Below are 106,075 nucleotides of genomic sequence, written 5' to 3' on the forward strand. Positions count from 1 at the left end.
GCGTGATCATCTGCGATTTCGAGTATCTCTACGATACCGACGCGTTCAAGCGCTATCAGGTCGCCGAAAGCGATCCCACGCAAGGCTTCGTTCGGTGGCCGTTCCATCGCATCGTCGCAGGCGCATGGTGCATGCTGACGATCTCGCCGGACATGGATCGACCTGTCGTCACCAACATCGAGGTGATCTCGAACCGCTCCGAAGCAGACATCATAGGGACCTTCTTCACGATGTGTGCAACATTCCAGGATGCCCGGCTCGTCAGCTGGGGCGGGGAATCCAAGGACTTCCTCTGCCTCAAGCGTGCTGCGATCGAGCGAGGGATGATCCTGCCGCCGCAGCTGCGCGATCCGGCACCGTTTGCGCGCATGCGTCTAGATTTGGCGAGCGCCGTGCGTTCGCTGGGCCATTACGTCCATCTGCCGGAGTTCTGCGAGGCTATCGGCGTTGTGTCGAAGCCCATGCCTTCCAAGGACATCTCGCTCGCGGTTCGGCACGGCGCATGGGACCATGTCGAGACGCAGGTGGTGGCCGACGTATGCACGATCGCGCAGGTAGCGTGGCGCTACTTCATCGCGACCGGATCAGCAGTTGGCTCGCCGGATGCCGGTGACGACGCGGTTGTCACCGCGCTCGCGGAACGGTTTCCGGCCAACGTCTGGCTATCGAAACTGGCGGGACCGAAGCAAATAGCGGCATGACCTGATGGACCCCGGCGCAGGTGTCGGGGTCCACACCCCTCGGATGGTGCGGAGAATCAGGCGGGTGGCAGCTTGCGCCACTTACGGCGGACTATTGCTGCGTCCGTGCCTGCAGTCAGGCCAGTTCTCGCGTGCGAGACTCCCTTTTTTTGCAGCTCCTCTCGCCACCGCTCCTGTCGCCGGGACGATAGTCCAAGGGTGGGCTGCCTTTTTCAGGCAGGCTCAGTTCCCTTGCCGTCTTCCAAAGCGTCGTGATCGAACGCCACATTATCCATGGGGAAGATCGCGTCGTCGTCGAAATTCTCCGCCATATCCTCGACCTCGCCGCCAGATAGCGTGACTCTGCCTGCGGACGTAAGGTCTGCGGCCGATCCATCTTTGGCCGCATCATTGCCTCGGTGTGACCCATCAGAAGAGCCGATCGTGGCTGCAGCTCGATCATTCTCCAGCTGCTCTACCAGCCGTTCGACCATCCTGCCCATTGCCTTGTTCGCCCTACGAGCCTCGTTCAGGGCGGCTTCGGCTTGAACCGCGCGTAACTCGAGCCTCAATTGCTCAACTTGGGCCGCATCTGCCGCGGCCTGCGCCTCTTTCCAGCGACCCTCGTTTTCTGCCGCGACGTCTTCGAGGTCGGTGACTCTCGCGTGAAGTGCCTTGATCTCTGCCCGTGATGTGTCACGCTCGAAACCGGCCTGCGCACGATCCGCATCGATTTGTCGGGCGACGATACTGTTGAGGACGGTCCGAACCGCGGCAAGGTCTTCGTCGGTGACGAACTCTTCGGCCTTGGGCTTCTCCAGCTCGGCAAAATACTTGTCCCGGTGCTTGAGCAGGGTTTCCAGGCTTCCTCTGTCTCCCACCTTAGATCGAATGAGGCGACCTGTTATCTCGCTCCTGGTCCTGCCTTCTGCCAGAGAGGTAACGACGGCTTCGACGACCTCTTGGTAGGTCACGGGCGTCTTCGGTTCGTCGGACATGATTGTACGCTCCTGTACGCCGTACAGGGTGTACGTACGGCGGATTGATACAGGCGCGGTCTGAGGTGATCGCGCCGCCCGGCGAATTTTCGCAAGGCGACATGCTTAATAGGACGGTAACCCCATTCCCTGCCAAGTGGCTGCGAGATGAAAAGAGACAATATTTGGCGCTGAACGGCAAAAAATCGCAATCCTGTGTCCTTTTGACTGAAGTTGTTTCAAATCGGGACAAAATCGACGGCGCCGGTCACGGACAATGGGCGTCCTGGTGCTTGATCAGGGTTTAACAACTTCTTCATGGTTGGCCCTCATTCTTAAGAACGAGCGTGTCCATATGTGCGGTATCGCCCGTGCATGTTATAGCCTTCTTGTGGGCGCTCCGGTCGTGAGTGGACGAGCCACGGATACGACATCCTGACAACCTGAAACGACAGAGACGGCGCCCGTTGCACGTCGAATCGTCGTCTCGACCACAAGAGGCTCACCATGACGAACATCGCCCCCTCCACTAGGCCAATGCGCCGCTCGAAAAAAATTCGGACATCGTGTCCGAAAAACTCCAGCCCGGCGCAATATCAGGTGGAAGCCAAAATCTCGGCCGACGTCCCCTCCTCTCCGGAAGTGCGCGAGCTCGAAGCGCGCTTTCGCGCAGGTGGGTTCAACGAGATGGCGGCGAAATACGCACGCAGATGCAAAGGCAATGCGGACGACCTTCTGAGCGCGGCAATGGTCCACGCACTTCGGCGGCCGCACTGGGATCTCGGGGTCGAGAAGCGCATAGAGGACATACTTTCCAGCCATGCCTACAGCATCAACCGCACGCGAAAGCGGATGGAAATCAAGGGCGTCAAACTTGTGGCGGACAACGACGGCGCGATGATCGAAAGGCACCGCCCGAGCCTACTCGACCCGGCTGCCGAGATTGAACGCGAACGTCGGCGGGCTGGTGCAATAAGAGTGCTGGATGTGATCGCTGGGGACGATCCCCAAATGCGCGCCCTGATCGATGGCATCTGCCAGCGCCAACGAGGGCGGATGCTATGCGGCATGCTGAAGATTACCGAACGCGAGCTTGCAACCCTGCGTCGCCGCCTAAAGCGCACCGCGCAGTCGACGTGCGGGCAGCTGTGCGTCGATGGGATAATTGACCCTGACATGCTTCAGGATTTCGCAGCATAGCGTCCTTCCCATAAACTTATCCCATCGGGTGCCTATGCGGGGCGCAAGGGCCGCTCCGTCAGTGCTATTGATGATGTTCGCCATTGAAATTCTTCCCAAATCTCCTTGGGGGTTGTGCGGGAGCAGTGCTATGCACGCTTGAAGCGATTACGAACGCGCGGGGGCAAAATGACGCCGAAATTGGGTAAGCTCGTTACGTTGAAGGCAACAGAGGTTTGGGGCAATGAACCTCAGGTCTTCACGCCGTGGCTGTCGCAAAATCTCGATTTGCTGGCGGAAGCACTTCAAATCGACGAGTTGGAGTTGAAGGGCACCGAAGTTGCCGCAGGCGACTTCCGCCTCGACATCTTGGCAGAAGATGCGGAAGGCCACCCCGTCCTGATCGAGAATCAGTTTGGCGCTACCGACCATCGGCACCTTGGCCAGCTCATCAGCTATGTCGCCAGCCAGTCAGGGCAGGCCACGGTGGTATGGGTCGCAGAACGCTTCAAGGACGACCACCGCGCCGCCATCGACTGGCTCAACGCCAGCACTATCGACGATTTCGCCTTTTTCGCCGTTGAGATTGAAGCCCTCCAGATTGGGGACAGCGACCCCGCGCCATTCTTCAATGTGGTTGCGAAGCCAAACGCATGGGCGCGTAGCGTTGGCGCTGTGACCCGGCAATCAGCCAGCGGTGAAGAACCAGACCGCCATCGCGTGCGGCTGGCATTCTGGACGGCATTTGCCGACTTCCTCAAACAGCGAAAGTCAGCATTCAGCATCCGCCGTCCCGGCAAGGATCACTGGCATTCGTTTTCCGCCGGGCGCGCGGGCGTCGTTATCAGCAACACCATCTACACGAAGAAGAAGCGCATCGGCGTGGAACTCTATTTCCACAATGACCCGCTCAAGGTCGGCATCCGCCAGCTTGCGGCAGAAAAGGCGGCAATCGAAGCCGAATTTGGCGAGCCGCTGGAATGGCAGGAACTCCCGACCAAGAAGGCGAGCCGCATTGCCATCTTCCGTGATGGGTTCGACCCGGCAGACGTGGCGACCTTCCCGCAGCAGCACGAATGGATGCTCGCCCGCATGGACGCATTCCGGCGGGTGTTTGGCCCCCGGATCAAAACGCTGGATTTGAACGGTGCCGTTGAGGCTGATGATGAGGCTGAGGACGCCTAAGCGTCACAAGGCCCAATCAACCGCAATCGTGTTGGCCTGTTCAAGCACAAGATCCACCGCCGCCTTCTGCAAATCCGGCGGATAGCCATAGCGGGCTAGCAGCTTGCGAACCTCGATCCGCATTTTTGCGCGGACGCTTTCCTTCTGCGTCCAGTCGACCGTCACGGTGCTGCGGATGGTTTTGACCAGCAGTTGGGCAAGGGTGCGGAGCGTTTCGCGCTCCATGAGTTCCCTTGCTGACCCGTTCTCAGCCAAGGCATCGTAGAAAGCCAGCTCCTCAGGGGCCATGCCCAACTCTTCGCCGCGTTTTGCCGAGGCGGACACGTCGCGCGCCAGAGAGATCAACTCATCAATGACCTGCAAGCTATCGACCGCCCGGTTGTGATAGCGGGTCAACACATCGTCCAGCCGCTCGCTCAGCTTGCGGGCTTCGACAATGTTCATCCGTTCGCGTGCCTTGATGTTGCCCTGCAAGAGCCGTCGCAGCGTTTCAACGGCAAGGTTCGGCTGCTTCGTCTGCCGCACCTCCAACAGGAAATCGTCGGACAGGATGGCAAGATCGGGCTGCTCCAACCCCGCGTCCTTGAACACGTCCAAGATGCCATCGGACATGACCGCCTGCGACATGAGCTGGCGGATTTCTTGCTCAATGGCTTGCTTGCCGCGTCCACCCCTGCCGGACGTGTATTTGATGAGGTTCGCCCGCAAGGCGACGATCAGCGCCACTTCCTGTCGGATAGCGGATGCGCGCTCATCCCCCGCCGCGATGGCGAAGGCCGCTTCGGCTTGCGTCGCTAGGTCGATGAACTCGGATCGACGGTCGCCCGACAGGATTTCTTCAAGGCATTGCTTGAGAATTGTCAGCCGGGCAGCCGGATCAGAGCCAAAGAACGCCTTCCAATTGACGTTGCCGAGCAAGGCAAGCGCCGACTCAACCTTGCTGAGAAGCTGCCGGACCGCCTCATCCATATTGAGGCTGACTTGCTCTTGGTCGCGGGCGCTATACTGGGCTAGCGCCGCCCGAAGCTCAGCGCCGATGCCGAGGTAATCGACGATAAGCCCGCCCGGCTTGGCACCGAACACGCGATTGACCCGCGCAATAGCCTGCATCAGGCCATGCCCACGCATCGGCTTGTCGATGTAGAGCGTGTGCAGCGAAGGCGCGTCAAAGCCCGTGAGCCACATGTCCCGCACAATCACGAGGTCAAACCCTGATGATGGGTTCTTGAAGCGGTCTGCCACTTCCTCAAGCCGCGATTTGGTGCGGATATGCGGCTGCATCGCCTGTGGGTCAGAATTGTTGCCGGTGATGACGACCTTCATCATGCCGTCGTTGTCGTCCGAAGGGTCAGCCCCAACCCATTCCGGGCGCAATCGGGCAATCTCATCGTAGAGGGCGACTGCGACTTGGCGGCTGATGGCAACGATCATGCCCTTGCCGCCGCCCATCGCCACTTTGCGTTCTTCGAAGTGCGCGACGATGTCCGCCGCGACCGTCGCGATGCGTTCCGGTGAGCCGACGATTTCCTCAAACCGGCTGAACTTCGCCTTCAACTGTTCGGCGGCGCGCACGTCGCTGCCCTCGGTCAACTCCTCGGCAAGAGCGTCCAGCTCTTCCCGTTGCTCGGCATCCAGTCGCAGTCTCAGCTTGGCCAGCCGGGCAGAATAGTGGATCGGCACCGTTGCCTTGTCGATGACCGATTGGGTCATATCGTAGGTGTCGATCACATGGCCAAACACCGCCGCCGTGCTGCGATCCTTTTCGTCAATCGGCGTGCCGGTGAAGCCGATGAAGGTCGCGTTGGGCAGGGCTTGGCGGAGATATTCGGCAAAGCCGACTTCCTCCCGCACTTCGTCGCCGCGTGTCACGAACCGACGGTTGAGGCCATATTGCGAACGGTGCGCTTCATCGGCGATCACGATCACGTTGCTGCGGTCGGTCAGCAACGGATGCTCGCCCTCATCGCCGCGAAACCGCTGAATGGTGGTGAACACCAGCCCGCCAATATCGACCTTGAGCAGTTCCCGCACTGCCGCCACGGTTTCCGCGTTGCGCGGCTCGCCCCGAATGGCGCTGCCGTGGGCGGCGAAGGTCTTAAAGAGCTGATCGTCTAGATCATTGCGGTCCGTCACCACAACAATCGTTGGGTTCTTGAGCTTCTTCGCCAGTTGGAGCTGGCGGACATAGAACAGCATGGTCAGCGATTTGCCGGACCCTTGCGTGTGCCAGACCACGCCGCCCTTGCGATGCCCGCCTTCGCCCGCTGCCTTGACCGTCGATGCCAGCGCCCTCCGCACCGCGTGGAACTGGTGATAGCCCGCCAGTTTCTTCGATTTGACCACGCCATCGGCCATTTCAAAGGCGGTGTAGTCGAAGGCCAGGTCCAGCAGCCGCGCCGGGTCGAACGCGCCCTTGATGAGCACTTCCAGCTCCGCCCGGCCAAAATCGTCATGCTTTTCGCCATCGATGGTCCGCCACGGCTGGAAGCGGTCCAACCCTGCCGTCAGCGATCCGATGCGCGCTTCCATCCCGTCGCTGATGACCAGCGCGGCGTTGAAGCGGAACAGCTCAGCGCCATGCGCCGGGAAAACACTCTTATGTCTTCGGGCTCGTAGTCTGACATCGCCTTGTCGCCGGTAAGCCAGGCGAACGTTTCGAACATGTGCTTCGTGCGATTGCCATCAGGCTGCCACTCGTTGTCAGCGAAAACCTTTTCGACCAGTTCGTCGATCTGCTGACTGAAGCGAACATCGGTGATGCGCGCGAAGAAGCGGTTGCCGCTTTCGACCGTCGGAGCGCCATTGCCTGTGGTGGCGGCGTGGGGGCGCCGTGCTTCGAGAACGAGGGCATCGTTCAGCAGCGCTGAGATCGGGTCGCCGGCAGCTTCAATCAACGGGTGCTGGCTCAGCTCTGCCCGCTGGTGCGCTTCGACATACCCACGGAGCAGATGCGCTCGTGCATCTCTGATGGTGACCTCATTTGCCGGAGCGGCGATCGCGTCCAACGCCGCCGCTGCCTCGTCGGGCGTGACAGTCTTTGGCGAGACCATAAGTCTCAGGACCTTGTCGAGCAGCAATTTCTCAGACGCGGACCAGGTTTCAGGGACAACCTTATCGACGACCGCCTGATCAAGGTCTGCTGCGTCGACGGGCATACGCATTACGATGCGATAGGCCACCGCCATCATTTTGTGGAGCAAGGGGTGCGGCTCCTCGCTGCCAATCGGCGCCGTAATGTGCGCCGTCGCGCGCGCAAGCTCGTCCTTCAGCCCCTGGCGGAAGAGGGACTCCTGCTCATCAAGCGTAAGCGATCTTCGTCCGCCCAAAATTTCCATACTCATATCAACTTCGTCCCATTTCACGGCGAGCCGCCGGGCAAGGCACCGCGCCTTGCATGGGTCAGCTGTGCCCAGAGAAATGCTTATAGGACGGGCACATGCCGGATGCCCAATTCGGCGGCGAAAATGATATCGCGCGCCCTTGCGGACGAGATAGCTTTGCTGGCGCATCGATTTAGCGCCCCTTCCCGGCGAACGCGTTCGCCGAACGAGATGGGCCCAGCGCAGAGCGGTCAGAACCGGCCCTGTGAGATGCTATGTGAGAAGCTATGGGGGAATTGGTGCGCATGCCGCCTCCGGAGTGGCGGTTTTCTGCGGCTTTTCGGGAATTATGGAGCGGGTAGCGGGAATCGAACCCGCATAGCCAGCTTGGAAGGCTGGAGCTTTACCACTAAGCTATACCCGCTCACGGCACGGCAGCGCCCATGCCATTGATCGCGCGCCGGCGTCAATCACCTGCGGGCTCAAGCGGCAGGATTGATTGCCATGTTGTCGATCAGCCGCGTCTTGCCGATCCGGGCAGCGACGAGGATCCGCGCCGGGCGGTCCGCCAGAGCCTCTATCGGCGCAAGGGTTTCGGCATCGACCACGTCGATGTAGTCGATACGAAAGCCGGCAAGCTGCAGCTCGTCTTCTACCACCGCCTTGGCCAGCCACACGGATTGAAGCCCGCTGGTGATCGTTTCCGCAGCATCCGCCAGCGCCTGCGGCAGGATTGCCGCTGCGGCGCGCTGTTCGGGGGAGAGGTAGCGGTTGCGGCTGCTCATGGCGAGCCCGTCCGCCTCGCGCACGGTCGGCACGCCGATGATCGCGTCGACATGCGGCCGGGTCAGATCGAGATCGCGCGCCATCGTCCGGATCACGGCAAGCTGCTGGAAATCCTTCTCGCCGAAGAAGGCCATGTCGGGCTGCACCTGATTGAACAGCTTGCACACCACCGTCGCCACGCCGTCGAAGTGCCCGGGGCGGGCCGCGCCGCACAGGCCGTCGCTCACCCCGGCGACGCTGACATTGGTCGCGAACCCATCGGGATACATCGCCGCCGCATCGGGCGCCCACAGCAGCGCGACGCCCTCGGCCTCGAGCAACGCGGCATCCTCGGCAAGCTGGCGGGGATAGGCATCGAGATCCTCGCCCACGCCGAACTGCTTCGGATTGACGAAGATCGAGGCGACCACGTGATCGGCCTCGGCCCGGGCGCGGCGCACCAGCGTGAGGTGGCCCTCGTGCAGCGCGCCCATCGTCGGCACCAGCGCGATCCTTGCCCCCGAATTGCCACGCAGCTGTGCCAAAGCGGTTCTCAACATTTGCAGTGTCTTGACCGTTTGCACCGTCAGGCCTCCAAGGATACACGAAAACCCGCCCTAGCGGCCCGACCTGTTCCATTTCAAGCCACTCCGCCGAGAGACCCCAGATGCCCGCCGCCGCCCCTTCCGAACCCGCTGCGATCCGGGCCTTGCGCAAGGGGCAGGCGCACCGGATCGTCTTCGCCAACGAAAAGGGCGGGACGGGCAAGTCGACCACGGCGGTTCATGTGGCGGTGGCTTTGTCTTATCTCGGCGCGCGCGTCGCCTCGATCGACCTCGATCCGCGCCAGCGCACCATGCACCGCTATATCGAGAACCGGCTCGCCACGCTCGAAAAGCGCGGGCTCACCCTGCCGACGCCCTATTGCGAGGTGTTCCGGGGGGAGCATACCGGCGATCTGATCGGCATGATCCGGCGGCTCGAGGCAAGCTGCGACTTCCTCATCATCGACAACCCGGGGCGCGACGATCCCTTCGCGCGCATCGCGGTCGAACATGCCGATACGCTGGTCACGCCGATGAACGACAGCTTCGTCGATTTCGACCTCATCGGTCAGGTCGATGCCGAGACCTTCAAGGTCAAGAAGCTGTCCTTCTTCGCCGAACTGATCTGGGAGGCGCGGATGAAGCGCAGCCGGATGACGATCGAGCAGCAGCGGCCAGAAATGGACTGGCTCGTGGTGCGCAACCGCACGGGCCACGTCGAGGCGCGCAACCAGGCGCGCCTGCACAAGGCGCTGGGGGAGATGGCCAAGCGGGTCGGCTTCCGGGTGACGCAGGGCCTGTCGGAGCGCGTGATCTATCGCGAGCTGTTCCCCTCGGGCCTCACCCTGCTCGACAAGGGGCACCTCGGCGAGCTCGGCACCAGCCACCTCGTCGCGCGGCAGGAGCTGCGCGCGCTGGTCAAGGCGCTGCGCCTGCCCGAATTCAGCCGCGAGCAGGGCACGCTGGAGCTGGCATGAAATATCTTCTGATCCTTGCCGTCGCCTGCATCTTCTGTCGCTGGGCGATCGGCAAGTGGCCGTGGGAGCTGCTGCGAAGCGCGCCCACGCGCAGCCAGGCCGTGTTCCGCGCGCGCAAGCTGCTCGGGGTCGAGGCCGGGGCAGGGCGCGAGGAGATCATCGCCGCGCATCGCCGCCTGACCACGCTGGTCCACCCCGACAAGGGCGGCACCACGGCCGCGATGCAGGAAGCCAATGCCGCGCGCGACCTGCTGCTGGACGACCTGCCGCATCCCTCGGACGGTTCGCTGCCCTGAATTGGCTCCGTGCGCATCGCGGGATTGACACAATGGTGCGGCACGGGTTTGCCTGAAATCGAAGGTGGTGGGGAATGCACGGTCCGGCCGATCCGTTAAACGGATGGCGCCTGCAACTCTGCCAGCGACCTTTTGCCCCCAACACCGCTGTTCCCGGCGGCAAGGAGACCCTCTCGGCCATGAAGCACCAGTTCCACCCCACTGTCCTGCGCGAATACGACATCCGCGGGGTGATCGGCGAGACGTTAGGCGCGGATGACGCGCGGGCGATCGGCCGGGCCTTCGGCACGCTGCTGCGCGAGGCGGGGGGCAGGGCCGTGGCGGTGGGCTATGACGGGCGGGTCAGCTCGCCGATGCTCGAGCACTCGCTGGTCGAAGGGCTGACCACGAGCGGCTGCGATGTGGTGCGGATCGGGCTCGGCGCGACGCCGATGCTCTACTACGCGCAGGCCTCAGATGAACAGGTGGATGGCGGCATTCAGATAACTGGCAGCCACAATCCCCCCAATTACAATGGCTTCAAGATGGTATTTCTCGGGCGCCCGTTCTTCGGCGCCGATATCCAGAAGCTCGGGAAACTGGCAGCAGACGGGGCGTTCGCCAGCGGCACCGGCGGCGTGACCACGCGCGACATCCTTGGCGAGTATGTCGAGCGCCTGCTCGAGGGCCTCGCCGGTATCGAACCGGCCAAGCTCGAAACCCTGCGCGTCGGCTGGGATGCCGGCAACGGCGCCGCCGGCCCCGCGCTCGAAGCGCTGGCCGCCCGGCTGCCGGGGGAACACCACTTGCTCTTTACCGAAGTTGATGGACATTTTCCCAACCACCATCCTGATCCGACTGTGGAAGTTAACCTTGCCGATTTGCGCGCGCTCGTCGCGGCAAAGAACCTCGATTTCGGAGTGGCTTTCGACGGGGACGGGGACCGGATCGGCGCGATCGACGGCACCGGCCGGGTGATCTGGGGCGATCAGCTGCTGATGATCTATGCCGAGGATCTGCTCAAGAACCGCCCGAATTCGACCATTATCGCCGATGTGAAGGCCAGCCGCGCGCTGTTCGACCGGGTGGCGGAGCTCGGCGGGGAGCCGCTGATGTGGAAGACCGGCCACTCGCTGATCAAGTCCAAAATGAAGGAGACTGGCGCGCCGCTGGCGGGCGAGATGAGCGGCCATGTGTTCTTCGCGGACGAGTATTACGGCTTCGACGACGCGCTTTACGCCGGGGTACGGCTGCTGGCGGCGGCGGCGCGACTCGGCAAGAGCGTCACCGAACTGCGCTCCGCCATGCCGCCGATGCTCAATACCCCCGAGCTTCGCTTCCAGGTCGACGAGACCCGCAAGTTCGCCGCCATGGCCGAAATCGCCGAAAGGCTCGCCACCAGCCCCGGCCCCGAGGTCGAGAGCGTCAACGCGACCGACGGCGTGCGGGTCAACACCGCCGACGGCTGGTGGCTGCTGCGCGCCTCGAACACGCAGGACGTGCTGGTCGCGCGCGCGGAGAGCGAAACGCAAGAGGGCCTCGATCGCCTGCTCGCGCAGATCGACGCGCAGCTGGCCGCATCGGGCCTCGAACGTGGCGAGAGCGTCGGGCACTGATCCCGCCAATCTGCCCGCAATTCCAATTGCCTGACACGCGGCCCGCGCTATGACGGCAGGCATGCTCGTCGGGATCGATCTTGGCACCACCAACAGTGCCGTCGCACTGTGGCGCGATGGCGCGCCGCAGCTTGTGCCCAATGCCCTGGGGCGCGAGCTGACCCCTTCGGCGGTCAGCCTCGCCAAGGGCGGGGAGACCTGGGTGGGGCAGGCCGCGCTCGACCGGATGGCGACCAACCCGGCCGACACCGTCACCAGCTTCAAGCGGATGATGGGCACGGCCTCTACCGTCACGCTGGCAGGCACGACGCTGACGCCCGAGGACCTCTCGGCGATGGTGCTGCGCAGCCTTGCCGACGATGTCGAGGCCGCGACCGGCACGCGGCCGACCGAGGCGGTCATCACGGTTCCGGCCTATTTCAACGAACGCCAGCGCCGCGCCACGCGCCGCGCGGGGGAGATCGCGGGGCTCGAAGTGCGCCGCTTGATCAACGAGCCGACCGCCGCCGCGCTCGCCTTTGGCCTCGCCGACAAGGGCGACCGCGAGCCGTTCCTCGTCTTCGACCTCGGCGGGGGCACCTTCGACGTCTCGATCGTCGAGATGTTCGAAGGCATCGTCGAGGTGCGCGCTTCGGCGGGGGACAACCGGCTGGGCGGCGATGATTTCGACGAGGTGCTGGTCAGGTTGGTCGAGCCGCTGCTGCCTGCCGATGCGCTCGCGCGCCTGCCCGCAGACCGCCGCCGCGCGCTGCTCAGCCTTGCGGCCGAACGCACCCGCCGCGCGCTCACCACCTCGGAGGAAGCCGATTTCACCGTGGTCGCGGACGACACTCCGCTCACCGCGCGCGTCACCGCCGAGGGTTTCGAGGAGGCGGCAAGCGGCCTGCTCAAGCGCCTGCGCGAGCCGGTCATCCGGGCGCTGCGCGACAGCCATATCGATGTGAAGAGCCTGTCCGACATCGTGCTGGTCGGCGGGGCGACCCGGATGCCGGTGGTGAGGAAGGCGCTGACCCGGATGTTCGGGCGCTTCCCCAATTCGACCGTCCACCCCGATCACGCCGTGGCGCTGGGCGCGGCGATCCAGGCCGGGCTTTTGTCGGGCGGCGACGGCCTAGAGGAAATCCGCATCACCGACGTCGCGCCCTTCACGCTCGGCGTCAGCACCGCGACCCGCGACGCGCATGGGCGCTTCCACGACGACATCTTCGCGCCGATCATCGAGCGCAACACGCCCGTGCCGGTCAGCCGGATGGAGCGCTTCGTCACGCTTGGCGACAACCAGCGACAGGTGACCTTCGCGATCTATCAGGGCGAGGCGCGCGACGTGAAGAAGAACGTCAAGCTCGGCGAGCTGACCGTTCCCGTCCCCCCCAAGCCTGCGGGCGAGGTGGGGGTGGAGGTGCGCTTCACCTACGACACCAGCGGGCTGCTCGATGTCGATGTCAACGTGCCGCTGACGGGCCTCACGCGCAATCTGGTGATCGTCGACGAGGATGACCGGCGCAGCAAGAAGGACATCGCCGAAAGCCGCAAGCGGTTGGAAAAGCTGAAGGTCCACCCGCGCGACGAGGCCGAGAACGTCGCCCTGCTGGCGCGCGCCGAGCGGGCCTATGAAGGCTTCACCGGCCCTATGCGCGACATCATCGGGCAGGGGCTGACCGAGTTCCAGGGCGCGCTCGACAAGCAGGACCCGCGCATCATCGCCGATGCGCGCGAAGGGCTGACCCGGCTGCTCGACGAGATCGACACGCAATCCCCGCTGTGACCGCTTGCCGATGATCCGCCGCGCCTTTCCCTGGAGCCGTCTCGGGATCGACCCGACCAGCGACAAGGCCGCGATCCGCAAGGCCTATGCCGACGTGCTGCGCTCGATCAATCCGGACGAGGACATCGCCGGCTTCGCCGACCTGCGCCGCGCGCGCGATCAGGCCCTCAGGGAGGCGGTGTGGCTGGCCGAGCGGGAGGCGGCCGGGGACGACGATACCGGGGACGAGGATGAGGACGAGGGTGAACTCTACGGCCTCGGCGCGCTCGACGGCGATGATGATGGCGACCCCGATTGGGGCGGGTCCGACTGGGGCGAGGATGCCGATGGGGGCGGGTGGGACATCGCCCCCGCCTTCACCCCCGGCGAAATGCGCGCGCCCGAGCCCCAGCTCACCGAGGCCCAGCAGCGCGCGCAGGCGGCGTGGGAGCAGCTGCTCCAGATCCTCTATCCCGGCGGCCAGCCGAGCGACAACGCCGTCACCCACAGCGAGTTCGAGATCGGGCTCGCCGCGCTCGATGTTCTGCTTGCCCGCGCCGAGGAAGCCGATCTCGAGGAGCACGAGGCATTGGACGGCGCGCTCGCCGATCTCTTTGCGCGCACCTGGCCGCGTTCGGCGCCCTTCGTCGAGCCCGCCAACGTCGCCTTCGGCTGGCTCGATGAAGCCGGTGTGCTCGAGGAACGCGCTGCGCTGCGCTTCCTCAACCAGCGCATCAAGGGGATGCGGTTCCATGACAAGGTGCAGCAGCCCGAACACCCGCTCCACAAGGCGTGGGTCGAGCTGTCGCGGCCGGGCCGCGCCGGGGTGCTCGACCGGCTGCGCGTCAACCGGCTCGATGTCCACAAGCTGCTCGTCGGGATGCGCGAACGCTATCCCGAGCTGGAGAGCTACTTCGATCCCGAGCGCGTCGCCTCGTGGGAAGGCGCGGGCGCGGCGAGCGCCGAGGGCGTGTCGAACGCGGGCCGCGGCTTTGCCGGGGCGGTGCTGTTCGTGGTGCTGTTCTTCGCGCTGATCCGGGCGATCGGGGCGCTGAGCGGGGTGGGGGGCGACACTCCAGCCGACAATGTTCCGCCGCCCCCTTCCCAATTGCTTGAGCCCACCGCTGCCGAGACCGACGCGCAAGTCGCCCAAGTGTTCGGCCCCGGTACGGACATGGTCGGCGTTCGCGAAATCGATCCGGTGTTTGCGGACCAGCTTTCGCTCAATATCAGGTATAGCAAGGTGAACGGCGGTCTCCTTGCGTTTGTTCGCAATAGGGCAGTGCAGGCAGGCGATGCCGCCAAGTTCGAGGAGCTGGTTGCGCTGGGCGAACTTAAGCGCATCTGGCTGCGCGCCGCGCTCGACAACCCGGCGCAGTGCAAGAACGTGATGGCGGGCGATTTCCGCTCGCTCCCGCTGGCGCTCGGCAAGGCCGAGACCGCGCGCGAGCAGGAGCTGCTGCGGCGGCTGCTCGATGCCAAGCTGCTGGGCAATCGCATCACCAAGCCCGCCACCACCTTCAGCATTCCCGGCTGGGCGATCGACAAGATGCTGAAGAAGAGCGGGCTCGACATCGACGAGCTGACCCTCGCGCTCAAGAGCCCCGAACATCCCAAGCGCTGCCTCGTCAGCCTGACGCTGGCCGAGGTGGTCCTGGCCGAGCCCGGACGGGTCTCGATCGATTTGCTGCGCGCGCTTTAGCGGGGGGGCTTTCTCGGCGGCCCTCTGTGCGGCACAATGGCGGCCTTTCCCGGGGAGCATCACCATGATTCGCAAGAATATCCTTGGCCTTGCCGCGAGCCTCGCCGCGCTTGGCTTTGCCGCGCCGCCGCTTGCCGCACAGGAGCACCCCGAAGCAGAAAAGACCGCCGACGCCGACAATCGCAAGGAGGAGTTCCAGTTCCTCACCGAGGATGAAGAGGCGCAGCAGCAGCTCGAGCAGGAACTGGCCGAAGCCTTCGCGATCTTCGGCGAGCTGTTCAAGGCCGATCCGCTCACCCCCGAGCAGGAGGCCCTGCTCCCGCTCGCCACGCAGATGGCGGGGCACGTCATGCCCGAGGGTAGCTTCCGCACCGCGATGGACGGGATGACGGGGCCGATGATGGACGCGATGCTCGGCGATCCCGAGAGCAGCCCGCGCGTGCGCCTTGCCGAGATCAGCGGGGTCGAGGCGGAAGAACTCGAACGCCTCTCCGACGAGGACGCGCAGGAGGCGCTCGACATCTTCGATCCGCAATATGCCGCGCGCACCGAGCGCACGTCGAAGGCCTTCACCGGGCTGATGGGCAAGCTGATGACCGCGATCGAGCCATCCTATCGCGAGGGCCTCGCCCGCGCCTTCGCGCACCGTTTCGACGAGGCTGAGATGCGCGAGCTGCTGGCCTTCTTCGCCACCCCGCTCGGCGCCAAGTTCGCGGCGCAGAGCTTCCTCGTCCAATATGATCCGCAGATCATGGGCTTCATGGAGGCGCTGGGGCCGGCGACCGCGAAGCTCGTGCCCGAGATTACCGAGGAATTCGCCGCAATCGAGGCCGAGTTCGGAGGCAGCCGCGACTTCTCGCAGCTGAGCGCCGCCGAACGCCGCCGCGCCGCGCGGCTGATCGGCAAGTCCGAGCGCGAACTCGACGCACTGGTGCCCGACGTCACCGAGGAAAGCGAAGGCGAGGGCGAAGACCCCGTGATCTGAGCCTTCGCGGCCTTGCGCGGGGCACCGGCGCGGGCCACATGGCGAGGGTGACCCCCGCGCCCCCGACCCTCCCTCCCGCCATCGCCGCGTGGTTCGACGCGCGCGGCTGGCGGGTGCGGCGGCACCAGTGGGAGATGCTGGAGAAGGCCCGCGCGAGGGAGCACGCTCTGCTGGTGGCCGACACGGGCGCGGGCAAGACGCTGGCGGGGTTTCTGCCGACCTTGTGCGACTTTGCGGGCGATGCGCTGCCGCCTGACGGCCTCCACACCCTCTACGTCTCGCCATTGAAGGCGCTGGCGCAGGACGTGAAGCGCAACCTGCTCACCCCGATCGAGGAAATCGGCCTGCCCATCCGCGTGGAGACGCGCAGCGGCGACACGCCCGCCGACCGCAAGAAGCGCCAGCGCGAGCGCCCGCCGCACATCCTGCTGACCACGCCCGAGAGCCTCTCGCTGCTGCTCTCCTACCCCGAAAGCGCCGAACTGTTCGCGGGGCTCAGGCGCATCGTGATCGACGAGGTCCACGCCTTCGCCACCGACAAGCGGGGCGACCTGCTGGCGCTGAGCCTCGCGCGGCTCCACGCGCTCGCGCCGGGAGCGCAGCGGGTGGCGCTGTCAGCCACCTTGGCGAACCCCCGCGACTTTCAGGAATGGCTCGCGCCCCAATCCGGTGAGGACGGCGAAATCGCCGCCGCCGCGCTGGTGCTGGGCGAGGAGGGCGCGGAGCCCGAGGTCGAGATCCTGCTCCCGCAGGAGGAACGCGTCCCATGGGGCGGGCACGCCGGGCGCTGGGCCGTCCCGCAGCTCTACGCGGCGATCAAGGCCAATCGCACCACACTGGTCTTCACCAACACGCGCTTCCTGGCCGAGTTCATCTTCCAGTGCCTGTGGGAGGCGAACGAGGATCACCTGCCCATCGGCATCCACCACGGCTCGCTCAGCACCGAGGCGCGGCGCAAGGTCGAGGAGGCGATGGCGCGCGGCGACTTGCGCGCGCTGGTGTGCACCGCCAGCCTCGATCTCGGGATCGACTGGGGCGACATCGATCTTGTGGTGCAGATGGGAGCGCCCAAGGGCTCCTCGCGACTGCTGCAACGCATCGGGCGCGCAGGGCATAGGCTCGATGTGCCGAGCCGCGCGGTGCTGGTGCCGGGCAACCGCTTCGAATTTCTCGAAGCCATGGCCGCCAAGGAGGCGGTCGACGAGGGCCAGCGCGATGGCGAGGCCTTCCGCCCGGGCAGCCTCGACGTGCTCGCCCAGCACTTGATGGCCTGCGCGTGCGCGGGGCCATTCCACGAGGATGCGCTGCTGGCCGAGGTGCGGAGCGCGCTCGCCTATAGCTGGGTCGACGCCGAGACCTTCCAGAGGGTGCTGGGGTTCGTCTCCAACGGCGGCTATGCCCTGCGCGCCTATGACCGCTTCCAGCGGATCGTGCGCGGGCGTGACGGGGTGTGGCGGCTCGCCCACCCCAATCAGGCGCAGCGGCACCGGATGAATGCGGGCATCATCGTTGACAGCGAGATGCTGACGGTCAGGTTCAAGAACGGCCGCAGCCTCGGCAAGGTCGAGGAGCGTTTCGCCGCGCAGCTCTCGCCCGGCGACACCTTCTTCTTCGCCGGCATGAGCCTCGAGGTCGAGGGCGTAAAGGACATGGACGTCACCGTCCGCGCCGCGAAGAAGTCCGCTACGATCCCGAGCTATGGCGGCCTTCGCCTGCCCCTGACGACGCACCTCTCCACCCGCGTGCAGGCGCTGCTCTCCGACCGCGCGGGCTGGGGGCGCTTTCCCGACGATGTGCGCGAATGGCTTGAGATGCAGGACTACCGCTCGCGCCTGCCCGCGCCGGGCGAACTGCTGGTCGAGAGCTTTCCCCACGGCGGCAAGCACTACACCGCCTATTACACCTTCGAGGGCTGGAACGCGAACCAGTCGCTGGGGATGCTGATCACCCGGCGGATGGAGGATCGTGGGTTGCTCCCCGGCGGCTTCGTGGCGAATGACTATTGCCTTGCGGTGTGGGGGCTGAAGCCCGTCACCGACCCCGCGCCCTTGCTCTCGCCCGATATCCTCACCGGCGAATTCGTCGAATGGGTCACCGAAAGCCACCTCCTGCGTCGCGCCTTCCGCGAGGTCGCGGTGATCTCCGGCCTCGTCGAGCGCCAGCACCCGGGGCAGAAGAAGACCGGCAAGCAGGTCACCTTCTCGACCGACCTGATCTACGACGTGCTCAGAAAATACGAGCCCGATCACGTGCTGATCGAGGCCGCCTGGGCCGACGCGCGGTCGCGGATGACGGATGTGGGCCGCCTCGCCGACCTGCTGGAGCGCTCCGAGCGCGAGCTGGTCCATGTCGAGCTGGACCGCGTCTCCCCGCTCGCGGTGCCGGTGATGACCATGATCGGCCGCGAGGCGGTGCCGCAGGGGGCGGTGGACGACGAACTGCTGCTCGAAGCCGAGGGCCTGATTGCCGCCGCGATGCGGCCCGACGCGCCGCCGGAGGGGGACTGATCCGTCCCCTCCGGCAGGCGCTCAGGGGAAGTCCCGATACTTCTCGTTGCCCGAGAAGATGAAGCTGTCAGCTCCCTCCTCGCGGATCAGGGCGAGGGTGCGGGCGGATTTGTCGTAGCTCGCCTGCGCATCGGGTTCGAAGCGCAGCACGGGCTGGACGGGCAGGTCGCTCGCAGCGGCGAGCTGGGCGCGCAACTCGCTCGTGGTGACGACATGGCCGTTCCACGCGAGGCGGTCGGCGGCGTCGATGGTGAGGATGTTCGTCTCCAGCACGGGATGCTTGGGCTGGCCATCGGACGGCAGATCTACTGGCGTGATGTTCGCTGCCATCGGGATCGCGAGGATCAGCATGATCAGCAGCACGAGCAGCACATCGATGAAGGGGGTGACGTTCATCGACGACATCGGCTGAGGGCGGGGGACGGTGAGACTGGGGCGCTTCAGGGTATGCGGCATGGCTCTCTCCTCGTTTGGCAGAGCGGCCCCGGGCGGGATCGACGCCGCGCTGACAGCAGGAGAATATCGCAAAAAGAAGAGGTTGCCTAACGCGTACCGGTATGGGGCCTGCAACCGATCGGCCTGCGGGCACGAAAAAGGGCGCCGCGATTGCTCGCAGCGCCCCTTTCTTGCCGGTGTTCGCGTCACGCCCTGAGGCGTGGGCGGATCACTTGCCGAATTCGCGATACTTGTCGTTGCCGACGAAGCCGAACTTGGTGACGCCCGACGACTTGATCGTCTGCAGCACCTTGGCCGACAGGTCGTAGCTCGCCTGCGCCTCGGGCTCGAACTGGAGCTCGGGCTCGGGGTTCATCTGCGTCGACTGCTGCAGCGCCGCGACGAGCTGGCCCTGGTCGATCGGCGTGCCGTTCCACAGGATCTGGTCGGCGGGCGTGAGGACGAGCTTGTTCTTGGTCGGCTCGACCAGCGGCGGGGGGTTGTTGTTGGGCTGCGGCAGGTCGATGTCGACCGAGTGCGTGGCCACCGGGATGGTGATGATGAACATGATCAGCAGAACGAGCAGAACGTCGATCAGCGGAGTCATGTTCATGTCCATCATCGGCTCGCCGTCAAGCTTGCCTCCAGACATACCCATGGTGTGTTCTCCTTAGAAAATTGGCGGTTGCTGTCAGACGCCCGGTTCGACCGGATTCGAGATGAACCCGACGACCGGATAGCCGGCCAGCTGGACCTGGTAGATGGCACCAGCCACGCAGCGCCACGGGGCTTCGACGTCGCCGCGGATGTGGACCTGCGGGATCTTTTCCGGGTCTTCCATCAGGGCCTCGGCCCCGCCCGCGCGCTGGATGATCGCGTCGAGCCGCTTGAACGCCTGGTCCTTGAGCTCGGTCGAATCGACCAGCGTGATGTTGTTGAAGTAGATCCGGCACTGCCCGTTGCGCGATGCGCCCGCGTAGCCCGGCTCCCCGGCGCTGCGGCCGGCATCGTCGGTCGCGCTGACGGTGAGCAGCAGGTTCTCGACCTTGTCCTTCGATTCCAGCGATTCGAACACCGGAATCTTGAGCTTCTCGATCGTCTGGATCGCCACCGGAACCGCGATGAGGAAGATGATCAGGAGCACCAGCATCACGTCCACCAGCGGCGTGGTGTTGATGTCGGACATCGGGGTATCGGCCCCACCTCCCGTTGAAATCGCCATTGTGAATTCCTAGCCTGTCAATACTTTGGCTTCTACTGCCTGCCCCGCAGCGCCGCTTTGGGGCGGCGTGCGAGGCACCTGCGGGATCATGGCCGGAGCCTTCTCCCGCAGGTTCGCAGCTCTGACGATCAGGACTTGTTGAGCGTCGGGTTGGCGGGGGCAGCCGGCTTGGCAGCGGGCTTGGCCGCCGGAGCCGCGGCGGTCACCGCCGGCTTCACTGCGCCGTTCGAGTTCATGTAGGCGAGCAGGTCGTTCGAGAAGGTGCTCAGCAGCGCCGCGATCTTGCGGTTGCGGCCCTGGAGCCAGTTGAACGCGAACACCGCAGGCACAGCGACGAGCAGACCGATCGCGGTCATGATCAGCGCTTCACCGACCGGGCCGGCGACCTTGTCGATCGAGGCGTTGCCGGCGATGCCGATGTTGATCAGCGCGCGGTAGATCCCGATCACGGTGCCGAGCAGACCGACGAACGGCGCGGTCGCACCGACGGTCGCGAGGAAGGCGAGGCCGCCGTTGAGCACGGCGTTGATCGAATCTTCCGAACGCTGGAGCGAACCGTGCATGTAGTCATGCGATTCGAGGGCGTCGGTCATCTTGCCGTGGTCTTCCTGGGCCTTGACCGCGTCATCGGCGAGCTGGCGCCACGGGCCGTCCTTCTCGAGCTTGGTGGCGCCTTCCTTGAGGCTGGCGGCGCGCCAGAAGCTGCTCTGCACGGTCTTGTACTGCTTGAGCACCTTGTTCTGCTCGAACAGCTTGGTGAACAGGATGTAGAACGAGCCGACCGACATGATGACCATGATGGTGAGGATCGACCAGGCGACGGGGCCGCCTTCGACCATCGCTTCGTAGAAGCCGAACTTGCTTTCGGGGGCGGCGGCACCGCCGGCGGCGAGAAGGAAAAGGTTCATTGCGAAAGTCCTCTTGAAAATAATGGGTCGTGTGGGAGCGGCGCGTTTGCGCCGGCCCGATTGATCAGTTCAGCTTGTAGGTAATCCGGGTCGACCAGCTGGCGTTGATGGGCACGCCATCGTCGTTGAGCGCCGGATCGAAGCGGGCATAGCGCTCGACCGCCTTGGTGGCTGCGCCATCGAGGATGTCGGAGCCGCTCGACGAGGTCACCGAGCAACCGGTGGCACGGCCATCGGTGGTCACGGTGCAGCGCACGCCGACGGTGCCTTCGATTTCTTCCTGGGCTGCGCGACGCGGATAGTCTTCCTGGATTCGGGCCGACCACGAGCGCTGGTTCTTGGGCTGGACGCCGCGGGCCTTGGACGGGCCCTTGGGTGCCGGCGGCGGTCCCGGAGGCGCGCTGGGCTGAACCGACGGCCGCACCTGCGTGGGTGCCGGCGGCGGCGGGTCCTGAACGGTTCTGACGTCAGGCGGATTCTGCGCGATGGCGAAAGGCGGCGGCGGCGCCACAGGCGGCGGCGGCGAGGTGTCCTGCTGCTGCTCCGGCGGCGGCGGTTCATCCGGCGGCGGCGGCGGCGGCGGCGGCTCCTCGACGTTGACGGTGGTCACACGTTCGACCACCTCCTTGACGGCGTTGATGGCCAGGCCGGTCACGAGCAGGTACCCGATCGCGACGTGGATCAGGACGACGATGATGATCGACGTCGTCTTGTTCCCGGCCTGTTGTTGGCTAGCGTAGGACATCCAGCGCTTTCTCTCCAAATACTCGCCGATCGCACGGATCGGCACACTCCCCACCCCCCGGCCGTTAAGGTCGGCGAGCGGATCCCGGTCATTTCGGTCCTCCCACGCCGGAACAAAAATTGCGGGCCCGTGCATTGCGCGAAGCCCGATCTTTCTCCGGCTGGCACGTGCGGGACAACAAACGGTTCCCGCACGCAACCTCACACTGTCCGCGCGGCAATGTCCCCAGTCCCGCGCCTTCAGTCTCTCGGGCTTTAACGGGCAACCCCTAGCCGATCAAACGCTTTTGCGGTTCAGCACGGATTCACTGCGAGTCATGTGCAACAGACCCTGCTAATATGCGGAAGCACCTAGGTGTTGCGGGGGGCACGACACGCCCAAAGGTAAAGGGAAGATTAATGTCTTTTTTCAAGACTCTGGCCATGGCAGGTGCGGCGCTCTCGGGCCTTGCAGGGATGCCTTGTGTAGCGGCCGCTCAAACGGTTGGCGGCGGCAGCGTCGCACAGCCTGCGGGGGCGGTCTCCGGCCCGACATATGCCGATCTTGCGACGCTTTCGGACGCTGCGGAACTGGTGCTGCGGGTGCAGATTCGCAAGGCAACCGCCCTGAAAGCCGACCGCGCGCCGGGCCTCGCAGCGGGATTCGCGCGGCTCTATGTCGAGGCGAACACCCTCGCGCTGATCGCCGGGCGCAGCGGTGTGGGGGCGGCGGTGACCTATGTCGTCGACGTGCCGCTCGATGCCAAGGGCAAGGTGCCCAAGATGAAGAAGCGCGAAGTCGTGGTGTTTGCGCGCGGGGTGCCGGGCAAGCCGGGCGCGCTCCAGCTGATCGGGCCCGCCGCGCAGCTCGATTACACCCCGGCGCTCGAGGCGCGGCTGCGTCCGATCCTGACCGAGCTTTATGCGGCCGACGCCGCCCCGCGCATCACCGGGGTGAGCGATGCGCTGGCGGTGCTGGGCACCTTGACGGGCGAATCGGAGACGCAGATTTTCCTCGCAACCGAGAATCGCTCGCCGGTCTCGATCACCGTGCTGCGGCGCCCGGGCCAGCGGGTGCAGTGGGGCGTCTCGTGGGGCGAGATCATCGATTCGGCCGCGCGCCCGCCTGCGCCGGAGACCCTGCGCTGGTATCGCCTCGCCTGCGCGCTCCCGCCGCAGCTGCCGAGCAACGCCAACCTCGCGCGCGAGGCGGACGAGCGGCGGCTGGCGGCGGGCGACTATGCCTTCGTCAGGCAGGCGCTGGGGCCGTGCGAGCGGCGCATTACGCAGGGCTGATCGGGTCTTTGCCCGCTTGACCGCACCGCCTGCACGGTTAAGCGCGCTCCTCAGTTTCCGACGGAGGGCCGCTTGACCACTATTGCACCGCTGCGCATCGCCATCGCCGGGCTCGGCACCGTGGGCGCGGGCGTGATCCGCCTGCTCGACACCAACGCCGCGCTGATCGCCGCGCGCGCTGGTCGTCCGATCGAGGTCGTCGCGGTGGCTGCGCGCGACCGCGGCAAGGATCGCGGGGTCGACATCGCCCGTTTCGCCTGGGAAGACGACATGACCGCGCTCGCCCGGCGCGCGGATGTCGACGTGGTGGTCGAGCTGGTCGGCGGTTCGGACGGCCCCGCGCTCGCCCTCAGCCGCGCGGCGCTATCCGCAGGCAAGGGGCTCGTCACCGCCAACAAGGCGATGATCGCGCACCACGGGCTGGAACTGGCCGAACTGGCCGAGGGCAATAACGCCGCGCTCAAGTTCGAGGCGGCCGTCGCGGGCGGGATCCCGGTCATCAAGGGGCTGCGCGAGGGCACTTCCGCCAACGCCCTGACCAAGGTGTATGGCATCCTCAACGGCACCTGCAACTACATCCTCTCCGAGATGGAGGCGACCGGCGCCGACTTTGCCGACGTGCTGGCCGAGGCGCAGCGATTGGGCTTCGCCGAGGCCGATCCCGCCTTCGACATCGAGGGCGTGGACGCCGCGCATAAGCTCGCGATCCTTGCGAGCATCGGCTTCGGCACGCGGGTGGACTTCGCGGGCGTGCGCATCTCAGGCATCACCCGGGTGCGCGCCGCCGACATCGCGCAGGCCGATGCGCTGGGCTTCGTGATCCGCCTGATCGGCGAGGCTGACGTGGAGGAGACCCCGCAGGGCCCCCGCCTGCTCCAGCGCGTCCGGCCGTGCCTCGTCGCCAAGGGCCACCCGCTGAGCGCCGTGGATGGCCCGACCAACGCGGTCGTGGCCGAGGGCAACTTCTCCGGCCGCCTGCTGTTCCAGGGCGCGGGCGCCGGCGACGGGCCGACTGCCAGCGCGGTCGCCGCCGACCTTATCGACATCGCCCGCGACGAGGTGGGCGCGCCTTTCTCGATCCCCTCGGCCCAGCTTGCCGCCATGCCGCCTGCCGAGCCCGGTGACCGCACCGAGCGCACCTATCTGAGGTTCATGGTCAAGGACCGCCCGGGCGTGCTCGCCGAGATCACCGCGGCGATGCGTGACGGCGACGTCTCGATCGAGAGCCTGATCCAGCAGGGCCGCTCCAACGGCGGGGGCGAGGTGATGGTGGCGATGGTCACCCACGAGGGCCCCGAGCGCTGCGTCGCCAAGGCGTTGGCGCTGCTCGACGGCTCGGACAGCCTCGCGGGCGAGCCGCTGGTGCTGCCGATCCTGCCGCGCTGACGCTCAGCCATCGGGCTTCGGAGCCTCGGGCAGGCCCAGCTCGGCCTCCACCCTCCGGCGGTCCTCCTCCGAGAGCGGCGCGTCGTCACCCTGCACCGGGGCGAGGCCTTGCGCCACGCGCTCGGCGTCCGAGCCTTCCGGCGGGGGCGGGATCGCTTCGACGTCGACGATCAGCGCCGCATCCTTGGGGCAGGGCGGGATGAAGCACAGCCCGCTGATGGTCGCAGGCCCGCGGAAGATGCCCGGCCCGGCCACGTCGGGCGGGGGCAGGGTGCCCGCATTCATGGTCCGCTCGGCATAGTCCTTCATCCACGCCTCGCGGCTGCCGCTGTAGAGCTGCGAGGTGTCGGCGGGCAGCTCGCGGCACACCACGATCTCGCCCGAGACGACGCCGCGCTCGGTGTCCTCGGCGCATTGCTTGAGCTCGACCGCATCGGCGGCCTCGGACACCTGCGGGGGCACGAGGATGTCGATCTGCTGCGGCGGTTCGGCGGTGGTCGGTGCGTCGGGGCCGAGGTCGATCGGGATGCGCGGGCGCTCGGGCTCGGCGGGTTTGGCGGGCTTGTTCGAGGCGGGTATCGAGGGCAGCTGCAAGGTCGGCTGCGGCGGTACCTGCGGCCCGATCCGCACCTGCGGCTCGGTGGCGACCTGAGCGGCGAGCGCGGCGACGAGGAGGGAGACGAGCACGGCCCTGCCCTCCCTAGCCGCCCTTCCTCTTCCTCGGCCGCGGCGGCACCGCGGTCTTGATCCCCTCCGCCTCGCGCCGTGCGCGCTCCTGCTCCTCGGTCAGCTCCTCGTTCTGCCCGAGCGGGGGGAGGCCCTGCGCGATGCGATCCGCGTCGGAGCCTGCGGGCGCCTTGGGCAGCGCGTTGAAGTCGACCGTGATCGCCACCGGCGGGGGCTTGCCGAAGCCGATGCCCTTGCCGTTGTCCGGGATGCCGAACAGGTCGGGCGGCGGCGGGGCGCCCTTGAAGGCGGTCTCCTGCGCATAGCGCTTCTGCGTCGTCGCGCGGTCACCGGTGAGCGCATCGCCGCTCCGGTCGCGCACCCGGCACACCACGATCTCGCCGTTGATGGCCGCGGCTTCCTCGTCATCGCGGCATTCGCGCAGGTCCGCCTGGCTCGGCTCGTCGCGCGGGACCGAGACCGTGAGGTTGACCCGCGGCGGCACGCCCGCGGGCGCCGTGGTCACCGCGGCGGGCGCATCCCCGGCCGGAGCTGGAGTCGCAGAGCCGTCATCCTGCGCCGCCAAAGGCGCAGTCACCAGCGCGGCCAATGCGGGCAGGAGGAGGCGAAAACCGGGCAGGACTGGCCTTCCATTGCTCGACAAACCCGTCTCCATCCGCTTAAGCGCCGCAGGGCATCCCGTGGCCGGGCCGTATCCAGAGCGAAGAAGGGCTGAATTGCACATGAACTCCCCGACCGATACCCAGCTTGCCGCCGCCCCGCAACCTGCCAGCGAGAACGCGATCCAGCGCGTGCTGGTGCTCGAGATGGTGCGCGTGACCGAGCAGGCGGCGATTGCCGCTGCGCAGCTGGTCGGCCGCGGCGACGAGAAGGCGGCGGATGCGGCGGCGGTCGCGGCGATGCGCAAGGCCTTCGACAACCTCTACATCGACGGCACCGTGGTGATCGGCGAGGGCGAGCGGGACGAGGCCCCGATGCTGTTCATCGGCGAGAAGGTCGGCATGGGCAAGGGCCCCAAGATCGACATCGCACTGGACCCGCTCGAAGGCACCACCATCACCGCCAAGGCCGGGCCCAACGCGCTCGCGGTGCTGGCGGCGGCGGAGGAGGGCTGCCTGCTCAACGCGCCCGACACCTACATGGACAAGCTCGCGGTCGGCCCGGGCTATCCCGAGGGCATCATCGACCTCGCCAAGTCGGCGACCGAGAACGTCTGCGCGGTGGCCAATGCCAAGGGCGTCAAGCCGTCCGACATCAACGTCTGCGTGCTCGACCGTCCGCGTCATGCCGAGCTCATCGCCGAGCTGCGCGCGCTGGGCTGCGGGGTGGTGCTGATCGGTGACGGCGACGTGGCGGGGGTGATCGCGGTGACCGATCCCGACACGACGGTCGACATGTACATGGGCCAGGGCGGCGCGCCCGAGGGCGTGCTCGCGGCCGCGGCGCTGCGCTGCGTCGGCGGGCAGTTCAACGGCCGCCTCGTGTTCCGCAACGAGGACGAGAAGGCCCGGGCGCGCAAGTGGGGGATCGAGGACCTCACCCGCATCTACAAGCTCGAGGACCTCGCCAAGGGCGACTGCATCTTCGCCGCGACCGGCGTGACCGACGGCTCGCTGCTGGCGGGCGTCAAGCGCCGCCGCAAGCCGACCGGCGAGACCATCCTCACCACCGAGAGCGTGGTGATGCGGGCTTCGAGCGGGACGGTGCGGTGGATCCGGGGCGAGCACCGCATCGGGTGAGGCGTTGGAGCGGACTGTCGTGGCCACAGGCGCGGCGGTCCTCCGCACCCCTCAAGGACTCGCGGTGGATCCGGGGCGAGCACCGCATCGGGTGAGTCGCAGGCCGCTTCGGCACGCGCCAGCAGCTGTGTGTTGGAGACACATGAGACACTGTCCAAGGCCGAAAAAGTCTCCACCTTGCGCGCGCCTGCAATCGGCGGATTGCGGTGTGAAAAGAGGCGGCTGCGGCGGGTCATTTCCGGGCAAGCTGACAGGTCTAGCCCGAGTAGGAAAGCCGCCCCTTGTGCCCCCGGCGACGCGGGTTTTTGCCAATATCCTGCCGTGCCTCAGGCGGTCGCCTTGGCGATGGCGCTTTGTGCGGCGGGCGCGCCAAGGTCGAACAGCTTGCGCACCGCCTCGTTGGGGGTGAGGGTGCCGGGCGGATAGTGCTTCAGATGCAGCGCGCGCAGCGCGGCGATGTGTTGCTGGCCCAGCGATCCCGCGAAATCCTCGACGATCGCGCTCTTGCCCCAATGCGGGCGCACGCCGGGGAAATAGCTCGTCACCGCGCGTTGCAGCCTCTCGAGCCAGGCATAGTCGCGCACGTCGGCGAACAGGTCGATGGCCGCCACCGGCCCGGCGAAATTGCCCGCGAAGGGCAGGTCGCTTTTCTCGGGCAGCTCGCGCACCCCGATCAGGCTCTTGAGCACGAAGCCCAGCGGGCGCAGCCTTTCGGCCTCAAGCATGAGGAAACGCACCACCTCGTCGCTGCGATGAAGCGGCACGAAGAAGGCGAGGTTGTAGGCGGTGAAGGTGGTGGCGAAGAAGCCGGTGAGGAGGTCGGGCGCGCGTTGGGTCTTGAGCAGGGGCTCGGGATCATAGAGGTAATCGAGATCATCGGGCGCGGTGATGACGCGGCGGTGGGTGCGCGGGTTGATCCGGTTGGCGGCGCGCTGGAGCCGGTAGCGCAGGGACGGGAACAGGCGGTCGAAGGCCCACAGGCGGCGCAGCAGGAACTCGGTCAGCCCCGCGAGCGAGAGCAGCGGCGCGGTGGTCTTGCGCGGCCCCTTGCCCTTGCTCGCCGGGCGCAGGGTGTGGAGCATGATCAGCGGGTCCTTCGGGTCGCTGTAGGGCACAATCGCCGTCGACACCGCCATCGCGCCCTTCGCCAGCGCCGCCTTCTTCGAGAGGCGCGTGACCCAGGCGTCTGACTGGTAAGAGGCGACGGGCGCGGTGCGAAGCGTGACGCTGAGGATCGGGCCGATGGTGCCGAAGGACAGCGCGGCATAGGGGAAGTCCGGGTCGGTCGGCGTCAGCGTGACCTTCTGCCCGTAGCCGTCGAGGAAGGTCAGCGCGGTGACGGCCTGCGCGATCACGGGTTCGGGGCCATAGCCATGCGTCCCCCCGCTGAGCGCGCCGATCACGGTCTGCTCCATGTAGTTGCCGCTGTTGAGCATCCGCCGCCCGTGCTTCACCAGCGCCTGCTTGAGGGTCAGCACCTTGACCGAGGGGCCGCAGGTCGCGGTGCCGGTCGCGGGGTCGTAGGTGAGGTGATCGAAGCGCGCCTCGCCCATGTGGAAGGCGGTGATGCCGGGGATGACCTGGATGCCGTTGTAGCTGTGCGACTGGCCGATGCAGCTGTAGGGCCGGGTGCCCAGCGCATCGACCAGCGCCGCCTCGTCGGTCGGGCGGGTGACGTGGGCCTCGCCGAAGAACACCGCCATCCACGACTGCACGCGCGCCAGCCCGTCAGCCGGTGCCTTGGCCTTGCCGGTCAACCACTTCATCGGAACGCCCCCGTTCGCTGATGCCGCATCTTTGCCCGCGCGCACGGCCAAGGCAATGAAAAACCACGGGCGAGCGGTGGCTTGACACGCGCCATTTCGTCATTTAGCTAAATGGCTATGTCAGAGATCTTCGACGCCCTTGCCCATCCGATCCGCCGCGAGGTGCTCGAACTGCTCAAGCAGGGCGGGATGAGCGCGGGCGAGCTGGCGGATCGCTTTCCGGTCTCCAAGCCGACCATGTCGGGCCACTTCGCCAAGCTGAAGGCGGCCGGGCTGATCCGGGGCGAGAACCGGGGCGGGTCGATCATCTACACCTTGAACTTGTCGACGCTGGAAGAAGCGCTGCTCGGGTTCATGGGGCGCGTGGGAATCGGGAGCGGCGCGGCCGCGCGAATGGCACCCGGACAGGGAGAAACGACATGAAGATGCGCGGGCTCTTGATCGTCAATCTGCTGCTCGCTGCCGCGATGGCGGGGTTCGGCGCGTGGGTCGCCGCGCGGCTCGCGCCGGGCACCGAGCTTGCCGTCCACTGGAACGCTTCGGGCGAGGCAGACGGCTTCCAGCCCGCGCTGCCGGCGCTGCTGTGGCCCGCGGGGATGTCGCTCGTGGTCGGGCTGATCATGGCCGCGATCCCCCGGATGGAGCCCTTGCAGGACCGGCTCGATGCCTCGGCTCCGGTGCTGCGCGCCTCGTGGATCGGGGTGATGGGGCTGATGGTCTATGTGCAGGCGATGATCGCCGCGCCCGCCTTGGGCTGGGACATCGGCGTCGATCTGCTGCTGGCGGGGATGGGGGTCATGTTCCTGATGATCGGCAATGCTCTTCCCAAATCGCGCCCGAGCTTCTTCGTCGGCATCCGCACGCCGTGGACGCTGAGCGACACCGACAACTGGATCGCCACGCACCGGCTGGGCGGCAAGCTGATGATGGCGGCGGGAGCGGCGATGGTGGTCGCGGCTTTCCTGCCGCTCGCGCCGGCATGGCGGCTGCCCGCGATGGTCGCGCCGATCATCGCGGCGAGCGTGGTGCCGATCGTCTACAGCTGGTGGCTGTGGCGCAGCCGGACGGCGCAGTGAGCCCGAGGAGATACCCGATGATCCGCACCGCCCTGATGGCCGCCGCCGCCGCGCTGCTCGCCGCCCCGCACGTTTCCCCGCTCAGGGCCGAGGCGCCTGCCGGTGAGCCCATCGAAGCCCCCGGCCCGCTCGCGCCGCTCTCGGGCACGCTGCTGAGGGCGAGCGAGGGCGGAGAGGGGCCGGTCGCGCTCATCATTCCCGGCTCGGGCCCGACCGACCGGGACGGCAACAATCCGCTGGGCGTTACCGCCGCATCCTACCGCCTGCTCGCCGAGGCGCTGCTGGAGCGCGGGATCGCGACGGTGCGGATCGACAAGCGCGGGATGTTCGCGAGCAGCGCTGCGGCCAACCCTAACGCCGTCACCATCCCCGACTACGTCGCCGACACCGCCGCCTGGGTCGCCGCGACCCGCAAGGCGACCGGCGCGCAATGCGTCTGGCTGATCGGGCACTCCGAAGGCGGGCTGGTCGCACTCGCCGCCGCGCAGGAGCTCGAGGGCCTGTGCGGCGTGGTGCTGGTCGCCGCGCCGGGGCGACCGCTGGGCGATGTGATCAAGAGCCAGATCCGCGCCAACCCCGCCAACGTGACCCTGGTCGTGCCCGCCGACAACGCGGTCGATATTCTGGCTTCGGGTCATTACGTGAACGTCGACAACCTGCCCGTGCCGCTCCGGGGACTGTTCGCTCGGGAAGTGCAGGGCTTCCTGATCAGCGCCTTCTCCTACGACCCCGCCGCCCTCGCAGCGGCGACCAAGCTGCCGCTGCTGATCGTGCAGGGGGGCAGGGACATTCAGGTCCCCGTCGCCGATGCCGAGCGCATGGCGGCGGCCAACCCTGCCGCGAAGCTGGTGGTGCTGCCCGAGGTGAACCACGTTCTGAAGGATGTGGCCGAGGGCACTGCGGCCAACCTCGCCGCCTATCGCGACCCCGCCCTGCCGCTCGGCAAGGGCGTGGCCGCGGCCATCGCCGACTTCATCACGCAGTAGGCCGCACGGCCGCAGAAACATGCTTAAGCCTTTGCCGCGCTGACCCCCCGGCTCTCTGCGCAGGCGGCGCTTACCGGCGGTTTGGGAGCGGCCGGTGCATGGGGCTTGGCATGACCAGCATCACCAATCTCCTCTTCCCGCCGATTCCTCCCGCCGCCGGTTCGGGCTCGGCCACCGACGCGCGTCAGGAGATCGGCGACATGATCGAGGCGCTGCGCGCGCATCTCGACATGGATGTCGCCTTCGTCTCGCGCCAGATCGGCGGCACCCACCGCATCTTCACCCATGTCGCCGCGCGCGGGGTTGCGCCGCTCGCCTCGGGTGATTTGAACCCCAACGAGAACTCGCTGTGCTGGCTGGTGATCCAGGGCAAGCTGCCCGAGCGCGTCACCGACACCAGCCACTACGAGGCCGCCGCCTGCCTCCCCATCACCGACGCCGCCAACGTCCGCTCGCACTTCAGCGTGCCGATGCGCCGCCGCAACGGGCAGGTGCACGGCAGCCTGTGCTGCTTCAGCTACCGCCCGCGCCCCGACGTATCCGAGCGCGACATGCAGATGATCCGCTCGGTCGCGGCGATCGTCAGCGACCAGATCGAGAGCCGCATCGAGCTCGAGGAGCGCGGCGAGGATGCCGCGGCGCAGATCGCGCGGCTGATCGTCGACGATGCGCTGACCGTGATCCACCAGCCGATCTACGACCTCACCGACTGGCACCTGATCGGCCACGAATGCTTCATGCGCCACAAGGCCGACCCCGAGGTTTCGGCCAGGGAGCTGCTCGATCAGGCACGCGCCGCGGGCCGCACGCTCGAGCTCGAACTGCACATTGCGCGCAAGGCCCTCGCCACGCTCGATCCCGAACACCCCGAACGCTTCATCGCCATCAACGTCTCGCCCGAGACGCTGGCGAGCCCCGCGCTTGGCCACATCATCCCCGAAGGCCTCGCCTCGCGGCTGGTGATCGAGCTGAACCAGCAGGACACCGCGCGGGATCAGGCCGCGATCAAGGAGGCGATCCGGGTGCTCAAGGAGCGCGCCTGGGTGGCGGTGAGTTCCGAAGGCGTGGGCTTTGCCGGGCTTCAGGCGCTGGTCGATCTCGGCCCCGACATCGTCAAGATCGCGCCCGAATTCCTCGCCGGGGTCGCCGCCGACGCATCGCGCCGCGCGCTGGTCAAGGCGCTGGTGCAATTCGCCGCCGACACCGGCGTGACGCTGATCGCGCAAGGGGTGGAGACGCGCGAGGACCTGCAGGCGCTGCGCGAACTGGGCGTGCGGTTTGCGCAGGGCGACGTGCTGGGCAAGCCGGCGGCCCCCGGGCGCGGCGTGCGGGTGTGCTGAGAGCTTAGCGGGCTGCCGCCCGCCTGCTCTCGGGCAGATCGAGCGGCACCTCGGCCAAGAGATCGCCGAAAGTGAGCGGGTGCTCCACCAGCGAAGGGTGCGGCGAATAGCCGTCGTGCCAGTATTTGGGCGCGATCATGTCGCGCGCGATGCTCATCCCGAAGAACCGGCGCGGGCGGGGGGTGCGGTTGTCGGGCCCCGCGTGGAGCAGGTCGCTGCGGTAGAGGATCACCGTGCCCTTGCGCGGGGCGGCCTGAACCGGATGGAACAGCGCATCGAGCTCCGCCCGGCGCCGCCACAGTTGCCACAGCGTCTTCGGGCCGAGGTGGCGCAGGCTGAATTGCGAGTTCTTGCCCGTGAGGAAGCGCAGCAGGTTGGGCTGGTGCTGGTCCCACTTCGCCGAGAACACCCGGTCGCGGAATTCGCCCGGTGCCAGCCCCGCCTTGGGCGAGCGGCGCATCCGCCACAGCTTCGCGAGGTTGTGCCGGAAGATTCGCGCATTGGCGCGCCGCCGGAACAGCTCCATCAGCGCATAGGCCGCGCCGCCATGCGCATATTCCGCCCCGCCATATTGATGCGTCCCCGGCACGAACACCGTGCCCCCTTGTTCGGGCGCAACATCCTCGACCGCGGCGAACAGGCTGATCACGCCCATCGGATCGCGGTGGATATACTGGTGCGAGGAGCCGAAATAGCTGGTGAAGGTCGCGATCTCGAGCACCGGGCGCGTGGCGCCGCAATATTCCCCGATCACGCCCTGAAGCCGCTGCGCGAGCATCGCGGCAAAGCCCGTGACCTCTGGGCTCGATGGCAGCGAGCAGAAATCGCGGCGCACGTAGTGGTTGTCGGTCTCGCTGGCGAAGGCGCTGCGGGCGCGGTCGGGATCGGCGATGGTCTGGCGCATCAGCTTGAGCCCCGCATCGGCCTCGGCATCGGACAAGAGCCCGGTCAGCAGCACCAGCCCGTGCCGGTCCATCATCGCCAGCGCCCGCGCGACGCAAGCCGCCGTCAGCCGCCCCCTGCCATCGAGCGCGGCGGGGACCTCGTAGGCCGAGGTGTCGTGGGAGATGCGCAGACCGTCCATACTGCTGCTATGGCGCGGAAAATTCACTAACGCGTAAATGGGGGGAAGGCGGTGGTGGCAAAGAAAAACCCCGGCGGATCGCTCCGCCGGGGTTTTCTTGTGTCTGGCTTGGCCGACTCCGGCAAAGCCGGAGTCGTCAGACGGGGCGCGGGCGCCCCGCTGGCCGGCCTGCGGCGTGGACGGGTCAGCTTGCGCTGGCCCGCCCGCCTTAGGTCAGAACCCCATCCCGCCCATGTCGGGCATCGCGGGGGCGGCCGGCTTGTCGTCCGGACGCTCGACGATCGCCGCTTCGGTGGTGATCAGCAGGCCGGCGACCGAGGCCGCATCCTGCAGCGCGGTGCGAACGACCTTGGTCGGGTCGATCACGCCGGCCTTCACCAGGTTCTCGTAGGTGTCGGTCGCGGCGTTGAAGCCCTGGGTCTCATCATTCTCGCGCAGCAGGTTGCCCGCAACGACCGCGCCATCATGGCCGGCGTTCTGGGCGATCTGCTTGATCGGGGCGGTGATCGCCTTGCGGATGATGTCGATGCCGCGGGTCTGGTCTTCGTTCGCGCCCTTCAGGCCTTCGAGAGCCTTGGTGGCGTAGAGCAGCGCCGTGCCGCCACCCGGAACGATGCCTTCCTCAACCGCAGCGCGGGTCGCGTGAAGGGCGTCGTCGACGCGGTCCTTGCGCTCCTTCACTTCGACTTCGGTCGCACCGCCGACCTTGATCACGGCCACACCGCCCGCGAGCTTCGCCAGACGCTCCTGGAGCTTCTCGCGGTCGTAATCGGACGAGGTGTTGTCGATCTGGGTGCGGATCTCGGCGACACGCGCCTTGATGTCGTCAGCCGAACCGGCGCCGTCGACGATGGTGGTGTTGTCCTTGTCGATCGAGACCTTCTTGGCCTGGCCGAGCATGCCGACGGTGACGTTCTCGAGCTTGATGCCGAGGTCTTCGCTGATCATCTCGCCCTTGGTCAGGATCGCGATGTCCTGCAGCATCGCCTTGCGACGATCGCCGAAGCCCGGAGCCTTGACCGCCGCGACCTTCAGGCCGCCGCGCAGCTTGTTGACCACGAGGGTCGCCAGCGCTTCGCCTTCGATGTCCTCGGCGATGATCAGCAGCGGACGGCCCGACTGCACCACGGCCTCGAGGATCGGCAGCATCGACTGCAGGTTCGACAGCTTCTTCTCGTGGATCAGGATGTAGGGGTTATCCAGTTCCACGGTCATCTTGTCGGGGTTGGTGATGAAGTAGGGCGACAGGTAGCCGCGGTCGAACTGCATGCCTTCGACGACATCGAGCTCGAATTCGAGGCCCTTGGCTTCCTCGACGGTGATCACGCCTTCCTTGCCGACCTTCTCCATGGCTTCGGCGATCTTCTCGCCGACTTCACGGTCGCCGTTGGCGGAGATGATGCCGACCTGCGCGATTTCGCTGCTGTCCGACACGTCCTTCGAACGCGACTTGAGGTTTTCGACGACCGCGATCACGGCCTGATCGATGCCGCGCTTCAGGTCCATCGGGTTCATGCCGGCCGCGACCGACTTCATGCCCTCGGTCACGATCGCCTGGGCGAGCACGGTGGCGGTGGTGGTGCCGTCACCGGCAGCATCATTCGCCTTCGAGGCCACTTCGCGCAGCATCTGCGCGCCCATGTTCTCGTACTTGTCCTTGAGCTCGATTTCCTTGGCGACGCTCACACCGTCCTTGGTGATGCGCGGCGCGCCGAAGCTCTTGTCGATGACGACGTTGCGGCCCTTGGGGCCCAGCGTCACCTTGACGGCGTTGGCGAGGATATCGACGCCGCGCAGAATGCCTTCACGGGCTTCGCGGCCGAACTTCACGTCCTTGGCAGCCATTTCGTTTCTCCTGAGATTTGGTTGTGTTTAGAAAGGGATAAAGGGCGCAGGCCTTAGCCGACGATCCCCATGATGTCGCTTTCCTTCATGATCAGCAGGTCTTCGCCGTTGATCTTGACTTCGGTGCCCGACCACTTGCCGAACAGCACGCGGTCGCCCGCCTTCACGTCGAGCGCGATGCGGTTGCCGCTATCGTCGCGGTTGCCTTCGCCGACGGCGATGACTTCGCCTTCGCTCGGCTTTTCCTGGGCGCTGTCGGGGATGATGATGCCGCCGGCAGTCTTGGTGTCGGCTTCAATGCGACGGACCACCACGCGGTCGTGCAGCGGACGAAATGCCATGTGTATGACCTTTCCTGAAAAGATAGGGGTTGCTTGGCACTCTCCCTGTGAGAGTGCCAACGAGGCGGCATTTGGTCGCGGGGCCCGAATGAATCAACCCCTGCCCATGCAAAAAATTTGACCCGACCGCAGATTTCGGGGCCGGGGTGGTCAGCGCGGGCGTGCTCGGTTATCGCGTCGGGCCATGACTGCCCCCAAACTGCCCCCCAAGCTTGCCGGCCTCAACGACGAGATCAACGTCGCGCACGAGGCGTGGCTGTGGCTCAAGGTCAACCTCGCTTTCCTGACCGGCGCGATCGCGGTGACGCTGGCGGGGATCCTGCTCGCCCGGCTGCTCTCGCGCTGGGCCGACCGCGCGCTGATGAGAGCGACCCATATCGAGCCGACGGTCGCCAAGTTCCTCAGCAACATCATCAAGTATGCGCTGTGGGTGGTGGTGGCCGTGACGGTGCTGACCCAGTTCGGGGTGCAGACGACGAGCATCATCGCCGCGCTGGGCGGACTTGCGCTGGCGGTGGGCCTCGCGCTTCAGGGCACGCTGTCGAACGTGGCAGCGGGCGTCATGATCCTGATCCAGCGGCCCTTCCGCGTGGGCGAGTTCATCACCGCCGGGACGGTGTCGGGCACGGTGCAGGGGATCGGGTTGTTCACCACCGAGCTGCTCCAATTGGACGGGCAATATGTCATGGTCCCCAACAACGAGCTCTGGAACAAGGCCGTGGTCAACGCCTCGCGCATGCCCACGCGGCGGTTCGAGCTGGTGGTGCCGCTCGCCTACGAGGATGATCTGACGGCGGCCAAGGCGGCGATGCTGGAGCTGGCGCATGCCGATCCGCGCGTGCTGGCCGAGCCCGCGCCGGTCGCCTTCGTCGCCTCGCTTGGCGACAATGCGGTGCGGGTGGGGATGCGCGTGTGGTGCAACGCGGGCGATCTCCTCGCGCTGACATGGGCGCTGAACGAGGGCGTGAAGCTGAAGTTCGACGAACTCGGAATGCACATCGCGACCGGCGTCGCTGCGCCAGCGCGTTAGGCGGGGAGGGGGCTGGGCGCGTAGTCCGTCAGCCCCAGCCCGTCGCGCCGCGCCCAGCGCCACAGCAGCAGCGCGGCGGCGAAGAACAGGCCCGTGGCGAGCCCGATCCACACCCCCGTCCCCTCGAGCGGGGTGAAGAAGCCGAGCCAGATCGCCATGCCGAAGCCGGGCACCCAGTAGCTGAAGATCGCGATCCACATCGGCACGCGGGTGTCCTGCAAGCCCCGTAGCGCGCCCGCGCCCACCGCCTGCACGCCGTCTGCCAGCTGGAAGATCGCCGCGAGCGTCAGATATTGCACCGCAAAGCCGACCAGCGCGGCGTTGGCGGCGGCATCGGGATCGACATAGACCCGCAGCAGCAGCGTCGGCACCAGCATCATCGCGAGCGCGGTGGTGCACATGAACCCCGTCCCGATCACGATCGCCACCCACCCCGCGCGCCCCGCCTCCAAGCGGTCGCCCGCCCCGTGGTGGAAGCCGACGCGGATGGTCGCCGCCTGCGCCGTGCCGAAAGGGATCTGGAAGGCGAGCGCGGCGAGGTTCAGCGCGAGGGTGTGCGCGGCAAGCTCGGTCTCGCCGAAGCGGCCCATCAGCAGCGCCGCGCCGCTGAACAGCCCGGCCTCGGCCAGCACGGTCAGCGCAATCGGCGTGCCGATCACCATGATCTCTTTCAGCCGCGTCCATTCCGGCCGCCACCAGCGCCCGAAGATGCGGTAGCGCCGCAGCACCCGGTCGCGCCCGATGACGAACACATAGGCCGCCAGCATCGCGAGCGCGGTGACGACGCTCGACAGCGCCGAGCCGGTCAGGCCCAAGGCCGGCAGGCCGAGGTGCCCGAATACCAGCGCCCAGTTGCCGAGGATATTGGTCCCCAGCGCCAGCAGCGTGATCGCGGTCGCATAGCCAGGCTTGCCCAGCGCGGCGACGAAGATGCGGAACACGCCGGCAAGGATCATCGGGATCATGGCGAAGGCGATCACGAACAGGAAATCGCCCGCGATGGCGGCAATCGCGGGCTCCTGCCCGCTTGCCAGCAGCAGCGGCTCGCCCGCAAAGGCGATGCCCATGCCGACGAGGCCGAAAGCGACCGAGACCCACATCCCCATGCGCACCGTGCGGCGGATGTCGCGCACCGAGTGCAGCTTTCGCCCGCGCTCTGCCGAGATCAGCGGGGCGCAGGCGCCGATCAGCCCGGTCATCGCCCACAGGGTCAGGCCGAAGATCGCGATCCCGAGGCTCGATGCGGCGAGCGGCGTGTCGCCCAATCGCGCGATGAAGATCACGTCGACCGCGTGGATCAGCATCTGGAGCAGATTGGTCGCGGCAAGCGGCACCGCCAGCGCCAGCGTCGCGCGGATTTCCTGCCCCCAGCCGGGCGTCTCGAGAGTGTTCGCCTGTGTCATGTCGTCGGTTCGGTTGCCCGCGGTCAGGCGAGCCGGCCCGGATAGGCGCGGGGGCGATTCGGGGGAAGGGCAAATATAGGACAATTGTCGGCGCGCCCCGCCGGGTCTGGCGCATTTGCCGGAACAGGCGCGGAACATCGTGCCGGAATGACGCAAATCCGGCGATTGTGCTTGGCCGAATCGGCGCGGCGTAAGATACGGTGGGCTCTTGGGGGCTATGTGACACAGGGCAGCGATCCTTCCGATAAACCGGCTGACGGCAGCGCCGTGCGTCCGCGTGCTGCTGCGCGGCGGATGCTGACGCGCGTGCTGCCGGGCGGGGTGATCGTCGCCGCCGCGCTCGCCATGCCCGAATTCTCGGTCGGCGCGGGCGACATGGGGCGGGGTCCTCAGCCTGCCGATCCGCCCGAGCCTGCCGCCAAGCCCGATCCCGGCAAGGTGCAGCGCCTGACGAGCAGCGCCGCGCCGACCCACGCCAAGCTCGCCGGCGTGCGCTACGCCCCGATCATCGACCTCGGCACCGACACCGGCCACGTGGCGCGCGCGCGGGTGCAGGCAGCACGGCCCGCCGCTGCGCCTGTCGGCAAGACGGCTGATAGCGCGTCCAGCCATGCGGCTTTCGTGCAGGCCTTCGCCGAGCCGGTTGCCACGCCCGCGCCGCCTGCCGCGAGCGCGCCCGCGATCGACCCGCAGCCCGCTGCCGCCGCCGTTCCGCAGGCCGCGCCCGCGCTGGCCGCCGCGCCGTCGGCTGCTCCGATGGCCGTCGAGCTGCCCGAAGCGCCCTCGAAGCCCGCTGCGGCCGAGGCCGATGCGATGGCCTTCGCCAATCTGCTGCCCGAAGAGCGCACGGCCCTGCGCGCCCCCGCCGGAACCGGCGCGGTGCCTGCCGTGCAGCCTGCGAGCCGCCCGGCACCGGCCCCCGCTGCGGTGGCGGCCCCCGTGCCTGCGCCTGCTCGCGCCGCGACGCTTGCCCCGGCAGCCACGCAGCCTGCGCCGCGCGGCATGATCGATCAGGTAACGCCCGCGCGCATCGCTGCTGCCCGCGCGCTGCCTGCTCCCGCGACCGCCCCGGCTCCGGCGCGCGCGGCCCCTGCGCCCGCGCCCAAAGCTGCCAGCCTAACTGCCGCCGCACCCGCTGCCCGCGCGCCCGCCGCTGTGGCTCCGGCTCCCGCTGCGAAGCCCGCGCCCGCCGCAGCCGCCGCCGTCGCGCCCAAGTCGGCCCCTGCGCTCACCGCGCCGCCGGCCGTCGCCGCGACTGCCCCGCGCATCGCCGATCTTGAATTCAAGTCGCGCCTCCTCACCCGTGTCGACGGGCGCAGCATGGGGCAGGTCGATTTCCAGCAGACGCCCGCAGGCATCAAGGTGCGGCTCGGCTCGGTCGCCGAGGTGCTGGCTGACCGGCTCCCGGCGGGCGAGCTTGCGCGGATCCGCAATTCGTCATCGGCCGACGCCTGGTTCTCGCTCGCCGAGTTGCAGGCGCAGGGCATCCCGATCAGCTATGATCCGGTCTATGACGAGTTCAACATCGGCCGCGAGGACACCCGCCCCAAGGCCGCGCGCAAGGTCCACATCGACCAGATCAGCACGCCCGAGCGGAGCGCGGGCGCGGCGACGATGGACCAGATCCGCCGCCGTTAACCGGCCGCGCAGGTGCCCCGCGTGACCTCGTAGGGCGCGCGGCCCTCTTCCTCGGCGACCAGCTTCACGCACCAGTTTGCGCCCGCGCTCGTGCGCATGGTCGAGAGCACCGCCTGCGTGCCCGCGGCAAGCTGCGTCGAGCCGCGATGGCGCGAGGTCGAGGTGCCGGTCACCTCGAGCGAATAGCTCACCCCTTGCGCGCGGGGCGACAGGCCGGTGAGGCGCACTTCGATCATGCCGCCCTTGGCCTCGACATCGAGGCTGAGGGCGCGGGGGCTTTCGGCGTCGACGTCGGGCATGGCGGTGGTCTCCGGGTTCGCGGGCGTGGCGGCGGCCCCGACGAGCAGGGCGGCGATGGCGGCGATCATGGTCGTCCGCCTCCCAGCTGGTTGACGAGCGCATTGATCAGCGCCTGGGCTTCCTCGCCGAGCTGCGCCTGGCCGGTCTCGTCCTTTTCGGGCTTGCGCTCGGGCGGCAGCAGGCCGGTGCCGAGCGCGATCGCGGCGATCGCCTGGTTGCTCGGATCGCCCACCGATGCGCCGCCGCGGCCGAGCCGGTCGATCACCGCGGCGAGCGTGGGCAGCGAGGTGGCCTCGAGATCGCCGCGCAGCAGCCGGTCCTCGGCGCTGAGGCCCGCTTCGGGTGCGGCGGCGAAGTCTCCGGCGCGGGTCTCGATGCGGGTCTGGCACAAGGCGATGATCGCAGGGATGCGCGGCGGATCGTTGCAGATGTCGGTGCCCTCGATCGCCTGCAGCAGCACCCGCCGCTCGCCCGCCGAAAGCTGGGCGAGGGTGGCGTCGAGATCGGCGCGGCTCAGTTGCGCCATGCCGGGGCCGCTGTCGCCGAGCGCGGAAATCTGGCGCGCAGGCGCGATGCTGTCGGCGGGCGAGAGCCGCTCGGCGCTATCGGCGAACAGGCTCGCACGCGGGGCCGCGGGCGCGCCGCTCTCGTCGAGATAGGCGCGGCCGCCCGGGCCGGAGGCGGGAAGCTCGATCTGGCTCGCCTCGGTGCGGTCGATCGGGGGCGCGTCCTGCGCGGATGCCGCAGCGGCGAGCACCGCCAGCACCGGCACCAGTCGCGTCAACCGGATCCGCAGGCGCGCCATGCCTACCCGCCGGGGGTCGGCGGCGGCGGCAGGAACTGCGCGCCGGTGTTGCTCTGGGTGACCTGGAGATTGGCTCCCCCGGTCTGGGTGATCTGGAGGTCGGCGAGCCCGTCGCCGCTCTGCGTCCAGGCGAGGCGGTTGCCGCTGTCGAGCTGGGTCGCGGTCATGGTGTTGCCGTCGCCGATCTGGGTGAGGCTTGCCTGGTTGTCGCTGCCGTCCTGCACCAGCACCACGGTGTTGCCGTTGCCGCGCTGGAGGATCGCCGCGAGCGATTGCGTGCCGGGATCGTTCTCGCGCTGGAGCACCATCGCGGTGTTGTCGTCGCCTTCCTGCGCAAGGCCTAGATTGGTGGTTCCGATGCCGTCCTGTTCGGCCTCGGCGCGGTTGCTGTCGCCGTCCTGCGCGATCCGGGCGAGCTGCGGGGCGGGGCCCTTCTGGGCGAGGTCCACGCGGTTGTCGTTCCCGTCCTGCACCACGCGGGCAAGGCTGTCGGAATTCTGCTGGGTGACGGCGGCGTCGCTGCCGTCGCCGATCTGGGTGATGAACACGCCGCGTTCGGGCGCGGATTGGGCCCATGCGGGGCCCGGGCCTGCGGCAAGCAGGGCTGCGGCAAGCGCGGTGCCGATCGGCCGGAGCAGCGGGACGCCTTTCATCACGTGACTTGATACCTCAAAAAAGGATCCCGGGCGAGAGCATCGCTCCCGCCCGGGATGGCTGGGCTCAGAGACCGCCCTGAGTGACGGTGGCGGTGTTGCCGGTGCCGTTCTGGTTGACGGTCGAGACGTTGTTGTTGCTCGACTGGGTCACGTCAGCGATGTTGCCGCTGCCGGCCTGCGTGATGAACGACTGGTTGTCGTTGCCGCTCTGGAGCAGGTCGGCTTCGTTACCGGTGCCCGACTGGGTGATTTCCGACAGGTTGTCGTCACCCGACTGGATCGCGCTGGCATCATTGCCCGAACCCGCCGCATCGAGCTGTTCGATGAACGAGTCGTTGTCGCTGCCGATCTGCTCGATGAACGCCCGGTCGAGGTTACCGGCCTGATCGATCTGGGCGTAGTTGCCGTTGCCCGACTGGACCGCGGCAGCCACGTTGTTCGAACCGCCCTGGTTGACGAGGCTCTCGTTGTCGTCTCCGAACTGATCGACATCGACGGTGTTTTCACGCGGGAAGCTGAAATCCGTCAGCGTGCCGGTCTGCGTCACGTTGGAGATGTTGCGATCACCCGACTGGACGATCCCGGCACCAACGGTGAAGTTGTTGCCGAAGCCGCTCTGGGCGAGGTTCGAGGTGTTGTTGTCACCACCCTGATTGACGCTCGCGAAGGTCGTGTCGCCGGTCTGGCTGACATCCGAGGTGTTCTCGTTACCGCCCTGATCGATCACGGCGAAGTTCGACGCGCCCGACTGACCAAGGGTGGAGGTGTTGTCGTCGCCACCCTGCAGCACCACGGCCTGCGAGGTCGTGGCGGTCGGCAGTTCGGAGGTGAAGGTGCCCCCACCCACAAAGCCGAAACCGTCGCCCGACGACTGCGTCACGGTCGAGTTGTTGCCGGTGCCGTCCTGATCGACCAGCGCCTGCTGGAGGTTGCCGGTCTGGGTGATGGTCGAATCGTTGTCTTCACCCTGACGGACGATGGCGATCGAGCCGTCGCCGGTCTGCGACACGATGCTGGTGCTGTCGCTGCCCAGCTGGGACACGTCGGCCGAGTTGTTGTTGCCGGTCTGGTCGATGTCCGAGTTGCTGGTGTCACCGAGCTGGAGCAGATCGGCGCTGTTGCCGCTGCCGCTCTGATCGATGTCCGAAACCGCATCATCGCCCTGCTGCGAGACCGTTGTCAGGTTCAGCGCGCCGTTCTGGCTGACGGTCGAAAAGCCGTCGTCGCCGTCCTGCGTGACCGTCGCGCTGTTGCCCGACGAGCCCGCCGTCACCAGGGTGTTGGTCTGGCTGATGGTGCTGAAGTTGTCATCGCCGTTCTGGACGTTGGTGGCCGACATCAGGCGCGCCGACACGGTGTTGCTGCCGCCGAACTGGTCGATGGTGCTTTCGTTGCTGTTGCCGGTCTGCGTGATGCTGGCATTGGCCACGCGGGGATCGGGGCCACCCGGGGGGTTCGGCGCGTTGCCGACCGACTGGTTGATGGTCGCGTCGTTGTCGCTGCCCGACTGCGCGATGAAGGCTTCCGACAGCTGGCCCGACTGGGTCACGAAGGCGTCGTTGTCATCGCCCGACTGGTCGATCCCGACGAGGCCGGTATTGTCGCCCGAACTGTTGTCGAAGCCCGACTGCACGACGTCGGCTTCGTTGCGGTTGCCGCTCTGGTTGACGTTGAGGTCACCGCTCGTACCGGTCTGCGAGGCGGTGGTGCGGTTCTGGTTGCCCGACTGGTCGATCAGCGCCTGCTGGCCGTTGGTCTGGAACGGATTGCCGGCATTGCGGCCCTGGGTCAGGGTGCTCTGGTTGTTGTCGCCCGACTGGATCACGTCGGCCACCGAATTGACCGAGGTCTGGGTGACCAGCGAGGTGTTGAGCGCGCCCGTCTGGGTCACCGCCGCATCACCGCCGGCATCGTCGGTCTGGACGATGTCCGAATCGTTCCCGGTGTTGCTCTGGATCACGGTCGCGATCGCATCGTTGCCGCTCTGGTCGATGTCGCTGTTGTTGGCGTTGCCCGACTGGACGAGCGAGGCGGTGTTGCCCGAGCCCTGCTGGTCGATGTCGCTTTCGCCGTCGCGGCCGGTCTGCGCGACATCGGCGGTGTTGCCGTCGCCGGTGCCCTGATCGATGGTCGAGTTGTTGTTGTAGGTCAGATCGGTGCCGATCTGCGATTCGCCCTGCAGCACGATCGCGGTGTTGCCCGACGAGGTCTGGGTCACGGTCGAGGACTGCTCGTCATCGAGCTGCGTCACGTCGGCAATGTTGTTGTCGCCCGACTGGTCGACCACCGAAATGTTCGGCGCGAACTGGGTCTGGGTGTTCTGGCTGACGGTCGCGTCGTTGCCATCGCCCGACTGGGTGACGAGCGAGGTCGCGCTCGGCGGGACCGAGAAGCCGACGCCCTGCGGCGTGCCGTCGTCAACCTGCGTGACGGTTGCGGTGTTGCCGGTGCCCGACTGGTCGACGGTCGAAACGCTGCCGAAGATCCCGGTCTGGTTGACGGTCGCGGTGTTCTCGGCGGTCGACTGGGTCACGGTCGAAGCGTCGTTCGCGCCGTCCTGCGTCACGGTCGCGGTCTGGGTGGTGCCGGTCTGGATGACGGTGCTGCTGTTGTCCTGCGCGATCGCCGGGACGGTGAGGGCCAGGGCCAGAAGCGAGGCGCCGGCTAAGATGGTATTCTTCATACAGAATTCCTTTTGGCTGGGTTGGCTGGGCATTAATTATTCGTGCGACCTGGGGTTTTCCCCGGTTGAGGTGTTCCGGGCGGAAGCTTGGCCCCCGCCCGGAAAATTCGTCAGAAGCCTTGCGTCACGGTCACCGTTCCGCCGGTGCCGGTCTGCGAGATGTTCGAAACATTGTTGTTGCTCGATTGCGTGACGGTCGCGGTGTTGAGCGAGCCGCCCTGCAGGATGTCGGAATCGTTGCCGGTGCCGGTCTGCTTGACATCGGCGATGCCGTCCGTGCCCGACTGGAGCAGGTCGGCCGTATTGAGCGAGCCCTGCTGCAGGAGGTCGGATTCGTTGCCGTCGCCGGTCTGGGTCACGTTAGCGGTGTTCCCGGCGCTGGGAACCGTGCCGATCTGCCTGATGTCACTCATGTTCTCGGCACCGGACTGGATGACCGTCGCGTTGCCGCGGAAGTTGGTCTGGATGATACCGGACTGGTTGTCGGCGCCCGTCTGGGTCACCCGCGCCAGATTGTTGAGGTTGGTGAACGGGGCGCCGTGCTGCGTCACGCTCGAGGTCGAACCGTCCGATCCGACCAGCTGGTCGACGAACACGCGGTCCTCGCGGCCCGACTGGGTCACCGTCGATTGCGCGCCGATGCCGGCCTGCACGACGTCGGCCGTGCTCCGCCCGAAGCTTTGCGCCACGGTCGACCGGTTGTCGTCGCCCGACTGGGTCAGGCGCAGGGTGTTGGTCGAGCCGGTCTGGGTGGCGTTGCTGATGTTGTCGTCGCCGCTCTGCAGGATCGTGGCGTTCTGCAGCTTGTTGGTCTGGGTCAGGTCCGACAGGTTGCCGTCACCGGTCTGGGTGACGTTCGCGACCAGCCCGTAATCGAGGTTGGGCGTCCACGGCCCCATGTCGGCCTGCGAGATGTTCGAGGTGTTGCCCGTGCCGCGCTGGAAGACCGTCGCCGAGAAGGTGTTCGAGCCGTTGACGCCGAAGGTCTGGCTGATGGTCGAGGCGTTGTCGCCGTCCTGATCGACGATCGCATCCTGGTTCACCGCGACGGCCGCGTTGACCGTCTGCGAGATCGTCGACTGTGCGCCGTTGTTCTGGAGCACGCTGGCGTTGAGATCGCCGCTGCCCACGCCGCTGGCGGTCTGGGTCACCGACGAGATGTTGCCGTCGTTGTTCTGGTTCACGTTCGCGACCAGATTGAGGCTGCCCGCGGTGTTGCTCTGCGAGACTTCGGACAGGTTCGAATCGCCCTGCTGGCTGACGAAGGCTTCCGGATCCTGCGGCACGGCCCCGCCGGCGCCGCTCGCTGCGGTGTCGGTCTGGGTGATGGTCGACCGGTTGAGCGTGCCGTTCTGGACAACGCTGGCAAGCCCCCCGAGCGATGTCTGCGTGTTCGTCGCGGTGTTGGTCGTGCCGGTCTGGTCGACATCCGAGACAGCGGCCTTGCCGGTCTGGGAGACCGTCGCGCTGTTGCTCGTGCCGTTCTGGTCGACATCGGAGTTGTTGCTGCCCGACTGCGAGACGGTGGCGCCGTTGCCGGTCCCGGTCTGGTCGAGGGTCGAAACGCTTTGCGCCGATGCGGGAGCCGCCGCGGCGAGAGCGAGGAGCGATGCGCTTGCAAAAATGGACTTCTTCATTGTTCTTATCCTTGTCTTGGTTCTCTCTGGACCGACCGGGCCGGGACTGCGCCCTTTCCCTTCCCGAGCGGCGGGGGAGGGCGGTTGGTCCGCTCTCCCCCCGTGTGGTTACGGCTGGTTCTGGAAGACGTTGGCGATGTGGCCGGTGCCGGTCTGGGTGATGGTGGAGACGTTGCCGACATCACCCTGGGTCACGGCGGCGGTATTGCCGTTGCCGACCTGGATGATGGTGGACTCGTTCAGCAGGCCGTCCTGATCGAGCGAGGCGAGGTTGCCGTTGCCGGTCTGGGTGACGCTCGACCTGCCCTGGTCCCCGGACTGGGTGACGTTGGCGGTGTTGCCGTTGCTCGACGCGGCGTTGACGAAGCCGGGGTTGCCCGAGACACCCTGGCTGATCACCGAGCTGTTGCCGTCGCCTTCCTGACGCAGGCGCGCGGTCTGGTTGCGGCCAACCTGGGTGATCCCGGTCGCACCGGCCGGCGCACCGCTGACGTTGCCGTCGCCGATCTGGGTCACTTCGACGACCTGATTGATGCCGAACTGCTCGACCCGCGAGGTGTTGCTCACGCCATTCTGGGTAACCAGCGTGCTCTGGTTCTCCACCGCCGGGATGCTGAACACCGGATTGCCCAGACGGGTGGCATTCTGGTCGATTTCCGAGCGGTTGCCGGTGCCGGTCTGGTTGACCGTCGCGTCCGAGGCATTCGCCACGCCGTAGACGTCCGAGAAGTTGGCGGTGCCGTTCTGGTTGACGAATACGTCAGCGACGCCCGCCAGCTGCGAGACGGTCGAGACGTTATCGTCGCCGCTCTGCACCACGGTGGCGTTGGTCAGGCCGTCAAGCAGGCCGCCAGCCTGGCTGACCGTGCTGTTGTTGCGGTTGCCGGTCTGCTGGACATCGATGTTCGACCCGATCCCCGTGCCGGTGACGAGCGACACGTTGCTGGTGCCGTTCTGGAAGATGTCGACTTCCGAGCCGAACCCGTTCTGGGTGATGTTCGAGCTGTTGGTGGTGCCCAGCTGGGTCACCGCGAGATCCGATTCCGCACCGGTCTCGCTTGCGCTGGAGACGTTGCCCGTGCCGTTCTGGCTGATCACCGCCACGGCGTTGAGCCCGGACTGGGTGAGGCCGGCGGTGTTGGTGGTGCCGTTCTGGGTGATCGTGTTGCGCGAGCCAATCCCGCTCTGGTTGACCCCGGCGAGGTTGCCGGTGCCGTCCTGGGTGATGTTGGTCCGCGAATTGCGCCCGCTCTGGGTGACGCCCGCGGCGTTGCCGGTGCCGCCCTGGTCAATCAGGGTGCGCGAATCCCGGCCCGACTGGTTGACGCCCGCGAAGTTGCCGGTGCCGTCCTGGATGACCTCGGTGCGCGAATCCAGCCCGGTCTGGCCGAGGATCGAGGTGTTGCTGGTGCCCGTCTGGGTGATGAAGGCATCGGCGCCGATCCCGCCCTGCGAGACCGTCGCGCTGTTGCTCGCGCCCGACTGCGAGACATTGGTCAGCGAGGCGTTGCCGGTCTGGGTGATGTTCGAGATGTTGCCCTGACCGTTCTGGCCGACCGTGACCGAGGCATCGTCGCCGCTCTGGGTGACGAAGCTGTCGTTCCCGTCGATGCCGCCATCGGTGTTGGTCTGGGTGATCGTGATGTCGGCGTTGTCGCCGGTCTGGCCGACGTTCGAGAAGTTGGCGTTGCCGTTCTGGTTGACGACGGTGCTCGACAGGAGCGCGTTCTGCGAGACCTGCGAGACGTTATCGGTGCCGTCCTGCGTCACGTCGACGTCGCTGTCGTCGCCGTCCTGGGTGACGGTGCTGGTGTTGCCTTCACCGGTCTGGTCGACTGTCGCATCGCTGCCGCTGGCGGCGCTGGTCTGGGTGACGGTCGAGCTGTTGGCGCCCCCCGCAGTGCTGCTCTGTTCGACCGTGGCGGTGTTGCCCGAGCCGACCTGATTGACGGTCGAGGTGTTGGTGCCGGTGCCGCCCTGGGTGACGCCGACGTTGCCGCCCGAGCCGCCCTGATTGACGGTCGAGGTGTTGGGCACGCCCTGCGCCAGCGCGGCGCCCGCCAGCGACAGCGCGATCAGCGATACGCTGGCCTTGATGGCTTTCTTCATTACGCGGAACCTTCTGTTTTTGTGATGATGTGCGACACGTTCCAGCCCCCGCGGCGTTCGTGCGCCGCGGATGCGTGAATTCGGGTTCGGGTTTGGCGAGGCGCAGGCGGGGAGCGATCGGCGCCATGACCCGCTGCCGCACGCGGACGCGGGTCCGCTGCGAGGGGGTGGCAATGATCGGTCATGAGCCGCTCGGCATTCATGTGTTGCATCCGCCTGTACGATAGGCGATACCGAGCACCGGCCACGGCGCACACAGACGCCGGGCCATACAGGTTATCGCATACCTTGCCTCGCGCGCATCGGAGTTGCCGCTCCTTTGCGTGCTTTGTTTTTCAGCCCCTTCGGTGTTGCCGCACCTTGAGAGCCATCACCCCCCTTGGGACCGTCACGGCCGCAAGGAAAATCTCGTCAGCGTTACGATCCGTCCCGCCGCTTGTCCTCCAAAGGCTCGCCATCGACCACCCGCAGCGCAGTGAGCGAACCCGCCCGCTTGAGCGCCTGCTGGATGTCGCTGGCATCATATTTCCCGTCACGCTCGGCGCGGTAGGCGGCGAGCAGCGGCTGGGCCGCCACCATGTCCTCGAACCGCCACAGATCGAGCTCCACACCCTCGAGCACGAGGCCGTAGACCGCCTTCTCGATCGCCTGCTGGAGCGCGACCTGATCGGGCTCGTTCGAGGTGATCCCGGCCTCGGCCTCGAGCAGCTCGCGGAAGGCGACGAATTTGAACGCATTGGCGCCGATGGCCTGGCTGGCGATGGTCTTGGAGGTGGTCACGTTGGCGAGCACCTCGCCGGTGCGCACCGAGACCGCGCGCAGGTAGACCGTGACGGTGTCCTGCCGGTATTCGGTCCGCGCGCCGATGCCGAGGAAGGCCGCGCCTGCCCCGCCGGTGACGGTGTTGGTGTCGTAGCCGACGATCCCGCCCTCCAGCAGCACGCCCGCAAACAGCAGCGCGGGCAGCGCCTGGGGATCGACCTCCTGCTCGCCGAGATAGCGCTTGCGCATCTCGCCGATGATCTGGCGTTCCTTCAAGAGGTTATCGAGCCGCTCGCGCTCGACCACGGTGAACCACTGGCGGCTGCCTGCATCCTGTAGCGCGCGCACCAGCATCGAGCTCGCCCCCTGCGTCACCGCGCGCGACAGGGTCTGGCCGGTTTCGGTCGGCTTGAACTGCCCGGTCTGGTCGGTGAAGCCGTAGACCGCGATCGCCACCGGGCGCTGGGGCGCGGGCAGCTGGTTGAGTAGGGTCTGCGTCTGGGTCTTCTTCGGGAAATAGGCGAGGCTGGTGGTGGTCGCCAGCGAGTTGCGACCGTCCTGCGGCATGCTCATGCACCCGGCGAGCGGGGCAGCGGCGAGCGCCAGCAGGGCAAGACGGAGGATCCTGGTCATGGGTGTCAGCCACCCACGTCGATGAACAGCGGCACCACGATGCGGGTTTCCTCGCCCGTCGCGTCGTCGCGGATGATGATGGTCACTTCCTCGAGCGACCGGGTGAATTCGATGGTCTGGCCGCCGAAGCTGATCGTACCGGATTCCTGCGGGTTCTCGCCGAAGATCGCATCGACGATCTGCGAGGACAGCGCCGAGAGCAGCCGCGATTGCAGCTGGCGGGCGAAGATGTCGGCCTGCGAATTGCTGCTCGAGGCGCGCGGGTCGCGGAAGTCGTTATTGGCGTTGGCGACGCCCAGCACGTGCTGCGAATTGAACGGATTGCCGCCGAAAGTCGGGCTGACCGGCTCGTAGGTAATATCCTGGGCCGCAACGGGTGCGCCGTAGGCCAGCGCGCACGCCAGCAGGCCAAGCCTCCAGTTCAACATATTCCCCCCCAAGTCGGGCTGCGAGCACTTCAGCGACCGGTTTTTCAACCGCGTGGCAGAAGCCTGCGACTCGCAACTGCTGTCCCGACTCTACGGGTTATTGACATGGTGTAAAGTTAGTTAACCATCGATAGGATGTCGGATTTATACATCGTACGGCTTCGGGGCGGTTGCACCATCTGCAACTCATCGCCCCTCTCCCGAGGGCGCGGCGGCTTCGCTTTTGCGCCGCTGCACCGATTTTGCGATCAATCCGCGCGCTCAAAAAAAATTTCGAGTCAGTCGAACCACTTGCGGCGCCGGTGGGTGTCGTCGACCCGGCGCGCGGCGGGACTCGCCGCGATCGCCAGCATCAGGAATCCGAGGTGGAGCAGGTAGAAGCTGTCATCCAGTATCCCTGCCATGACCAGCACCAGCGTCGCGAGAGCAGCGAAGGTCGCCAGCAGGCACGCGAACAGGAACAGGTTGTAGCGCCGGTGCTTGGTGGCGACCGGTTGGGGAACCCCGCCGCGACCGCGGGCCGAGAGCCGGGCGGCCACCGCACGCCGCCAGCGCCGCAGCGTGACCTCGTAGAGGACATCATTGGCGATATTGAGCCCGATCAGCGGCCCGATCGTAAGGATCAGCACCAGCGGAACCACGACCGCGACCCAGCTGGCGGGCACCGCGAAGGTCAGCGTGAAGGGTATGCCGATGACGGCGACAATCGCCATGCCCGGGCCCGGCACCGGCACGAAGCCCGGGCCCAGCACGCGCTCGACAAAGGCGTTGCCCTCCGCCTCGAGCCTGCGGGCTTCGTCCGAGAGGATGTGATAGGGCGTGCCGTCCGGGCCGTAGAACAGCCACCCGGCCTCGCTGTCGCGCACCCAGCGCGAGATCCGCGCGCCCTGGGTCTCGCGGAAAATCTGCTTTTCGCGTTCGCCTCGCATCGCGCCAAGCTACCGGAAACAGGTTAAAAAAAGGGCGACGCCATCGCTGGCGCCGCCCCCTTTTCGCGTCGATCCGAAGATCGGTGGCAGAAGAGCTTACTTGAGCTCGACGGTGCCGCCGGCTTCTTCGATCTTCTTCTTGATTTCTTCGGCTTCGGCCTTGTTGACGCCTTCCTTGACGGCCTTCGGCGCGCCTTCGACGAGCGCCTTGGCTTCGGTCAGGCCCAGGCCGGTGATGGCGCGGACTTCCTTGATGACCTGGATCTTCTTCCCGCCGTCGCCGGTCAGGATGACGTCGAATTCGGTCTGCTCTTCGGCAGCCGGGGCATCGCCGCCGGCGGCGGGCGCGGCAACGGCAACCGCAGCAGCGGCGCTCACGCCCCACGCTTCTTCAAGCGCCTTGGCGAGTTCGGCGGCTTCGAGCACGGTCAGCTTCGAAAGTTCTTCAACAAGCTTGGCAATATCGGCCATGATGGTTCACTCCAAAATTGTGGCGGGGCGGATTTGCCCCAGGGATTTGTTTCGTCTGGCGAAAAACGTCTCTTACGCTGCGTCCTTGTCCGCATAGGCGGCGAACACGCGGGCGACCTTGGCGGCCGGAGCGGTAACGACCTGGGCGATCTTCGTCGCCGGGGCGTTGACCAGCCCGATGAGCTTGGCGCGCATCTCGTCGAGGCTGGGCATCGTGGCAAGCGCCTTGATGCCGGCTTCGTCGAGCACGACCGAACCCATCGACCCGCCGACGATTTCGAGCTTGTCGTTCGATTTGGCGAAATCGACAGCGGCCTTGGCAGCCGCGACCGGGTCATGCGACCAAGCCAGCCCGACCGGGCCGGTGAGCATGTCACCGAGCCCGACATAGTCGGTGTTCTCGAGGGCGAGCTTGGCGAGACGGTTCTTCGCAACCTTGTAGGACGCACCAGCATCGCGCATCTTCCCGCGCAGGTCGGTGGACTGGGCCACCGTCATGCCGAGGTTGCGGGTGACGACCACCACGGCAACCTCGTTGAAGACCGCATTGAGCTGGGCAACCGCGTCGGCTTTCTGCGAACGATCCATGCCATACTCCTTCACATTTGGCCGACCGGGATGGCTCCCGGACGACCGGCTACGTTTGTCCATGCCGCAGCCGAGGCTCCGACACGGGCGAGTCCGTCGATAGGGAAGGAGGGTGTGCCATCGGCACGAGCGCGGCGTCTGCGATGTCGCAGGCCCCGCGCGAAAATCTCGTTTCCCCGTCTAGGCTGGAAATTAAGACCGGCACATTCCGGTCACCAACTGTCTCGGACGGATGATCCTCGAAAGGATCGGGCGGGGCCAATAGCCACGGGGACGCACAAGTCAAGCGGATTGTCCGCAAGGCCCGGGCTGCGATGGGCGCGCGGATCAACCCCTATGGCGCGGCAAGTCGCTGGTTTGTCGCGCTCCCAGGGTATAGAACGCAGCGATGGACGCACCCGACCCCGCCGAGTCCCCCGCCGCTGCCAACCCGGCAGGCCGCGCGCTGCGCTTCATCGAGCAGGGGCTGCTGATGGTCGCCGCGCTGATGACGCTGGGTGCGGCGGGGGCGGAAGTCGCGGCGGTCTATCAGCGCGGCAGCATCGTGCTCGCCGATATCCTGCTGATGTTTCTCTACACCGAGGTGATCGCGATGATCGCGGTGTTCTACACCGGCAAGGCGAGTTCCTTCGTCTTCCCGATCTTCATCGCCATCACCGCCATCGCGCGGCTGATCGTGCTGCAGGGCAAGGACATGCAGGCGGAGAACGTGGTGTTCGAAGCGGGCGCGATCCTGCTGCTGGCCTTTGCCGCGCTGGTGATGGGCAAGGTGCGCTCCGACTGAATGCGAAGAGGCCGAGGCATCGCTGCCCCGGCCCCTCTCCAAAAAGATTCAGTCCGCCTGATAGCCGAGCAGGTCGCCCGGCTGGCACTCCAGCTCGCGGCAGATCGCGGCGAGGGTGGAGAAGCGGATCGCCTTGGCCTTGCCGGTCTTGAGGATCGACAGGTTGGCGAGCGTCAGCCCCACCCGGTCGGCCAGTTCGGTCAGCGTCATGCGGCGGGCGTAGAGCAGGTCATCGAGCTTGACCATGATGCGGGCTCCTTCGAGGTCGTCGTTGCTGGGGGGCATCACACGGTCCCTTCGAGGTCTTCGCGCATCGCCGCGCCGTGGCGGAAGACGCGGGCGAGGATGAAGAGGGTGAGGATCAGCAGCACCGGCGCCACGTCGAGATCGAAGTCGTCCTTGATCGAGACCTCGCTGAACTGGCTGGCCCAATGGGCGACGAAGGCAGCCACACCCGTGGCGACGAAGGACAGCGCGGTGATGGCGATCTGGATCCAGCCCATGGCATTGAGGCGGTCAGCATTCTCGGGGACGAAGGGGTCTCCGGAGGCGACCGTATCGATGATGCCGCGCAGCTTGCCGAAGAACAGGAACACCAGAACGCACAGAGCGCAAACCACCGCCAGCAAGCCGAGCACGGTGGCGACGGGCATGGCGGTGATGTCGGGGCCGAATTCGGCCCGCATCTCGGTGTTGATGGTGTCCTGCACGAAGGGCAGTGTCACCGCAACGAGTGCGACCACTCCGGCGGCGAGCGCCATGACGCCCTGGATCAGCAGGGTCAGCGATTTTCCTGCCAGCAGCAGCAGATCGTTTCCGGGGGACTTCATCGGACAGTTCCTTTCGCGAAGGGCCGGATCAGGCGACCGAAGGCAGTTCGAAGGCCGTCGGGGTCTCGGCCTGCGCAGGGGGAACGGTGACGATCGCGCCGATCGAGCCGAGGGTCAGGACGAAGGCGGCGCAGGCGGCAAGGGCGGTGTTGGCGAAGCGGGTCATATCGTTTTCCTTTAGAGGGCACATCGTGATTCGATAAATGCTCTCTAATCCGATTCGTGGCATATCGTCAATCAATAATATTGAAAAACGATATTGGTCTTCCCGATATTCAATCTGGCTGCACCGCTTCCACCCAGCTCGCGAGGTCGGCATCGCTGTACCAGGCGCCGGCGCGGTAGCGGTCGCCGGGGCGGCTCCGGTGCGGGGCGCAGGGTGCGAGATTGATCGCCCAGTGGAGATCGGCCCCGCTGCCGGGGCGGTTCTCGTAGGTGATGTCCGCAGCGAAGGTCAGGTGGAGCCATTGGGCAAGCCCGCTCACTGGCCCGCCGGTGCTGACCAGCGCGGCGGTGGCCGAGACGCTGATCGGCGGATCGCCCGCGCCGAAGTCGAAGTCGAGCAGCGCGCAAGGTTCGCTGCGCAGGGCGAGCGCAGGGTCGTCGGCGAAGACATGGCGGCGCGGGTTCAAGTGCGGGGTGAAGCCGGAGAGGTCGAACCCCTCGACCAGCCCGACGCTGTCCGCGGGCGCGGCGAATTCGGCGAGCGCGACCATCAGGCTCGCCTTTTCCGGCAGGAACAGCGCGCCGGGCACCGCCAGCTCGGCGCGGGCATGGGCGAGCGAGGCCAGAACCCCTTCGCCCACCACGCCGTGGTCGAACACCTCGGACACCACCAGATCGACCCCGCCATCCAAATCGCGCATCCGGTCGAGCTGGCCCGAATGGCGGTCGAACACGGTGATGCGCTCGGCAAGACCATTGGCGGCGATCACCTTGCGCGCGGCGGCGGCGAGCATCGCGTTTTCCTCGCAGGCGTAGACCCGCTCCGCCCCCGCGCGCGCCGCCATCATCGCCAAGAGGCCCGATCCGGTGCCGATATCGAGCACCCGGCGGCCCGGCGCCATGCGTTCGATTGCGGCGCGGTAGGCGGCGTTGCGGCGGCGGTCGTGGAGCATCCTGATGTGGAATTCGGGGACTCCGGCGCGCAGCACGCTCGCGGCGATCGCCTGCCACAAGGGATCGCCCGGATGCGCCGCCAGCGCCCGCTCCGCGAGCGCAATCGCCAGGGCGCCCGCCTGGCTCTCGGCCAGCTCCAGCCCTGTCGCCAGAAAATCCGCCGGGTTGGCGAGCGGCTGGCGATGGTCTGTCGGCTTGGCGGTCATGCGCGGTGGTTCAATCCATCCGCCGCCCGAGCGCAAGGCCTTTCTTGCCGCGGCCGGAGTGCGGGTTTCCGCTCCGGTTGACAGGGGGCGAGGCCACTCCTACATGCGCCCCTCGCACTCGCTTCGAGCAAGGCTGATTCATGCGCGGGAATCGGCCTCAGGATGGAAGCGGCGAAGGCCATTTACGCGACGGACACCGGGAGGCTGCTGCCGACACCGCTTCAGATGCGGAGTCTGGCGTGCGGCTTTTGTGCGTTGGAATGGCCGCTTTTTCGCGTGGAACGACAGCGATTTTTACTCCCGCGCGGCATCCTCGCGCGGCCCAACGGAAGAGGCCCACTCCCTCATGGCAACCAAGGCGAAGCCGCCCGTCACCCGCAGCCGCAAGGCGCAAGGGACCGCCAAGAAGCGCATCCGCAAGATCTTCGGTGACATTCACGAAGTGGTGCAGATGCCGAACCTGATCGAGGTTCAGCGCGAAAGCTACGAGCAGTTCCTGCGTTCGGACAAGGCCACGGGCTATGTCTCGGGCCTCGAAAAGACCCTGCGTTCGGTCTTCCCGATCCGCGACTTCGCCGGCACCGCCGAGCTCGATTTCGTGCACTACGAACTCGAAGAGCCCAAGTACGACACCACCGAGTGCCGTCAGCGCGGCATCACCTATGCCGCCCCGATGAAGGTGACCCTGCGCCTGATCGTGTTCGAGGTCGACAGCGAAACCGAAACCCGTTCCGTCCTCGATATCAAGGAGCAGGACGTCTACATGGGCGACATGCCGCTCATGACCGAGAACGGCACCTTCATCATCAACGGCACCGAGCGCGTGATCGTCTCGCAGATGCACCGCTCGCCGGGCGTCCTGTTCGACCATGACCGCGGCAAGACCCACTCCTCGGGCAAGCTGCTGTTCGCCGCGCGCGTGATCCCCTACCGCGGCTCGTGGCTCGATTTCGAGTTCGACGCCAAGGACATCGTCAACGTCCGCATCGACCGCAAGCGCAAGCTGCCGGTCACCGCGCTGCTGTATTCGCTCGGCCTCGATGCCGAGGATATCCTCGGCTACTTCTACAACACCGTTACCTGGGACCGCGCCAAGGACGGGTGGAAGATCCCCTTCGTCGCCGAACAGTGGCGCAACGCCAAGCCGACCTTCGCGCTGGTCGATGCCGCAACGGGCGAGGAAGTCTTCCCGGCCGGCCAGAAGATCAGCCCGCGTGCTGCCAACAAGGCGGCCAAGGACGGCCTTTCCGAACTGCTGCTTCCCACCGAGGAAGTCGTCAGCCGCTATGCCGCCGCCGACATGATCGACGAGTCGACGGGCCGCATCTATATCGAAGCGGGCGATGAAGTGACGCTCGAGCATGTCGACATCCTCGACAAGGCCGGGATCGACCGCCTGCCGCTGCTCGACATCGACGAGATCAACACCGGCCCGTGGATCCGCAACACGCTGAAGGCCGACAAGGCCGAGAACCGCGACGAGGGTCTGGAAGCGATCTACAAGGTCATGCGTCCGGGCGAACCGCCGACGAAGGAAACCGCCGAGGCGCTGTTCGAAGGCCTGTTCTTCGATGCTGAACGCTATGACCTTTCGGCCGTGGGCCGCGTGAAGCTTAACATGCGTCTGGGCCTCGAGTGCGAGGACACCGTCACCACGCTGCGCAAGGAAGACATCCTCGCGGTGGTGAAGGAGCTTGTCGGCCTCAAGGACGGCAAGGGCGAAGTCGACGACATCGACAACCTCGGCAACCGCCGCGTGCGTTCGGTGGGCGAGCTGCTGGAGAACCAGTACCGCGTCGGCCTGCTGCGCATGGAGCGCGCCGTGAAGGAGCGCATGAGCTCGGTCGACGTCAGCACCGTGATGCCGAACGACCTCATCAACGCCAAGCCTGCGGTCGCCGCGGTGCGCGAGTTCTTCGGCTCCTCGCAGCTCTCGCAGTTCATGGACCAGACCAACCCGCTCTCGGAAGTCACCCACAAGCGCCGCGTGTCGGCGCTCGGGCCGGGTGGTCTGACCCGCGAGCGCGCCGGCTTCGAAGTGCGCGACGTTCACCCGACGCACTATGGCCGCATCTGCCCGATCGAAACGCCCGAAGGCCCGAACATCGGTCTGATCAACTCGCTGGCGTCGTTCTCGCGCGTCAACAAGTACGGCTTCATCGAGACCCCCTACCGCAAGGTGGTGGACGGCAAGGTGACCGCGGACGTGATCTACCTTTCCGCGATGGAAGAGCAGAAGCACACGGTTGCGCAGGCTTCGGCCGAACTGACGGCGGACGGCAGCTTCGTCGAAGAGCTGGTCTCGGCGCGTCACAACGGCGACAACCTGATGGCGCCGCGCGAGCACATCACGCTGATGGACGTCAGCCCCAAGCAGCTGGTTTCGGTCGCGGCCTCGCTGATCCCGTTCCTCGAAAACGATGACGCCAACCGCGCGCTGATGGGCTCGAACATGCAGCGTCAGGCCGTGCCGCTCGTCAAGGCGGAAGCGCCGTGGGTCGGCACCGGCATGGAAGAGACCGTGGCGCGCGATTCGGGCGCTGCGATTGCGGCCAAGCGCGGCGGGATCGTCGATCAGGTCGATGCGACCCGTATCGTGATCCGTGCGATCGGCGATGTCGAACCCGGCCAGTCGGGCGTCGACATCTACACGCTCCAGAAGTTCCAGCGTTCGAACCAGAACACCTGCATCAACCAGCGTCCGCTGGTGAAGGTGGGCGACGTGATCGAACAGGGCGACATCATCGCCGACGGTCCCTCGACCGACCTCGGCGAGCTGGCGCTGGGCAAGAACAGCCTCGTCGCCTTCATGCCCTGGAACGGCTACAACTACGAAGACTCGATCCTGATCAGCGAGCGCATCGTGAAGGACGACGTCTTCACCTCGATCCACATCGAGGAGTTCGAGGTCATGGCCCGCGACACCAAGCTCGGGCCGGAAGACATCACCCGCGACATTCCCAACGTCGGCGAAGAAGCCCTGCGCAACCTCGACGAGGCGGGCATCGTCTATATCGGCGCCGAGGTGCACCCCGGTGACATCCTCGTCGGCAAGATCACGCCCAAGGGCGAATCGCCGATGACGCCGGAAGAAAAGCTGCTGCGCGCGATCTTCGGCGAAAAGGCGAGCGACGTGCGTGACACCTCGCTGCGTCTGCCCCCGGGCGTTGCCGGCACCATCGTCGAAGTCCGGGTGTTCAACCGCCACGGGATCGAGATCGACGACCGTACCCGTGCGATCCAGAACGAGGAAATCGAACGCCTCCGGAAGGACGCCGCGGACGAACGCAACATCCTCAACCGCGCGACCTACAACCGCCTGCGCGACATGCTGCTCGGCCAGACCGCTTCGGCCGCTCCCAAGGGGCTGAAGAAGGGCGTGGAGATCACCGAGAGCCTGCTCGACGAAGTCGACCGCCACGAATGGTTCAAGTTCGCGGTGGCCGATGACAACCGTCAGGCGCAGATCGAGGCGGTGAAGAGCCAGTACGACGAAGCCGTCGCGCTGATCGATGCCAAGTTCCATGACCGCAAGGAAAAGCTGGAGCGCGGTGACGAGCTGGCTCCGGGCGTGCTCAAGATGGTCAAGGTCTTCGTCGCGGTGAAGCGCAAGCTCCAGCCGGGCGACAAGATGGCCGGCCGTCACGGGAACAAGGGTGTCATCAGCCGCATCCTGCCGATCGAGGACATGCCGTTCCTCGCCGACGGGACGCATGTCGACCTCGTGCTCAACCCGCTGGGCGTGCCTTCGCGCATGAACGTCGGGCAGATCTTCGAGACGCACCTGGGCTTTGCCGCCCGCGCGCTCGGGCACGAGATCAAGGGCCTGCTGGAGGATTGGCGTGCGGCGAACCCCAACGCGGCTTCGGACTACGCCAACGTGGCGCCGCCCGCTGCCGTGCTGGATCGCCTCAAGGACATCTACGGCGAGCAATATGTCGAGGACCTCGAAAGCCGTTCGACTGCGGATATCGTGGAACTGGCGGGCAACCTCTCGGCCGGTGTGCCGATGGGGACCCCGGTGTTCGACGGTGCGCGCGAAGCCGACGTTTCGGACATGCTGGTCAAGGCGGGGATCGATTCCTCGGGCCAGAGCGTCCTTTATGACGGCCGCACCGGCGAGGCGTTCGACCGCAAGGTGACCGTGGGCATCATCTACATGCTGAAGCTCCACCACCTGGTCGACGACAAGATCCACGCGCGTTCGATCGGCCCCTACTCTCTCGTCACCCAGCAGCCGCTGGGCGGCAAGGCTCAGTTCGGCGGCCAGCGCTTCGGGGAAATGGAGGTCTGGGCGCTCCAGGCCTACGGCGCGGCCTACACCTTGCAGGAAATGCTGACGGTGAAGTCCGACGACGTGGTCGGCCGCACCAAGGTCTACGAAGCGATCGTCAAGGGCGACGACACCTTCGAGGCCGGCATTCCGGAGAGCTTCAACGTGCTCGTGAAGGAAATGCGCAGCCTCGGCCTCAATGTCGAACTGAAGTCGATCCTCGACGAGGACGACGACGGCGAGATGCTGGAGGCAGCGGAATAAGGGGCGCGGGGGCGACCAAGGCAATTGGGCGCCCCCCGTCACCGCCGCAAACGAAATTCATCCCCCTAAGGGAACACAGTCATGAACGACCTGACCAAATTCACCAACCAGCTGGCGAAGCCCGAAACCTTCGACCAGATCCAGATCGGCATCGCCTCGCCGGAGCGCATCCGCTCGTGGTCCTATGGCGAGATCAAGAAGCCCGAAACGATCAACTACCGCACCTTCAAGCCGGAGCGTGACGGGCTGTTCTGCGCGCGCATCTTCGGCCCCGTGAAGGACTACGAGTGCCTGTGCGGCAAGTACAAGCGCATGAAGTACAAGGGCGTCGTCTGCGAAAAGTGCGGCGTCGAAGTCACGGTGACCAAGGTCCGCCGCGAGCGCATGGGCCACATCGAACTGGCCGCGCCCGTCGCGCACATCTGGTTCCTGAAGTCGCTGCCGAGCCGCATCGGCCTGCTGCTCGACATGCAGCTCAAGCAGCTCGAGCGCGTGCTCTACTTCGAAAGCTACATCGTCACCGAGCCGGGCCTGACCCCGCTGGAGAAGTACCAGCTGCTGACCGAGGATGAACTCCTCGAAGCGCAGGACGAGTATGGCGAAGACGCCTTCACCGCCGACATCGGCGCCGAAGCCGTGCGCACCATGCTGATGCAGCTCGACCTCGAAGCCGAGCGCGAAGCGCTGATGGACGAGCTCGCCACCACCAAGTCGGCATTGAAGCCCAAGAAGATCATCAAGCGCCTCAAGGTCGTCGAGAGCTTCATCGAATCCGGCAACCGCCCGGAATGGATGATCCTCGAAGTGATCCCGGTCATCCCGCCCGAACTGCGCCCGCTGGTGCCGCTCGACGGTGGCCGCTTCGCGACCTCGGACCTCAACGACCTCTACCGCCGCGTCATCAACCGCAACAACCGTCTGAAGCGCCTGATCGAACTGCGCGCGCCCGACATCATCGTGCGCAACGAAAAGCGCATGTTGCAGGAAGCGGTCGACGCGCTGTTCGACAACGGCCGCCGCGGCCGCGTCATCACCGGCGCGAACAAGCGTCCGCTGAAGTCGCTGTCCGACATGCTCAAGGGCAAGCAGGGCCGCTTCCGTCAGAACCTGCTCGGCAAGCGCGTCGACTACTCGGGCCGTTCGGTGATCGTGACCGGGCCGGAACTCAAGCTGCACCAGTGCGGGTTGCCGAAGAAGATGGCGCTCGAGCTGTTCAAGCCGTTCATCTACGCGCGTCTGGATGCCAAGGGTCTCTCGATGACCCTCAAGCAGGCCAAGAAGTGGGTCGAGAAGGAGCGCAAGGAAGTCTGGGACATCCTCGACGAGGTGATCCGCGAACACCCGGTGCTGCTGAACCGCGCGCCGACGCTGCACCGTCTGGGCATCCAGGCTTTCGAGCCCGTGCTGATCGAGGGCAAGGCGATCCAGCTGCACCCGCTGGTCTGCTCGGCCTTCAACGCCGACTTCGACGGTGACCAGATGGCGGTCCACGTGCCGCTCAGCCTCGAAGCACAGCTCGAAGCGCGCGTGCTGATGATGTCGACCAACAACATCCTCTCGCCCGCCAACGGCAAGCCGATCATCGTGCCTTCGCAGGACATGGTTCTGGGGATCTACTACCTCTCGATGGAGCGGCAGGAGAAGCACCCCGAATTCATCGAGGAAGCCGACGGCACCAAGATCGAGAAGCTGCCGCGCTTCAGCGACATGGCTGAAGTGCATCAGGCGCTGGAGACTAAGGCGGTCACGCTCCACACCCGCATCATCGCCCGCGTTCCGCAGGCCGACGAGCAGGGCGTGGTGGCGATGAAGCGCTTCGTCACCACTCCGGGCCGCATGCTGATCGGCGAGTGCCTGCCGAAGAACCACAAGGTGCCCTTCGACATCATCAACCGCCTGCTCACCAAGCGTGAAATCGGCGACGTGATCGATCAGGTGTATCGTCACACCGGCCAGAAGGACACGGTGCTGTTCGCCGACGCCATCATGGCGCTGGGCTTCCGCCACGCGTTCAAGGCGGGCATCTCCTTCGGCAAGGATGACATGATCATCCCCGACGCCAAGGAGAAGCTGGTCGAGGAGACCAAGGAACTGGTGGCTGGCTATGAACAGCAGTACCAGGACGGTCTCATCACCCAGCAGGAAAAGTACAACAAGGTGATCGACGCCTGGTCGAAGTGCGGTGACATGGTCGCCGACGCGATGATGGCCGAGATCAAGGCGCAGCCGATCGACAGCGAGACGGGCAAGGAAGCCCAGATCAACTCGATCTACATGATGAGCCACTCCGGCGCGCGCGGTAGCCCGGCGCAGATGAAGCAGCTCGCCGGGATGCGCGGTCTGATGGCCAAGCCTTCGGGCGAGATCATCGAGACCCCGATCATCTCGAACTTCAAGGAAGGTCTGACCGTTCTTGAATACTTCAACTCGACCCACGGCGCCCGTAAGGGTCTCGCGGACACCGCGCTGAAGACCGCGAACTCGGGTTACCTGACCCGCCGTCTGGTCGACGTGTCGCAGGATTGCGTCATCGTCGAGGAAGATTGCGGCACCCAGAACGCGCTGGAAATGCGCGCCATCGTGCAGGGCGGTTCGGTGATCGCCTCGCTCGGCGAGCGCATCCTCGGCCGCACCGTGGCGGAGGACATCCTCAACGCCGCGACCGGCGAAGTCATCGTTCCGGCGGGCACCCTGCTCGACGAAGCGATGGTCAAGGCGATCGAGGCGGCCGAAGTCCAGTCGGCCAAGATCCGCTCGCCGCTGATCTGCGAGGCTGAACAGGGCGTCTGCGCAACCTGCTACGGCCGTGACCTTGCCCGCGGGACTCCGGTCAACATCGGCGAAGCGGTCGGCGTCATCGCGGCGCAGTCGATCGGTGAGCCCGGCACCCAGCTTACGATGCGGACCTTCCACATCGGCGGCGCGGCGCAGCTCAACGAAACGTCGCACCTCGAAGCCATCTCGGACGGCAAGGTCGAGTATCGCGAGATGCAGACCATCACCGACAAGATGGGCCGCATCCTCAGCCTGTCGCGCAGCGGCGAAATCGCCGTGATCGACGCCGAGGGGCGCGAGCGCGAGATGCACAAGGTGCCTTACGGGACGGTGATCAAGTTCCGCGACGGGGATCAGGTCAAGATCGGCGATCGTCTCGCCGAATGGGACCCGTTCACCCTGCCGATCATCACCGAACAGTCGGGCGTGGTGAAGTATCAGGATCTGGCCGAGGGCGTCACGCTCGAGGAGCAGATGGATGATGCCACCGGCATCGCCCAGCGCGTGGTGACCGAGAACCGGGCGACCGGCCGCAAGAAGAAGGAAGACCTTCGTCCGCGGCTCACCCTGCTCGCCGAAGGCAGCGGCGAGACCGAAGCGGCGCGTTACATGCTCGCTCCGGGCACGACGCTGTCGGTCGAGGATGGCCAGACGGTCGAAGCGGGCGACATTCTCGCCCGTGCGAGCCGCGAAGCCGCCAAGACCCGCGACATCACCGGCGGTCTGCCGCGCGTGGCCGAGCTGTTCGAGGCGCGCATGCCCAAGGACGTCTCGGTTATCGCCAAGATCTCGGGTCGGATCGAATTCGTCCGCGAATACAAAGCGAAGCGCAAGATCGCGATCATCCCCGAGGAGGGTGAACCCGTCGAGTACCTGATCCCCAAGACCAAGGTGATCGACGTGCAGGAAGGCGACTACGTGAAGAAGGGTGACACCTTGATTTCCGGCTCGCCCAACCCGCACGACATCCTCGAGGTGATGGGCGTCGAAGCGCTGGCCGAGTATCTCGTCGACGAGATCCAGGAAGTCTATCGCTTGCAGGGCGTGAAGATCAACGACAAGCACATCGAGGTGATCGTTCGCCAGATGCTGCAAAAAGTCGAGATCACCGACGGCGGGGACACCACCCTGCTGCCGGGCGAGCAGGTCGATCTGGCCGAGATGCTCGAGATCAACGGCAAGCTGGCCAAGGGCAAGCAGCCCGCGTCCGGCACGCCGGTGCTGCTCGGCATCACCAAGGCGAGCCTTCAGACCCGCTCGTTCATCTCGGCGGCCTCGTTCCAGGAAACCACCCGCGTGCTGACGCAGGCGGCGGTCGAAGGGAAGAAGGACACGCTGATCGGGCTGAAGGAGAACGTGATCGTCGGCCGTCTCATCCCCGCCGGTACCGGCGCGGGCATGAACCGCCTGCGCGTCACCGCCAACAGCCGTGATGCGGCGCTCAAGGCGGCGTGGAAGCGCCAGCAGGACGCGCTCGCTGCCTCGGGTCAGCGCGAGGTCGAACCGGCCGCCGATGCGATCGGTTCGGAAGAGAAGATGAAGGCCGCGATGGCCGCGATGGCGGCCTCCGCCCCCGCAGCCGAAGTCGAGGACGACGGCGAGGAGTAAGCTCCCGCCCGAGCCCTTGCGGCATCACGAGGGGCCCCGCCCGAGCTTATGCTCTGGCGGGGCTTTTTCGTTCTGCGGCGGGAATCCGGCCTCGCCCGTTCCGGAGCGGGCGCAAGCGGGGCGAAGGGGCGCGCGCGCAATCGTTCCTTAAATACCCTGCCTGTAAGGGGCGCTCATGGGTGCTGCGCATTTCGTCCTGCTGATCAACACGGCCATCGCGGTGCTGTTCGCCTGCGCCTATGCCGCGATTGCGCTTGGCATCGACGGGCAGCGCAAGGCCCTGTGGTTTGTGCTGCCCTATGGGGTCGGCACGCTGAAGCCGCTGTCGGATGCGCTCATCCCGTTTGTTGCGTTTCCCGAATTTCTCGAATGGACCGGATATGCGGGCTTTCTGGCAGCCTTGCTGCTGATGTCGCCCGCGCTTCGGCTGTTTTACGGACAGCCTGCGGGATGGCGCATGGTTGCGCTGGTGATGGCGGGCGGGCTGGCGCTGCGGGCGCTGATCTTTACATGGGACCGGACGAGCTTTGCGCACGGCGTTGCCTACCAGATGCCGTTCATTGTCGCCGCCATGCTCGGCGCCTTCGTCGTCTGGCACCTGCCCTCGCGTGGACGATTCCATGAAGTCTTGTGCGTCATGTTCACGCTGCTTGGCGCGCAGTTCGCGGTAAAGCCGTGGATCGCGGCAAGTGTGGGCGCGGGGCAGACGCTCGCTGACTATACCGCGTCGCGCTACGCGCCCATCTCGCAGGCCCTGACGGGGGTCACCCTGCTGACAATCGGGCTGGTGCTGCTGTTGATGGTGGTCCGCCATGCTTTGGCCGAAGCGCTGGAACTGGCGGAGCGCGATCCCCTGTCGGGCCTGCTCAACCGTCGCGGCCTGCGCGCGCGCAGCGGTGCCTTGGTGGCGCGGGGCAATGTCGTGGCGGTGTCGGTCGATCTCGACCACTTCAAGCAGATCAATGATCGCTTCGGTCATGCCATGGGTGACCGGGTGATCGTGCATTTTGCCGGTCTGCTGCGCGCCGCCACCGCCGCGGTGCCCGGCGCCCTTCTGGCAAGGCTCGGGGGGGAGGAGTTCATCGTTCTCCTGTCAGGCTCGACCGCGACCGGGCTTGCGCTGGCCGATGCGATCCGGGCGGCGAGCGCGGAAGTGCAGGAAGGGTTGCCTCCGGTCACTGCCAGCATCGGCGTCGCCGAGATGGGCGTCGGCGGGTCGCTCGACGATCTGCTGCGCCGCGCGGACGACGCGACCTATGTGGCCAAGCGCGAGGGCCGCAATCGCGTTGCGCTCGCGCCCGTCGCGGCGCTGGCTGCGTGAGGTCGGGGTAGGACGAAAATATCGCTATTGCAAATCACTCGCAACTAAATAGAAGGGAGCGCACAGACGCTGCCCTATCTGACCGTAAGCGAGGTATCATGCCCCCCAAAAACGCCCCCTCCGCCGCCACCCGTAAGGCCATATCGGCGCTGCTTGCCCCGCCCCGTGTGGAACGATTGGGGCCGATCGCGGGCCGCTTCATCCACGCCCTCCGGCTGATCGCTGTGCATGATCGGGTAGGGCGCGATCCGGTGCCCGAACTCGCGGCGCGGCTCGGGAGCGTCGAGGTTGCGGCCAAGGCGCTGATCATGGCGCAGGCGATCGCCGCGACCTGGCCCGAGAACATTGCCGTTTCGCGCTTCTGCTGCCGCCTGCTCAGCCATGACGAGGCGACCATCGGCGCGGTCGTCGACGCGGCGGCCGAAGGCGACCGGCGCGGGTTCGAGGCCGCGCTTGACGGGCTGGTCAGGGCCGAGCGCGCGCACCGCTTGTGGGAGGCGGCGCTCGCCCTCGCCGACGCCGAGATCCGCGCGCTCTAGCGCTTGCGGGTGAGGGCGGGGCGCTCTACCGCGCGTGGCATGACCACCACCCGCTTTGCCCCCTCGCCCACCGGCCGGCTGCATGTCGGCAACATCCGCACCGCGCTCCACAACCGGATGCTGGCGCGGCAGGCGGGCGGGACCTTCATCCTGCGCATTGACGACACCGATGCCGAGCGAAGCCGCGAGGACTATGTCGAGGCGATCCGCGCGGACCTCACGTGGCTGGGGCTGACTTGGGACCGCGAGGAACGCCAGTCGGCGCGGCTCGATCGCTACGAGGCGGCTTTCGCAGCGCTGCGGGCGGCGGGGCGGATCTATCCCTGTTACGAGAGCGCGCAGGAGCTCGAGGTCAAGCGCAAGATCCAGCTCTCGCGTGGCTTCCCGCCAATCTACGACCGCGCGGCGCTGGCGCTGACCGAGGCCGAGCGTGCTGCGAAGGAGGCGGAGGGCGTCCAGCCGCACTGGCGCTTCCTGCTCGATCACGCGGAGCCCATCGCATGGGAGGACGGCATCCGAGGCGCGCAGAAATTCGACCCCGCGCAGCTCTCCGACCCCGTCATCCGCCGCGCTGACGGATCGTGGCTCTACATGATGCCGAGCGCGGTCGACGACATCGACATGGGCGTGACGCAGGTCCTGCGCGGCGAGGACCATGTGTCAAACACTGCCGTTCAAATTCAGATCTTTACCGCGCTTTATGCTGCACAATTTGCTGCAGCAAAACCGCTCCCCGCTTTCGCGCACGAGGCGCTGCTGGTGGGGCGCGAGGGCAAGCTGTCGAAGCGGCTCGGGTCGCTCGGCTGCGACGCCTTCCGCGAGCGCGGGATCGAGCCCGAGGCGATCATCGCGCTGCTCGCCCGGCTGGGCACATCGCAGCCAGTGGAGCCTATCGCGGACCGTGCGGCGCTGACCGCGAGCTTCGATCTTGCGACCTTCGGGCGTGCGCCCGCGAAGTTCGACGAGGAGGATCTCGACAGGCTCAACGCCGGGATCGTCCACCAGCTGCCGTTCGAGGCGGTCGCTGAGCGCCTGCCCGCAGGCATGGATGCCGCCGGCTGGCACGCGGTGCGCCCGAACCTCGCCCATATCGGCGAAGCGGCGGAATGGTGGCGGCTCGTGACCGGCCCGATCACCCAGCCGGAGTTCTCGCAAGAGGACAAGGCCTTCCTCGCCGCCGCTGCCGCCGCGCTCACCTGGGGCGACAACCCGTGGGCCGCCCTCACTGCCGCGCTCAAGGATAGCACCGGCCGCAAAGGCAAGCCGCTGTTCCTGCCGCTGCGTCAGGCGCTCACCGGAATGGATCACGGCCCGGACATGGGCGAGCTGCTCCCCCTCATCGGCGAGGCCGAAGCCCGCGCGCGCCTCGCCCGCGCCGCCGCTTAGCGCGCGCGCACCCGGTTCGATAAGCGTCCTCCACGGGTCGGCCAGCGGCGTGGGGGCGGCTTGCGCGGCCCCTGCGGCTCATCCATCAAGCCTTCCGGAAATCTCTGAGGGGCGAGGGCGATGAAAGGCATTCTTCTGGGCGCGGGCAGTCTGCTCGCCATGATCGCAAGCCCGCTGGCGGCGGAAGAGGGCTACTATCAGCACCCCGCGGCGAGCGGCGACGTGCTCGTCTTCGCCAGCGAGGGCGACCTGTGGCGCACGGGCCGCAATGGCGGCAGCGCGGTGCGGCTCACCAATGACGAGGGCGAGGAGAGCGAACCGGCGATCTCCCCCGATGGCCGCATGATCGCCTTCACCGCCAGCTATGACAGCAACAATGACGTCTACGTCATGCCCGTCGCCGGGGGACGCCCGCGCCGCCTGACCTATGAGGGCGGGGCGGTGCGCACCATCGGCTGGACGCCCGAGGGGCGCGTGATCTACTCCTCGGCGATCACCGGGGCGGGGCAGGGCGAAGTGCTTTACACCATCGACCCCGCCGGCGGCGAGGCGAGCGCGATCCCGCTGTGGCGCGCCAACGACGCGGCCTTCGGGGCGGACGGCAAGACGCTGTTCTTCACCCGCCGCGGCCTCTTCGCCCGCGCCCGCGACAACGCCGTGCTCTATCGCGGCGGCGGGATGGAGCAGCTGTGGCGCTGGCAGACCGGGAGCGACGCCGAGGCCGTCCAGCTCCTCGCCGATTTCGGCGCGCCGATCCGGATGCCGATGGCCGCAGGCGGGCGCGTCTATTTCATCTCCGACAAGAGCGGCAAGGACGCGGTCTGGTCGGTCGCCGAGGATGGCGGCGATGTCCGCCAGGTCTCGCCCGAACTCCCCTTCCCCGTGCTTCAGGCCAGCATCGATGGCGGCGCGGTGTTCCTCCAGAACGGTGCCGATCTCCATGTCTTCGATATCGCCGGGGGCACGGTGACGAAGCTCGCGATCGACCTCGTCACCGACCGCGAACAGACCCGCGAGCGCGCGATCGACGATCCGATGCGCTGGTTCGAGGCGGCGCGGATTTCGCCCAACGGCGAGACCGTGGCGGTCACCGCGCGCGGCCGCGCCGCGCTGGCCGCGCCGGGCGATCTGCGCCGGATCGAGCTCCCCGTGCCGCTCGCCGCCCGCGCGCGGCAGGCGGTGGTGGCACCGGGCGGCAAGGAGGTCTTCGCGGTGCTCGATCAGGGCGACCGCGGCGACATTTTCCGCATGCCCGCCGATGGCACCGGCACCCCCGTAGCCGTCACCAAGGGCTATGACGCCTACATTTGGTCCTTCGCCCTCGCGCCCGATGGCAAGACCATGGTGGTGTGGGACAAGGAGGCGCGGCTCCAGAAGGTCGATGTCGCCACCGGCAAGGTGACGCTGCTGGCGCGCAATGCCAGCGGGGCGGACGATGCCTTCTCCGACCTCGTCTTCTCGCCGGATTCGAGCCACATCGCCTATGCCGAGGTGGCGCTGACCAATGGCGGCAACACCGCCGACATCATGATCCAGAACCTCGCTACGGCTGCGCGCGTGCAGGCGACCTCGGGCAAGTATCACAACTACGCCCCCGCCTTCGCGCATGACGGGGCGTGGCTCTATTTTATCTCCGACCGCAATTTCGACCCCGAGCCCGGCGGGCCATGGGGCGATCGCAACATGGGTGCAGGCTTCCCCGAGCGGGGCGAGCTCTATGCGCTCCAGCTCGACCCTGCCTCGCCGTTCCGGATGCGCGCGGACAACGAGCTGACGCGGACGGCAGACGAGGACAAGGAAAGCGCGTCCGCAGGCGATGCCGCGCCGGAGAAGAAGGACGAGCCCAAGGGCAAGGGCAAGAAGGGCGCGAGCACCCCGCCCAAGCCCTCGATCGTGCTTGAGGGCGTTGCCGCGCGGCTCTGGAAGCTGCCGGTCAAGCCGGGGGTCGAGGGCCTGCTGCTGGCCTCGGACAAATTCCTCTACACCCGCCGCGGCGATGATCTGGTCTCGATCGCGATCGACAAGAAGGACCCGCGCGAGGAGGTCTTTGCGGCCGGCGGGATCGACATGGAACTGTCGGAAGACCGCCAGAACGCGCTGGTGCTGAGCGGCACCTCCGAAAAGCCCGTGCTGGCGCTGGTGCCCGCTGCGGCCAAGTTCCCCGACAAGCCCGCGCCCAATCAGGTGCGGCTGGGCGACTGGCGGCTGACCATCGACCCGCGCGCCGAGTGGCGGCAGATGTTCATCGACGCGTGGCGCCTGCGCCGCGATTTCCTCTACGATCCGGCCTTGCGCGGGGTCGACTGGAACGCCGTGCGCGCCGCGCGCGAGCCCTTCCTCGACCGGATCGGCAGCCGCTCGGAGCTCGATACGGTGCTCGGCGAGATGTCGGCGCAGGTGGGCGTGCTCCACAGCCAGATCGGCGGCGGCGACCAGCGTTCTGACCGCGAGAACCCGGCGATGGCTTTCCTCGGCGCGAAGGTGACGCCGGTGGCGGGCGGGCTCAGGATCGACAGCATCCTGCGCGCCGAGGCCGACCTCGTCGACCGCCTCCCGCCGCTGCGCCGCCCGGGCGTGGACGTGAAGGAGGGTGATGTGATCCGGCTGGTCGATGGCCGCGCTGTCGCCAGCCTCGCCGACCTCCAGACCGCGTTCGCGACCAAGGCCGGGCAGCAGGTGCGGCTCGATCTCACCCGCGCGGGCCGCTCCATGAGCGCGATTGTCGAGCCGATGACGCAAGGCGGTTACCGCGAGGCGCATTACGCCGATTTCGTGCAGGGCAAGATTGCCGAGGCCGCGCGGCTTTCGGACGGGAAGATCGGCTATCTGCACCTGCGTTCGATGGGGCCGGATGATCTCGCCAGCTTCGCGCGCGACTTCTTCCCGCAGCTGGACAAGCCGGGGCTGATCATCGACGTGCGCGGCAACAATGGCGGCAATATCGACAGCTTCATTGTCGCCGCGCTGCTGCGCAAGGCGTGGGGCTTCTGGGCGCGGCCCGACGGCACCGGCATTCCCACCACCAACATGCAGAACGCCTATCGCGGCCATGTCGTGGTGCTGGTGGACGAGCGCACCTATTCCGACGGCGAGACCTTTGCCGCGGCGATCAAGTCGCTCGGGATCGCGCCGCTGGTCGGCACGCGGACGGCGGGCGCGGGGGTGTGGCTCTCGGACCGTTCGCCGCTTGCCGACCGGGGCGTCGCGCGGATTGCCGAGAGCGCGCAATTTGCGGCTGACGGGCGCTGGATCGTCGAAGGCTACGGGATTGCGCCCGATGTCGAGGTGGAGAACCTCCCCCACGCCGCCTTCAAGGGCACCGATGCGCAGCTGGCGGCGGCGGTCGGCCTGCTTGAGGAAAAGATCGCGCGCGAGCCGGTGCTGCCGCTCAAGCCGCGGCCTCTCGGCCCGCTCGGCACCCCGGCGGAGGACGTGAAGCGCTAGTCAGCCGCCCATCCGCGCGGCGTGCCAGGCGATGTGATCGGCCATGAAGGTCGAGATGAAGAAGTAGGAGTGGTCGTAGCCCTCCTGCATCCGGATCGTCGCCGGGATGCCGGCGGCGGTGCAGGCGGCTTCGAGCAGCGGGGTGCGCAGCTGGCCTTCGAGGAAGTTGTCGGCGCTGCCTTGGTCGACCAGCAGTTCGGGCAGGCGCGCGCCGGCCTCGATCAGGGCGACGGCGTCGTATTCGGCCCACGCCGCGCGATCTTCGCCGAGATAGCGGCCCAGAGCCTTCTCGCCCCACGGCACCTGCGAAGGCGCACAGATCGGGGCGAAGGCGCTGACCGAGCGGAACCGGCCGGGATTGCGCAGGGCGATGGTGAGCGCGCCGTGGCCGCCCATCGAATGGCCGGTGATCCCCTGCCGCGCCATGTCGGCGGGGAAGTGCTCGCCGACGAGGGCGGGCAGTTCGGCCTCGATATAGGAGCGCATCCGGTAGTGCTTGGCCCAAGGCTCCTCGGTGGCGTCGACATAGAAGCCCGCGCCCTTGCCGAAGTCATATTCCTCGGGCGCGTCGGGCACGTCGTCACCGCGTGGGCTAGTGTCGGGGGCAACGAGGATCACGCGGTGCGCGGCGCACGCGGCGCGGTATTCGCCCTTTTCCATGACGTTCGCGTGGGTGCAGGTTAGCCCCGAAAGATACCACAGCACCGGCAGCCGCTCGCCCGGGGCGTGATCGGGGACGAAGACCGCGAAGGTCATGTCGGTCCAGGTCGCATTGCTGGCATGGCGGTAGACGCCTTGCGTGCCGCCGTGGCTGCGGGTTTCGGACAGGGTTTCCATGGGCTCGGTCTCCGGTGAATCAGCGCGCGCGGGGTAGGGCTTGGTGATGGAGAGGGCAAGGCCACTACCCACCCGCGCGGCCGCATGATACGCGGACGCCCATGAGCAACAGCGAGGCAAGACAGGTGTCGCCCATCGTCGAGCTGGCGCGGCGCGATCCCGCCGCCGCCGCCGCCGAGCTGCGCGCCATCACCGCGCGCAACCCGGCCGACGCAGGCGCGCACCGGATGCTCGGCCGCCTGCTGCGCCAGCTCGGGCGCGACGAAGAGGCCGCGCGCGCCGAGATGGACGCGGTCCGCGCCGCTGCACACGATCCGCGGATGATCGCGATTGCGCAGGCGCTGCTCGCAAACGACCTCTCCACCGCCGAAGCGGGCTTGCGCCAGCGCCTCGCCGCGCAGCCGACCGATGTCGCCGCGATCCGCATGATGGCCGAGCTGGCGGGCCGGATCGGACGCTACAAGGATGCCGAGAACCTGCTGCGCCGCGCGGTCGAGCTTGCCCCCGGTTTCACCGCCGCGCGGGCGAACCTCGCGATCGTGCTCTACAAACAGAGCCGCTTCGCCGAGGCGGGGGCGGTGCTGGAGCAAGTGCTGGCAGAGGACCCGGCCAACACCAGCAGCCGCAATCTGCTCGCCGCCACGCTCGGGCGCATCGGCGATTATGACGAGGCGATCGCGATCTATGGCGAGCTTGCGCAGAGCTTCCCCGATCATGCCAAGCTGTGGATGAGCTACGGCCACCTGCTCAAGACCGTCGGGCGGCTCGAGGAAAGCATCGCCGCCTACCGCCGCGCGCTGGCGGCCGAGCCCCATCTGGGCGAGGTGTGGTGGAGCCTTGCCAACCTCAAGACGGTGACCTTCGACGATGGCGACATCGCCGCGATGGAGGCGGCCCTGACGGCAGAGGTGTCTGACGAGGACGCCTTCCACCTGCACTTCGCGCTGGGCAAGGCCTATGGCGATCGCAAGGCGGCGGCGGACAGCTTCCGCCACTATGCCGCCGGAAACGACCTGCGCAGCCGCGAGCTGGCCTATGATCCGGACACCACCACGCGGCAGGTCGACCGGGTGATCGAAGTCCTCACCCCCGAATTCCTCGCCGCGCGGCAGGACGTGGGCGACCCCGCGCCCGACCCGATCTTCATCCTCGGCCTGCCGCGCGCGGGATCGACGCTGCTCGAGCAAATCCTCTCGAGCCATTCCGCTATCGAGGGCACGATGGAGCTGCCCGACATCCCCGCTATCGCCATGCGCGAGGCCAAGGCAGGCGGCGATGCGCGCGACTGGCCCGGCGCGGTGGCCGCAATGCCGCCTGGGCCCTTCGCCGAGCTGGGCGCCGAATTCCTCGAGCGCACCCGCGTCCAGCGCAAGACCGGCAAGCCGTTCTACATCGACAAGCTGCCCAACAACTGGAGCTATGCCGGGCTCATCCACCTGATCCTGCCGAACGCGAAAATCATCGACGCGCGGCGCAATCCGATGGACTGCTGCTTCTCGAACTTCCGCCAGCACTTCGCCAAGGGGCAGGCCTTCACCTATTCGCTCGATCACATCGGCCGCTACTATGCCGATTATGTGCGCGCGATGGACCATTATGACCGCGTGCTTCCGGGGCGCATCCACCGGGTGATCCACGAGCGCGTGCTCGACGATCCCGAAGGCGAGGTGCGCGCGATGCTCGGCTATCTCGGCCTGCCCTTCGAGGAGGCGTGCATGGAGTTCCACCGCAACACCCGCGCGGTGCGGACCGCGTCCTCGGAGCAGGTCCGCCGCCCGATCAACCGCGACGGCATGGGCCAGTGGGAGCCCTATGACCAGTGGCTCGGCCCCTTGCGCGAGGCACTCGGCGATCTGGTCGAGACCTACGCCGACCGGCCGGCCTGACCGCGCTGGAATGATGTGACAAATTTGTCATAGCGCGCAAGCAAAGTTCGCAATTCGGACCTTTCGGATGCGACGCCGCTTGGCAATCGCGGCTGGCTGTGGCGGTTTGTTGCGGGGATCGGACAGACTGCCATAGGGAGGCGGCATTGACACGCATGGAAACCACCGCGCTGCGGGCTATCACCGCATCGCTCCTCGCCGGCACCGCGATGACGGTGGCCGCGCCGCTCGCGGCGCAGGAAACGGTCGAGGAAGAGAGCGACAACGTCATCATCGTCACCGCGCAGAAGCGCTCGCAGGACCTGCAGGACGTGCCGATCGCGATCACCGCGCTGGGCACCGAGGCGCTGGGTGATCTCCAGATCAACGAAGTGCGCGACATTGCCAAGTTCCTGCCCTCGGTGACGGTGCAGACCTCGGGCCCCGGCTTCACCCAGGTCTATTTCCGCGCCGTGGCGAGCGGCGAGAACGCCAACCACTCGGCCTCGCTGCCCACGGTCGGCATCTATCTCGATGAAATGCCGATCACGACCATTCAGGGCGCGCTCGACATCCATGCCTATGACCTTGCCCGGGTCGAGGCGCTGGCCGGGCCGCAGGGCACGCTCTACGGCGCCAGCTCGATGGCGGGCACGATCAAGATGGTCACCAACGCGCCCGATTACAAAGACAGCTACGGCGCGATGGATTTCGAGCTGAACAGCGTCAACCGCGGGGATTTCGGCGGGGTGCTCGAAGGCTTCTACAACGCCGCGCTCTCCGACAGGGCGGCGCTGCGCGTGGTCGCATGGTATCGCCGCGATGGCGGTTTCATCGACAACATCCCGGGCAGCCGCACCTATGCCTCCTCGAACATCACCCAGAACAACAACGCCCTCGTCGAGGACGACTACAACGATGTCGACACCTACGGCGCGCGCGTCGCGCTGGGGATCGAACTGAATGACAGCTGGACGCTGCGCCCGACCATCATGGGTCAGGTCCAGAACGCCGACGGCAGCTTCGCGCAGGAGCGCAGCACCGCGGTCACCCGCTCGCTCCAGACGGTGCAGTACAATCCCGAGTTCTCGAAGGACAAGTGGCTCCAGGCCGCGCTGACCATCGAGGGCAAGATCGGCAACTGGGACCTCGTCGCCACCGGCGGCCACCTGTGGCGCACCACCGACACGGCCTCGGACTATTCCGACTACGCCTATTTCTACGATGCGCTGGCAGGCTACGGCTACTACTTCACCGACAACGCCGGCAATCTGGTCAATCCCAACCAGTACATCCAGGGCAATGACCGCTACCGCCGCGTCTTCGGCGAACTGCGCGTCTCGAGCCCGCAGGATGCGCCGCTGCGCTTCATCGGCGGCGTCTTCGCCCAGCGCCAGTATCACCGCATCACGCAGAACTACATCATCGACAACATTGCCGATGCGATCACGGTGACCGGCACGGAGAGCAACATCTGGCTCACCCGGCAGGAGCGTGTCGACCGCGATTATGCCGCTTTCGGTGAACTTAGCTTCGACGTTACCGACCAGCTGACGCTGACCGGCGGCGCGCGGCTCTACAACTACAAGAACTCGCTCGCCGGCTTCTTCGGTTTCAGCGACGGCTATTCGAGCCGCACGGGCGAGGCGGCGTGCTTCGGCCCGCCGGTCGTCTCGGGATCGCCTTGCACCAACCTCAACAAGACCACCTCGGATACCGACGCGATCTACAAGCTCAACGCGACCTACAAGATCACGCCCGACATTCTGGTCTATGCCACCTGGTCGCAGGGCTTCCGTCCGGGCGGGGTCAACCGCCGCGGCACGCTGCCGCCCTACCTCCCCGACACGCTCGACAACTACGAGCTCGGCTGGAAGACGCAGTTCGGCGACGTTACCTTCAACGGCGCGGTCTATCAGGAGGACTGGAACGACATCCAGCTGTCCTTCCTCGGCGCCAACGGGCTGACCGAGATCCGCAACGCGGGGATCGCGCGGATCCGCGGGGTCGAGGCCGATCTGACCTACCGCGCGGGCGGGCTCACGCTCTCGGCTTCGGGTAGCTACAACGACGCGACGATCCGGCGCGACTTCTGCCGGATCGCCAACCCGACCTTCGACTGCACGCTCAATCCGGGCGACGGGCGCGTCAACGCGCTGCTCGCACCGGCGGGCACGCAGCTGCCGGTCACCGCGAAGTTCAAGGGCAACGCTGTCGCGCGCTACGAATTCCCGGTCGGCGGCTGGGATGCGCATGTGCAGGGCGCGCTGTCCTACATCGGGCGCCGCCGCAGCGACCTGCGCACGGCCGAGAACGCGATCAAGGGCTTCTTCGATCCCTATGCGATCGCCGACTTCAGCATCGGCATGAAGAAGGACAACCTGCGCTTCGAGCTCTACGCGACCAACCTGTTCAACTCGAACGGGGTGATCAACAGCGGGGTCCAGTGCGTCGAGACCGTGTGCGGCGACCCGACCGGGATTAGCAACACCGGCGGGGCGTTCTACGACGTCATCACGCGCCCGCGCATCATCGGGTTGAAGGCGGGCTTCGATTTCTGAGCCTGTGACCCAAGTGTCTGACACAACAGAAAGGCCGGGCCACAAGCTCGGCCTTTTTGCTGCCATTGCCCTCGTCATGGGCAACATGATCGGATCGGGTGTGTTCCTGCTCCCGGCGAGCCTTGCCCCCTTCGGCTGGAATGCGGTGGCGGGCTGGATCGTCACCACTGCCGGGACGCTGGTGCTGGCCTGGGTGCTCGCCGCGCTCACCCGCGCGCGGCCCGGGGCGAGCGATCCGGCGGGCTTCGTCACCGAGGCCTTCGGCGAGATACCCGCCTTTCTGGTGGGCTGGGTCTACTGGGTCTCGGTGTGGACCGCGGTGGTCTCGATCGCGGTGGCGGCGGTGAGTTACCTCTCGGCCTTCATCCCCGCCATCGGAGCCACGCCCTTCGCCCCGGCGCTCTCGGCTATCGCGCTGGTCTGGGCGATGACGCTGGTGAACCTGCGCGGCGTGCGGGCGGCGGGCAATTTCCAGATCGTCACCGTACTGCTCAAGCTCGTGCCGCTGGTGGCGGTGATCGTGATCGCCGCGCTGGTGCTGGGCACGGGGGAGGGCGAGATCCGGCCTTTCGCGATGTCCGAACTCAACGGCACCGACCTGCGCGGCGCGGCGGCCTTGACGCTGTTTGCGCTGCTCGGCTTCGAATGCGCGAGCATCGCCGCCGCGCGGGTCGATAACCCCGCGGTCAACGTCCCGCGCGCGACGATGTGGGGGACCGGGCTTACAGGTGTGCTCTACCTGCTGGTGTGCTCGGCCATCGCACTGATGCTGCCCGAGGCGGTCGCGGCGACCTCGCCAGCGCCCTTCGCCACCTTTGTCGAGCGTTACTGGAGCCCCGGCCCCGCCGCGCTGGTGACGCTCTTCGCGATCGTCAGCTGCGTGGGCGCGATCAATGGCTGGGTGCTGCTTCAGGGCGAGCTGCCGCGCGCGATGGCAGCGCGGGGGATGCTGCCGCGCTGGTTCGCCGCGACCGACCGCCACGGCACCCCGCGCCGGGCGTTACTGGTGTCGAGCGTGATTGCCACCGTGTGCCTGCTGCTCAATTCCAGCCGGGACATGCAGGGCATCTACGAATTCGTCCTGCTGCTTTCGACCAGCGCGGCCCTGTGGCTCTATCTCGCCTGCGCGCTGGCGGCGTGGCGGATGAAGGTGTCGCGCGGGGCAGCGCTGGTGGGCGCGGGCTATGCGCTGTGGACGCTGTGGGGCGCGGGGGTGGAGGCGAGCGGCTGGAGCCTGGTGCTGATGGCCGCGGGCGTCCCGCTCTACTTGTGGGCGCGGCGCGGCGCGGCTGCTTAGCCGGTTAGCGCGTCGAGCCACTGCGCGGCCAGCGCCTCGGCCTCCTCGGCGCTGAAGGGCGCCTGCCCGAGCGACAATTCCAGCCACAACCCGTCGATCAATGCGGTGAGCGCCACCGCCGTCACCCGCACGTCGGCCAAGTCGGGCCGATAGGCACGTAGCAGGCCCTCCAGCCCTTGGCGGAAGCTGCCATAGACCTCCGCGCGCACCGTCGCGACGGCGGGATCGCTGCGGGTAAGGCTCCAGAAGGCGACATAGGTGGCGAGCAGTTCGGGCGTGGCGATCGGCGGGCGGAAATTGGCAGCGAGGTAGGCGATCAGCCGCGCGCGCGGATCAGGGCCCGCCGCCGCCACCGCCGCTTCGAGCGCCGCGTCGATCTCCGACCCTGTCCAGCGATAGGTCTCTGCCATCGCGTCGGAGAGGCTGGCGAAATAGTGCCGCAGCAGCCCCGACGAGACCCCCGCTTCGGCGCAGATCGTACGCACCGACACGCCCGCCGCCCCCCGCGCCGCGAGCACGCGCGCGGTCGCTTCGATCAGGCTCTGGCGGCGCGCATCGGGATCGGCGCGGGTGAAGGCGGGTTGTGCGCTCATGCGTGGCTTGTTATACGATCGTAAAGCAAGGACGCGCACATGGCAACTCAGCCTCTCGATAACACCGATCCGCTCGAGGGCTGGAGCCTGCCGAGCTGGACCTATCACGACGCCGAATTTCACCAAGTCGAACTCGACCGCGTGTTCCGCCCGAGCTGGCAGGTGGTGTGCCACGTCAGCGACATTCCGAAGGCAGGCGACTGGCACACGCTCGACTATTGCGGCGAGAGCGTGATCGTGGTGCGCGGGCAGGACGCTCAGCTGCGCGCCTTCACCAATGTCTGCCGCCACCGTGGCTCACGCCTCGTCGACGGGGCGAGCGGGTGCGCGAAGAAGCTGGTGTGCCCCTATCACGCCTGGACCTACGATCTCGACGGGCGGCTCACCGGCGTGCCCGACAGTGCCAGCTATCCCACGCTTGACCGTAGCCAAGCGGGCCTCGTCGCGGTCGAGCTGGAAGTGTGGCGCGGCTTCATCTTCGTGCGCTTGCAGGATGATGGCGGGCCCACCGTCGCCCAACAGATGGCGCCGTACGAGGCGATGGTCGCACCCTACCGCTTCGAGGAACTCGAAGCCCTCGGCCGCGTCACCCTGCGCCCGCGCGAAGTGAACTGGAAGAATGTCGGCGATAATTACTCCGACGGCCTCCACATACCCGTCGCGCACCCCGGCCTCACCCGCCTGTTCGGCAAGGGCTACGGCATTGAGGCCGAGGCGCACGTGGACCGGATGTGGGGCGCGATGATCGACCGCGAGAGCGTCAACTGGTCCGAGCGGATGTACCAGCGCCTGCTCCCCCCCGTCCCGCACCTGCCCGAGGACAAGCAGCGCTTCTGGCTCTATTTCAAGCTGTGGCCCAATGTCGCCTTCGATATCTATCCCGACCAGATCGACTTCATGCAGTGGCTTCCCACCGGCCCCACCACCTGCCTGATCCGCGAGATCAGCTATGTCCTGCCCGATGACCGCCGCGAGATGCGCGCCGCGCGCTATCTCAACTGGCGCATCAACCGCCAGGTCAATGCCGAGGACACCGCGCTCATCACCCGCGTGCAGCAGGGCATGGCGAGCCGCAGCTTCTCGATGGGCCCGCTGAGCGACAAGGAGGTGTGCCTGCGCCACTTCTGCCGCCGCATCCGCGATCTGATCCCCGAAGCCCGCCTCGAACGCCAACCCGCAGCCGGATGGAGCCGCCGCGCATGACCCAGAAATACGACGCCGTGATCATCGGCGCGGGCCACAACGGCCTCACCTGTGCCTTCTACCTCGCGCAAGCCGGGCTCAAGGTGCGGATTGTCGAGCGGCGCGACATTGTCGGCGGCGCGGCGGTGACCGAGGAGTTCCACCCGGGCTTCCGCAATTCGGTGGCGAGCTACACCGTCAGCCTGCTCCAGCCCAAGGTGATCCGCGACATGCGATTGGCCGAGCACGGCTACCGCGTGATCGAACGCCCGATCAGCAACTTCCTCCCGCAGGAGGATGGCGGCTACCTCAAGCTCGGCGGCGGGCTGGAGCGGACGCAGGCCGAGTTCGCGCGCTTCTCGGCTGCCGATGCCGCGACGTTGCCTGCCTATTACGACGCGCTCGAAGGCGTGGCCGAGGTGCTGCGCAGCCTCGCCCTCAAGTCCCCGCCCAATGTCGGCGAAGGTCTGCGCACGCTGATCGCGGGGGCATCGCAGGGCTGGGGCCTCTCCAAGCTGGGCCTCGAAGCCAAGCGCGACGTGCTCGACCTCTTCGTCAAGTCCGCCACCAGCTTCCTCGGCCAATGGTTCGAGAGCGAGGCGGTGAAGGCCGCCTTCGGCTTCGATGCGGTGGTCGGCAACTATGCCAGCCCCGACACGCCGGGGAGCGCCTATGTCCTGCTCCACCACGTCTTCGGCGAGGTGAACGGCAAGAAGGGCGCATGGGGCCACTGCATCGGCGGGATGGGCACGATCACCCAGATCATGGCCGAGGTGTGCCGCAAGTCGGGCGTCGAGATCACCCTCGAGGCCCCGGTCGCCGAAGTGCTGGTCGATGGCGACACGGTCGCGGGGGTGAAGCTCGAAAGCGGCGAGGAAATCGCGGCCAAGCGCGTGATCGCCAATGTCGGGCCGAAGCTGCTCTATGGCAAGATGCTCGCCGAACACCACCAGCCCGCCGATTTCCGCCGCCGGATGCGCGGCTACAAGGCGGGCGGGGGCACCTTCCGCATGAACGTAGCGCTTAGCGAGCTGCCGCGCTTCACCTGCCTGCCCGAACCAGGCGAACACCACCAGAGCGGCATCATCATCGCCCCGACGCTCGATTACATGGACAAGGCTTTCCTCGACGCGAAGGCGCATGGCTGGTCGAAGCGGCCGATCGTGGAGATGCTGATCCCCTCGACGGTCGACGACAGCCTCGCCCCTCCGGGCCAGCACGTCGCCAGCCTGTTCTGCCAGCAATTCGCCCCCGAGCTGCCCGACGGCCGAGACTGGGACGCCGAGGAAGACGCCGCGGCCGACACCATCATCGACACGGTCGAAGCCCACGCGCCGGGCTTCCGCGCCTCGATCGTCGGGCGGCAGGTGCTGAGCCCGAAGGGCCTCTACAAGAAGTTCGGGCTGGTCGGCGGGGACATCATGCACGGCCACATGAGCCTCGACCAGCTGTGGAGCGCGCGGCCCGTGCTGGGCAACGGCGCCTATCGCGGGCCGGTGAAGGGGCTCTACATGTGCGGCGCGGGCAACCATCCGGGCGGCGGCGTGACTGGCGCGCCGGGGCACAACTGTGCGCAGGAAGTGCTCGCCGACGGCGGCAGCTTCCGGCGCTTTGCGTCGGTCTAGGCGCGGCGGTTGCCGTAGGCGCCGCTTTGCCATAGCCTGCCTGCCTGACGACCAAAGAGGGGACTGCCGATGCGCGCGAAATTCCTGCTGTCCGGCCTTCTGGCAGCCGCGCTGTGCGGCCCGGCGCTCGCCCAGACGACCCCGACAGAAAAGCAGGTGGTCGATCTCTCGAGCAAGGCCATCGCGCTGCGCTCGGTCCGGGGTGAGGGCAACCAGACCGGCAAGGTCGCCGAGCTCTTCCGCAAGGCCCTGATCGATGCGGGTTGGAAGGCGGCCGAGATCGAGATCGTGCCCGTCGACGACACCGCCTATTTCATCGCCACGTGGAAGGGTAAGAACCTCGCCCTCGGCCCGATCGTCATCTCCGCGCACATGGACGTGGTCGACGCCAAGCCCGAAGACTGGAAGCGCGATCCCTTCACCCCCGTGGTCGAGAACGGCTACCTCTACGGCCGCGGGGCGAGCGACACCAAGTTCGACACCGTGCAGGCGATGGTCGCGGTGATGGAGCTGCGCAAGGCGGGCTTCGTCCCCGAACGCAGCATCGTCCTCGCCTTCTCGGGCGATGAAGAGACGACGATGATCACCTCCAAGGTCATCGCCGAGAAGCTCAAGGGCGCGCGGCTTGTGCTCAATGTCGACGGCGCCTCGGGCGCACTCGACGAGGAAAGCGGCAAGCCCGCCTATTGGAGCTGGCAGGGCGCGGAGAAGACCTACGCCGACTTCGCGCTGGAGGTGACCAACCCCGGCGGCCACAGCTCCGCCCCGCGCGCGGAGAACGCCATCGTCCAGCTCGCGGGCGCGCTGACGCGGATCGGCGCGCATCACTTCACGCCGGAAGTAAACGACATCACCCGCGATTACTTCGTCAAGGCGGCCGATTTCGTCTCCGATCCGCTGCTGGCGGCGGCGATGCGGGCCTTTGCGAAAGACCCCACCGACAAGGCGGCCATCGCGGTGCTGCGCGGCAACCCCGCCACGATCGGCAAAATCGCGACGACCTGCGTGCCGACAATGGCGAGTGCGGGGCACGGCCTCAACGCCCTGCCCCAGCGCGCGACCGCTTTCGTCAATTGCCGCATCTTCCCCGGCCATTCGCCGCAAGAGGTGATGGCCGAACTCAAGGCCGTCGCCGCCGAACCGGCCATGACCATCCGCCAGATCGACCCCGAATTCACCACCGCCTCGCCCGCCTCGCCCTATGACCCGGTCTTCGTCGGTGCGGCCACGCGTGCGATCCAATCGGCTTTCGGGGAGGTGCCGGTGATCGCATCACAGGCCTCGGGCGCGTCGGATTCGATGTGGTACCGCGCGCTCGGCGTCCCCAGCTATGGCGCGAGCGGCACCTTCATGCGCGAGAGCGACGATTTCTCCCACGGCCTCGATGAACGCGTGCCGCTCGGCAATATCGGCAAGAGCCTCGAATATTACCGCCTGCTGCTGACCGAGCTCTCCTCGAAATGAGGGCGCTTCGCGCCATTGCCGCGCTGCTGGCGCTCGCCGCACCGGCACCGGCGCTGGCCGAAGGGCTCTATATCGCGGCAGGCCAGCTGCTCGATGTCGAAAGTGGGGAGCTGCTCACCGGCCAGTGCATCCTCACCGAAGGCGAGCGCATTGTGCGGGTCGAGACCTGCGCCGCCACGCCCGGTGGCACGACGCGCGTCGACTGGTCGGCCTACACCGTGCTGCCCGGGCTGATCGACCTCCACACTCACCTCTCCGACACCGGCAGCAGCGCGGATCTGTCAGACCCACTCAAGACCTCGCCGGTCGACACGGTGCTGATCGGCGCGAGGAATGCGCGTGTGACGCTGGAGGCGGGGTTCACCACGGTGCGCGATGTCGGGACCTATCGCGGGCTCACCGACGTCGCCCTGCGCAACGCCATCGCCAAGGGGCTGGTGCCGGGCCCGCGCATGTTCGTCGCCGGAGCCTATCTGACCCATCCGGGCGGCGGGGGCGAGCTGAACGGCGTCGTCCCCAACGACCAGCTCCCCGCCGACATGCGTCTGGGCGTGCTCTCCAGCCCCGAGGAGGCCGCCTCGCGGGCGACCTACCTGTTCGACCACGGCGTCGATTTCCTCAAGCTGATGGCGACCGGAGCAGTGCTGGCAATCGGCACCGAGCCAGGCGAGCCCGAGCTGAACGAAGCCGAAATGCGCGCCGCCATCGCGGTCGCCAAGGCGCGTGGTTCCTTTGCCACCGCCCACGGCCACGGCGCGGAAGGGATCAAGGCCGCGATCCGCGCCGGGGTGCGCAGCATCGAGCACGCCAGCCTGATCGACGAGGAGGGCCTGCTGCTCGCGCGCGCAAAGGGCGTGTGGCTGGTGATGGACATCTATAACGGCGACTACATCGACGAAGTCGGCACCGCCGAGGGCTGGCCGGAAGAATATCTGCGCAAGAACCGCGAGACCACGCAGGTCCAGCGCGACAATTTCCGCCGCGCGGTCGAGCTCGGCGTCCCGCTCGCCTTCGGCACCGATGCCGGCGTCTTCCCGCACGGCCTTAACGCCCGCCAGTTCCGCTACATGGTGGCGAATGGCATGACCCCGCTTCAGGCCATCCGTGCGGCCACGACGAACGCGGCGCAAGTCCTCGGCCGCCAAGCCGACCTCGGTCGGATCGCCCCGGGCCACATCGCCGACATGATCGCCGTGCAAGGCAACCCCCTCACCGATATCACCGTACTGGAGCGCGTTGCGGCCGTGGTAAAGGGCGGGATCGCGGTGCGCTGAACGGCAGGACGATTGGGACGCCGAGTGCGATGACCCTGCGGCCTGCCGGACGAAGGATGGCCCCTGAACTTGGCGGAGCCAGAAATGGTGCCAGAAGAGGACAAACAAGTAAAAAGTAAGTATTTGATATACTTACTATATAAACATTTCGAAGATTGAAATGCCACTTGCCATGCCCCCAAGTCTGAATTGCTTACAAGATTTGGGTCTCTAAGCGCTGTTTCAAGCACATTCATCATGTAGCACGGTGTATCGTTCCAATGCAAGTTTCTTGGTTCGATTTATTTGTGCCTACTTGTTGCAATACGTACCGGTTTTGTGTCCTTGCGGGTCGATCGCGCCATGGCATGGCGCCTTCGGCCATGAGCCGCTGACCATGCTCCCCCAGTCGAAGAGCTGTCGAAAGGGGCACGCTGATCCCCCGCAGGGTATATTGCGAATTTATACCTTCCAGGGTATAGAGTGGCCAACGGAGGCAGTGATGGATCAGCTTGTACGACTGCCGAGGCAGCTAGGTGCAATCATCCAGAGCGCGCGTGTGCGGCAGGGAATGACCCAGTCAGACCTGGCCGGTATCTCCGGCACACAGCAGAAAACCATATCAGGCATCGAGAACGGCAGCGTCGGAGTAAAGCTCGGCACGCTGCTCCGCGTGATCGCGAGCCTCGATCTCGATATGAAGATCGGGCCGCGAGAGAGTGGCCCTGCCATTGAGGATGTTTTCTAAAGACATTCGATAGCTTTGCGTTGCAGCTCCTTCCCGCGCCCGCTGCAGCGTCCCGCTCAAGCTGTGACTCAACGGAGAGACGTTAAGAGATCCAAAAGATCGGTGTGCCACATAGAAAGCTGCGGGATATCTGAGTTGTAGATACCATCAGTGCGCATAACCCCAGACGTAGCGGAGGGCCATGACACAATCTCTGCGCGGCGATTTGGCGAAACGCTATCTTCTGGAAGACCTGCCCGGCGCGTCTCAATTGGGAGCTCGCTTGAACGGGATCTTGTTGAAGATCGATTCTGGCGAGCAAGTGACCGCGTTGCAGCGACAGTTTCTCGTCGCGTCGGGTCTTCACGCCCTCTGCGCCTTGTCCGATGGCAAGATCACTCAAGGAGAGTTTCGCCCCCAAGCCGAGCAGGAGCAGGCAGCGCGCATTGAGGAAGCTTCGGCCAAGGCCGTGAAGGATGCGGCCAAAAAGGCGGCATGCGATGAGGCACAAGCCGCTGCGATCAGGGAGACCTTTGCCGCCATGGCGAATGATCCCGTGCTGCGCCGGAAGCGGGAAGCAAGGGAGCTGCGGCAGCGCTTCGGCATAGGATATGTCGAAAGCGAGGACTATCCGCGCGTGATGGCGCTTCTCAGGCAAGTCGCCACTCGGCAGCGCCTCAAGGCCGAGGACGTCGCATGGCTGAAGACTGAGGCCAATTACTGCTGGACAGACTCGCTGCAGAAAGCCTTCAATGCATTGGAAGCCGAAGCCTTCACAAAAGCATGGGAAACCAGCGGTGATCCCTGGGATGCCGTGAACGCGAGCGCGCATTGGCGCAAGGCAGATGAACCCGAGCAAGCCTTGCGTCTGACCGAAGCGGCGCGGGCGCAGATCGGGCCAAATCCCAAATTACATTCGGCCCTTGCAACAACGCGTGGCGGAGCAATGCGTGACCTGCGCCGCCTCGACGACGCGAAGGCATTGGCAAACGACGCGCATCGATTGACCCCGAGCGACTACAGGCCCTGCACATTGTTGGGCGCAGTCCACATCGAGCTTGGTGAGCTCCAGGCAGGGCACGAATGGTATGCCAAGGCCGAGAGCCTTGGCGCTTCGCGCCAAACGATCGACAATGATTTGCGCGGGCTGCTGATGCGCTCCCCCATTGAGGAGCAGCATCGCATCCGCGAATACCTTCTCCACCATGATCCTCAGCGCTTTGCCTGGCTCCGGCGTTGGCCTGGGACCGGTCAATCGCCTTCGCGTCCAAAGTCCGCACACTCGATAAAGAGAAGAAACGACACCGCATTTGTCGAGGCAGGTCAGCATGATCATCGTTCCCGATGATCCGGGCCCTGCAGGTCCCGACGACGTTTTCAAGGCGGCCGTCCGAAAAGTCTTCGACGGCGATGGCTTTCTGGCAAGCGTCTTGCATCCCTACCGCCAGGCTTGGGTTGAGCGCGTTCCGTTCCGCTTTGCGTTCATCGATGCGCCCGAAATGGCGCAACCATTCGGTCAGGAAGCCAAGGACTTTCTGGCCGGTCTCATCGCGGACAAGGAGCTGCGTCTCGACCCGGTCGGCAAGGAGTCGACCGGCTACATGCCCATCGATTCGTACAAGCGGGTGCTGTGCATGGCATTCCTGACGGAGCAGATGGATGTCGGGACGGTTGACTATTATCACGAGGGCAAGCGGGGCGGCGGATTGGTCAAGCGAGCGCGTCCCGTCACGCGCAACATCGAGCTCGAGATGATTGTGAACGGCTGGGCTTGGGTAGCCGAGCAATACACGTTCGACCGTGAGACGGAGTATTTTGCGGCGCAAGACGATGCCCGGCGTGATCGGCGAGGCCTTTGGGCGATGGACAATCCCGAGCCGCCATGGAGCTTCAAGCGTCGGCAGAGACGTCGGAGCAAGTTGCCTGAGCGACAGGGTCAATTGATCTGACTCGAGGTTGCCGAGTTTTCGGCGCGCACCCCAATCTGTGGGGCATCGAGAACTATGACGCCGATGCCTCTGGTTTAACAATGAGAAAAAATGCTAAGCTTAGCTTAGCGAAATCGACTAAACTTAAACTCGACGTTGGTTTGAGAATGTGCCATAAGGCTAAGCATGGCTACGCGTTTTGAGGGAAAACTAAACCAGCTGCAGCAAAAGCTCCCCGATGGGCTGCTAGTGGATGCTGCCTGGTTAGAGGACCAAGGCTATTCTTCTGCACTGCGCAGCCAATATGTGCGTGCAGGATGGCTCCATAGCCCAGCGCGCCGCGTCTATCGCCGATCCCAATCCCCGCTGACCTGGGAACAGGTCGTCATATCGCTTCAATACCTCATGGATCTGCCGCTCACCGTAGGCGGGCGCACTGCGCTCGAGGAGCTTGGCTATGCGCATTATCTCTCCGCGCGGATGCGCGAGGTCCACCTTTATGGACCGACACGCGCCCCGACCTGGCTGGCCGACCTGCCCCTCGATATAGACTTCCAGTGGCACAACAGCCTGCGCCTGTTTCCGAGCGATGCTGATGCCCCACCAGCGCCGCAACCTGTGATGTACAGTGCTGCCGGCTTGAGCCTCCCAATACGATATTCCAGCAAGGAGCGTGCGCTGCTCGAACTTCTCGACGAGCTCCCGCACCGCGAAAGCTTCCATCAGGTCGATATGTTGATGGAGGGCATGGCTGACCTCAGTCCGCGTCGATTGCAGACCCTGCTCGAGGCCTGCGCAAGCGTGAAGGTGAAGCGGCTTTTCTTCTTCTTTGCTGACCGGCACCGCCATGCTTGGCGATCGCGGCTCGACATGGAGCGGGTCGATCTAGGGGCGGGCAAGCGCGTTCTCGTGAAAGGCGGTAAGCTCGATCCCACCTACCAGATAACCGTCCCGTCTGACTTGGGAGGCCAATGAGAGCATGGCTTTCCTCGATACCTACCGGCAGCAAGTCGCGCTCCTGATCCGCACCATCCCTTTTGTCGCCAGGGAGCAGGCATTTGCCCTGAAAGGCGGAACTGCGATCAATCTGTTTGTGCGCGACATGCCCCGCCTGTCTGTCGATATTGATCTGACCTATCTGCCGGTCGAGGACCGCGCCACATCGCTCAAGGCCATAGATGCCGCGATGCGGCGAATTGCAGAGCAGATTGGCGGCGGCATTCCAGGCGCGAAGATCCATCCGTCCCGCTCTGCTGGCGACGACATCGTCACCAAGCTGATCGTCCGTTCCGGGGAGGTGCAGATCAAGATTGAGATCACGCCGGTCTTGCGCGGCACAGTCTACGAACCTGTCATCACGCCTGTGGTGCCGAGGGTCGAAGAGGAGTTCGGCTTTGCCGAAATGCCGGTCGTCTCCTTTGCCGACCTCTATGCCGGCAAGATCGTCGCAGCTCTTGATCGCCAGCATCCGCGCGACCTGTTTGATGTGCGCGACCTTCTCGCCCATGAGGGGATAGGGGACGAGCTGCGCCGGGCATTCCTAGTCTATCTCATCAGCCATAATCGCCCGATGGCAGAGATCCTCGCCCCCGCACGCAAACCACTGACAGAGGAATATGCGCGGGGGTTTGTCGGTATGACCATCGAGCCGGTTGAACTTGCCGAACTTGAAGCCGCTCGCGAGGCGCTGATCACTGCGATGGTCGCTGAAATGCCCGAAGCTCATCGGCATTTCCTTGTCGGCTTCAAGAAAGGCACGCCCGATTGGGACCTTCTCAGCATACCAGGAGCCGACAAACTGCCTGCCGTTCTGTGGAAGCGACAGAACCTCGATCGCCTTCCTGACGGGAAGCGAAATGAGCTGATCGCTGCCTTGGAGAATGTGCTGTTTGCGTAACCGCGTGCGTGGCCCAGTTGCGCCATGCCATGTGGGCTGACTAGCCGACTTTCGTCCTCGCTCGGGCTCGCAGCCGATCGGGTTTCCGTTGCCAACGAGGCGCTCAGCGAAGCCTTGGCTCGTGACGATAGATGGGCGCAACCGAGTCGCGCAGATTCCGGCAACAAACGCCGACACAATGCGCTACAATTGCCGTTGATCACCGCCAAGATCGTGCGTGAGCTTGTCGCTCACACAATTCTTGCTGGCCGCAATGCGTCCCGGTGCGTCCGCTCGCGTCCTCGCTGGATGTGGAACGGCATTTGATCCTGTTTTGTTCTTTCCAACATCCAAGCGTCGCACATAGCTTCTGATGGTCACTGAAGCTCAGGCAGGGGTGTCGGGTCGAATGCAGGATCGCCGTGCGGCGCGCCGTGCGACGGTCAACCCGCCACTCCGGAAGGGGACGACGGCGCCAGTGACAGAACCTTGAATGAAGAGGAATCTGTCATGTCGAATACCGAACTGATCACCTGCCAGGAGGTGCTGCGCCTTACCGGCATTCGCAGCCGCTCCACAATCTGGAGGAAGATGCGCAAAGGGGGCTTTCCCCACCCGGTCGACATCGGCGGGGGGCGCATTCGCTGGCGCGCCGCCGACATATCGGAATGGATCAACGCCCTTCCGCTGCGCCGCTACTGACCCCCTCGATTGGCGGGCAGTGGCTCGCAGAAAGATGCTTTCCCAATGTCCATTTTCTCCATGTTGGAAGCCGCCTTGCGCGCGGAAGGCTGGGCGCTCGTTTGTGTACCGGTCGATGACCGATACAAGTCTCTGACAGAACTGCTGATCGACGATTACGTCAGGCGGCTCAGCCGCCCGGGCCTCGATGGCAGCTGCTACCGCACCTTCATCGCCGACTGGCTCTACTTCGAACGACCCATGATCGATCGCTTCAAGGGCGAGGAATTCTCGGCCCAATTTGAAGGTCCCCTGGTCGCTATCGGCGACAAAACATACCCGCTTGGCGGGTTCATTCTCCACCATCTCCAATGGGCCCGATTGTCCCCTGAAGATGCTTTCGATCTGCGCGAGACACTGCGTGCTGTGGTCGATCGGACAGTGCGCAAATGGATGCAGGACAAGGACCTCACATTCGTCCCCGCACTTCCTGAAAAGCCGTTCCCCGACCGTGCTGCCGCCGACGCTGAAGCCGAGCGTCAGATCCGCGCATTCGCGCGCGTACCTCGGGACCTGGGGGATATCTAATGGAGCACAGTCAGGACTATTCACCGGAACCTGTGAAGGGACACGATGCGATGCATCGGGCCCGGAAAAGGGATACACACCCCACGCACGCGTGCAGCGAGGATTTCTGCGGGTTTGACGGGATGCGGATAGCATCTCGTCTTCAGTCCACACTCGGCACCCACGCAATTCCGCCATTTTTCGCGATGGCGGATCGCATCGCCCCGGAGGCGGTGCGATGAGCGCGCGGGTGCAGACGGTGCGCCTCAATCCGTCGCAATATCGGGTACTCGCCGAGTTCGCGCAGCGGCGCGGGCTCAGCCAGTACGCCATGCTCGGCCGCGTCGTCGAAGAGGGGCTCGTGGCCCTGATCCACGGCGCCGACCGGGAGACCGATCTTGCCGAAATGGCCAGCGTGATCGGGTCGATATCGGAACGCCTTGCCGATGCCGAACGGGTGCTTGACCGCACCCTGTTCACGGCCTGCGCTGCCTATGCCTATGCGCGCTCGTCAGCGCTCGGCGGGCGCACATCCGACGAGGTCATTGCCGCCGAAGCACGGGCCGCATTCGAGCGCCAGCGCAAGCTGGCAGAGGAGAGCGAGCGATGACCACAGGCAACGATTTCGTCACCCGTGCCCACGCGCTGTGGCGGGTGCGCATGGCGCAGTGGCAGCAGCGCTTCGGGTTCTTTGCGAAGCTCGTTCTGCTGTCAGGCGGCGCAGGCGCAATCATCGCGCCGCAGTTCGTCATGAGCGCTCCCGAGCTCAAGGTCGCAGGCCAATGCCTCGTGGCCAAGTTCCTTGCCACTATGGGCGAATTGGCGGGCAGGGACCTGATGATGAACGTGTCGCTGGAGGGGCACCGCGCTACCGTCTCAGCGGCTGCTTTTGCCAACGAGCCATTCATTGCCGGGACCTTCTCCAAGGCCGTCGCTGTGCTCATCATTGGAGCGGTTCTGGGCTGCGCCCTGGGGCTTCTGGTGGTTTGGTTGATCCAGCGCACCATGTCCTCGCAGGGGAAGGATACGCTGGCCGACCGGGTGATCGGCGGCACCCGTCTGGCGCGCCAGGAAGAGGTCGCCGCGCGCACCCGTTCGATGTCCGGCGGGGGTGCGCTCCAGATCGGGCCGGTCCCCATCCTGCAGCGGATCGAGACCCGGCATTTTGCCTTTCTAGGGACCACCGGGAGCGGCAAGACCACGGTTCTGCGCCAGATGCTCGACGGTATCGAAGCGCGCGGCGAAGCGGCCCTTGTTTACGACACATCGGGCGAGTTCATCGCGCACTATTACAACCCCGCGCGCGGCGACATCATCCTCAATCCCTTCGATGCGCGCTGCGCTTTCTGGTCACCCTTCGACGAGATATCGCACCCCGCCGATGCCGACCGCATTGCGCGCCAGCTGGTCTCCGAAACCGGCAGTCAGGATGACGATGTCTGGCTCGAGACGAGCCGCATTCTGGTGGCCAACATGATGCGCTCGCTCTGGGCCGAGAAGAACGGCAGTCTCGAGGCCCTGCTCGATGCTTTGCAGGTCAAGAGCAAGGAGCAGCTGAAGGCCTGGCTGGGGCATACATCATCGGCCCGCACCTTTGCCGACGACGCCGACCGTGCCACCGGCAGCGTGCTCTTCATGCTCGCCAAAGCGGCGAACCTGATCCAGTTCCTGAAGGTCGAACAGGAGAATGCGGCGCGTTTTGCCTTCCGCGATTTCATTGTCGGGCTCGACCGGATCGACGGGGCAAAGCCCTGGATCTTTGTACCGCGCAAGGAGGACTATTTCGAGGCCGCTAAGCCGCTCATGGCCTGCTGGCTCGAATGCGCGGCGAGCGCCGTGCTGGGCCTTTCGCCTTCGCCCGAGCGGCGCATCTGGTTTGTGCTCGACGAGCTTGCCGACCTTCCCCGCGTCGAAAACCTCGCGCGCCTTCTGCCCGAAGGCCGCAAGTTTGGCGCGGCGATCGTGCTCACCTTTCAGGCGTTGGGGCAGATGCGGCATCGCTATGGTGACAACATCGCTGAAGCCATGCTTGCCTGCTGCAACACGAAGCTGTTCCTGCAGACCGTCGACCGCGAAACCCGCCAGTGGGCGAGCGAGACCATCGGGCAATGTGAGATCGAAATGCGGATGGCCACCGACACCTTGATGGTCGGCAAGGAGGTGCCCCGCACCTCTATTGCCACCGAGCGCCAGTTCCGCGCGGCTGTGCTCGAAAGCGAACTGCGTCTTCCCCCGCACCAAGGCTTTCTGCTGCTGCCCGACGGCCTGCCGGTTGCGCGGATCGGCCTCACTGCCGAGCACATCGCCCGGCGCGGATCGCCGCGCCAGCCTGCCTTTGTCGCGGGCGATCCGGCGAGCACCCTGTGGAGCCGGGTCAGCGCGATTGCCGTCCCTTCTGCCTCCGAATCTGAGTCAGGCACCAAGACAGGACCTGAGGCGGGACCTGTGTGATGGTGGCATCGGTCTCAGCCCTGACCAGCGCCGGGCAGGCAGCCAGCTACTATGAGGCCGATGACTACTATGCCGAGGGCGGCTTTGCCCCCTCGGAGTGGTTCGGAGAGGCAGCCGCATCGCTGGGCCTCTCCGGTGAGGTAGACCGCGTGGAGTTTGCCGAGCTGCTCGAAGGCCGCGTTGCCGGGCAGCAGCTCGGCACGACCCGCGATGGCAAGGTCGAGCACCGGCCGGGCTGGGATATCACCTTCTCCGCGCCCAAGTCGGTCTCGATCATGGCCGAGGTTGCCGGCGACAAGCGGCTGATCGCCGCGCATGCCGCAGCGGTCAAAGCTGCGCTTGGCCATGTCGAGCAGCACATGGCGGCAACCCGGGTGCGCGAGGGCGGCGAGGTGCGGCGCGAGGAAACCGGCAACCTTGCCATTGCCACCTTCCGCCATGCCACGAGCCGCGCACAGGACCCGCAGCTCCACACCCATGCGGTGATCCTCAATGCAACACAGGACAAGGATGGCAACTGGCGCAGCTTGGAGCCCCGCGCCTTCTACCAGCTGCAGAAGGAGATTGGCGCGATCTATCGCCAGGAGCTGGCGCATGGCGCTGCTGAGCTCGGGTACAGGATCGAGGCGGGCAAAGACGCCATGTTCGAGATCGCAGGCGTGCCCGACAGGGTGATCGAGGCGCTCAGCCAGCGCACGGCTGCGATCGATGCACGGCTTGCCGAGCGCGGTACGAGCCGGGAGGAGGCGAGCGCTTCCGAAAAGCAGATCGCGGCGCTCGATACCCGCGAGGCGAAGAGCCATGCGGATCACAAGACCTTGCGGGCCGATTGGCGGGCCACGGCAGAAGCCAAAGGATTTGGCGAGGCGGAGCAGGCGGGGTTGATCGCTGACGCGGAGGCGCGAGCGGGGGCGGGCGAGCTTGACGCGAACCCTGAGATCCTCGCCGCCCGGGCGGTCGCCTGGGCTGCCGCCAAGCTGTCAGAGCGTCAGGCCGTATTCCCGGCCAGCACGCTGGCCCGGGAGGCGGGCGACTATGCCTTTGGCAGGCTCAGCCACAGCGCCATCAGCGCTGCCATTGCCGAGGATGGCAATCGCGGCGGGCTGGTGCCGCGCGCCTATCTCGACCGGCGTGGGGCGGAGTTCGCGGGGTTCACCACGCCCGAAGCCATCGCGACCGAGCAGACCATGCTGCGCCTTGAAGCCGCCGGGCGCGGCGTGGCCTCGCCGCTTGCATCGCCGCTCGCTGCTGCGCGCACGGTCGAGCGCGCCGCGCGGGAGTCCGCGCGCGCGGGGTTTGCCTGGACCGATGACCAGAAGCGCGCGACTGCTGCGCTGCTCACCTCGCGTGACCGTGTTGCCGCAGTTCAGGGCTATGCCGGGACCGCCAAGACCACGACCGTGCTGGCGACCTATGCGCTTGAAGCGGCGAAGAGCGGGTTGGCGGTTATTGCGCTCGCACCGACCGCGTCGGCGGCGACGGTGCTGGGAGAAGCGCTTGGCTTGCGCGGTGATACGGTCGCTCGGCATCTTGTGTCTCCCGAGGCCAAAGGGGTCGGCAAGGGCGCGGTGTGGATCGTCGATGAGGCTTCGATGCTGTCCTCGCGGGACATGGCGGCGCTGATGGCCAGCGCCGACAAGGCCGGGGCGCGGCTCGTCCTGGTCGGCGACGTCAGGCAGCTGGGTTCGGTTGGCGCAGGCGCAGCTTTCGCCCAGTTGCAGCAGGCGGGCATGGCCACCGCAAAACTCGCCAACGTGGTGCGGCAGACCAATGCCGAGACCCGCGAAGCCGTCATGGCGTCGATCGAGGGCCATGCCGGCAAGGCTCTCGCTGCCCTGGAGCGCGGGGGCGGCGAAGTGATCGAAGGTGCAAGCCGGGATGCCCGTCTTGCGACGATGGCCCAGCGCTATGTTGCCCTGAGCCCTACCGAGCGTGTGCGCACCTTGGTGATCGAGCCTTCGCGCGACGGGCGCGATACCCTCACTACCATGATCCGCCAGCAGCTAGCGAAGCGTGGTGAGCTCTCCTCTGCTGCCGTCCGGTTCGAGGCGCTTGAGGCCAAGGGCCTGACCCGTGCCGACACACGCCAGGCCGCAAGCTATGCCATTGGCGATGTCGTCCGCTTCGCCCGCGACTATGCCGAGAAGGGCGTGACGCGCGGCGCTGCCTACAGGGTCGAGCGGATCGATTCGGACAAGGCCGCTATTGCATTGAAGGCCTCCGACGGCTCAGCCGTGGACTGGCGGCTGCGCCAGTGGGGCGCGGGCAAGGTCGAGGTGTTCGAGCCCAAGCCAATGGAATTGCAGGCGGGCGACCGGGTGCAGTTCACCCGCAACGACCGTGAGGCCGGACGCATCAACGGGCTGCGCGGCACCATCACCGGCATCGATCCCGAGCGGCAGCAGGCGACCATCGCGCTGGCCAATGGCCGCGAGCAGCGGCTTGACCTTACCGACCCGCGCGACGCCCATCTGCGCCATGCCTATGTCCAGACCGCCCACGCCGCGCAGGGCCAGACCGCCGAACGGGTGCTGATCCACGCCGACAGCCGCTCTGCCAATCTGGTCGATCAGAAGATGCTCTATGTCGCGCTCTCGCGCGCGAAGTCCGAAGCCATTGTGGTCACCGACGACAAGGCGCGGCTGATCCGCGCGATCCATGAGCGCGCGGGCGAGAAGCAGACAGCCATGGAGGTAAGTGCGCCTGAGGCTGCCAAGTCGAAGTCTCTGGGGGCTGGTCTCGGCTGATCGTGTGACGCGCGAACGCAGGGCCATGACATCCTTCGCCCTGCCCTTGGAATGAACTGCTCCCTGAGTGACAGGCCGTGCCGGGCGGGATCAACAGCCTGCCCGCTCCATTCGGGCTGCGCCCTCCCGTGTTGGCTGCTCCGCTTACCGCTGACCCGCCCGGCCATCCGGCCCGTCCCTTCATCCGCGTTCCCAACGACAGGACGAAGGATTTACCACCATGGCCAGCACCGCAACCGCCAGCATCTACGACACCATCACCAACCAGATCATCGCCGCGCTGGAGCGCGGCACCGGCGACTACACCCTTCCCTGGCACCGCAGCAGCGCCCCGCTGACGCGCCCCATCAACGCGGTCACCCGCAAGGCCTATCGCGGCGTCAATGTCCTTGCCCTCTGGGCCAGCGCCGAAGAGCAGGACTTCGGGCATGGCCTATGGGCAACCTATCGCCAGTGGCAATCGCTCGGCGCGCAGGTCCGCAAGGGCGAGAAGGCCTCGCCGATCGTGTTCTACAAGGTTCTGGACAAGCCCGAGGCCAGTGAAGAGGAGGCGCGCGAGGGCGCGGGCCGGATCTTCGCGCAGGGCTCGCATGTGTTCAACATCGCGCAGGTCGAGGGCTACGCCTTGCCCGAGCTGCCCGAAGCCGAGGTCTTCGATCCCATCCCCGATGCCGAGGCCTTCATCGCTGACACGGGTGTCGCAATCCGCATTCAGGGCGACAGCGCCCACTACACCCCTTCCACCGACACGATCACCATGCCCGACCGCGAGCGCTTCTTTGCCACCGACACCGACAGCGCCGCGCAAAATTGGTACGCGATCCTGCTCCACGAGCTGGTCCACTGGACCGGGGCTGATCACCGCCTTGCCCGCACCTTCGGCAAGCGCTTCGGCGACGAGGCCTATGCCATGGAAGAGCTCGTCGCCGAGCTTGGCTCAGCCTTCCTGTGCGGCGACCTCGGGCTTTCAGTGACCCCGCGTCCGGATCATGCCTGCTACCTCGCCAGCTGGCTCAAGGTGCTCAAGGGTGACAACCGCGCGATCTTCACCGCCGCCAGTGCAGCGGCGAAGGCTGCGGAGTGGTTATCTGCCAGATCGCCTAAAGCCTAGGCAGCGATAGCCGGATAGTCCTCTGGTGACGCGATTAAGCCAGCTAATCCTCTCTCAATCAATTTTGCTCGCGCAGCCCTTGCAAATGCACTATTTGGCAGAGTAAGTGCTTTTATAGCTCTTCGTTGATCATCAACAGGAATTGAGTCGGCTGCATCATCAAAATTATTTGCTGCTTCGATCGACTTAAGAAGGACATCAACCCGATCATTTACATCTCGCATAACATCTTTGCGGGCTTCCAAAACGTCTGGAAGATTTAGTGCATAGTGGCGAATGCTTGCTTTGACCCGTTTCTTTCCTGTGCCGACGCAAGTGGAAGATGGCTTCATTCGTCCATCAGAACCTACATCAATTAAGGCAACATCATCTTGACATACAGGATCGAGCAAAAGGGGGCGCTCATCGTTCGTGCATCGATCATCCCAAGAAGCAATTGGACTCCCATCGCACAGGGGAAACCAGCTCGACTTTCCAACAGTCTCGCCAGTCTCTTCATCTGTACTTAATCTATTGGAACGTTCGGCCGAGTATCGGAAATTGTCCCAGTCGAATGCAAGCCACGGGTAGCCATTATCTTTGTAAGTATCTGTACGCTGCGCTTCTGCTTTTGGACGAAAATGATCAACGTCGTACGGCGATTGCGGGCCTTTCGCTTCTGAATACCAGCACTTTCCATACGACATTGCGCGCAGATGGCGCTTAAACGCGCGCCAGATATGTGATTTTTTCTTGATAAAGTCGATCCGCTGATCGGGTGGCAAAGCCTCCAATTCAACTTGCGCCCGTTCAGCTACCTTGATCAATTTTTCTGGGATCAACGCCGGATCGCGCTTCACGTAAATCAATGCGCCTTCCCCTGCTCAGCTAAGAGGGATTTGATGAGCGCCTGCATTGCCAGTCGGCGCTTCTCGATTTGCTCTTGTGTCATGGGTGGTCGGTCTGCGTATTTCACGTCGTGGACCGCCTTCAGGAAATCGTCGTAAAGCGGATCGCGGCTTTCATGCATGAAGCCCAACCGGTCGAGTTTATCATTGAGCTCGATGAGCATAAGCTCCTGTTTCTCGGATCGTTCGTCAATGCGTGCGAGCCTATTTCGCTCATCGATTTGCTTTTGTGTTTCAGGGTCAAGCGTTGTCGGCAGACCAAAAATCTCAGTCAGCGTTGAGGTAAAGCCGAGGCCCCGCGGATCGGCATAGGGTTCGGAAACAACGATCTGATCGTCTTCCCCCTTTTGCATCACCCGAACTTCTTTTTTGGTCAGCGCGGCAATCGTAAGCGGGTTGTGGGTGGTCATAACTATCTGGCATTCGCCTTCGTCGGCTGCGACTTCCGTCCATTCGCGAATCAGGTCGAGATAGGTGAGCTGCCATGCGGGATTGAGGTGCGTGTCAGGTTCGTCGAGCAAAAACAGCGCTTGCTTCCCGCGCGAGACGCGGATCAAGCCGAGCACCATAAGCAATTGTCGCTCGCCATCGGACAAATCGCTGAAGCTGATATCGCCGCTATCGTCGCCCTTGCGTGTGACCCACACGATCATGTCGCGAAACAGATCTGATATGTCGGCGGCCTCCAGCGCGGCAAACATGTCCTGGTCGGTTTCGTAATTATCGGCGAACTTCTGCAGCGCCTTTTTGTCGCGTAAGAAGCAAGCGAGCTGGGCTTCGGTGCGTGGCTTGTGGCGATAGTCGTCGACAATCTTTCCGGCTAATGTGACCGGGTAGTACGCCAGTTCGCGAAGGCTGCGCGCGCAAGCTCCGGCTGGTCCACGAGCACCCCAAATGTCCAGTGCCTGTTCGCTCAGCTTGTCATAGGTCCGCCGCCCACGGCCTGCCTTTTCTCGGTCTGGATCCCGCCCCTTCTGCCATTTGCTATTATTGAACCAAGATGGCTCTTTGAAATGTGCAAGAGCGGAATGGAAACCAGTGATGCCCAATTTCTGGGTGAGTAGAGCCTTGGCGTCAGTCTCCTTGCCGGGCTTGGCGAGGTAAGCCAGCAAGCCGAGCGTACCGTGGATCGGGCGGCAATAGAAAAGTCGACGTGCAAATCGGGCCTCTTCGTATGCCTCTTCCGTGTCTTCCTTGTTAATGACACCATAATATCGCGATTGGTGAGCATCGAAGAGTTTTTCCAACTTCCTACCACTACCGGAATAATATCCAAATATCAGATCAGGGAGATGGAACGGTCGAATACGCGAAATTCGGGAGTCGATAAATTTAGTTGGATCGAGAAGAATTTCTTCGGTCGCGCGAACTGGCGTTCGCGGATGAAAAACTCCAGGCAGTGTCTTTGGGGCATCCTCCCGATTGGTTAGCCGAACATCGTAGCTGCCCAGACGATAGCACAGGTCATAGGAGAATCTTATCCGCGCGTGATCTCCAAGATCGTATGCTCGGAACACCTCGACAATCGCTTCGATGAGGTTGGATTTGCCGCTACCGTTCTCCCCGATCACCACGCTGGTAAGGCTGTCCTTGTCGAAATCGACCGTGACATTCTTGAGGTTGCGATAACCATCGATGTAGACGTGGAGGAGGCGCATCAGGCTGCTTTCAGCTCGTCGTCGCTGTCGAGGATATGGCCCTTGTCGATCTCCCAAGCGAGCTGCTTGTAGAAATCGGCCACGGGCAGATCGGCAGCGCGGAACAGGCTTTGCGCGTCGCTGAAGCGACCAGATTTGAGCAGGCCTGCGAGATATGGCTTACCCATCACATCGTCATCCTGGCGATTTTTGGTCATGCCTGACTTTCCCTTAGGTCTTGGAGAGTTTCCGTATGCAACGGCCTTTAAACCGACGTCGATGGAGGCCAGGACAACTTTATCGCCTTTTGGGGGCCTACCACGCCCGATCTTTCGCGGTTTAGCCGCAGTTGCTTCCCGTTCCGCCTTGATGCGTTCCAGCAGCTTGGCCGCAGGTTCATCATTGGGGTCCTGCGGCACCAATTCGCCGCGGAAGGCTTTGGCGAGGATGGCGGCGTCGAGTTTGGGGAGCAGGCGCGCGGCGGCGGCATGGTCGGCGGCCATGCGGTCGAGCCAGCCGAATGCAGATTCGATCCTGCGGACAATTTCCGCTTGCTCTTCGATAGGTGGCAGCGGCAATTCAACGTTTTGAAGCGCGCGTTGAGGAAGATGCTTGATTGTCGATCCGGTGAAGTGCCTTTCAAGCTCCTGAGCGTCAGCAAGATACTTGAGATGATAGACAAGGTAGGACGGGTTCAATCGCTGAAGGTCGGGGCGAATGCGGATCAGCGCCTTTTGGAAAGCTAGATCGGTAGACCCCTTGTTCCAGATCGCAGATCGGCCTGGCTCACCGCCTTCACAAGTCAAAATATCGCCGTCTTTGATAGAGAACTTGCGCCGTTCTTCATCAGACATCGGCATTTCGAGCACATCGTCAAGCTGGAAATCGAACCAGCGGACGTTGATATTCCGAAGATATCTTGTGGGTTCACCCGTGTTCTTTGCTTTATCGAGCATCTTGCCAAGCTGAGTGTCGGCGAGCTCGCCAATCGTCGCTGTCTGCCAGCCTTCACTTCCACCGGTAAGCTCTCCCGAGAATGCCAGAGCTAGGAGGCGTTGTTTGTAGCGGGCGATGAGGGTGGGGATGCGGTCCAGCTCTTTGCGGGCGCGGGCGGTGCGCGCGGTCAACCCATCCACCTTCGCTACAATCCGCCGCTGTTCGGGAAACGGCGGGAGCGGGATCAGATGTTCTTTGAGATAGTCGGCCGGAACACGCTGTTGACCAACTGCCCCGGACATGACTGCCTGAGCGTTCTCACGAAACGATTTCTGACGGACGAAGCGCCAGAGATATTCTGGTTCAATCGCCCCACGGCTGCGAAAAACATGGAATTCCGTAGAACCCATGCCCGTCCCGTTCGTGAGGCCACGCGCTACCGCCGATTTGCCATTTTCCATTGAGGGCGTGATTTTTGCGAAGATCACATCGTCATCGCGGAAATGGGTGAAGCCCTTTGAGACCTCGCCATAGGGCCGATCTATGGGCGAAAGGATGGTTCCTGAAACCTCGTCGACCGCTGCCATGGGCACGAACGAGACAAGGTCGGACGTCGACAGATCGACGTCCTTGCGGGGGTTAACCTCAGCAACGTCGCCGATCGCAAGCTCAATCCAACCGCTTGGCAAACTGCTCATGCGCTTACCCCATCGGCGGCAATCCGCGCCTGCTTCACGTCATTGTAGGTCCGCTTCTCGCCCTTCACCTTCCATTCGGACAAGCCATTGCTGTTGCGATCCAGCACGACGGCGGCAGCGGCTGATGGGCTGGAGAAGCTGTAGGGCTTCACGAACGTGTACCGGCCATCTGCACCGGGCTGAAGCACGCCTTGCCTGACCAGGTTGTCTTTCAACGCGCCATAGCTCTGTTGAACATAGCCGGTGTCTTTCAGTGCTTGAGAACCTTCCAGCACGACGAATTCGCCATCTTCCTCCACCGCCTGCGCCTGCACGCCGGACTTGTGGCGGATTTCGAAGGTCATCTCGCCGCTGGTGCGCTGCGCCACCGGGGTGGCCGTCTGCGTCACCGCGCGCGGCTGCGGCTTCAGCAGATCGAGCCCGACCACAGGCAGGATGATTTTCAGATTGGCGAGGAACTGTTCCATGTTCGCCTGATCCGCCTCTGGCAGACGACGGCGCTGACCGGCGGGGCTGGTCCCGTTGTCGAGCGTGACGCGGTTCGCCTCGGTTGCCATCTGGATCAGCCGCGCTTCCAGATACTCCACATGTCCCTTGGACAGATCATCATCGCTGGTGGTGACGGCAATCGCCGTTTCCCAGAACTCCCGCTGCGCCGCGCTTTGTTTAATCCGCTCGCGCACGCTGTTTGCCGAGCCGATATAGGCGCGCGTGCCTCCCACCGCTTCCGCGTCCGGGCCGGAGAGGATGTAGATGCCCGTCCGGTCCAGCTCTGGCCGGGCGGTGAGTGCGGCGAAGGTGGTGCCGGTGGCGACGAAGGTGAGGCCGGTCCAACCATGGATGGTCGCCTTGCGCAGCCCGGTGGGCGTGCCATCGACGAGGAAAAGCTGAATGGTGCGGCCAAAGATTTCAGCTGTCATGCATCGACCTCGTCAGTCTCGGCCAGCTCGTCAGCCACCGCCTCAATTTCCTCCAGCGCAGCGCGCAAATGGCCCAGGATGGCGGCAGCGATGTCGTCAGGTTCGGTCAGTCCTTCCTCGACGACCTCTTCGTCCTCACGAAGCCAGCTGATATCAAGGTTATCATTGCGCTTGGCGATCTCTTCCCGCGTGAAGACACGAAAACGTCCGGTCTCGCCTTCATCCTTGCGCTTGGCGGTGCCGAGCGGGTCAGCGCCGTAGGCCTTGATGAATGGGGCAAAATCCTCAGCAGTCAGCACACGATTTTTGCCGAAATTGGGCATTTGGGCGCGCAGATCATAGAACCAGACCTGCTTCGTAGCCCCGACACGCTGCTCGGATTTCTTTGTGAGGAACATGACGTTGGTCTTCACACCCTGAGCATAGAAAATGCCGGTGGGCAGGCGCAGGATGGTGTGCACATCGCACAGGTCCATCAGCCAGTTGCGAAGATCGCGGCCCATATTATCTTCAAACAGAATGTTGTCGGGAATGACTATAGCCGCCCGGCCACCGACTTTGAGGCCCCGTACGACATGTTCCATGAACGGCAGCGGACCTTTGCGCGATCCCGCCGTGATCACAAAATCGTTGCGTGTGGTGCTTTCGGGAAACTTGTTGAACGGCGGATTGGTGAGGATGAGATCGGCAGGGTCGAACTTTTCGGCGTCTGCCGTCAGAGCGTCGATGCAGTCGATGGGCTGCTCAATCCCGTGGAGCAGCAGGTTCATTGTGTTGAGCCGGTGGGTGCCGGTGATCAACTCCGCGCCTTGAAAGGCATTGTTGCGCTGGAAATGGGCCATTTCCGGGCTCAGTTTCATCAGATCATCAGTCTGGCGAAGGATAGCCCGGTGCGCTGAAATGAGGAATCCGCCGGTGCCTGCCGCAGGATCTTGAATGATCTCTCCTGCCTTCGGCTGTACCAGTTCAATGATGGTGTCGATTAGTGGGCGCGGGGTAAAGTACTGACCTGCCTTGGATTTCCGCTCCGACGTGGTTTTTTCCAGTAGCCCTTCGTAGAGGTCACCCAGGCCGTCTTCTTCCGCCGCATACCAGTCCACATTGTCGATGGTGGTGATGAGTGACGTTAGCGCGGTCGCCTTGGTCAGCGACGTTTTCGCGTCCGTAAATACCTGATTGACGAGAGGGAAGTTGACCTTGGACTTATCGCCTAGGGTCACCAAAAGTGTTCGGTAGAACTGAAGGCGCCCTTCGCCTTCCTTGGCCTTCAAAGCCTTCCACCGGTATTCTGCAGGAAGCCGCTCCTCGAGTTTCTTGCCGTCCCGCGACACCTCCTCCAGCATCTTTAGCAGCAAAAGGTAGGTCAGTTCGGTGACGTATTCGTAGTAGCTGACGCCGCCGCCCTGCAGGCTCTTGCTGGCGTTCCACAGCTTTTGAACGGTCTCACGCGCCCTAGGTCCGTTCATTACCCTGCCTCTTTCCAAATGCTCTCATTGAGGTCGCGAACGACCTGCTCCAGCTCGCCATTAAACACCCGGTCGATGCGTGGCCAGCCACCAAGCGAGGCAAAAGGCTCGGCATCGAACGCGGCTCGATCCACCACGATTTCAAGTTCAAGCTGGCGGCCGATCCGTTCGATCCACTTGCGCTGCACATCTGTCCAGTCTCGCTTCCGCAAGATTGCTTCAACAGCGAGGCGCACGCGTTCAGCATAGGGAATGAGCGGGTCGCCAATCGCGGCCTGGCGAATGTAACCCACAATTGACGCTGCAATGTCCTGATTGGCGGTATCGGTCCACGCGCGCTTGATCTTGCTGTCGGTGAAACCCTCTGCATCGAGCGCGAGCCTGAGCTGACGCAATTCCTCGCGGGTCAGTTCTTGCGGGCGCTGGACGACGATCCGCAGCGCGGCAATCCGGTTGACGTTGTCACGGACGAATTGGGCAAACTTGTCGAGGAAGTCCTCCGGCCTGTCAGCGGAGCCATAGCCGCGCGTCACGCTGGTCACCTCGTCGGGGTGCTCCGATATCGGGAGCATGCGAGGCGTTCCGTCCTCGTTCGTCCAGTCGAGGATTGGACCGAGATTGGGTCGGTCGGCAGCCCAGATTGCCAAGTCAATCGGATCGCCTTTGACGAAGCGATCAAGGCTAGCTTCAGGCGTTTCGCCAGCTTCAATCTCAAACTTGGCCCGCGCCTCAGGCGACAGTTTTTTGAGCCGGCGACGCAGGCGGACAATGATTTGCTCGCGGACACGGTTCTTGTGCTCGGCATCACCGCGCCCCTGCAACTCTTCGAACAGGTTGGTCAACGTGAACTTGGGATCAGCCGCGACCGGCTTCATGTCCGTCATGTTCTGGAGGTGCGCATAAAGATCAACCGCATCGAAAATGCGGAAGCCCTCCTTGCCGATCTCCGGGCAAAGACGTGTCGCGCGCCCCAGCATTTGCTCATAAAGGATGCGGCTATTCACCCGCCGCATGAACACGAGGTTCGTGATCTTGGGGACGTCGACACCGGTGGTGAGCAAATCGACCGTGACCGCGACCTTTGGCAGGGGATCATTGCGGAACGCGAGGATGAGATTTTCGATCTTGTCGACGTCGCCGGTCAAACGCTGGACTGTTTCATCCTTCATCGGGCCATAGGCATCGCGAAAGGCGTCGCGCAGCTCCTTTACAAGAATGTCGGCATGCGCCTTCGAGACAGCGAAGATCAAGGTTTTGTCAGGATCGGCAGGGTCGATGTATTTGACCAGCTCCCGCGCAATTGCCCGGTTGAACGGAACCGTCACCACACTCTTGTTGAACTGCTCGACCTCAAACCCGATTTCATCGGGCAGGGTGACGGTTTCCACCTGGCCCGTGCCGGGGTGGACAAAATCCACCGCTTCGTCGCGAACGAACTGGATACCGCCCTCCGACAGCTTTGTGGCAATCCGGATTGGCGGCTCATGGTCGTTGAGGAAGCCGTCGACGACAGCTTCGCGGTAGGAATAGGTGAAGATCGGTTCGCCAAAAATGTCAGTGGTATGGAGCGCAGGGGTGGCCGTCAGCCCGATTTTGACAGCATCGAAATGCTCCAGCACGCGCCTGTATTTCGACACGTAGTCAGATTGGTCCCGGAAGCTGAGATCGCTGTCCGACATTTCACGATCCAGCAGGTAGCCACGATGGCATTCGTCGACGACCAGCAGATCATATTGATCAATCGGTGGCGCATCTTGGGCGCTCTCGGAATAGAGCACCCGGCGCACCAGGCCCTGAATTGTGCAGATATGAACGCGGGTGTCTTCATCCAGCGCAACATCGGCCAGACCCTTGATGCCAAAGATGTCGGCGAACGCCTTTCCATTGACCACTTTGGTGGAGGTGAACTCGTCCTTTGTCTGGCGCCCCAGCGCGCTCCGGTCGACAACAAAGCAGACCCGGCGAAAGCGCTTTGCTGAAATCAGGCGATAGAGCATTGCGATGGCTAGTTTGGTCTTGCCGGTGCCCGTTGCCATAGCGACGAGCATGGCTTTGCGACCTTGGGCCAAGCCTCCCTCAACAGCCTCAATGGCATGACGCTGATAATGGCGAAGGGGGAAACCGAAGTCGAATGGCTGGGTCGCCAGCTCATGGGTGGCGGCTTTGACATCGACAGCAAGGCGCTCGATGAGCCCTTGCGGTGAAGGCCATCCGGCCAGAACTTCAGCCGGGTTGTTCGGGTCTCGCAGATCCCGCCGCCAGATGCCGGACAGAGCTTCAACCTGTTTGAGATAGGGCCTGCCGTTCGCCGAGAATGCAAACGGAGCCTTGAACACGTCCCACGGTCCGCCCTCGGCGAACTCCGATTCCTGCATGTGAATGTCCGACGCGTAGCGCTCAGCCTGGCGCAGCACGGCCATGACATTCTTGTTTCGGCGCTTGGCTTCTATAGTACCGACAAGGGTCTTCCCGCAAAACAGGGCGTAGTCTGCCGGACCTGTCATCGTCGGCCATTCGGCAATGGCCCGGTTACGTCCTTTCACGGGTCTGGTACCATTTGAGTATCGAAGCCTGGGAGTATCGGCCTCCCAGCCAGCATCGCGAAGCTGCTGATCTATCAGCGCGCGGGTGCCCGCTTCATCGAGGCTGATCTGCTCAGCAGCGTCGCGCGCAAGTTCAACGACGATTTCCGGCGCTGGTGCATCATCGCTTCGCGCGGACGCAAGTGCTGCTTTGAGCTGCGCCGATAGCTGCAGGCGTTCGCGCTCCGCATCCTCGGCCAAGGTTTCCCAGACCGCCCGCTCTTCGCGCTCGCTCGCGGCGATTTGCTCGGCAGAATTCCGCTTGGCGGCGGCTGTTTCGGCCTCTGCCCTCAGGCGCTCAGCTTCTGTCTGTGTTGCAACAAGCTCTGCTTTCAGTCGGCTCAGCTCTTCGATAAGTGGTGCGTTGGCATCGCTTGGCGCAGTTGGCGGCACGAACGGCCCAAGCTTCTCGGCCGGACGATGGAAGGTCCGGAAGTACCAGATTGACAGCTGCCGAGCCAACTTCAGTGAATTGAGAGCCCCGGCATGGTCATCAGCCCCGCCATGCGCTGCCTCGTTTCCGGCGATGCGCAGGGAGTGGAACAGGTCCCCGACTTCACGCGGAAGGCTACACTCGAACTTCAGTCGCCTGAGCAGGTCAGCGAGATTGTCTGACGGAGAGACTTCCAACCCGAAGCGCGAGCCAGTCAGCTGTGCGATGAGTTCTGAAAGCTGCCTCAGCTTGATGAGGCATGTGTTGGGATCGTCGGCGAAGTAACGCTCAGCCAAGGCCCCAAGGCGGTAAGCCTGGGGCTCAAGCTTTTGTAGAAATGCAAAATTCGAGTTTCCCCCGATCATGTATCCAACGTATCGCCACACCGTCATTTAGACCACAGATTTCCGCAGTACCCGGCAATCGGGATAGTAATAACTTCAAGCAGTTCAGAGCGCTACCCTGCCGGGCGACCTGCTCTATCCGCTGGCGCGGACCGGGCCTGTAGTCCCGGCCCATCTGGGTAACGATCAGGAGCGGGGGGAGGCGGAGCGGGAGGTTCTGGAGGACGCGCTCTGTCCCGCATGGCCTGTGGCCATGCTCCTGAGGGCGCGGTGTTCCTGAGCTGACCCGCAGGCGCTCTTGCCTCTTTCATTGCCGGACGCCCGCTGGCCCACTTGGCCCGCGCGCAGGGCGTCCGGCGGCTTCGCGCCGTGCAAGGGCGCCGTCTTTGTGCGGATCGCTGCGGCGATCCTTTTGGGGGAAAGCCAAGGGCTTTGCCCTCTCGTTCCCAAACCCCAATCGACACCCCCGTGTGGCGGGCTTCGCCCGCTGGCCCGCGCCAGGGCATCGATTGGGGTTTTCCCTCCCCCTCCCATCCTCGCCGGAAGGCAGAGCCGCATGCCGCGTGACGCTTGCGGCTTTGCCGGATGGAGTTTGGACCATGGGTGACCTGATCTTGAATTATCGCGCATGCGGGGCCGAGTGCCGGGAGGACTGGCTGCGCATGCTGGCGCATGACAACGGCTTGCCGCTGGTGGCGGTGCAGCAATTGGCCGACGAGCTCGGCGAGCGCGAGGATTTCGGCGAGCTGGTACGGCTGTGCGAGTGCGGCGGGAGCATCGCGTCATGAGCGGCGCTTTGCTGTCGCGCGCCGAGCGGATTGCGCGGCTCAATGATCTGGCGCGCCGCGCCATGGGGATTGCCTGCGTGGTGGTGGCGACCGAGGGCATTCGGGCCTTACCTGAGGCGGACCAGTCGCGGCTGCGCGAGCTGGTCGAGACCTTTGATGCCTTCACGCCGGACAATGATCCCTATGGCGAGCGCGACTTCGGTGCGATCTGGCAGGGTCTGGACGGTGACTGGTCGGCCTCGCGGCCTGTCGATGTCGCCGTGACCGTGTTCTGGAAGATCGATGCCTATGACCGCGACCTGCGCTTCGGCAGCGAGAACCCTGCCGATCCTGCCGTAACCCGGCGGGTGCTGACCATCTTGTTGGCGAGCGAGTACTGATATGGCTCGCCTGTCCCACACGGTGGAACCGTCGCGCCTTTCTTTCGGCGCGTGGTGCCACACTACCGACAAGCAAATCGGCGAAGGCGATATTCGGGCCAGCTACAGCGCTGACCGCATCGGCATGGGGCAGCCCATCCGCAAGCCATTCCGATATAGTGGAGAGCTTTGGGTCTGTGCTGCGCGAGCTGGTCGAGACCTTTGATGCCTTCACGCCGGACAATGATCCCTATGGCGAGCGCGACTTCGTTGCGATCTGGCAGGGTCTGGACGGTGACTGGTCGGCCTCGCGGCCTGTCGATGTCGCCGTGACCGTGTTCTGGAAGA

Annotated in this window: 86 protein-coding genes and 1 tRNA gene (1 of these 87 running past the window's edge); 47 read left to right on the top strand and 40 right to left on the bottom strand. The window is 65.5% G+C overall.

Going from position 1 to position 106,075, the window contains the following annotated elements:
• Positions 1-701 carry the 3' portion of a 3'-5' exonuclease family protein gene (locus tag PFX90_RS12095; protein WP_285712736.1) on the top strand. Its footprint begins 127 nt before the window's first position, so the window shows 701 of its 828 coding nt (coding positions 128-828); its start codon lies beyond the left edge, outside the window; the stop codon is at positions 699-701.
• 212 nt (positions 702-913) lie between these two features.
• On the opposite strand, the gene PFX90_RS12100 is transcribed toward PFX90_RS12095, so the two are convergent.
• Positions 914-1,678: a hypothetical protein gene (locus PFX90_RS12100; RefSeq protein WP_285712738.1), complete on the bottom strand. Its 765-nt coding sequence runs from the start codon at positions 1,676-1,678 to the stop codon at positions 914-916.
• Positions 1,679-2,164: 486 nt separating this feature from the next.
• On the opposite strand from PFX90_RS12100, the gene PFX90_RS12105 reads away from it, so the two are divergent.
• A complete protein-coding gene (locus tag PFX90_RS12105) occupies positions 2,165-2,857 on the top strand; it encodes a hypothetical protein (RefSeq protein WP_285712739.1) in 693 nt (230 codons plus the stop codon).
• Positions 2,858-3,037: 180 nt separating this feature from the next.
• Positions 3,038-4,021, top strand: coding sequence for a DUF4268 domain-containing protein (locus PFX90_RS12110; protein WP_285712740.1), 984 nt, complete (start codon positions 3,038-3,040; stop codon positions 4,019-4,021).
• Between the two features lie 3 nt (positions 4,022-4,024).
• On the opposite strand, the gene PFX90_RS12115 is transcribed toward PFX90_RS12110, so the two are convergent.
• From PFX90_RS12115 to panC, 4 genes are all read right to left on the bottom strand, one after another.
• On the bottom strand, positions 4,025-6,550 hold the full coding sequence (locus tag PFX90_RS12115; RefSeq protein WP_285712741.1) for a type I restriction endonuclease subunit R: 2,526 nt from the start codon (positions 6,548-6,550) through the stop codon (positions 4,025-4,027).
• Entirely contained in the window at positions 6,526-7,530 is a 1,005-nt protein-coding gene (locus tag PFX90_RS12120; protein WP_285712742.1) for a DUF6538 domain-containing protein, read from the bottom strand. The genes PFX90_RS12115 and PFX90_RS12120 overlap by 25 nt, the downstream gene beginning before the upstream one ends.
• A gap of 161 nt (positions 7,531-7,691) precedes the next feature.
• Positions 7,692-7,765: transfer RNA gene (locus tag PFX90_RS12125), tRNA-Gly, on the bottom strand.
• Between the two features lie 58 nt (positions 7,766-7,823).
• Complete coding sequence (gene panC, locus PFX90_RS12130) at positions 7,824-8,690, bottom strand: pantoate--beta-alanine ligase (protein WP_285712743.1); 867 nt, start codon at positions 8,688-8,690, stop codon at positions 7,824-7,826.
• An 83-nt stretch (positions 8,691-8,773) separates the two neighbouring features.
• Between panC and PFX90_RS12135 the strand changes: the two genes are divergently transcribed.
• The 7 genes from PFX90_RS12135 to PFX90_RS12165 all read left to right on the top strand — a co-directional run bounded on the left by PFX90_RS12135 (position 8,774) and on the right by PFX90_RS12165 (position 18,457).
• The gene (locus PFX90_RS12135; RefSeq protein ID WP_285712744.1) at positions 8,774-9,628 is read left to right on the top strand and encodes a division plane positioning ATPase MipZ; all 855 of its coding nucleotides are present in this window, start codon (positions 8,774-8,776) and stop codon (positions 9,626-9,628) included.
• A complete protein-coding gene (locus tag PFX90_RS12140; RefSeq protein WP_285712745.1) occupies positions 9,625-9,924 on the top strand; it encodes a J domain-containing protein in 300 nt (99 codons plus the stop codon). Before PFX90_RS12135 ends, PFX90_RS12140 begins: the two co-directional genes overlap by 4 nt.
• 179 nt (positions 9,925-10,103) lie before the next feature.
• A complete protein-coding gene (gene pgmG / locus PFX90_RS12145) occupies positions 10,104-11,519 on the top strand; it encodes a phosphoglucomutase/phosphomannomutase PgmG (RefSeq protein ID WP_285712746.1) in 1,416 nt (471 codons plus the stop codon).
• A 61-nt stretch (positions 11,520-11,580) separates the two neighbouring features.
• Positions 11,581-13,284, top strand: coding sequence for an Hsp70 family protein (locus tag PFX90_RS12150; protein ID WP_285712747.1), 1,704 nt, complete (start codon positions 11,581-11,583; stop codon positions 13,282-13,284).
• Positions 13,285-13,294: 10 nt separating this feature from the next.
• On the top strand, positions 13,295-14,965 hold the full coding sequence (locus tag PFX90_RS12155; RefSeq protein WP_285712748.1) for a hypothetical protein: 1,671 nt from the start codon (positions 13,295-13,297) through the stop codon (positions 14,963-14,965).
• 64 nt (positions 14,966-15,029) lie between these two features.
• Positions 15,030-15,950: a DUF2059 domain-containing protein gene (locus PFX90_RS12160; RefSeq protein ID WP_285712749.1), complete on the top strand. Its 921-nt coding sequence runs from the start codon at positions 15,030-15,032 to the stop codon at positions 15,948-15,950.
• Between the two features lie 38 nt (positions 15,951-15,988).
• Positions 15,989-18,457: a ligase-associated DNA damage response DEXH box helicase gene (locus PFX90_RS12165; RefSeq protein ID WP_285712750.1), complete on the top strand. Its 2,469-nt coding sequence runs from the start codon at positions 15,989-15,991 to the stop codon at positions 18,455-18,457.
• A 21-nt stretch (positions 18,458-18,478) separates the two neighbouring features.
• On the opposite strand, the gene PFX90_RS12170 is transcribed toward PFX90_RS12165, so the two are convergent.
• From PFX90_RS12170 to PFX90_RS12190, 5 genes are all read right to left on the bottom strand, one after another.
• Positions 18,479-18,913: an ExbD/TolR family protein gene (locus PFX90_RS12170; RefSeq protein WP_285712752.1), complete on the bottom strand. Its 435-nt coding sequence runs from the start codon at positions 18,911-18,913 to the stop codon at positions 18,479-18,481.
• 208 nt (positions 18,914-19,121) lie between these two features.
• The gene (locus PFX90_RS12175) at positions 19,122-19,550 is read right to left on the bottom strand and encodes an ExbD/TolR family protein (RefSeq protein WP_285712753.1); all 429 of its coding nucleotides are present in this window, start codon (positions 19,548-19,550) and stop codon (positions 19,122-19,124) included.
• 33 nt (positions 19,551-19,583) lie between these two features.
• A complete protein-coding gene (locus PFX90_RS12180; protein WP_285712754.1) occupies positions 19,584-20,114 on the bottom strand; it encodes an ExbD/TolR family protein in 531 nt (176 codons plus the stop codon).
• 128 nt (positions 20,115-20,242) lie between these two features.
• A complete protein-coding gene (locus PFX90_RS12185; protein WP_285712755.1) occupies positions 20,243-21,022 on the bottom strand; it encodes a MotA/TolQ/ExbB proton channel family protein in 780 nt (259 codons plus the stop codon).
• A 64-nt stretch (positions 21,023-21,086) separates the two neighbouring features.
• Positions 21,087-21,902, bottom strand: a complete 816-nt coding sequence (locus PFX90_RS12190; RefSeq protein ID WP_336426495.1) for an energy transducer TonB — start codon at positions 21,900-21,902, stop codon at positions 21,087-21,089.
• Positions 21,903-22,165: 263 nt separating this feature from the next.
• Between PFX90_RS12190 and PFX90_RS12195 the strand changes: the two genes are divergently transcribed.
• Positions 22,166-23,041, top strand: a complete 876-nt coding sequence (locus PFX90_RS12195) for a hypothetical protein (RefSeq protein ID WP_285712756.1) — start codon at positions 22,166-22,168, stop codon at positions 23,039-23,041.
• 72 nt (positions 23,042-23,113) lie between these two features.
• Positions 23,114-24,427: a homoserine dehydrogenase gene (locus tag PFX90_RS12200; protein ID WP_285712757.1), complete on the top strand. Its 1,314-nt coding sequence runs from the start codon at positions 23,114-23,116 to the stop codon at positions 24,425-24,427.
• 3 nt (positions 24,428-24,430) lie between these two features.
• Here PFX90_RS12200 and PFX90_RS12205 read toward each other — a convergent pair whose 3' ends face one another.
• Positions 24,431-25,114 carry a hypothetical protein gene (locus tag PFX90_RS12205; RefSeq protein WP_285712758.1) on the bottom strand — a complete coding sequence of 228 codons (684 nt, stop codon included), beginning with the start codon at positions 25,112-25,114 and terminating at the stop codon, positions 24,431-24,433.
• Between the two features lie 13 nt (positions 25,115-25,127).
• Positions 25,128-25,691 (bottom strand): hypothetical protein, encoded by a 564-nt coding sequence (locus tag PFX90_RS12210; protein WP_285712759.1) that lies wholly within the window; start codon positions 25,689-25,691, stop codon positions 25,128-25,130.
• Positions 25,692-25,836: 145 nt separating this feature from the next.
• On the opposite strand from PFX90_RS12210, the gene glpX reads away from it, so the two are divergent.
• Complete coding sequence (gene glpX / locus PFX90_RS12215; protein WP_285712761.1) at positions 25,837-26,853, top strand: class II fructose-bisphosphatase; 1,017 nt, start codon at positions 25,837-25,839, stop codon at positions 26,851-26,853.
• Between the two features lie 326 nt (positions 26,854-27,179).
• Here the strand turns inward: glpX and PFX90_RS12220 are convergent, their stop codons facing one another.
• Complete coding sequence (locus tag PFX90_RS12220; RefSeq protein WP_285712763.1) at positions 27,180-28,619, bottom strand: FAD-binding protein; 1,440 nt, start codon at positions 28,617-28,619, stop codon at positions 27,180-27,182.
• A 117-nt stretch (positions 28,620-28,736) separates the two neighbouring features.
• Here PFX90_RS12220 and PFX90_RS12225 point away from each other — a divergent pair, with 117 nt between their 5' ends.
• The 4 genes from PFX90_RS12225 to PFX90_RS12240 all read left to right on the top strand — a co-directional run bounded on the left by PFX90_RS12225 (position 28,737) and on the right by PFX90_RS12240 (position 32,021).
• Positions 28,737-29,042, top strand: coding sequence for a metalloregulator ArsR/SmtB family transcription factor (locus tag PFX90_RS12225; protein WP_285712765.1), 306 nt, complete (start codon positions 28,737-28,739; stop codon positions 29,040-29,042).
• A complete protein-coding gene (locus PFX90_RS12230; RefSeq protein WP_285712767.1) occupies positions 29,039-29,695 on the top strand; it encodes an SdpI family protein in 657 nt (218 codons plus the stop codon). Before PFX90_RS12225 ends, PFX90_RS12230 begins: the two co-directional genes overlap by 4 nt.
• Positions 29,696-29,712: 17 nt before the next feature.
• Positions 29,713-30,681, top strand: a complete 969-nt coding sequence (locus PFX90_RS12235; protein WP_285712768.1) for an alpha/beta hydrolase — start codon at positions 29,713-29,715, stop codon at positions 30,679-30,681.
• Between the two features lie 110 nt (positions 30,682-30,791).
• Positions 30,792-32,021 carry an EAL domain-containing protein gene (locus PFX90_RS12240; RefSeq protein ID WP_285712769.1) on the top strand — a complete coding sequence of 410 codons (1,230 nt, stop codon included), beginning with the start codon at positions 30,792-30,794 and terminating at the stop codon, positions 32,019-32,021.
• A gap of 4 nt (positions 32,022-32,025) precedes the next feature.
• Here PFX90_RS12240 and PFX90_RS12245 read toward each other — a convergent pair whose 3' ends face one another.
• The 3 genes from PFX90_RS12245 to groES form a co-directional block, all read right to left on the bottom strand.
• Positions 32,026-33,105 carry a phytanoyl-CoA dioxygenase family protein gene (locus PFX90_RS12245; RefSeq protein WP_285712770.1) on the bottom strand — a complete coding sequence of 360 codons (1,080 nt, stop codon included), beginning with the start codon at positions 33,103-33,105 and terminating at the stop codon, positions 32,026-32,028.
• A gap of 213 nt (positions 33,106-33,318) precedes the next feature.
• On the bottom strand, positions 33,319-34,950 hold the full coding sequence (groL, locus tag PFX90_RS12250; RefSeq protein ID WP_285712771.1) for a chaperonin GroEL: 1,632 nt from the start codon (positions 34,948-34,950) through the stop codon (positions 33,319-33,321).
• A gap of 53 nt (positions 34,951-35,003) precedes the next feature.
• Complete coding sequence (gene groES, locus PFX90_RS12255) at positions 35,004-35,291, bottom strand: co-chaperone GroES (RefSeq protein WP_066527392.1); 288 nt, start codon at positions 35,289-35,291, stop codon at positions 35,004-35,006.
• A 184-nt stretch (positions 35,292-35,475) separates the two neighbouring features.
• Between groES and PFX90_RS12260 the strand changes: the two genes are divergently transcribed.
• Positions 35,476-36,321 (top strand): mechanosensitive ion channel family protein, encoded by an 846-nt coding sequence (locus PFX90_RS12260; RefSeq protein WP_285712774.1) that lies wholly within the window; start codon positions 35,476-35,478, stop codon positions 36,319-36,321.
• Here the strand turns inward: PFX90_RS12260 and PFX90_RS12265 are convergent.
• Complete coding sequence (locus tag PFX90_RS12265) at positions 36,318-37,724, bottom strand: MATE family efflux transporter (RefSeq protein ID WP_285712775.1); 1,407 nt, start codon at positions 37,722-37,724, stop codon at positions 36,318-36,320. The two genes, PFX90_RS12260 and PFX90_RS12265, sit on opposite strands and share 4 nt — an antisense overlap.
• A gap of 219 nt (positions 37,725-37,943) precedes the next feature.
• Here PFX90_RS12265 and PFX90_RS12270 point away from each other — a divergent pair, with 219 nt between their 5' ends.
• Positions 37,944-39,362: a hypothetical protein gene (locus tag PFX90_RS12270; RefSeq protein ID WP_285712776.1), complete on the top strand. Its 1,419-nt coding sequence runs from the start codon at positions 37,944-37,946 to the stop codon at positions 39,360-39,362.
• Here PFX90_RS12270 and csgH read toward each other — a convergent pair.
• From csgH to rplJ, 11 genes are all read right to left on the bottom strand, one after another.
• The gene (csgH, locus tag PFX90_RS12275; RefSeq protein WP_285712778.1) at positions 39,359-39,730 is read right to left on the bottom strand and encodes a curli-like amyloid fiber formation chaperone CsgH; all 372 of its coding nucleotides are present in this window, start codon (positions 39,728-39,730) and stop codon (positions 39,359-39,361) included. The genes PFX90_RS12270 and csgH overlap by 4 nt on opposite strands.
• Positions 39,727-40,467, bottom strand: coding sequence for a hypothetical protein (locus PFX90_RS12280; RefSeq protein WP_285712779.1), 741 nt, complete (start codon positions 40,465-40,467; stop codon positions 39,727-39,729). Before PFX90_RS12280 ends, csgH begins: the two co-directional genes overlap by 4 nt.
• 2 nt (positions 40,468-40,469) lie before the next feature.
• Complete coding sequence (locus tag PFX90_RS12285) at positions 40,470-41,120, bottom strand: hypothetical protein (RefSeq protein ID WP_285712781.1); 651 nt, start codon at positions 41,118-41,120, stop codon at positions 40,470-40,472.
• Positions 41,121-41,187: 67 nt separating this feature from the next.
• Positions 41,188-43,806 carry a beta strand repeat-containing protein gene (locus PFX90_RS12290; RefSeq protein WP_285712782.1) on the bottom strand — a complete coding sequence of 873 codons (2,619 nt, stop codon included), beginning with the start codon at positions 43,804-43,806 and terminating at the stop codon, positions 41,188-41,190.
• A 110-nt stretch (positions 43,807-43,916) separates the two neighbouring features.
• A complete protein-coding gene (locus PFX90_RS12295) occupies positions 43,917-45,443 on the bottom strand; it encodes a beta strand repeat-containing protein (protein WP_285712783.1) in 1,527 nt (508 codons plus the stop codon).
• Positions 45,444-45,551: 108 nt separating this feature from the next.
• The gene (locus PFX90_RS12300) at positions 45,552-47,552 is read right to left on the bottom strand and encodes a beta strand repeat-containing protein (protein WP_285712784.1); all 2,001 of its coding nucleotides are present in this window, start codon (positions 47,550-47,552) and stop codon (positions 45,552-45,554) included.
• A gap of 417 nt (positions 47,553-47,969) precedes the next feature.
• Complete coding sequence (locus tag PFX90_RS12305; protein WP_285712785.1) at positions 47,970-48,947, bottom strand: CsgG/HfaB family protein; 978 nt, start codon at positions 48,945-48,947, stop codon at positions 47,970-47,972.
• Positions 48,948-48,952: 5 nt separating this feature from the next.
• Complete coding sequence (locus tag PFX90_RS12310) at positions 48,953-49,375, bottom strand: curli assembly protein CsgF (RefSeq protein WP_285712788.1); 423 nt, start codon at positions 49,373-49,375, stop codon at positions 48,953-48,955.
• A 278-nt stretch (positions 49,376-49,653) separates the two neighbouring features.
• Positions 49,654-50,304: a hypothetical protein gene (locus PFX90_RS12315; protein WP_285712790.1), complete on the bottom strand. Its 651-nt coding sequence runs from the start codon at positions 50,302-50,304 to the stop codon at positions 49,654-49,656.
• Between the two features lie 96 nt (positions 50,305-50,400).
• Complete coding sequence (rplL, locus tag PFX90_RS12320) at positions 50,401-50,775, bottom strand: 50S ribosomal protein L7/L12 (protein WP_285712791.1); 375 nt, start codon at positions 50,773-50,775, stop codon at positions 50,401-50,403.
• A 72-nt stretch (positions 50,776-50,847) separates the two neighbouring features.
• Entirely contained in the window at positions 50,848-51,363 is a 516-nt protein-coding gene (gene rplJ, locus PFX90_RS12325; protein WP_066527352.1) for a 50S ribosomal protein L10, read from the bottom strand.
• A gap of 388 nt (positions 51,364-51,751) precedes the next feature.
• On the opposite strand from rplJ, the gene PFX90_RS12330 reads away from it, so the two are divergent.
• Entirely contained in the window at positions 51,752-52,147 is a 396-nt protein-coding gene (locus PFX90_RS12330) for a phosphate-starvation-inducible PsiE family protein (RefSeq protein WP_285712794.1), read from the top strand.
• 48 nt (positions 52,148-52,195) lie between these two features.
• Here PFX90_RS12330 and PFX90_RS12335 read toward each other — a convergent pair whose 3' ends face one another.
• The 4 genes from PFX90_RS12335 to PFX90_RS12350 all read right to left on the bottom strand — a co-directional run bounded on the left by PFX90_RS12335 (position 52,196) and on the right by PFX90_RS12350 (position 54,302).
• Entirely contained in the window at positions 52,196-52,432 is a 237-nt protein-coding gene (locus PFX90_RS12335) for a helix-turn-helix domain-containing protein (RefSeq protein ID WP_066527346.1), read from the bottom strand.
• Entirely contained in the window at positions 52,432-52,977 is a 546-nt protein-coding gene (locus PFX90_RS12340; protein WP_285712795.1) for a DUF2975 domain-containing protein, read from the bottom strand. Before PFX90_RS12340 ends, PFX90_RS12335 begins: the two co-directional genes overlap by 1 nt.
• A 28-nt stretch (positions 52,978-53,005) precedes the next feature.
• The gene (locus PFX90_RS12345; RefSeq protein WP_285712796.1) at positions 53,006-53,143 is read right to left on the bottom strand and encodes a hypothetical protein; all 138 of its coding nucleotides are present in this window, start codon (positions 53,141-53,143) and stop codon (positions 53,006-53,008) included.
• Between the two features lie 109 nt (positions 53,144-53,252).
• Positions 53,253-54,302, bottom strand: a complete 1,050-nt coding sequence (locus tag PFX90_RS12350) for a 50S ribosomal protein L11 methyltransferase (protein ID WP_285712797.1) — start codon at positions 54,300-54,302, stop codon at positions 53,253-53,255.
• Between the two features lie 346 nt (positions 54,303-54,648).
• Here PFX90_RS12350 and rpoB point away from each other — a divergent pair, with 346 nt between their 5' ends.
• From rpoB to PFX90_RS12380, 6 genes are all read left to right on the top strand, one after another.
• Positions 54,649-58,839, top strand: a complete 4,191-nt coding sequence (gene rpoB / locus PFX90_RS12355; protein ID WP_285712798.1) for a DNA-directed RNA polymerase subunit beta — start codon at positions 54,649-54,651, stop codon at positions 58,837-58,839.
• An 81-nt stretch (positions 58,840-58,920) separates the two neighbouring features.
• Entirely contained in the window at positions 58,921-63,222 is a 4,302-nt protein-coding gene (rpoC, locus tag PFX90_RS12360) for a DNA-directed RNA polymerase subunit beta' (RefSeq protein ID WP_285712799.1), read from the top strand.
• Positions 63,223-63,442: 220 nt separating this feature from the next.
• A complete protein-coding gene (locus tag PFX90_RS12365) occupies positions 63,443-64,543 on the top strand; it encodes a GGDEF domain-containing protein (RefSeq protein ID WP_285712801.1) in 1,101 nt (366 codons plus the stop codon).
• Between the two features lie 98 nt (positions 64,544-64,641).
• On the top strand, positions 64,642-65,082 hold the full coding sequence (locus PFX90_RS12370; protein ID WP_285712802.1) for a DNA-directed RNA polymerase subunit beta': 441 nt from the start codon (positions 64,642-64,644) through the stop codon (positions 65,080-65,082).
• Positions 65,083-65,121: 39 nt separating this feature from the next.
• Positions 65,122-66,468: a glutamate--tRNA ligase gene (gltX, locus tag PFX90_RS12375; RefSeq protein ID WP_285712803.1), complete on the top strand. Its 1,347-nt coding sequence runs from the start codon at positions 65,122-65,124 to the stop codon at positions 66,466-66,468.
• Positions 66,469-66,588: 120 nt separating this feature from the next.
• Entirely contained in the window at positions 66,589-69,912 is a 3,324-nt protein-coding gene (locus PFX90_RS12380) for a S41 family peptidase (RefSeq protein ID WP_285712805.1), read from the top strand.
• Here PFX90_RS12380 and fghA read toward each other — a convergent pair whose 3' ends face one another.
• Positions 69,913-70,749, bottom strand: coding sequence for an S-formylglutathione hydrolase (gene fghA, locus PFX90_RS12385; protein WP_285712806.1), 837 nt, complete (start codon positions 70,747-70,749; stop codon positions 69,913-69,915).
• A 101-nt stretch (positions 70,750-70,850) separates the two neighbouring features.
• On the opposite strand from fghA, the gene PFX90_RS12390 reads away from it, so the two are divergent.
• The 3 genes from PFX90_RS12390 to PFX90_RS12400 all read left to right on the top strand — a co-directional run bounded on the left by PFX90_RS12390 (position 70,851) and on the right by PFX90_RS12400 (position 76,472).
• Positions 70,851-72,635 (top strand): tetratricopeptide repeat-containing sulfotransferase family protein, encoded by a 1,785-nt coding sequence (locus PFX90_RS12390; RefSeq protein ID WP_285712807.1) that lies wholly within the window; start codon positions 70,851-70,853, stop codon positions 72,633-72,635.
• Between the two features lie 155 nt (positions 72,636-72,790).
• Complete coding sequence (locus PFX90_RS12395) at positions 72,791-75,175, top strand: TonB-dependent receptor (protein ID WP_285712857.1); 2,385 nt, start codon at positions 72,791-72,793, stop codon at positions 75,173-75,175.
• On the top strand, positions 75,168-76,472 hold the full coding sequence (locus PFX90_RS12400; RefSeq protein WP_419180100.1) for an amino acid permease: 1,305 nt from the start codon (positions 75,168-75,170) through the stop codon (positions 76,470-76,472). The genes PFX90_RS12395 and PFX90_RS12400 overlap by 8 nt, the downstream gene beginning before the upstream one ends.
• On the opposite strand, the gene PFX90_RS12405 is transcribed toward PFX90_RS12400, so the two are convergent.
• On the bottom strand, positions 76,469-77,065 hold the full coding sequence (locus PFX90_RS12405) for a TetR family transcriptional regulator C-terminal domain-containing protein (protein ID WP_285712809.1): 597 nt from the start codon (positions 77,063-77,065) through the stop codon (positions 76,469-76,471). The genes PFX90_RS12400 and PFX90_RS12405 overlap by 4 nt on opposite strands.
• Positions 77,066-77,104: 39 nt before the next feature.
• Between PFX90_RS12405 and PFX90_RS12410 the strand changes: the two genes are divergently transcribed.
• From PFX90_RS12410 to PFX90_RS12480, 15 genes are all read left to right on the top strand, one after another.
• Positions 77,105-78,268 carry an aromatic ring-hydroxylating oxygenase subunit alpha gene (locus PFX90_RS12410; RefSeq protein WP_285712810.1) on the top strand — a complete coding sequence of 388 codons (1,164 nt, stop codon included), beginning with the start codon at positions 77,105-77,107 and terminating at the stop codon, positions 78,266-78,268.
• On the top strand, positions 78,265-79,872 hold the full coding sequence (locus PFX90_RS12415) for a phytoene desaturase family protein (protein ID WP_285712811.1): 1,608 nt from the start codon (positions 78,265-78,267) through the stop codon (positions 79,870-79,872). The genes PFX90_RS12410 and PFX90_RS12415 overlap by 4 nt, the downstream gene beginning before the upstream one ends.
• Before the next feature lie 69 nt (positions 79,873-79,941).
• Positions 79,942-81,336, top strand: coding sequence for a M20/M25/M40 family metallo-hydrolase (locus PFX90_RS12420; protein WP_285712812.1), 1,395 nt, complete (start codon positions 79,942-79,944; stop codon positions 81,334-81,336).
• On the top strand, positions 81,333-82,610 hold the full coding sequence (locus PFX90_RS12425; protein ID WP_285712813.1) for a Xaa-Pro dipeptidase: 1,278 nt from the start codon (positions 81,333-81,335) through the stop codon (positions 82,608-82,610). Before PFX90_RS12420 ends, PFX90_RS12425 begins: the two co-directional genes overlap by 4 nt.
• 481 nt (positions 82,611-83,091) lie before the next feature.
• Positions 83,092-83,337 (top strand): helix-turn-helix domain-containing protein, encoded by a 246-nt coding sequence (locus tag PFX90_RS12430; RefSeq protein ID WP_273985593.1) that lies wholly within the window; start codon positions 83,092-83,094, stop codon positions 83,335-83,337.
• A gap of 181 nt (positions 83,338-83,518) precedes the next feature.
• Positions 83,519-84,664 (top strand): hypothetical protein, encoded by a 1,146-nt coding sequence (locus PFX90_RS12435; protein WP_285712814.1) that lies wholly within the window; start codon positions 83,519-83,521, stop codon positions 84,662-84,664.
• Positions 84,645-85,265 (top strand): thermonuclease family protein, encoded by a 621-nt coding sequence (locus PFX90_RS12440; protein ID WP_285712815.1) that lies wholly within the window; start codon positions 84,645-84,647, stop codon positions 85,263-85,265. Before PFX90_RS12435 ends, PFX90_RS12440 begins: the two co-directional genes overlap by 20 nt.
• 165 nt (positions 85,266-85,430) lie before the next feature.
• Entirely contained in the window at positions 85,431-86,219 is a 789-nt protein-coding gene (locus PFX90_RS12445; protein ID WP_285712817.1) for a type IV toxin-antitoxin system AbiEi family antitoxin, read from the top strand.
• A 4-nt stretch (positions 86,220-86,223) separates the two neighbouring features.
• The gene (locus PFX90_RS12450) at positions 86,224-87,141 is read left to right on the top strand and encodes a nucleotidyl transferase AbiEii/AbiGii toxin family protein (RefSeq protein WP_285712818.1); all 918 of its coding nucleotides are present in this window, start codon (positions 86,224-86,226) and stop codon (positions 87,139-87,141) included.
• A gap of 489 nt (positions 87,142-87,630) precedes the next feature.
• The gene (locus tag PFX90_RS12455; RefSeq protein ID WP_023836545.1) at positions 87,631-87,822 is read left to right on the top strand and encodes a helix-turn-helix transcriptional regulator; all 192 of its coding nucleotides are present in this window, start codon (positions 87,631-87,633) and stop codon (positions 87,820-87,822) included.
• Between the two features lie 45 nt (positions 87,823-87,867).
• Positions 87,868-88,389 carry a hypothetical protein gene (locus PFX90_RS12460; protein ID WP_285712821.1) on the top strand — a complete coding sequence of 174 codons (522 nt, stop codon included), beginning with the start codon at positions 87,868-87,870 and terminating at the stop codon, positions 88,387-88,389.
• Between the two features lie 217 nt (positions 88,390-88,606).
• Complete coding sequence (locus PFX90_RS12465) at positions 88,607-88,978, top strand: hypothetical protein (RefSeq protein WP_285712823.1); 372 nt, start codon at positions 88,607-88,609, stop codon at positions 88,976-88,978.
• Positions 88,975-90,819, top strand: coding sequence for a type IV secretion system DNA-binding domain-containing protein (locus PFX90_RS12470; RefSeq protein WP_285712824.1), 1,845 nt, complete (start codon positions 88,975-88,977; stop codon positions 90,817-90,819). Before PFX90_RS12465 ends, PFX90_RS12470 begins: the two co-directional genes overlap by 4 nt.
• Positions 90,819-93,566, top strand: coding sequence for a MobF family relaxase (mobF, locus tag PFX90_RS12475; RefSeq protein ID WP_285712825.1), 2,748 nt, complete (start codon positions 90,819-90,821; stop codon positions 93,564-93,566). Before PFX90_RS12470 ends, mobF begins: the two co-directional genes overlap by 1 nt.
• 220 nt (positions 93,567-93,786) lie before the next feature.
• Complete coding sequence (locus tag PFX90_RS12480; RefSeq protein ID WP_285712826.1) at positions 93,787-94,677, top strand: ArdC family protein; 891 nt, start codon at positions 93,787-93,789, stop codon at positions 94,675-94,677.
• Here the strand turns inward: PFX90_RS12480 and PFX90_RS12485 are convergent.
• Genes PFX90_RS12485 through hsdR form a run of 6 tightly spaced genes read right to left on the bottom strand, consistent with a single transcriptional unit; the run spans position 94,674 to position 104,601 of the window.
• Positions 94,674-95,516 carry an HNH endonuclease family protein gene (locus PFX90_RS12485; protein ID WP_285712827.1) on the bottom strand — a complete coding sequence of 281 codons (843 nt, stop codon included), beginning with the start codon at positions 95,514-95,516 and terminating at the stop codon, positions 94,674-94,676. The genes PFX90_RS12480 and PFX90_RS12485 overlap by 4 nt on opposite strands.
• Before the next feature lie 5 nt (positions 95,517-95,521).
• Positions 95,522-97,222, bottom strand: coding sequence for an AAA family ATPase (locus PFX90_RS12490; protein WP_285712828.1), 1,701 nt, complete (start codon positions 97,220-97,222; stop codon positions 95,522-95,524).
• On the bottom strand, positions 97,222-98,835 hold the full coding sequence (locus tag PFX90_RS12495) for a restriction endonuclease subunit S (protein ID WP_285712829.1): 1,614 nt from the start codon (positions 98,833-98,835) through the stop codon (positions 97,222-97,224). The genes PFX90_RS12490 and PFX90_RS12495 overlap by 1 nt, the downstream gene beginning before the upstream one ends.
• Positions 98,832-99,755 (bottom strand): GIY-YIG nuclease family protein, encoded by a 924-nt coding sequence (locus PFX90_RS12500; protein WP_285712830.1) that lies wholly within the window; start codon positions 99,753-99,755, stop codon positions 98,832-98,834. The genes PFX90_RS12495 and PFX90_RS12500 overlap by 4 nt, the downstream gene beginning before the upstream one ends.
• Positions 99,752-101,221 carry an HsdM family class I SAM-dependent methyltransferase gene (locus tag PFX90_RS12505; RefSeq protein WP_285712831.1) on the bottom strand — a complete coding sequence of 490 codons (1,470 nt, stop codon included), beginning with the start codon at positions 101,219-101,221 and terminating at the stop codon, positions 99,752-99,754. The genes PFX90_RS12500 and PFX90_RS12505 overlap by 4 nt, the downstream gene beginning before the upstream one ends.
• The gene (hsdR, locus tag PFX90_RS12510) at positions 101,221-104,601 is read right to left on the bottom strand and encodes a type I restriction-modification system endonuclease (RefSeq protein WP_285712832.1); all 3,381 of its coding nucleotides are present in this window, start codon (positions 104,599-104,601) and stop codon (positions 101,221-101,223) included. The genes PFX90_RS12505 and hsdR overlap by 1 nt, the downstream gene beginning before the upstream one ends.
• A gap of 578 nt (positions 104,602-105,179) precedes the next feature.
• Between hsdR and PFX90_RS12515 the strand changes: the two genes are divergently transcribed.
• The 3 genes from PFX90_RS12515 to PFX90_RS17140 all read left to right on the top strand — a co-directional run.
• Positions 105,180-105,368 (top strand): hypothetical protein, encoded by a 189-nt coding sequence (locus PFX90_RS12515; RefSeq protein ID WP_285712833.1) that lies wholly within the window; start codon positions 105,180-105,182, stop codon positions 105,366-105,368.
• The gene (locus tag PFX90_RS12520; RefSeq protein ID WP_285712834.1) at positions 105,365-105,748 is read left to right on the top strand and encodes a DUF3768 domain-containing protein; all 384 of its coding nucleotides are present in this window, start codon (positions 105,365-105,367) and stop codon (positions 105,746-105,748) included. The genes PFX90_RS12515 and PFX90_RS12520 overlap by 4 nt, the downstream gene beginning before the upstream one ends.
• A 176-nt stretch (positions 105,749-105,924) precedes the next feature.
• The coding region (locus tag PFX90_RS17140) for a DUF3768 domain-containing protein (protein WP_419180101.1) at positions 105,925-106,075 on the top strand (151 nt) is incomplete at its 3' end.

It is taken from the genome of Erythrobacter oryzae, from assembly GCF_030271515.1.
Taxonomy (GTDB): Bacteria; Pseudomonadota; Alphaproteobacteria; order Sphingomonadales; family Sphingomonadaceae; genus Erythrobacter; species Erythrobacter oryzae.

Excerpts from the sequence above, each read along its gene's own strand:
- PFX90_RS12100 (WP_285712738.1), bottom strand. The coding sequence starts at position 1,678 with ATGTCCGACGAACCGAAGACGCCCGTGACCTACCAAGAGGTCGTCGAA.
- PFX90_RS12105 (WP_285712739.1), top strand. The coding sequence starts at position 2,165 with ATGACGAACATCGCCCCCTCCACTAGGCCAATGCGCCGCTCGAAAAAA.
- PFX90_RS12115 (WP_285712741.1), bottom strand. The coding sequence starts at position 6,550 with ATGGAAGCGCGCATCGGATCGCTGACGGCAGGGTTGGACCGCTTCCAG.
- PFX90_RS12120 (WP_285712742.1), bottom strand. The coding sequence starts at position 7,530 with ATGCGCCAGCAAAGCTATCTCGTCCGCAAGGGCGCGCGATATCATTTT.
- PFX90_RS12135 (WP_285712744.1), top strand. The coding sequence starts at position 8,774 with ATGCCCGCCGCCGCCCCTTCCGAACCCGCTGCGATCCGGGCCTTGCGC.
- PFX90_RS12140 (WP_285712745.1), top strand. The coding sequence starts at position 9,625 with ATGAAATATCTTCTGATCCTTGCCGTCGCCTGCATCTTCTGTCGCTGG.
- pgmG (WP_285712746.1), top strand. The coding sequence starts at position 10,104 with ATGAAGCACCAGTTCCACCCCACTGTCCTGCGCGAATACGACATCCGC.
- PFX90_RS12150 (WP_285712747.1), top strand. The coding sequence starts at position 11,581 with ATGCTCGTCGGGATCGATCTTGGCACCACCAACAGTGCCGTCGCACTG.
- PFX90_RS12155 (WP_285712748.1), top strand. The coding sequence starts at position 13,295 with ATGATCCGCCGCGCCTTTCCCTGGAGCCGTCTCGGGATCGACCCGACC.
- PFX90_RS12160 (WP_285712749.1), top strand. The coding sequence starts at position 15,030 with ATGATTCGCAAGAATATCCTTGGCCTTGCCGCGAGCCTCGCCGCGCTT.
- PFX90_RS12165 (WP_285712750.1), top strand. The coding sequence starts at position 15,989 with ATGGCGAGGGTGACCCCCGCGCCCCCGACCCTCCCTCCCGCCATCGCC.
- PFX90_RS12170 (WP_285712752.1), bottom strand. The coding sequence starts at position 18,913 with ATGCCGCATACCCTGAAGCGCCCCAGTCTCACCGTCCCCCGCCCTCAG.
- PFX90_RS12175 (WP_285712753.1), bottom strand. The coding sequence starts at position 19,550 with ATGGGTATGTCTGGAGGCAAGCTTGACGGCGAGCCGATGATGGACATG.
- PFX90_RS12180 (WP_285712754.1), bottom strand. The coding sequence starts at position 20,114 with ATGGCGATTTCAACGGGAGGTGGGGCCGATACCCCGATGTCCGACATC.
- PFX90_RS12185 (WP_285712755.1), bottom strand. The coding sequence starts at position 21,022 with ATGAACCTTTTCCTTCTCGCCGCCGGCGGTGCCGCCGCCCCCGAAAGC.
- PFX90_RS12190 (WP_336426495.1), bottom strand. The coding sequence starts at position 21,902 with ATGCACGGGCCCGCAATTTTTGTTCCGGCGTGGGAGGACCGAAATGAC.
- PFX90_RS12195 (WP_285712756.1), top strand. The coding sequence starts at position 22,166 with ATGTCTTTTTTCAAGACTCTGGCCATGGCAGGTGCGGCGCTCTCGGGC.
- glpX (WP_285712761.1), top strand. The coding sequence starts at position 25,837 with ATGAACTCCCCGACCGATACCCAGCTTGCCGCCGCCCCGCAACCTGCC.
- PFX90_RS12220 (WP_285712763.1), bottom strand. The coding sequence starts at position 28,619 with ATGAAGTGGTTGACCGGCAAGGCCAAGGCACCGGCTGACGGGCTGGCG.
- PFX90_RS12225 (WP_285712765.1), top strand. The coding sequence starts at position 28,737 with ATGTCAGAGATCTTCGACGCCCTTGCCCATCCGATCCGCCGCGAGGTG.
- PFX90_RS12230 (WP_285712767.1), top strand. The coding sequence starts at position 29,039 with ATGAAGATGCGCGGGCTCTTGATCGTCAATCTGCTGCTCGCTGCCGCG.
- PFX90_RS12235 (WP_285712768.1), top strand. The coding sequence starts at position 29,713 with ATGATCCGCACCGCCCTGATGGCCGCCGCCGCCGCGCTGCTCGCCGCC.
- PFX90_RS12240 (WP_285712769.1), top strand. The coding sequence starts at position 30,792 with ATGACCAGCATCACCAATCTCCTCTTCCCGCCGATTCCTCCCGCCGCC.
- PFX90_RS12245 (WP_285712770.1), bottom strand. The coding sequence starts at position 33,105 with ATGGACGGTCTGCGCATCTCCCACGACACCTCGGCCTACGAGGTCCCC.
- groL (WP_285712771.1), bottom strand. The coding sequence starts at position 34,950 with ATGGCTGCCAAGGACGTGAAGTTCGGCCGCGAAGCCCGTGAAGGCATT.
- groES (WP_066527392.1), bottom strand. The coding sequence starts at position 35,291 with ATGGCATTTCGTCCGCTGCACGACCGCGTGGTGGTCCGTCGCATTGAA.
- PFX90_RS12260 (WP_285712774.1), top strand. The coding sequence starts at position 35,476 with ATGACTGCCCCCAAACTGCCCCCCAAGCTTGCCGGCCTCAACGACGAG.
- PFX90_RS12265 (WP_285712775.1), bottom strand. The coding sequence starts at position 37,724 with ATGACACAGGCGAACACTCTCGAGACGCCCGGCTGGGGGCAGGAAATC.
- csgH (WP_285712778.1), bottom strand. The coding sequence starts at position 39,730 with ATGATCGCCGCCATCGCCGCCCTGCTCGTCGGGGCCGCCGCCACGCCC.
- PFX90_RS12280 (WP_285712779.1), bottom strand. The coding sequence starts at position 40,467 with ATGGCGCGCCTGCGGATCCGGTTGACGCGACTGGTGCCGGTGCTGGCG.
- PFX90_RS12285 (WP_285712781.1), bottom strand. The coding sequence starts at position 41,120 with ATGAAAGGCGTCCCGCTGCTCCGGCCGATCGGCACCGCGCTTGCCGCA.
- PFX90_RS12290 (WP_285712782.1), bottom strand. The coding sequence starts at position 43,806 with ATGAAGAATACCATCTTAGCCGGCGCCTCGCTTCTGGCCCTGGCCCTC.
- PFX90_RS12295 (WP_285712783.1), bottom strand. The coding sequence starts at position 45,443 with ATGAAGAAGTCCATTTTTGCAAGCGCATCGCTCCTCGCTCTCGCCGCG.
- PFX90_RS12300 (WP_285712784.1), bottom strand. The coding sequence starts at position 47,552 with ATGAAGAAAGCCATCAAGGCCAGCGTATCGCTGATCGCGCTGTCGCTG.
- PFX90_RS12305 (WP_285712785.1), bottom strand. The coding sequence starts at position 48,947 with ATGACCAGGATCCTCCGTCTTGCCCTGCTGGCGCTCGCCGCTGCCCCG.
- PFX90_RS12310 (WP_285712788.1), bottom strand. The coding sequence starts at position 49,375 with ATGTTGAACTGGAGGCTTGGCCTGCTGGCGTGCGCGCTGGCCTACGGC.
- PFX90_RS12315 (WP_285712790.1), bottom strand. The coding sequence starts at position 50,304 with ATGCGAGGCGAACGCGAAAAGCAGATTTTCCGCGAGACCCAGGGCGCG.
- rplL (WP_285712791.1), bottom strand. The coding sequence starts at position 50,775 with ATGGCCGATATTGCCAAGCTTGTTGAAGAACTTTCGAAGCTGACCGTG.
- rplJ (WP_066527352.1), bottom strand. The coding sequence starts at position 51,363 with ATGGATCGTTCGCAGAAAGCCGACGCGGTTGCCCAGCTCAATGCGGTC.
- PFX90_RS12330 (WP_285712794.1), top strand. The coding sequence starts at position 51,752 with ATGGACGCACCCGACCCCGCCGAGTCCCCCGCCGCTGCCAACCCGGCA.
- PFX90_RS12335 (WP_066527346.1), bottom strand. The coding sequence starts at position 52,432 with ATGCCCCCCAGCAACGACGACCTCGAAGGAGCCCGCATCATGGTCAAG.
- PFX90_RS12340 (WP_285712795.1), bottom strand. The coding sequence starts at position 52,977 with ATGAAGTCCCCCGGAAACGATCTGCTGCTGCTGGCAGGAAAATCGCTG.
- PFX90_RS12345 (WP_285712796.1), bottom strand. The coding sequence starts at position 53,143 with ATGACCCGCTTCGCCAACACCGCCCTTGCCGCCTGCGCCGCCTTCGTC.
- PFX90_RS12350 (WP_285712797.1), bottom strand. The coding sequence starts at position 54,302 with ATGACCGCCAAGCCGACAGACCATCGCCAGCCGCTCGCCAACCCGGCG.
- rpoB (WP_285712798.1), top strand. The coding sequence starts at position 54,649 with ATGGCAACCAAGGCGAAGCCGCCCGTCACCCGCAGCCGCAAGGCGCAA.
- rpoC (WP_285712799.1), top strand. The coding sequence starts at position 58,921 with ATGAACGACCTGACCAAATTCACCAACCAGCTGGCGAAGCCCGAAACC.
- PFX90_RS12370 (WP_285712802.1), top strand. The coding sequence starts at position 64,642 with ATGCCCCCCAAAAACGCCCCCTCCGCCGCCACCCGTAAGGCCATATCG.
- gltX (WP_285712803.1), top strand. The coding sequence starts at position 65,122 with ATGACCACCACCCGCTTTGCCCCCTCGCCCACCGGCCGGCTGCATGTC.
- PFX90_RS12380 (WP_285712805.1), top strand. The coding sequence starts at position 66,589 with ATGAAAGGCATTCTTCTGGGCGCGGGCAGTCTGCTCGCCATGATCGCA.
- fghA (WP_285712806.1), bottom strand. The coding sequence starts at position 70,749 with ATGGAAACCCTGTCCGAAACCCGCAGCCACGGCGGCACGCAAGGCGTC.
- PFX90_RS12390 (WP_285712807.1), top strand. The coding sequence starts at position 70,851 with ATGAGCAACAGCGAGGCAAGACAGGTGTCGCCCATCGTCGAGCTGGCG.
- PFX90_RS12395 (WP_285712857.1), top strand. The coding sequence starts at position 72,791 with ATGGAAACCACCGCGCTGCGGGCTATCACCGCATCGCTCCTCGCCGGC.
- PFX90_RS12405 (WP_285712809.1), bottom strand. The coding sequence starts at position 77,065 with ATGAGCGCACAACCCGCCTTCACCCGCGCCGATCCCGATGCGCGCCGC.
- PFX90_RS12410 (WP_285712810.1), top strand. The coding sequence starts at position 77,105 with ATGGCAACTCAGCCTCTCGATAACACCGATCCGCTCGAGGGCTGGAGC.
- PFX90_RS12415 (WP_285712811.1), top strand. The coding sequence starts at position 78,265 with ATGACCCAGAAATACGACGCCGTGATCATCGGCGCGGGCCACAACGGC.
- PFX90_RS12420 (WP_285712812.1), top strand. The coding sequence starts at position 79,942 with ATGCGCGCGAAATTCCTGCTGTCCGGCCTTCTGGCAGCCGCGCTGTGC.
- PFX90_RS12425 (WP_285712813.1), top strand. The coding sequence starts at position 81,333 with ATGAGGGCGCTTCGCGCCATTGCCGCGCTGCTGGCGCTCGCCGCACCG.
- PFX90_RS12430 (WP_273985593.1), top strand. The coding sequence starts at position 83,092 with ATGGATCAGCTTGTACGACTGCCGAGGCAGCTAGGTGCAATCATCCAG.
- PFX90_RS12435 (WP_285712814.1), top strand. The coding sequence starts at position 83,519 with ATGACACAATCTCTGCGCGGCGATTTGGCGAAACGCTATCTTCTGGAA.
- PFX90_RS12440 (WP_285712815.1), top strand. The coding sequence starts at position 84,645 with ATGATCATCGTTCCCGATGATCCGGGCCCTGCAGGTCCCGACGACGTT.
- PFX90_RS12445 (WP_285712817.1), top strand. The coding sequence starts at position 85,431 with ATGGCTACGCGTTTTGAGGGAAAACTAAACCAGCTGCAGCAAAAGCTC.
- PFX90_RS12450 (WP_285712818.1), top strand. The coding sequence starts at position 86,224 with ATGGCTTTCCTCGATACCTACCGGCAGCAAGTCGCGCTCCTGATCCGC.
- PFX90_RS12455 (WP_023836545.1), top strand. The coding sequence starts at position 87,631 with ATGTCGAATACCGAACTGATCACCTGCCAGGAGGTGCTGCGCCTTACC.
- PFX90_RS12460 (WP_285712821.1), top strand. The coding sequence starts at position 87,868 with ATGTCCATTTTCTCCATGTTGGAAGCCGCCTTGCGCGCGGAAGGCTGG.
- PFX90_RS12465 (WP_285712823.1), top strand. The coding sequence starts at position 88,607 with ATGAGCGCGCGGGTGCAGACGGTGCGCCTCAATCCGTCGCAATATCGG.
- PFX90_RS12470 (WP_285712824.1), top strand. The coding sequence starts at position 88,975 with ATGACCACAGGCAACGATTTCGTCACCCGTGCCCACGCGCTGTGGCGG.
- mobF (WP_285712825.1), top strand. The coding sequence starts at position 90,819 with ATGGTGGCATCGGTCTCAGCCCTGACCAGCGCCGGGCAGGCAGCCAGC.
- PFX90_RS12480 (WP_285712826.1), top strand. The coding sequence starts at position 93,787 with ATGGCCAGCACCGCAACCGCCAGCATCTACGACACCATCACCAACCAG.
- PFX90_RS12490 (WP_285712828.1), bottom strand. The coding sequence starts at position 97,222 with ATGCGCCTCCTCCACGTCTACATCGATGGTTATCGCAACCTCAAGAAT.
- PFX90_RS12495 (WP_285712829.1), bottom strand. The coding sequence starts at position 98,835 with ATGAGCAGTTTGCCAAGCGGTTGGATTGAGCTTGCGATCGGCGACGTT.
- PFX90_RS12500 (WP_285712830.1), bottom strand. The coding sequence starts at position 99,755 with ATGACAGCTGAAATCTTTGGCCGCACCATTCAGCTTTTCCTCGTCGAT.
- PFX90_RS12505 (WP_285712831.1), bottom strand. The coding sequence starts at position 101,221 with ATGAACGGACCTAGGGCGCGTGAGACCGTTCAAAAGCTGTGGAACGCC.
- hsdR (WP_285712832.1), bottom strand. The coding sequence starts at position 104,601 with ATGATCGGGGGAAACTCGAATTTTGCATTTCTACAAAAGCTTGAGCCC.
- PFX90_RS12515 (WP_285712833.1), top strand. The coding sequence starts at position 105,180 with ATGGGTGACCTGATCTTGAATTATCGCGCATGCGGGGCCGAGTGCCGG.
- PFX90_RS12520 (WP_285712834.1), top strand. The coding sequence starts at position 105,365 with ATGAGCGGCGCTTTGCTGTCGCGCGCCGAGCGGATTGCGCGGCTCAAT.